The 113,461-nt window shown below is 51.7% G+C and carries 113 protein-coding genes, 1 tRNA gene and 1 pseudogene (1 of these 115 cut by a window edge); 20 read left to right on the top strand and 95 right to left on the bottom strand.

The window, feature by feature from the left end:
* From lon to ACLQ3M_RS05405, 19 genes are all read right to left on the bottom strand, one after another.
* A protein-coding gene (lon, locus tag ACLQ3M_RS05495) for an endopeptidase La (protein WP_411676694.1) crosses the window boundary here: on the bottom strand, nucleotides 1–283 show its 5' portion. The gene continues 2,150 nt to the left of window position 1, outside the view; 283 of the gene's 2,433 nt are visible here — the first part of the coding sequence; its start codon is at nucleotides 281–283; its stop codon lies beyond the left edge, outside the window.
* Nucleotides 284–359: 76 nt separating this feature from the next.
* Entirely contained in the window at nucleotides 360–1,676 is a 1,317-nt protein-coding gene (gene clpX / locus ACLQ3M_RS05490) for an ATP-dependent Clp protease ATP-binding subunit ClpX (protein ID WP_066644124.1), read from the bottom strand.
* 9 nt (nucleotides 1,677–1,685) lie between these two features.
* Nucleotides 1,686–2,285: an ATP-dependent Clp endopeptidase proteolytic subunit ClpP gene (clpP, locus tag ACLQ3M_RS05485; RefSeq protein WP_411676693.1), complete on the bottom strand. Its 600-nt coding sequence runs from the start codon at nucleotides 2,283–2,285 to the stop codon at nucleotides 1,686–1,688.
* Between the two features lie 105 nt (nucleotides 2,286–2,390).
* Nucleotides 2,391–3,683 carry a trigger factor gene (gene tig / locus ACLQ3M_RS05480; RefSeq protein ID WP_411676692.1) on the bottom strand — a complete coding sequence of 431 codons (1,293 nt, stop codon included), beginning with the start codon at nucleotides 3,681–3,683 and terminating at the stop codon, nucleotides 2,391–2,393.
* 94 nt (nucleotides 3,684–3,777) lie between these two features.
* Nucleotides 3,778–4,467, bottom strand: coding sequence for a metallophosphoesterase (locus tag ACLQ3M_RS05475; RefSeq protein ID WP_411676691.1), 690 nt, complete (start codon nucleotides 4,465–4,467; stop codon nucleotides 3,778–3,780).
* Between the two features lie 12 nt (nucleotides 4,468–4,479).
* Nucleotides 4,480–5,982, bottom strand: coding sequence for a threonine synthase (gene thrC, locus ACLQ3M_RS05470; protein WP_411676690.1), 1,503 nt, complete (start codon nucleotides 5,980–5,982; stop codon nucleotides 4,480–4,482).
* A gap of 45 nt (nucleotides 5,983–6,027) precedes the next feature.
* Entirely contained in the window at nucleotides 6,028–6,399 is a 372-nt protein-coding gene (locus ACLQ3M_RS05465) for a YraN family protein (RefSeq protein ID WP_411676689.1), read from the bottom strand.
* Complete coding sequence (locus ACLQ3M_RS05460) at nucleotides 6,392–7,009, bottom strand: ribonuclease HII (protein ID WP_411676688.1); 618 nt, start codon at nucleotides 7,007–7,009, stop codon at nucleotides 6,392–6,394. The genes ACLQ3M_RS05465 and ACLQ3M_RS05460 overlap by 8 nt, the downstream gene beginning before the upstream one ends.
* On the bottom strand, nucleotides 7,002–7,877 hold the full coding sequence (ylqF, locus tag ACLQ3M_RS05455) for a ribosome biogenesis GTPase YlqF (protein ID WP_411676687.1): 876 nt from the start codon (nucleotides 7,875–7,877) through the stop codon (nucleotides 7,002–7,004). Before ylqF ends, ACLQ3M_RS05460 begins: the two co-directional genes overlap by 8 nt.
* 12 nt (nucleotides 7,878–7,889) lie before the next feature.
* Nucleotides 7,890–8,474 carry a signal peptidase I gene (gene lepB / locus ACLQ3M_RS05450; protein WP_411676686.1) on the bottom strand — a complete coding sequence of 195 codons (585 nt, stop codon included), beginning with the start codon at nucleotides 8,472–8,474 and terminating at the stop codon, nucleotides 7,890–7,892.
* A 36-nt stretch (nucleotides 8,475–8,510) separates the two neighbouring features.
* Nucleotides 8,511–9,092, bottom strand: coding sequence for a signal peptidase I (lepB, locus tag ACLQ3M_RS05445; protein ID WP_411676685.1), 582 nt, complete (start codon nucleotides 9,090–9,092; stop codon nucleotides 8,511–8,513).
* Between the two features lie 72 nt (nucleotides 9,093–9,164).
* Nucleotides 9,165–9,509, bottom strand: coding sequence for a 50S ribosomal protein L19 (gene rplS, locus ACLQ3M_RS05440; RefSeq protein ID WP_411676684.1), 345 nt, complete (start codon nucleotides 9,507–9,509; stop codon nucleotides 9,165–9,167).
* A 173-nt stretch (nucleotides 9,510–9,682) separates the two neighbouring features.
* Complete coding sequence (locus ACLQ3M_RS05435; RefSeq protein WP_411676683.1) at nucleotides 9,683–10,651, bottom strand: bifunctional 4-hydroxy-2-oxoglutarate aldolase/2-dehydro-3-deoxy-phosphogluconate aldolase; 969 nt, start codon at nucleotides 10,649–10,651, stop codon at nucleotides 9,683–9,685.
* 24 nt (nucleotides 10,652–10,675) lie between these two features.
* A complete protein-coding gene (locus ACLQ3M_RS05430; RefSeq protein ID WP_411676682.1) occupies nucleotides 10,676–11,584 on the bottom strand; it encodes a PfkB family carbohydrate kinase in 909 nt (302 codons plus the stop codon).
* Nucleotides 11,581–12,624: a LacI family DNA-binding transcriptional regulator gene (locus tag ACLQ3M_RS05425; protein WP_411676681.1), complete on the bottom strand. Its 1,044-nt coding sequence runs from the start codon at nucleotides 12,622–12,624 to the stop codon at nucleotides 11,581–11,583. The genes ACLQ3M_RS05430 and ACLQ3M_RS05425 overlap by 4 nt, the downstream gene beginning before the upstream one ends.
* A 128-nt stretch (nucleotides 12,625–12,752) precedes the next feature.
* Nucleotides 12,753–14,261 (bottom strand): tripartite tricarboxylate transporter permease, encoded by a 1,509-nt coding sequence (locus ACLQ3M_RS05420; RefSeq protein ID WP_411676680.1) that lies wholly within the window; start codon nucleotides 14,259–14,261, stop codon nucleotides 12,753–12,755.
* A gap of 12 nt (nucleotides 14,262–14,273) precedes the next feature.
* The gene (locus tag ACLQ3M_RS05415) at nucleotides 14,274–14,744 is read right to left on the bottom strand and encodes a tripartite tricarboxylate transporter TctB family protein (protein WP_411676679.1); all 471 of its coding nucleotides are present in this window, start codon (nucleotides 14,742–14,744) and stop codon (nucleotides 14,274–14,276) included.
* 57 nt (nucleotides 14,745–14,801) lie between these two features.
* Nucleotides 14,802–15,818 carry a tripartite tricarboxylate transporter substrate binding protein gene (locus ACLQ3M_RS05410; RefSeq protein ID WP_411676678.1) on the bottom strand — a complete coding sequence of 339 codons (1,017 nt, stop codon included), beginning with the start codon at nucleotides 15,816–15,818 and terminating at the stop codon, nucleotides 14,802–14,804.
* Nucleotides 15,819–15,918: 100 nt separating this feature from the next.
* Entirely contained in the window at nucleotides 15,919–16,803 is an 885-nt protein-coding gene (locus tag ACLQ3M_RS05405) for a dihydrodipicolinate synthase family protein (protein ID WP_411676677.1), read from the bottom strand.
* A gap of 312 nt (nucleotides 16,804–17,115) precedes the next feature.
* Here ACLQ3M_RS05405 and ACLQ3M_RS05400 point away from each other — a divergent pair, with 312 nt between their 5' ends.
* Complete coding sequence (locus ACLQ3M_RS05400) at nucleotides 17,116–18,120, top strand: dihydroxyacetone kinase subunit DhaK (protein WP_411676676.1); 1,005 nt, start codon at nucleotides 17,116–17,118, stop codon at nucleotides 18,118–18,120.
* Between the two features lie 14 nt (nucleotides 18,121–18,134).
* Nucleotides 18,135–18,770: a dihydroxyacetone kinase family protein gene (locus tag ACLQ3M_RS05395; protein WP_411676675.1), complete on the top strand. Its 636-nt coding sequence runs from the start codon at nucleotides 18,135–18,137 to the stop codon at nucleotides 18,768–18,770.
* A gap of 49 nt (nucleotides 18,771–18,819) precedes the next feature.
* Here ACLQ3M_RS05395 and ACLQ3M_RS05390 read toward each other — a convergent pair whose 3' ends face one another.
* A complete protein-coding gene (locus ACLQ3M_RS05390) occupies nucleotides 18,820–19,419 on the bottom strand; it encodes a peptidase M50 (RefSeq protein WP_411676674.1) in 600 nt (199 codons plus the stop codon).
* A complete protein-coding gene (locus ACLQ3M_RS05385) occupies nucleotides 19,416–20,057 on the bottom strand; it encodes a hypothetical protein (RefSeq protein ID WP_411676673.1) in 642 nt (213 codons plus the stop codon). Before ACLQ3M_RS05385 ends, ACLQ3M_RS05390 begins: the two co-directional genes overlap by 4 nt.
* Nucleotides 20,058–20,223: 166 nt before the next feature.
* Between ACLQ3M_RS05385 and ACLQ3M_RS05380 the strand changes: the two genes are divergently transcribed.
* Nucleotides 20,224–20,868: a lactate utilization protein gene (locus tag ACLQ3M_RS05380; protein WP_411676672.1), complete on the top strand. Its 645-nt coding sequence runs from the start codon at nucleotides 20,224–20,226 to the stop codon at nucleotides 20,866–20,868.
* A gap of 131 nt (nucleotides 20,869–20,999) precedes the next feature.
* Here ACLQ3M_RS05380 and gltA read toward each other — a convergent pair whose 3' ends face one another.
* From gltA to ACLQ3M_RS05235, 29 genes are all read right to left on the bottom strand, one after another.
* A complete protein-coding gene (gene gltA / locus ACLQ3M_RS05375) occupies nucleotides 21,000–22,391 on the bottom strand; it encodes an NADPH-dependent glutamate synthase (RefSeq protein ID WP_411676671.1) in 1,392 nt (463 codons plus the stop codon).
* Nucleotides 22,384–23,232 carry a sulfide/dihydroorotate dehydrogenase-like FAD/NAD-binding protein gene (locus ACLQ3M_RS05370; protein WP_411676670.1) on the bottom strand — a complete coding sequence of 283 codons (849 nt, stop codon included), beginning with the start codon at nucleotides 23,230–23,232 and terminating at the stop codon, nucleotides 22,384–22,386. The genes gltA and ACLQ3M_RS05370 overlap by 8 nt, the downstream gene beginning before the upstream one ends.
* Before the next feature lie 206 nt (nucleotides 23,233–23,438).
* Entirely contained in the window at nucleotides 23,439–24,923 is a 1,485-nt protein-coding gene (gene spoIVA / locus ACLQ3M_RS05365) for a stage IV sporulation protein A (RefSeq protein WP_411676669.1), read from the bottom strand.
* 55 nt (nucleotides 24,924–24,978) lie between these two features.
* On the bottom strand, nucleotides 24,979–26,514 hold the full coding sequence (locus ACLQ3M_RS05360) for a DUF3794 and LysM peptidoglycan-binding domain-containing protein (protein WP_411676668.1): 1,536 nt from the start codon (nucleotides 26,512–26,514) through the stop codon (nucleotides 24,979–24,981).
* Nucleotides 26,515–26,769: 255 nt separating this feature from the next.
* The gene (locus tag ACLQ3M_RS05355) at nucleotides 26,770–26,931 is read right to left on the bottom strand and encodes a hypothetical protein (RefSeq protein ID WP_411676667.1); all 162 of its coding nucleotides are present in this window, start codon (nucleotides 26,929–26,931) and stop codon (nucleotides 26,770–26,772) included.
* 77 nt (nucleotides 26,932–27,008) lie between these two features.
* Nucleotides 27,009–27,644 carry a thiamine diphosphokinase gene (locus ACLQ3M_RS05350; protein WP_411676666.1) on the bottom strand — a complete coding sequence of 212 codons (636 nt, stop codon included), beginning with the start codon at nucleotides 27,642–27,644 and terminating at the stop codon, nucleotides 27,009–27,011.
* Entirely contained in the window at nucleotides 27,629–28,513 is an 885-nt protein-coding gene (rsgA, locus tag ACLQ3M_RS05345) for a ribosome small subunit-dependent GTPase A (protein ID WP_411676665.1), read from the bottom strand. The genes ACLQ3M_RS05350 and rsgA overlap by 16 nt, the downstream gene beginning before the upstream one ends.
* 1 nt (nucleotide 28,514) lies before the next feature.
* Nucleotides 28,515–30,542 (bottom strand): Stk1 family PASTA domain-containing Ser/Thr kinase, encoded by a 2,028-nt coding sequence (gene pknB, locus ACLQ3M_RS05340; protein WP_411676664.1) that lies wholly within the window; start codon nucleotides 30,540–30,542, stop codon nucleotides 28,515–28,517.
* 20 nt (nucleotides 30,543–30,562) lie between these two features.
* Nucleotides 30,563–31,294 (bottom strand): Stp1/IreP family PP2C-type Ser/Thr phosphatase, encoded by a 732-nt coding sequence (locus ACLQ3M_RS05335; protein ID WP_411676663.1) that lies wholly within the window; start codon nucleotides 31,292–31,294, stop codon nucleotides 30,563–30,565.
* The gene (gene rlmN, locus ACLQ3M_RS05330) at nucleotides 31,275–32,324 is read right to left on the bottom strand and encodes a 23S rRNA (adenine(2503)-C(2))-methyltransferase RlmN (protein WP_411676662.1); all 1,050 of its coding nucleotides are present in this window, start codon (nucleotides 32,322–32,324) and stop codon (nucleotides 31,275–31,277) included. The genes ACLQ3M_RS05335 and rlmN overlap by 20 nt, the downstream gene beginning before the upstream one ends.
* 9 nt (nucleotides 32,325–32,333) lie before the next feature.
* Nucleotides 32,334–33,668, bottom strand: a complete 1,335-nt coding sequence (gene rsmB, locus ACLQ3M_RS05325; RefSeq protein ID WP_411676661.1) for a 16S rRNA (cytosine(967)-C(5))-methyltransferase RsmB — start codon at nucleotides 33,666–33,668, stop codon at nucleotides 32,334–32,336.
* On the bottom strand, nucleotides 33,668–34,375 hold the full coding sequence (locus ACLQ3M_RS05320) for a zinc metallopeptidase (RefSeq protein ID WP_411676660.1): 708 nt from the start codon (nucleotides 34,373–34,375) through the stop codon (nucleotides 33,668–33,670). Before ACLQ3M_RS05320 ends, rsmB begins: the two co-directional genes overlap by 1 nt.
* 14 nt (nucleotides 34,376–34,389) lie before the next feature.
* Nucleotides 34,390–35,316, bottom strand: coding sequence for a methionyl-tRNA formyltransferase (fmt, locus tag ACLQ3M_RS05315; protein WP_411676659.1), 927 nt, complete (start codon nucleotides 35,314–35,316; stop codon nucleotides 34,390–34,392).
* A 2-nt stretch (nucleotides 35,317–35,318) separates the two neighbouring features.
* Complete coding sequence (def, locus tag ACLQ3M_RS05310; protein ID WP_411676658.1) at nucleotides 35,319–35,810, bottom strand: peptide deformylase; 492 nt, start codon at nucleotides 35,808–35,810, stop codon at nucleotides 35,319–35,321.
* Nucleotides 35,811–35,825: 15 nt separating this feature from the next.
* The gene (priA, locus tag ACLQ3M_RS05305) at nucleotides 35,826–38,273 is read right to left on the bottom strand and encodes a primosomal protein N' (RefSeq protein WP_411676657.1); all 2,448 of its coding nucleotides are present in this window, start codon (nucleotides 38,271–38,273) and stop codon (nucleotides 35,826–35,828) included.
* Between the two features lie 26 nt (nucleotides 38,274–38,299).
* Entirely contained in the window at nucleotides 38,300–38,518 is a 219-nt protein-coding gene (locus tag ACLQ3M_RS05300; protein ID WP_411676656.1) for a DNA-directed RNA polymerase subunit omega, read from the bottom strand.
* A complete protein-coding gene (gmk, locus tag ACLQ3M_RS05295) occupies nucleotides 38,515–39,123 on the bottom strand; it encodes a guanylate kinase (RefSeq protein ID WP_411676655.1) in 609 nt (202 codons plus the stop codon). The genes ACLQ3M_RS05300 and gmk overlap by 4 nt, the downstream gene beginning before the upstream one ends.
* A complete protein-coding gene (gene remA, locus ACLQ3M_RS05290) occupies nucleotides 39,113–39,388 on the bottom strand; it encodes an extracellular matrix/biofilm regulator RemA (protein WP_083209995.1) in 276 nt (91 codons plus the stop codon). Before remA ends, gmk begins: the two co-directional genes overlap by 11 nt.
* 21 nt (nucleotides 39,389–39,409) lie before the next feature.
* Nucleotides 39,410–40,288: a YicC/YloC family endoribonuclease gene (locus ACLQ3M_RS05285; RefSeq protein ID WP_411676806.1), complete on the bottom strand. Its 879-nt coding sequence runs from the start codon at nucleotides 40,286–40,288 to the stop codon at nucleotides 39,410–39,412.
* Between the two features lie 189 nt (nucleotides 40,289–40,477).
* Nucleotides 40,478–41,878 carry an oxaloacetate decarboxylase subunit alpha gene (locus ACLQ3M_RS05280; RefSeq protein ID WP_411676654.1) on the bottom strand — a complete coding sequence of 467 codons (1,401 nt, stop codon included), beginning with the start codon at nucleotides 41,876–41,878 and terminating at the stop codon, nucleotides 40,478–40,480.
* 12 nt (nucleotides 41,879–41,890) lie between these two features.
* Entirely contained in the window at nucleotides 41,891–42,295 is a 405-nt protein-coding gene (locus ACLQ3M_RS05275; RefSeq protein WP_411676653.1) for a biotin/lipoyl-containing protein, read from the bottom strand.
* 27 nt (nucleotides 42,296–42,322) lie between these two features.
* Nucleotides 42,323–43,678, bottom strand: a complete 1,356-nt coding sequence (locus tag ACLQ3M_RS05270; RefSeq protein ID WP_411676652.1) for a carboxyl transferase domain-containing protein — start codon at nucleotides 43,676–43,678, stop codon at nucleotides 42,323–42,325.
* A gap of 110 nt (nucleotides 43,679–43,788) precedes the next feature.
* On the bottom strand, nucleotides 43,789–44,589 hold the full coding sequence (locus ACLQ3M_RS05265; RefSeq protein ID WP_411676651.1) for a pseudouridine synthase: 801 nt from the start codon (nucleotides 44,587–44,589) through the stop codon (nucleotides 43,789–43,791).
* A gap of 16 nt (nucleotides 44,590–44,605) precedes the next feature.
* Entirely contained in the window at nucleotides 44,606–45,754 is a 1,149-nt protein-coding gene (locus tag ACLQ3M_RS05260; RefSeq protein WP_411676650.1) for a D-alanyl-D-alanine carboxypeptidase family protein, read from the bottom strand.
* Between the two features lie 47 nt (nucleotides 45,755–45,801).
* The gene (gene ytfJ, locus ACLQ3M_RS05255) at nucleotides 45,802–46,236 is read right to left on the bottom strand and encodes a GerW family sporulation protein (RefSeq protein WP_066644081.1); all 435 of its coding nucleotides are present in this window, start codon (nucleotides 46,234–46,236) and stop codon (nucleotides 45,802–45,804) included.
* Between the two features lie 2 nt (nucleotides 46,237–46,238).
* A complete protein-coding gene (locus ACLQ3M_RS05250) occupies nucleotides 46,239–46,883 on the bottom strand; it encodes a DUF2953 domain-containing protein (protein ID WP_411676649.1) in 645 nt (214 codons plus the stop codon).
* Entirely contained in the window at nucleotides 46,880–47,464 is a 585-nt protein-coding gene (gene scpB, locus ACLQ3M_RS05245) for an SMC-Scp complex subunit ScpB (protein ID WP_411676648.1), read from the bottom strand. The genes ACLQ3M_RS05250 and scpB overlap by 4 nt, the downstream gene beginning before the upstream one ends.
* On the bottom strand, nucleotides 47,454–48,173 hold the full coding sequence (locus ACLQ3M_RS05240) for a segregation and condensation protein A (protein ID WP_411676647.1): 720 nt from the start codon (nucleotides 48,171–48,173) through the stop codon (nucleotides 47,454–47,456). The genes scpB and ACLQ3M_RS05240 overlap by 11 nt, the downstream gene beginning before the upstream one ends.
* Nucleotides 48,174–48,185: 12 nt before the next feature.
* The gene (locus ACLQ3M_RS05235; RefSeq protein WP_411676646.1) at nucleotides 48,186–48,878 is read right to left on the bottom strand and encodes a site-2 protease family protein; all 693 of its coding nucleotides are present in this window, start codon (nucleotides 48,876–48,878) and stop codon (nucleotides 48,186–48,188) included.
* Between the two features lie 194 nt (nucleotides 48,879–49,072).
* Between ACLQ3M_RS05235 and rpmB the strand changes: the two genes are divergently transcribed.
* A complete protein-coding gene (gene rpmB, locus ACLQ3M_RS05230) occupies nucleotides 49,073–49,261 on the top strand; it encodes a 50S ribosomal protein L28 (RefSeq protein WP_066644078.1) in 189 nt (62 codons plus the stop codon).
* A 214-nt stretch (nucleotides 49,262–49,475) separates the two neighbouring features.
* On the opposite strand, the gene der is transcribed toward rpmB, so the two are convergent.
* The 8 genes from der to hisH all read right to left on the bottom strand — a co-directional run bounded on the left by der (nucleotide 49,476) and on the right by hisH (nucleotide 56,330).
* Entirely contained in the window at nucleotides 49,476–50,795 is a 1,320-nt protein-coding gene (gene der, locus ACLQ3M_RS05225; RefSeq protein ID WP_411676645.1) for a ribosome biogenesis GTPase Der, read from the bottom strand.
* 152 nt (nucleotides 50,796–50,947) lie between these two features.
* Nucleotides 50,948–51,130 (bottom strand): 50S ribosomal protein L32, encoded by a 183-nt coding sequence (rpmF, locus tag ACLQ3M_RS05220; protein WP_066644076.1) that lies wholly within the window; start codon nucleotides 51,128–51,130, stop codon nucleotides 50,948–50,950.
* Between the two features lie 30 nt (nucleotides 51,131–51,160).
* Nucleotides 51,161–51,658, bottom strand: coding sequence for a YceD family protein (locus ACLQ3M_RS05215; protein WP_411676644.1), 498 nt, complete (start codon nucleotides 51,656–51,658; stop codon nucleotides 51,161–51,163).
* A gap of 135 nt (nucleotides 51,659–51,793) precedes the next feature.
* Nucleotides 51,794–52,210, bottom strand: a complete 417-nt coding sequence (locus tag ACLQ3M_RS05210) for a hypothetical protein (protein WP_411676643.1) — start codon at nucleotides 52,208–52,210, stop codon at nucleotides 51,794–51,796.
* A gap of 50 nt (nucleotides 52,211–52,260) precedes the next feature.
* On the bottom strand, nucleotides 52,261–53,595 hold the full coding sequence (locus tag ACLQ3M_RS05205) for a glucose-6-phosphate isomerase (protein ID WP_411676642.1): 1,335 nt from the start codon (nucleotides 53,593–53,595) through the stop codon (nucleotides 52,261–52,263).
* A gap of 101 nt (nucleotides 53,596–53,696) precedes the next feature.
* Complete coding sequence (locus ACLQ3M_RS05200; protein ID WP_411676641.1) at nucleotides 53,697–54,845, bottom strand: D-alanyl-D-alanine carboxypeptidase family protein; 1,149 nt, start codon at nucleotides 54,843–54,845, stop codon at nucleotides 53,697–53,699.
* Nucleotides 54,846–54,948: 103 nt separating this feature from the next.
* Nucleotides 54,949–55,707, bottom strand: coding sequence for an imidazole glycerol phosphate synthase subunit HisF (gene hisF / locus ACLQ3M_RS05195; protein ID WP_411676639.1), 759 nt, complete (start codon nucleotides 55,705–55,707; stop codon nucleotides 54,949–54,951).
* 2 nt (nucleotides 55,708–55,709) lie between these two features.
* On the bottom strand, nucleotides 55,710–56,330 hold the full coding sequence (gene hisH / locus ACLQ3M_RS05190; protein WP_411676638.1) for an imidazole glycerol phosphate synthase subunit HisH: 621 nt from the start codon (nucleotides 56,328–56,330) through the stop codon (nucleotides 55,710–55,712).
* Between the two features lie 154 nt (nucleotides 56,331–56,484).
* Between hisH and ACLQ3M_RS05185 the strand changes: the two genes are divergently transcribed.
* Nucleotides 56,485–57,069, top strand: a complete 585-nt coding sequence (locus ACLQ3M_RS05185; protein ID WP_411676637.1) for a manganese efflux pump MntP family protein — start codon at nucleotides 56,485–56,487, stop codon at nucleotides 57,067–57,069.
* Here the strand turns inward: ACLQ3M_RS05185 and ACLQ3M_RS05180 are convergent.
* The 7 genes from ACLQ3M_RS05180 to glyA all read right to left on the bottom strand — a co-directional run bounded on the left by ACLQ3M_RS05180 (nucleotide 57,066) and on the right by glyA (nucleotide 64,720).
* Nucleotides 57,066–58,067 carry a helix-turn-helix transcriptional regulator gene (locus tag ACLQ3M_RS05180; protein WP_411676636.1) on the bottom strand — a complete coding sequence of 334 codons (1,002 nt, stop codon included), beginning with the start codon at nucleotides 58,065–58,067 and terminating at the stop codon, nucleotides 57,066–57,068. The two genes, ACLQ3M_RS05185 and ACLQ3M_RS05180, sit on opposite strands and share 4 nt — an antisense overlap.
* A 96-nt stretch (nucleotides 58,068–58,163) precedes the next feature.
* The gene (locus ACLQ3M_RS05175) at nucleotides 58,164–59,105 is read right to left on the bottom strand and encodes a transketolase family protein (RefSeq protein ID WP_411676635.1); all 942 of its coding nucleotides are present in this window, start codon (nucleotides 59,103–59,105) and stop codon (nucleotides 58,164–58,166) included.
* Nucleotides 59,106–59,951, bottom strand: a complete 846-nt coding sequence (locus ACLQ3M_RS05170) for a transketolase (RefSeq protein ID WP_411676634.1) — start codon at nucleotides 59,949–59,951, stop codon at nucleotides 59,106–59,108.
* Between the two features lie 60 nt (nucleotides 59,952–60,011).
* Nucleotides 60,012–61,334, bottom strand: a complete 1,323-nt coding sequence (uraA, locus tag ACLQ3M_RS05165) for a uracil permease (RefSeq protein ID WP_411676633.1) — start codon at nucleotides 61,332–61,334, stop codon at nucleotides 60,012–60,014.
* A gap of 117 nt (nucleotides 61,335–61,451) precedes the next feature.
* On the bottom strand, nucleotides 61,452–62,111 hold the full coding sequence (locus ACLQ3M_RS05160; RefSeq protein WP_411676632.1) for a flavin reductase: 660 nt from the start codon (nucleotides 62,109–62,111) through the stop codon (nucleotides 61,452–61,454).
* 66 nt (nucleotides 62,112–62,177) lie between these two features.
* Complete coding sequence (locus ACLQ3M_RS05155) at nucleotides 62,178–63,446, bottom strand: replication-associated recombination protein A (protein WP_411676631.1); 1,269 nt, start codon at nucleotides 63,444–63,446, stop codon at nucleotides 62,178–62,180.
* 20 nt (nucleotides 63,447–63,466) lie between these two features.
* A complete protein-coding gene (gene glyA / locus ACLQ3M_RS05150) occupies nucleotides 63,467–64,720 on the bottom strand; it encodes a serine hydroxymethyltransferase (RefSeq protein ID WP_411676630.1) in 1,254 nt (417 codons plus the stop codon).
* A gap of 193 nt (nucleotides 64,721–64,913) precedes the next feature.
* Here glyA and nth point away from each other — a divergent pair, with 193 nt between their 5' ends.
* Nucleotides 64,914–65,552, top strand: coding sequence for an endonuclease III (gene nth / locus ACLQ3M_RS05145; RefSeq protein WP_411676629.1), 639 nt, complete (start codon nucleotides 64,914–64,916; stop codon nucleotides 65,550–65,552).
* A 92-nt stretch (nucleotides 65,553–65,644) separates the two neighbouring features.
* Nucleotides 65,645–66,517 (top strand): MBL fold metallo-hydrolase, encoded by an 873-nt coding sequence (locus ACLQ3M_RS05140; RefSeq protein ID WP_411676628.1) that lies wholly within the window; start codon nucleotides 65,645–65,647, stop codon nucleotides 66,515–66,517.
* A 150-nt stretch (nucleotides 66,518–66,667) separates the two neighbouring features.
* On the opposite strand, the gene ACLQ3M_RS05135 is transcribed toward ACLQ3M_RS05140, so the two are convergent.
* A tRNA-Thr gene (locus tag ACLQ3M_RS05135) sits at nucleotides 66,668–66,743 on the bottom strand.
* Nucleotides 66,744–66,941: 198 nt separating this feature from the next.
* On the opposite strand from ACLQ3M_RS05135, the gene ACLQ3M_RS05130 reads away from it, so the two are divergent.
* The 3 genes from ACLQ3M_RS05130 (at nucleotide 66,942) to ACLQ3M_RS05120 (ending at nucleotide 69,768) form a co-directional block, all read left to right on the top strand.
* Nucleotides 66,942–67,340 (top strand): helix-turn-helix transcriptional regulator, encoded by a 399-nt coding sequence (locus ACLQ3M_RS05130; protein WP_411676627.1) that lies wholly within the window; start codon nucleotides 66,942–66,944, stop codon nucleotides 67,338–67,340.
* A 114-nt stretch (nucleotides 67,341–67,454) separates the two neighbouring features.
* Nucleotides 67,455–68,051 carry a DUF4364 family protein gene (locus tag ACLQ3M_RS05125; protein ID WP_411676626.1) on the top strand — a complete coding sequence of 199 codons (597 nt, stop codon included), beginning with the start codon at nucleotides 67,455–67,457 and terminating at the stop codon, nucleotides 68,049–68,051.
* 259 nt (nucleotides 68,052–68,310) lie between these two features.
* Nucleotides 68,311–69,768: a carbon starvation protein A gene (locus tag ACLQ3M_RS05120; RefSeq protein WP_411676625.1), complete on the top strand. Its 1,458-nt coding sequence runs from the start codon at nucleotides 68,311–68,313 to the stop codon at nucleotides 69,766–69,768.
* A 363-nt stretch (nucleotides 69,769–70,131) separates the two neighbouring features.
* Here the strand turns inward: ACLQ3M_RS05120 and ACLQ3M_RS05115 are convergent, their stop codons facing one another.
* The 13 genes from ACLQ3M_RS05115 to ACLQ3M_RS05055 form a co-directional block, all read right to left on the bottom strand.
* Entirely contained in the window at nucleotides 70,132–70,395 is a 264-nt protein-coding gene (locus ACLQ3M_RS05115; protein WP_411676624.1) for a pro-sigmaK processing inhibitor BofA family protein, read from the bottom strand.
* A 16-nt stretch (nucleotides 70,396–70,411) separates the two neighbouring features.
* Nucleotides 70,412–70,672 carry a DUF2508 family protein gene (locus ACLQ3M_RS05110; RefSeq protein ID WP_411676623.1) on the bottom strand — a complete coding sequence of 87 codons (261 nt, stop codon included), beginning with the start codon at nucleotides 70,670–70,672 and terminating at the stop codon, nucleotides 70,412–70,414.
* 90 nt (nucleotides 70,673–70,762) lie between these two features.
* The gene (gene rnr, locus ACLQ3M_RS05105; protein WP_411676622.1) at nucleotides 70,763–72,868 is read right to left on the bottom strand and encodes a ribonuclease R; all 2,106 of its coding nucleotides are present in this window, start codon (nucleotides 72,866–72,868) and stop codon (nucleotides 70,763–70,765) included.
* Nucleotides 72,869–73,038: 170 nt separating this feature from the next.
* Nucleotides 73,039–73,287 (bottom strand): preprotein translocase subunit SecG, encoded by a 249-nt coding sequence (secG, locus tag ACLQ3M_RS05100; protein WP_411676621.1) that lies wholly within the window; start codon nucleotides 73,285–73,287, stop codon nucleotides 73,039–73,041.
* A 235-nt stretch (nucleotides 73,288–73,522) separates the two neighbouring features.
* Nucleotides 73,523–75,748 (bottom strand): DNA gyrase subunit A, encoded by a 2,226-nt coding sequence (locus ACLQ3M_RS05095; protein ID WP_411676620.1) that lies wholly within the window; start codon nucleotides 75,746–75,748, stop codon nucleotides 73,523–73,525.
* Nucleotides 75,749–75,793: 45 nt separating this feature from the next.
* Complete coding sequence (locus tag ACLQ3M_RS05090) at nucleotides 75,794–77,773, bottom strand: type IIA DNA topoisomerase subunit B (protein ID WP_411676619.1); 1,980 nt, start codon at nucleotides 77,771–77,773, stop codon at nucleotides 75,794–75,796.
* Nucleotides 77,774–77,881: 108 nt separating this feature from the next.
* Entirely contained in the window at nucleotides 77,882–79,789 is a 1,908-nt protein-coding gene (ftsH, locus tag ACLQ3M_RS05085) for an ATP-dependent zinc metalloprotease FtsH (RefSeq protein ID WP_411676618.1), read from the bottom strand.
* Between the two features lie 43 nt (nucleotides 79,790–79,832).
* Nucleotides 79,833–80,372: a hypoxanthine phosphoribosyltransferase gene (gene hpt / locus ACLQ3M_RS05080; protein WP_411676805.1), complete on the bottom strand. Its 540-nt coding sequence runs from the start codon at nucleotides 80,370–80,372 to the stop codon at nucleotides 79,833–79,835.
* A gap of 14 nt (nucleotides 80,373–80,386) precedes the next feature.
* On the bottom strand, nucleotides 80,387–81,760 hold the full coding sequence (gene tilS / locus ACLQ3M_RS05075; protein ID WP_411676617.1) for a tRNA lysidine(34) synthetase TilS: 1,374 nt from the start codon (nucleotides 81,758–81,760) through the stop codon (nucleotides 80,387–80,389).
* Complete coding sequence (gene dnaB / locus ACLQ3M_RS05070) at nucleotides 81,753–83,117, bottom strand: replicative DNA helicase (RefSeq protein WP_411676616.1); 1,365 nt, start codon at nucleotides 83,115–83,117, stop codon at nucleotides 81,753–81,755. The genes tilS and dnaB overlap by 8 nt, the downstream gene beginning before the upstream one ends.
* Before the next feature lie 39 nt (nucleotides 83,118–83,156).
* Nucleotides 83,157–83,606 (bottom strand): 50S ribosomal protein L9, encoded by a 450-nt coding sequence (gene rplI / locus ACLQ3M_RS05065; protein ID WP_411676615.1) that lies wholly within the window; start codon nucleotides 83,604–83,606, stop codon nucleotides 83,157–83,159.
* An 11-nt stretch (nucleotides 83,607–83,617) separates the two neighbouring features.
* Nucleotides 83,618–85,597 carry a DHH family phosphoesterase gene (locus ACLQ3M_RS05060; RefSeq protein WP_411676614.1) on the bottom strand — a complete coding sequence of 660 codons (1,980 nt, stop codon included), beginning with the start codon at nucleotides 85,595–85,597 and terminating at the stop codon, nucleotides 83,618–83,620.
* A gap of 32 nt (nucleotides 85,598–85,629) precedes the next feature.
* Entirely contained in the window at nucleotides 85,630–87,396 is a 1,767-nt protein-coding gene (locus ACLQ3M_RS05055; RefSeq protein ID WP_411676804.1) for a ribonuclease J, read from the bottom strand.
* 940 nt (nucleotides 87,397–88,336) lie between these two features.
* Here ACLQ3M_RS05055 and rnhA point away from each other — a divergent pair.
* The 3 genes from rnhA to ACLQ3M_RS05040 are packed head-to-tail and all read left to right on the top strand — an operon-like array spanning nucleotide 88,337 to nucleotide 90,400.
* Nucleotides 88,337–88,792 carry a ribonuclease HI gene (gene rnhA, locus ACLQ3M_RS05050; RefSeq protein WP_411676613.1) on the top strand — a complete coding sequence of 152 codons (456 nt, stop codon included), beginning with the start codon at nucleotides 88,337–88,339 and terminating at the stop codon, nucleotides 88,790–88,792.
* Nucleotides 88,789–89,934, top strand: coding sequence for a cysteine desulfurase NifS (nifS, locus tag ACLQ3M_RS05045; RefSeq protein WP_411676612.1), 1,146 nt, complete (start codon nucleotides 88,789–88,791; stop codon nucleotides 89,932–89,934). The genes rnhA and nifS overlap by 4 nt, the downstream gene beginning before the upstream one ends.
* Nucleotides 89,935–89,956: 22 nt before the next feature.
* Entirely contained in the window at nucleotides 89,957–90,400 is a 444-nt protein-coding gene (locus ACLQ3M_RS05040) for a GNAT family N-acetyltransferase (protein ID WP_411676611.1), read from the top strand.
* Between the two features lie 6 nt (nucleotides 90,401–90,406).
* On the opposite strand, the gene ACLQ3M_RS05035 is transcribed toward ACLQ3M_RS05040, so the two are convergent.
* Both ACLQ3M_RS05035 and ACLQ3M_RS05030 read right to left on the bottom strand, forming a co-directional pair.
* Nucleotides 90,407–91,489, bottom strand: a complete 1,083-nt coding sequence (locus tag ACLQ3M_RS05035; protein ID WP_411676610.1) for a radical SAM/SPASM domain-containing protein — start codon at nucleotides 91,487–91,489, stop codon at nucleotides 90,407–90,409.
* A complete protein-coding gene (locus tag ACLQ3M_RS05030; protein ID WP_411676609.1) occupies nucleotides 91,486–92,058 on the bottom strand; it encodes a TetR/AcrR family transcriptional regulator in 573 nt (190 codons plus the stop codon). Before ACLQ3M_RS05030 ends, ACLQ3M_RS05035 begins: the two co-directional genes overlap by 4 nt.
* A 121-nt stretch (nucleotides 92,059–92,179) precedes the next feature.
* Between ACLQ3M_RS05030 and ACLQ3M_RS05025 the strand changes: the two genes are divergently transcribed.
* Nucleotides 92,180–92,518, top strand: coding sequence for a DUF6054 family protein (locus ACLQ3M_RS05025; RefSeq protein ID WP_411676608.1), 339 nt, complete (start codon nucleotides 92,180–92,182; stop codon nucleotides 92,516–92,518).
* Nucleotides 92,519–92,596: 78 nt separating this feature from the next.
* Here the strand turns inward: ACLQ3M_RS05025 and ACLQ3M_RS05020 are convergent, their stop codons facing one another.
* From ACLQ3M_RS05020 to ACLQ3M_RS04980, 9 genes are all read right to left on the bottom strand, one after another.
* Nucleotides 92,597–93,613 (bottom strand): electron transfer flavoprotein subunit alpha/FixB family protein, encoded by a 1,017-nt coding sequence (locus ACLQ3M_RS05020; RefSeq protein ID WP_411676607.1) that lies wholly within the window; start codon nucleotides 93,611–93,613, stop codon nucleotides 92,597–92,599.
* Nucleotides 93,614–93,631: 18 nt separating this feature from the next.
* Nucleotides 93,632–94,414 carry an electron transfer flavoprotein subunit beta/FixA family protein gene (locus ACLQ3M_RS05015; protein ID WP_066644042.1) on the bottom strand — a complete coding sequence of 261 codons (783 nt, stop codon included), beginning with the start codon at nucleotides 94,412–94,414 and terminating at the stop codon, nucleotides 93,632–93,634.
* A 27-nt stretch (nucleotides 94,415–94,441) separates the two neighbouring features.
* Nucleotides 94,442–95,581: an acyl-CoA dehydrogenase gene (locus ACLQ3M_RS05010; RefSeq protein ID WP_411676606.1), complete on the bottom strand. Its 1,140-nt coding sequence runs from the start codon at nucleotides 95,579–95,581 to the stop codon at nucleotides 94,442–94,444.
* 36 nt (nucleotides 95,582–95,617) lie between these two features.
* On the bottom strand, nucleotides 95,618–96,457 hold the full coding sequence (locus ACLQ3M_RS05005; protein WP_411676605.1) for a 3-hydroxyacyl-CoA dehydrogenase family protein: 840 nt from the start codon (nucleotides 96,455–96,457) through the stop codon (nucleotides 95,618–95,620).
* A 36-nt stretch (nucleotides 96,458–96,493) separates the two neighbouring features.
* Complete coding sequence (locus ACLQ3M_RS05000; protein ID WP_411676604.1) at nucleotides 96,494–97,270, bottom strand: enoyl-CoA hydratase-related protein; 777 nt, start codon at nucleotides 97,268–97,270, stop codon at nucleotides 96,494–96,496.
* A 43-nt stretch (nucleotides 97,271–97,313) separates the two neighbouring features.
* Entirely contained in the window at nucleotides 97,314–98,498 is a 1,185-nt protein-coding gene (locus ACLQ3M_RS04995) for an acetyl-CoA C-acetyltransferase (protein WP_411676603.1), read from the bottom strand.
* A gap of 215 nt (nucleotides 98,499–98,713) precedes the next feature.
* Nucleotides 98,714–99,352, bottom strand: a complete 639-nt coding sequence (locus tag ACLQ3M_RS04990; protein ID WP_411676602.1) for a phosphoribosyltransferase — start codon at nucleotides 99,350–99,352, stop codon at nucleotides 98,714–98,716.
* A gap of 114 nt (nucleotides 99,353–99,466) precedes the next feature.
* Nucleotides 99,467–100,648, bottom strand: a complete 1,182-nt coding sequence (locus ACLQ3M_RS04985) for an alanyl-tRNA editing protein (protein ID WP_411676601.1) — start codon at nucleotides 100,646–100,648, stop codon at nucleotides 99,467–99,469.
* Nucleotides 100,638–101,141, bottom strand: a complete 504-nt coding sequence (locus ACLQ3M_RS04980; RefSeq protein ID WP_411676600.1) for an NUDIX hydrolase — start codon at nucleotides 101,139–101,141, stop codon at nucleotides 100,638–100,640. The genes ACLQ3M_RS04985 and ACLQ3M_RS04980 overlap by 11 nt, the downstream gene beginning before the upstream one ends.
* A gap of 190 nt (nucleotides 101,142–101,331) precedes the next feature.
* Here ACLQ3M_RS04980 and ACLQ3M_RS04975 point away from each other — a divergent pair, with 190 nt between their 5' ends.
* Genes ACLQ3M_RS04975 through ACLQ3M_RS04965 form a run of 3 tightly spaced genes read left to right on the top strand, consistent with a single transcriptional unit; the run spans nucleotide 101,332 to nucleotide 102,610 of the window.
* On the top strand, nucleotides 101,332–101,802 hold the full coding sequence (locus ACLQ3M_RS04975) for a DUF2975 domain-containing protein (RefSeq protein WP_411676803.1): 471 nt from the start codon (nucleotides 101,332–101,334) through the stop codon (nucleotides 101,800–101,802).
* Nucleotides 101,803–101,812: 10 nt separating this feature from the next.
* The gene (locus ACLQ3M_RS04970; RefSeq protein WP_411676599.1) at nucleotides 101,813–102,043 is read left to right on the top strand and encodes a helix-turn-helix domain-containing protein; all 231 of its coding nucleotides are present in this window, start codon (nucleotides 101,813–101,815) and stop codon (nucleotides 102,041–102,043) included.
* Nucleotides 102,044–102,061: 18 nt separating this feature from the next.
* Nucleotides 102,062–102,610: a hypothetical protein gene (locus ACLQ3M_RS04965; protein WP_411676598.1), complete on the top strand. Its 549-nt coding sequence runs from the start codon at nucleotides 102,062–102,064 to the stop codon at nucleotides 102,608–102,610.
* Nucleotides 102,611–102,760: 150 nt separating this feature from the next.
* On the opposite strand, the gene cphA is transcribed toward ACLQ3M_RS04965, so the two are convergent.
* Genes cphA through iadA form a run of 3 tightly spaced genes read right to left on the bottom strand, consistent with a single transcriptional unit; the run spans nucleotide 102,761 to nucleotide 107,338 of the window.
* Nucleotides 102,761–105,409 carry a cyanophycin synthetase gene (cphA, locus tag ACLQ3M_RS04960; RefSeq protein WP_411676597.1) on the bottom strand — a complete coding sequence of 883 codons (2,649 nt, stop codon included), beginning with the start codon at nucleotides 105,407–105,409 and terminating at the stop codon, nucleotides 102,761–102,763.
* A complete protein-coding gene (locus ACLQ3M_RS04955; protein WP_411676596.1) occupies nucleotides 105,393–106,211 on the bottom strand; it encodes a cyanophycinase in 819 nt (272 codons plus the stop codon). Before ACLQ3M_RS04955 ends, cphA begins: the two co-directional genes overlap by 17 nt.
* Nucleotides 106,212–106,216: 5 nt before the next feature.
* Complete coding sequence (gene iadA / locus ACLQ3M_RS04950; protein WP_411676595.1) at nucleotides 106,217–107,338, bottom strand: beta-aspartyl-peptidase; 1,122 nt, start codon at nucleotides 107,336–107,338, stop codon at nucleotides 106,217–106,219.
* A gap of 180 nt (nucleotides 107,339–107,518) precedes the next feature.
* On the opposite strand from iadA, the gene ACLQ3M_RS04945 reads away from it, so the two are divergent.
* From ACLQ3M_RS04945 to ACLQ3M_RS04935, 3 genes are all read left to right on the top strand, one after another.
* On the top strand, nucleotides 107,519–107,926 hold the full coding sequence (locus tag ACLQ3M_RS04945; protein WP_411676594.1) for a phage holin family protein: 408 nt from the start codon (nucleotides 107,519–107,521) through the stop codon (nucleotides 107,924–107,926).
* A gap of 405 nt (nucleotides 107,927–108,331) precedes the next feature.
* Entirely contained in the window at nucleotides 108,332–109,189 is an 858-nt protein-coding gene (locus ACLQ3M_RS04940) for a polysaccharide deacetylase family protein (protein WP_411676593.1), read from the top strand.
* A gap of 705 nt (nucleotides 109,190–109,894) precedes the next feature.
* A complete protein-coding gene (locus tag ACLQ3M_RS04935) occupies nucleotides 109,895–110,284 on the top strand; it encodes a hypothetical protein (RefSeq protein WP_411676592.1) in 390 nt (129 codons plus the stop codon).
* Nucleotides 110,285–110,363: 79 nt separating this feature from the next.
* Here ACLQ3M_RS04935 and ACLQ3M_RS04930 read toward each other — a convergent pair whose 3' ends face one another.
* Together ACLQ3M_RS04930 and ACLQ3M_RS04925 are read right to left on the bottom strand one after the other, a co-directional pair.
* A complete protein-coding gene (locus ACLQ3M_RS04930) occupies nucleotides 110,364–111,995 on the bottom strand; it encodes a hypothetical protein (protein WP_411676591.1) in 1,632 nt (543 codons plus the stop codon).
* Nucleotides 111,996–112,405: 410 nt separating this feature from the next.
* A pseudogene (locus tag ACLQ3M_RS04925) lies at nucleotides 112,406–113,326 on the bottom strand (choloylglycine hydrolase family protein).
* Between the last annotated feature and the right edge of the window lie 135 nt (nucleotides 113,327–113,461).

Genomic DNA, 113,461 nt, shown 5'->3' with positions numbered 1-113,461 from the left:
CAGCAAACAGCCGCACCCCGTCGTCGCTGCGCCGAATGACCTGCTTGATTTTTGCCACGACCCCCATGGAATAGATATTTCCCTCGGCGGGGTCATTGTCCGCAAGATCTTTTTGTGTGACAAGGAAAATCAGTTGATTTTCCTCCATTGCCTTTTCGAGGGCCAAAATGGACTTGCGGCGGCCGACGTCAAACTGCAGCAGCATGCCCGGAAAAATAACGAGCCCTCTCAGTGCAAGAGCCGGAATCTGGCCGGCCCCGTGCTGTATGTCAGTTTCATTCATACTCATAAAAAGCTCCTTGAAAAAAAAGCTGTTGCAGGCGAATCGTTTACCGCACTGCAACAGGCAAATTGTTTGGTCAGGAAGCGGTGTCCTTTCTTCCCCTTTTACTTGGGGCCGTGATCTTGAGCGCGACCGGCTTTCGCTCCGGATTATAAGTGATTTCCGGCTTTGCTCCGTTTTCCACTGCATCCTTTGTAATGATTACTTTCTCAACCGTATAATCGGACGGAACATGATACATCAAATCCGTCAGCATATTTTCCAGAATGGAACGCAGGCCCCTTGCTCCCGTGCGCCGTTCAAGCGTTTTTTGAGCGATTGCATTGAGTGCTTCCGGTTGGAACTCAAGTTCAACCTTATCCAGTTGGAAAAGCTTTTTATACTGGTTGACAAGGCTGTTTTTCGGTTCCGTCAGAATCCGAACCAATGCGTTCTCATCCAGGCCGTCAAGCGCCGCAATGACAGGCAGCCTTCCGACAAGTTCCGGAATCAACCCGAATCTGACAAGATCGTGCGGAATCACGTCCTTCATCCAGGAGGTGGAGTCCAGTTCGGCTTTGCTGCGCACCTGCGCGCCGAATCCGATGGAGGATGAGGCCGAACGGCGCTCGATAATCTTGTTTAAGCCGTCGAACGCGCCGCCGCAGATAAAGAGAATATTCGTTGTATCAATCTGCAGAAACTCCTGCTGCGGATGTTTTCTTCCGCCCTGCGGTGGAACATTGGAGACCGTACCCTCCAATATTTTCAGCAGAGCCTGTTGCACACCCTCTCCGCTGACGTCCCTCGTAATAGATGGATTTTCTGATTTTCTGGCAATCTTGTCGATTTCATCAATATAGATAATTCCGCGTTCCGCTTTTTCGATATCAAAGTCCGCCGCCTGAATCAGGCGCAAAAGAATATTTTCAACATCTTCGCCCACATAGCCGGCTTCCGTCAGAGTCGTTGCGTCGGCAATGGCGAACGGAACATCCAGTATTTTGGCAAGTGTCTGGGCAAGCAATGTTTTTCCAACGCCCGTCGGCCCCAAAAGAAGGACATTGCTCTTCGTCAGCTCAATATCGTCTTTGTCGCGGCCGTAATAAATCCGTTTATAATGGTTATACACCGCGACCGAAAGGGCGATTTTGGCTTCTTCCTGCCCGATGACATATTCGTCGAGCTGTTTTTTAATCTCCTGCGGCTTCGGCAGCTCCGCGGCTGATTCGCTGTAACTTTCCTTCCTTGTGGAAAGGTTTTTTTCATCGTTCAGGATAGAAGTGCAAAGCTCGATGCATTCGTCACAGATGAAAACGCCGGGTCCCGCGATCAGGCGGCGCGCCTCGCTCTGCGGTTTTCCACAGAAGGAGCAGCAGATTTCTCTTCCCTTATTATCATCGTTATTCGGCATTCAATCACCCTATTTCGTCGAATCTTCGTGGCCCTGTATCACTTTGTCAATCAATCCGTAACGGACCGCATCATCCGCTGTCATAAAGTTGTCGCGTTCGGTGTCCCTCATAATGACCTCAAGCGGCTGCCCGGTGCGCTCGGAAAGAATTTCATTCAGCTTTTTCTTGATGTGCAGCATATGATCGGCCTGAATTTTAATATCCGTGGCCTGACCCTGCGCGCCGCCGCTCGGCTGATGAATCATAATATCACTGTTGGGCAGCGCGTACCGCTTCCCTTTCGCGCCCGCCGCCAAAAGGAACGCCCCCATGCTGGCAGCCAAGCCCATGCAGATGGTGGAAACATCGCACTTAATGTACTGCATGGTATCAAAAATCGCGAGACCCGCTGTAACGGAACCCCCGGGGCTGTTGATATAAAGGCTGATATCTTTAGTCGGATCCTGGCCCTCCAGATACAATAGCTGAGCGACCACCAGGCTGGAGGTCACATCATTCACTTCGTCCGTCAGCATTACGATTCTGTCGTTTAGAAGGCGAGAAAAAATATCATAGGAACGCTCGCCCCGATTAGTTTGCTCAATTACATAGGGTACTAAACTGCTCATTTCTAAAATCCCTCCAGTTGCCAGCAATATTAGAGCATTGGCGAAATCTTATTAATTATTCCGTCATCCGGCATCTTTTTATAAATGCAGGCCTTAATGTTACAATTATTCCTTTTCTTCGGCGACCACGGCACTGTCGCGAACCAGATCAAAAGCTTTTTCCACCGCGATATCCTGAATTAAATCTTCCTTACGAATCAGGGACTTTACTTTATCAGCATCCATCTTGTAATTTTCCGCCAGTTTGGTATATTCCTGCTCGACATCTTCATCGGACGGAACAATTCCTTCGAGTTCCGCGATTTTTTCGAGTGCAAGGCGCAGCTTTACCTGACGCTCCGCCTGCGGGCGGAACTGACCGCGGATTGCATCCTTATCCTGACCTGTATACTTCATGTAGGTATCGACATTGAGACCCTGCGACTGAAGACGATAGCTGAAATCGCGCAGATCGTCGTTAATCCTGTTTTCATACATTGCTTCCGGAATTTCCGCTTTCAGCTTGGAAACGACCTCGTCAATCAGTTTATTGTCAAGATCGTCAGTGACTTTTTCTTCCCTTGCCTTAGTCAGTTTTTCGCGGATATCCGCGCGGTAAGCATCCAGCGTATCGAACTCGCTGACATCCTTGACAAAATCGTCGTCGACCTGCGGGAGCTCCTTCATCTTGATTTCATGAAGCTTTATTTTGAAAACAGCTTCTTTTCCGGCGAGCTCCTTCGCACCGTAGTCTTCCGGGAATTTGACGTTAACTTCAAACTCGTCGCCGGATTTGTGCCCGATCACCTGATCCTCAAAACCGGGAATAAACTGGCCGGAGCCCAGCTGCAAGCTGTAATTTTCCGCTTTTCCGCCGGAAAATGCTTCGCCGTCGACATATCCGTCAAAATCGATCACCGCGGTGTCGCCGTTCTGGGCTTCCCTGTCTTCCACGGTTACCATTCTTGAATTGCGGTCGCGCACCTTTTCAATTTCCGCGTCCACATCCGCATCGGTCACTTCAGAAATCTTTTTTGTTGCGGGAATGCCTTTATATCCCTCGATCTCCACTTCCGGCTTCGTGGTGATGGTTGCCTTAAACACAAGGCCTTCCTTGTCGGCGGAAACCAGATCGAAATCAATTTTATCCTCAATCATTTCAAGCTTAGCTTCTTCAATCGCCTGTTCAAGCGCGCCCGGATACACGGAGTTGATTGCTTCATCGTAAAACACATTTTCTCCGTAGTACTTTTCGATAAACTTACGGGGCGCTTTTCCCTTGCGGAAACCAGGAATCGTGATTTTTTTGCTTTCTTTATGATAAGCCGCAGCTACGGCTTTTTCAAATTCTTCAGCATCCACAAGAACCTCCAGCTGGTAGCGGTTCTTTTCCACCTGAGTGGTCGATTTTAAACTCATTTTTCATTTCCTCCTGCAAATCTGCGATTGTCTAAGCTATTATATCACATGGAATCTAAAGTTTCTACCTTTCGCTGAAATGTTTTTAATTTATTCATTTTACTAAAATTGGCGAAAATCCAAGGTAATCACAGGAAATCAGATGCATGCGGATGCCCCTGTACTCCCCATCCGGCGCCCGTTTTGCCGCAAGGCTGCCGTGAATATGGCCGAAATAGCAATCGCTGATTTTATGACTTGCCAAAACGTCCAAAATCTCCGTGCACTCCATTCCGTCGTAAACGGGCGGATAATGCAGAAACACAACCGGTTTCAAGCCCAGCCTTTCCGCATCGTCCAAGGAAGCATTCAGCCGGCCGACTTCACGGCTGACTATTTTTTTGTCCTGCTGACTTTCGGCATTGTAAAGCCAGCCGCGGGTGCCGCAGACGGCTCTGTCCCCCGCTGGCGCGGCGCAGTTGTGGATTAGCCCGAGATCCGTAAACCCGTTTTCCTCAAAAAAATTCTCTATTTTTTGTCTGGTGGACCACCAGTAATCATGGTTCCCTTTCAGGATCAGTTTTTTCCCCGGCAGCTCATGGATAAAGCGGAAATCCCGCTGCGAATCCTCCAGCTTCATGGCCCAGGAAATATCCCCGGCAATGACGACGGTGTCTTCCCCGCCGACGACGCTGCGCCAGTTTTTTTGAAGACGCTCGGTATAGTTTTTCCAGCCCTCAAACACATCCATCGGCTTGTCGGCGCCAAGGGAGAGATGAAGATCGGCTATCGCATACAATGACATAACGGCACGCTCTCAGACGGATTTAGAATCCAATATTTTCAGCACCGCCGCGCCCATCTCCTCTTTTTTGCAGGAGGAAGAAAAGCGCACCGTCTTCAATTCCAGCGCGGCAATCGGCGCGGGAACCCGGGTGGCGGTCAGTTGTGAAAGGCGGCTCACCGCCTGAAATTCATCGCCGGTCGGAGCATGGCCTTCCAGCGCTCGCAAAACCTCCGGCGCAAATTTGTACGGGCTTGCGGTGGAAACAATCACGGTAGGAGTTTTGTTGTCGTCCGTATCCCGGAGATACTTTTCATAGACGCGGGCTGCAACACCCGTGTGAGGGTCGCAAAGATAATTTTGGTTTGCAAACAGAGATTTTATTTCTTCCCTGGTTTCGTCGTCGCTGCAGAATCCGGCGTAAAACAGCTCTCTGATTTTTGACAGAACCGCTTCGTCCACCTGATATTCACCGGTTTCGTTCAGCCGGCGCATCCAGTCGGCAACCTTTTCGTCATTTTGGTCCGTCAGATCGTATAAAAGACGCTCCAGATTGCTGGAAACAAGAATATCCATCGACGGAGAAATCGTCGTGTAGAATTCGCGGTTTCTGTTGTATTTGCCCGTGGTCAGGAATTCCGTAAGCACGTTATTGGCGTTGGAAGCGCATATCAGTTTATGAATCGGCAGGCCCATTTTTTTTGCGTAATAAGCGGCGAGAATATCGCCGAAATTTCCTGTGGGAACAACAAAGTTGACCGGGACCCCCCGCTGAACCGAGTGCCCGGCGCACAGGTCGCAGTAAGCGGAAAAATAGTACACGATCTGCGGCAGAAGCCGGCCCCAGTTGATGGAATTCGCGCTCGAAAACATCACGCCTCTTTCCGTAAGGAGTTCCCGCGTCTGCGCATCGCCGAAAATCCGTTTGACCCCGGTCTGCGTATCGTCAAAGTTCCCCTCCACCGCGCAGACGAAAACATTTCCTCCGCTCTGCGTGCGCATCTGCCTTTCCTGCATCGGGCTGACGCCGTCCTTCGGATAAAAAACAAGGATGCGCGTCCCTTCCACATCCTGAAATCCTTCCAGCGCCGCCTTTCCGGTATCGCCAGAGGTTGCGACAAGAATCAGCGCATCCCGATCCGACCTGATTTTTTTCAAAGAACGGGTCAGCAGAAGAGGAAGAATTTGAAGCGCCATATCCTTAAACGCACAGGTTGGGCCGTGCCACAACTCCAAAAACGAAACATTTCGGTCCATCTGAAAGACGGGCGCCGGTCCTTCCGGAAAGCGGTTCGGACGATATGCAAGCTCCACGCATTCCCTCACTTCTTCAACGGTAAAATCAGTCAGATAGCGGGAAAGAATGCGCGCGGCGCGCTGCCGATAGCTCTCATTTTCCATCAAAGCCAGTTCTTCTTTGTCGACAGCCGGAAACTGTTCCGGGACAAAAAGGCCGCCGTCCCCGCAGAGTCCCTGAGAAATCGCCTGCGCGGAGGTCACTTTGCCTGTACGGCTTCTGGTTGACTGATAGTTCAATTTCTGTTCCCCCTTGCCAAAATGTAGGTTCCGGTTTTGCAGTTATCAATAAAAGGACGAAAAACCGAATGCGTCTTTGATATGATTCAGGGAGACCACGGAACGGCCGTTGCCCGAAGTCACAATCCCAATTACGTCAAAACGCGGCTGCAGCCGGGTTTTGTTTTTCTGAAGATACAAAAGGGCTGTCTTCGCGATTTTTCTCTGTTTGCCCGACGTGACGGCATATTCGGGGTCAACCAGAGAAAATGCCTTTCTTGTTTTGACTTCGGCAAATATAATATACTGACCGTTTTCCGCGATTATGTCGATCTCACCGAACCGGCTATGATAATTCCGCTCCAAAATCCGATACCCGTTTTCGGTCAGATAATCGGCCGCAGCCTCTTCCCCGAATGGCCCCGACGAATTATTCATTGCCGGACCCGACCAAAATCTTTTTCAAAAAGGTCCTGCGATGTACCGGGCAAGGCCCTTTTTCCCGGAGCCTGTCCATATGCAGCGCGGTTCCGTAACCCTTGTGCTTTGCGAATCCATAGTCCGGATAAATTTCGTCAATCCGGCACATCACCCGGTCACGGCTGACCTTGGCAAGAATGGAAGCCGCCGCAATACTGGCGGAAAGAGAATCGCCCTTTACAATTAATCTTGTCTCAACGCCGAGGTCAGGCATTCGGTTGCCGTCGACCAGAGCGCAGTCCGGGCAAAGATTCAGCTGATCGAACGCCCGCCGCATGGCGAGGAAGGTCGCCTGAAGGATATTGATTTCGTCGATCTCGCCTTCGGTTGCGAATCCGATGCCGTATGCCTGCGCCGTTTCGCAAATGACATCATAAAGCTCTTCCCGCTTGTTGGGACTTAGCTTTTTAGAATCGTTGAGACCTTCAATCCGAACCTGCGGCGGGAGGATGACCACCGCGGCAAACACGGGCCCGGCCAGCGGTCCGCGCCCCGCCTCGTCGATCCCGCACACAAGCGGAAAGCCGTCGCGCCGCGCTTCTTCTTCGTAGAAATGCCAGTCAGTCATGCCCTTCACCGGCCTTTTCCAGTGTGATCCTTCCGATTTTACCCGCCCGAAATTCATCCAGAAGCATGATGGCGGCACGTTCCGTATCGATTGCTCCGCCGCCCGCGAGCATTCCGCGTTTTCTGCCGATCAGCTCCAGCAGTTCATAAGCGCCAAGGCCGGATATGTCGTTTTCCAGCCGGTATCGCTTTACCAGAAGCCCCGCATAGCCGGCAGCCAGAACCTCCAGCAGCCGGCAGGCCAGAGTTTCAATATCGATGACGTCATCCTTGATCGCACCGGTAAACGCCAAGCGTTCCCCTACGGCGGGGTCCTCAAATTTCGGCCACAGAATGCCGGGAGTGTCAAGGACCTCCATCTCTTTTCCCACCGGAAACCACTGGCTGCTGCGGGTGACACCGGGCCTGTCTTCCACCGATGCACGGCTGTTGCCGGAAAGACGGTTAATCAGCGAGCTTTTCCCCGCGTTCGGGATTCCGGCGACAAGGATTCTGACTCTGCGCCCCGCCATCCCTTTTTCCCGCCAGGCCTCCAGTTTTTCCGCAAGGATACGTTTGGCCAGCGGCAAAAACCCGTTCAGGCCGTTTCCCGAACGGCAGTCCACAGCAATCGCCCCCATGCCGTGCTCCTGAAAAAACGCAATCCATTCTTTGGTAAGGACGGGGTCCGCAAGATCGGATTTGTTCAGAAGCATGATGCGAGGTTTTCCGCCCGCCAGCTGATTCAGCTCCGGGTTCCGGCTGCTGTAGGGAATCCGGGCGTCGATTACCTCCGCCACAGCGTCAACCAGCTTGATATTTTTTTCCATGAGCCGACGGGTTTTGGCCATATGGCCTGGAAACCACTGGATCGGCCGGCCTTCCTGCATGGATTTACCCCCTTAAGAATTTACTTTTCCAAAGCGGTCAAACGGATAAAGAACCCATTCCGCCTTGCCCAGTATAAACCGCTGGTCCACCATTCCCACGTCGCGGCTACGGCTGTCGTTGGAAACCAGACGATTGTCGCCAAGCACAAAGACACATCCTTTCGGTACAGTCAGCGGGAACTGATAGTCCGAAGGCTGTTTGGTGATGCCGTTTTGAATATACCGGGATTCGTCCAACCGTTTTCCGTCGACAATGACGGTGCCGGACTGAAAATCAATATTAACCGTTTGGTTTTCAAGCGCAATCACGCGCTTGATAATCGGTTCCGAAAGCCCCTGTGTATGGGTAATTACGACTACGTCGTCCTGCCGTGGTTTGTAAAACCCGCTGAAGAGAAGGATTCTGTCGCCGGAGTGCAGATTGGGCAGCATGGAAGGCCCGCTGACGCTGACGACCCTCACCGAAAAGGAGAACAGAAGCACAACAATAATCAGGGAGGTAATCAGCGCCTCGATCCATTCGTAACAGTTAACGGCGAAGCCGTTCGTTTTGGACGGCTTTTTCCCTTTTTCTGCTTCCGGATCCGCTTTTTCCAACGGGAATTCAACTCCTTACCCACTTACATAACGTTTTTATTTTACAATAGAATGGAACGGATTCAACAGGAAAATCACCTTGCCGATCACATACCGGCAGTCGATCATTCCCACTTCCTGAAACCGGCTGTCTTCGGAGATGGTGCGGTTGTCCCCCAGAACAAAAATATGGCCTGCCGGAACTTTCTGCGGAAATTTAACGTCATACTGGTCTTTTGTAATTCCGTTTTTAATATACGCGGACTCGTCGATTTCTTTTCCGTCGACCGATACGATGCCGGTCGTAAAATCGATATTCACCGTCTGTCCTCCGGTCGCGATCACGCGCTTGATGATGCGTTCCTTCAGTCCGGTTCCGTTCGCATCGATTACCACGACGTCCCCCTGAGAAAGATTCCTGCTCAGGCAGGATACCAGGACCCGGTTTCCATTGTAAAAATTGGGCTTCATGGAGTCCCCGTCAACGACGATATTGACGCGGAGCAGCGACACAAACAAAATCATGATGACGGAAAGCGAGATAATCAGGGCTTCAATCCACTCATAGCAATTCTCCGCAACCCAGTTTTCAACAGCACCGGTTTCCTGCGGGGAATTGGCATCCGACACATCCTTCATTCTATTTCCTCCGATCAAAAGAACAAAAAAGGGACACCGAAATGTCCCTTCCCATGCGCTGTATAAATTCTCTTACTGGATTTTGCTCTTGACCTTTGCGGCCTTGCCGACCCTGCCGCGCAGATAATACAGCTTTGCCCTGCGGACATTACCCCTGCGGATTACTTTGACTTCCTTTACGTTCGGAGAATGCAACGGGAAAACTCTTTCCACGCCAACGCCGTAAGAAACACGGCGAACAGTAAAGGTTTCGCCGACGCCAGAGCCTTTGCGGGCAATAACGGTTCCCTCAAAAGCCTGAATTCTTTCGCGTTCGCCTTCACGGATGTTAACGTCGATCCGAACGGTATCACCGATTTCAAAAGCGGGCAGTTCCGCTTTCATCGAATTTTGTGCAATTGTCTTTAATGCGTCCATGATGAATCCTCCTAAATTTCAGACATTCATGCCGTCGGCAGAGGACTGTCCGTTTCAATGCCGTAAGATTTTCAGGCGTTGAATCCCATCGGATTTCTCCGACGGATCTCAAATGCTTCTCTATCATATCACATTCCGGCGAACCGCGCAACATTTTTCTGACAGGCAGGCTTCTATTTTTCGTGCTGCAGAAGGTGAAGCGCAAAACCGCCGAAATCAGGCTCCAGATATACCGCTTTTACCCGTCCGTTTTCGTCGCGGGTCAGCGTTTCTTCGTGAAACCGGATACCGGAAGTCTTTAGAAAAGCGTATGCGCGTTCCGCATCGCGGGTACCGATTGCAACGTGCCCGCCTTGATTGTAAAACGGCGCTTTCATCAGTTCGAACAGGCTGCCGGAAAAATAACTTTTTTCATATTCCGTCATATTCTGAAACAGCGCGGCCGACAGGGCTTCCCCGAGCTCCTTTGCCTCGCCGGAGGAGGCGCAGTTGATTCCCACATGCGCGATATGAAAGTCAAGATGTTCCAGGATCGTCTCGCGGACGCTCTGTTCAATCCGGTCAAATCTGCGGTTTTCTATATCGTCGTAGCTAAGCATAAAATCCCCGCCGGCAGCCGCAACCTTCGAAAAAGAAAGGTACTCGTTCATTTCTTTTCTGGTCAGATCGCCGGTTGGGACAAATTTGACCTGCGGATACGGGCCTGAGAAAAGCTGCATGGTTTTGAGTCCGCCCATCTGGATGGCGGGGAAGAATTTGAGAACCGTCAGTCCCATGGAAACGGCCCGATGAACCTCCGACGGCGTAATGCAGCCCGGCACCACCGGCAGATTCTCTTTTTGGCAATACCGGATCACTTCTTTGCTGAAATCCGGGGATACAATGAATTTTGCTCCGCACTCCTTCGCTTTTTCTGCCTGTTCCACCGTCAGCACCGTACCGGCCCCGATACAGAAATCCGGCATCGCGGCCGCGATTTTCCGAATACACGCGGCGGCGGCTTCCGTGCGGAACATTACCTCCATCAGCGGCAGGCCGCCTTTCTGAAGCGCTTTCGCAAGCGGCAGCGCGTCTTCCTCCCTTTTGAGATTCAGGACAGGGATCATCCCGTAGCTTTCAATTAAATCCAGTACCGAATTCATAAAATCACAACCCCTTCTTTTAGATTAGGACTTCGTCTTCTCCAATTCTCTTAAAAAAGCTTCGACCTCTTTTCCCGAAGGAATGGAAACGGCCGCGCCGCGCCGGCTGACCGCCAGAGAGGACGCGGCGGAAGCGATGCGAAGCGCATGAGCCGCGTCGTTGTTTTTCAAAATATCGGCTAAATAAAAGCCGGTAAAGGTGTCGCCCGCCGCCGTGGTGTCTTCGATCGGCATATCGTAAATGCCATGACTTAATCTTCTGTTTTTGTCGGCGTAGACAACGCCCTGTTTTCCAAGCGTAAGTACTATTTTTACCTCAGGATATTTTTTCAGCAGAAGGTCCGGAATTTCATCCAGCTGTTTTGCCCCGCTGATTTGCAGTCCTTCGATTTCATTTAGTAAGAGCGTATCGACCGCCTCCATGGGGCACTCGAAAAGCTGCCGGCTGATGGGGGACGGATTCAGAAAAATTCTCATCCCACGTTCCGACGCCTGTTTCATTAAAAACGGAAGCTCTGAAATTTCATTTTGAAGGAGAAGTACATCTCCGTTTTCAAATCCGGAAAGAACCTTACAGATAAAATCACGGGTGATTTCCTGGTTAGCTCCGCCGTAAAGAACAATGCAGTTCTGACCGTCGCGGTCAACCTGAATCATCGCACTGCCGGTAAACTCATGCCCGGTGTCGAGCAGCGACCAATCCGCGCCGCATTCATCCAATGTCTTCTGAAAAACAGGTAGGTCTTTTAAAGCCAGTGCACCGGCGAAAAAAACAGCCGCTCCGGCTCTTGCCGCAGCGACAGCCTGATTAAACCCTTTTCCGCCGGTAGAAAGCGTCATCCGATTGGAGAGAATGGTCTGCCCCGGCAATACAATAGAATCCACTTGAAATACATAGTCAAGATTTAATGAACCAAAATCCAGAATTTTCATAACTTCACATCCGACTGTTCTGTCGATTTTCCCACATGAGGGCCGGTGGAATCTCGAACCACCAGTTCCGCATCCACCAAAATCTTCAATATGGTCTGATCTCCTTCAAATATTTTGTCCATCAGGCGTGACACCGCCATTTTGCCCATGGTCTTCTTATGAATTTTCAGCGTTGTCAGGAGCGGTTCCGAAATGCTGGCAAGCATCAGATCATCCATTCCAATGACGGAAATATCATCCGGAACCCGTTTGCCCGCCTGCCGGAACGCCCTGAGCGCGCCAACCGCCAGAATGTCGTTATCGGCAAAAAAAGCTGTTGGAAAATCCCTTCTGTCTTCCGCGTATTTCAGCAGCATTTCATAGGAAGTATCCAGATCCGGCTGAACATAATACGTATCCGCGGAATTGACCGGAAGATTTTCTTCCTGCATGGCGCGCAGGAAGCCCACTTCGCGGGCATGAAAATTGTCCGTAACGTATTCGCTCCGGATATGCCCAATTCGGGTGTGCCCGAGAGATTTCAAGTAGGAAACCGCCGAGAACACCGCATTTTCGTTATTCATGACAACCGCGTCAAAGCTCTGGTTTCTCATTTCATTGTCAACCACCACAACAGGGGCCGTCAATTTTTTAAGAAAATCGAAATCCTCTGCGCGGTATTCCGTGCCAAGAAAGATAATCCCGTCATCCTGTTCCGCGTTGATTTCTTCAAACATCTGTTCCAGATTGTCGGAAGTCACATTGGTTATTTTTAAATTAATGCCAGCGGAACGCGCTCCATCCTCAATTCCGTCAATCACGCGGGTGATAAATTCGCCGTTATGTTCAACCAGAAGACCTTTGTCCTTGTATTTGATAAACCGAATATTTTTCCGGTCCGTGCGGTTGTATGACCTTTTCTGATGGTATCCGGATTCCTCCAGGAACGCCCTTACTCTCTGTCTCGTTTCAACGCTGACACCGTCTTTGTCATTCAGTACCAGGGAAACCGTGGCGGGAGATACGCCCGCCAGTTCCGCTATTTCTCGAATTGTCATCATGAGCAGCCCCTTCGGTATTCGTTTCTATTCACCGTTCTTCATTATAAAGCAACAAAAGAAACATTTCCATATACGTGGAGCCGCATCGATAAACTTTTTCGACTTTCCGCTCCCGGAAATCTTATGAATTAAGTTGTTTCTCTCTTCCGCTGCACCATTGACTTGACGATCGGGTACAAAAACACCGTGGCAATCAACAGAAGCAAAACCAGCGTAACGGGTCTGGTAACAAATATCGCATAGCTTCCGTTGGACAAAACCAGAGCTCTTCTCAAATTGGACTCCAGCATACCGCCCAACAAGAGTCCGAGAATAAACGGTCCGACCGGAAATCCGCCGCGTTTAAAAGCAAATCCGAGAAGGCCGGCAAGGGACATGACGATCACGTCAAAAATGCTGTTGTTCAGCGCAAAGGAACCGACAATACACAGAACACAGACCGCAACCCAAACCGTTTGTGGTTTTACATTCAGAACCTTTGCAGATGCTTTCGCGGTTAAAAGTCCAAATATCATCATCAGGATGTTGGCCATGATCATCAGCAGCATGATGTTGATGACAAACGGCTTATTGTCCGTAAACATCTTGGGTCCCGGCTGCATTCCGTACATGGTAAGCGAACCGATCAGAATCGCGCTGACAGAGTCGCCGGGAATCCCCAGCGTAAGCATGGTTGTCAGGGCGCCGCCGATTACCCCGTTGTTCGCGGCACAGCTGACGGCCAGTCCCTCCATGGAACCGTTTCCGTATTCTTCCGGATGCTTGGACATTTTTCTGGCCTGTCCCCAGCAGATAATAGAGGCGATGTCTCCGCCCGCCGCCGGGATTGCCCCAACGACCGTTGCGACGAGAGATGCGAAAAAGGTCGGCGCGGCAAGCGCCTTTGCCTCCGATTTATTTGGCAGCACACGTCCCAGCTCCAGATTGGCTGCTTTTTCTCTAGCCTCCCTGTCCTGCTGAGACTGTTTATATTCAAAAATCTGAGACAGGACCTCTCCGATTCCAAACATACCGATCATGACAGGCAAAAAGGAAATACCGGCGAGCAAATCGGTGGAACCCATTGTGTAGCGCTTGACGGACAGGATCGGGTCCAGACCGACTGTGGAAAGCAGAAGGCCGAGAAAACCGACCGTGACCCCTTTCAAAACAGAAGTTCCGGAAACTGTAATCATCATGGAGATGCCGAACAAAGCGAGGGCGAAATATTCGGTCGGACCGAATCCGACGGCAAACTTTGCAAGGGGAAACGAGAAAAAAATCAATGCGACCGTACTGATGATTCCCGCAATAGAGGAATAAATTACATTGATTCCAAGCGCAAGCCCGCCCTTGCCCTGCTTGTACAGCGCATAGCCGTCGAACGTGCTCGCGATGGAAGCCGGCGTTCCCGGCGTATTAATCAAAATTGCGGAGATCCCGCCGGCAAAGATTGCGGAATTCCAAAGTCCGATCAGCATTGCAAAGCCCTGGTCGGCAGGCATCCAGAAAGTGATCGGCGTCAGAATAGCAATTCCCATGGTAGCCGAAAGACCTGGCAGGGCGCCGATGACGGCACCGGCTATTACGCCAATCAGCAGAGACAGCAGCACCATCGGCTGCATTAATTGTAAAAAGCCTTGAACCCATTCCGTCATAAAGAGCACCCCTTAAATGGCAAATTGAACTTTCAGCCCCAAATTAAAAATACCATAAATCAAGGCCACGAAAATAATGGAAAACAACAGATTATACTTCCAGCTTCTGTGGTAGATCCAGTTGACAAACAAACAAAAAGCCAGCGCAGCAACTACAAAATGGATCAGTTTCCACAGGATAAAGAAAGCCAGAATTGCACAAACAGTCAACAGCAAAGGGCGAATGTTTGCTTTCTGCTCCTCGTCCATCTCAAAATAAGCGAATTTGCCGTTATCTTTTAATCCTTTCACAAAAAGAGCCAGGCCGAACAAAATTACGGCTGACGAAACAATGACCGGAAAGAATCCCGCTCCCGGCACGCCGCTGATCGTAGAAGACGACATGCCAAGACCGATTCCCGGAACAAGAAACCAGACGCCCACCCCGCAAACAAGCAAGCCTGGAATCGTATCACCTTTATACATAAGAATCCCCCGTTTCAAAGGCATTGCAAAAATCTTTTGCCGGGTGGAAGACCCCTTCCACCCGACGAAATGGTATTACTGCTTTACAATTCCAAGCTGCGGGATCAGGGCTGAATAATCGGCCAGTTCTTTCTTCGCCTCGGTATCCATGTCGGAACCGTTCATGTATGCGAAGTTATAACCCTTCTGTGACAGAAGCTTTTTCACGTCGTCGGAATTGATTGCCGTCTTGGACGCTTTTTCCAGAACATCTACAATTTCCTGCGGCGTATCCTTTGGAACCGCAAATCCGCCCCAGCCCTGAACACTGACGTCAATGCCCTGCTCTTTTGCCGTTTTGATATCCGGATAAATCGAGGAACGTTCGTCGCCGATGACGGCAAGAATCTTCAATTCGCCGGAATCAACGCTTGACTGAACCTCCGACGGGCTGACAGCCGTCGCATCGATATTTTTGCCGAGGAGTGCAGCCACGGCAGGAGCCGCTCCGTCAAACGGAACATGGGTGAACTTGCAGCCGGTTTTCTGTTCAATGCTGGCTGCGGCGATCTGCCAGATCGATCCGGTCCCGGAGTTTCCAACCTTTATTTCACCGGGATGAGCCTTCGCATAATCGACAAAATCCTGGAGTGTTTTCCATTTGGAATCGCTTCGAACCGTAATGGCCGCCGGAATCGTCATCGCTCTTGCGACAAATTTGAAATCGTCGGTGGAAAGCGTTGTAAAGCCAAGGGCCTTTAACATTGTGGATTCAACCGGCATGTAGGCGATTGTATATCCGTCCGCCTTGCTGTTTTTTACATACTCCAGACCCACGGCTCCGGAAGCGCCTGTCTTATTGGTGACAATAACCGGTTTGCCAAGCACCTGTTGAAGCTGGGAAGCATAGATGCGGGCCACTGTATCTGACGCCCCGCCTGCGGAATAAGGTACAATCAGAGAAATTTGTTTGGTCGGAAAGTCGGTCGCTTTCGAGGCCGCGGCAGATGACGCCGAGCTGGAAGCAGATCCCGTACCGCTGCAGCCTGTAAATAAGGCGGCAGTCATGGCCAGGGTCAGGGTTGCGCTGAGTATTTTTTTTAAGTTTTTCATACGAGCTCCTCCTAATCGTCTTTATATCGACAGCATTTCCCATAAATGCCGACAATACCTAAATCGTAATGGGCAACGTCCAAACGGAAGCCGCTGTTGTTCACAGGTATCTTTGAATCTGTTTGATCAGCTCTGCCTTCTCTTCCTCGCTCAGATCGATCAGCGGTTTCCGCATGTGTCCGCCGTCCAGTCCCCTGTAATCCAAAACAGTTTTAAAGAAGGCCATATCCGCACCGGAACGTATGATTTCGCAGATTTCGTTTGCGATTTTCTGCTCTTTCAGTGCTGTTTCATAGTCACCTTTGCAAAAGGCCTTATAAACGCTGACGAAGTGTTCCGGCATCGGTCCGGAGCAGCCGGACACGGTCCCCTCCACACCCATGGCAAGCGCTGCGAGAAAGAGCCTGTCCGTGCCAAACAACACGGAAAATTTTCCGTCGTTAATCAATAAATAGTCCTTCACGCGAAGCATATCGGGATAACTGTATTTGATTCCTACAACATTTTTGCATCTGTCAGCTATTTCCTGCACAACACGCGGTTTCAAATCATTGGCCGCGCATTGAGGAATAGAATACAGATAAATTGGAAAATCTGTCGGAAGACCTTTCGCAATTTCCTCGTAGTACAACACCATTGCCTTATCGTTAACGCCAAAATAGCTGGGAGTCACAATGCCGACCCCATCGGCGCCGATTTTACAGGCATGTTCCGCCAGCCGAACGGTTTCTTTTAACGTCATGGCGCCTGCATGAATGTAAACAGGCACTCTTCCGTCCGCTTTCTTCACGACGGTTTGGGCAACAAGCTCCCTTTCCTCCGGGGACATCAGGTACATCTCGCCCGTCGTACCTGTCGGATAAAGGCAGTTGATCCCTTTCTGAATCAGAAATTCGGTCTGCTTTTCCAGAGCGTTGACGTCAACCTGATCTTTGCCATCGAAAGGTGTCGTCATCGCGGTGATCACGCCGTACAATTTTTTCAACCCTTTTTCCTCCGTTCTAAAAGTAATTTAAAACTCGTTGTTTGTTTATTAAACATTCTGTTTTTGTTCTGCTTGTTTTTTATGGTAGTTGTTTTAATTCTTCTAACCATAATTGACATTTTAATAAATTTTACGAATTGCAGCAACATTAATGTAGCATTATTCAACATCAATGTCAATATTTTTTTATAATATTTTTATATTTATGTGCCATATTGACAATGAATGACTGAAATGCTATGATGTATCCGTTACTTGATATTTTAATTATTTTTATTAAACATTTAGTTGATTTCTTAAGGAGGACTAAAAATGCAGAGAATTCTGAACCATCCACAGGATTATGTCGATGAAATGCTCGACGGTATTTATCTTGCTCATCCCACACAGGTTAAATTCATTAACGAAGACAAAAGATGTCTGGTCTCTTCCAAAACCAAAGAAGGGAAAGTCGGAATCATCACCGGCGGGGGTTCCGGGCACCTTCCTCTCTTTTTAGGTTATGTCGGCGAAGGCCTGCTGGACGGATGCTGCATCGGCGGAGTATTTCAGTCACCGAGTTCCATGCAGATTCTCGACGTGACAAAAGAAGTAAACCGCGGCGCCGGAGTCCTCTATCTTTACGGAAACTACGGCGGAGACATCATGAATTTTGATATGGCAAAAGATATGGCGGAGATGGAGAACATCGAAGTTCGCCAGGTCGTGGCCGGAGACGACGTGGCTTCTTCCCCCAAGGGTTCGGAAAACAAACGCCGTGGCGTAGCCGGAATCTTTTATGCTTTCAAAATTGCCGGAGCCGCGGCGGAATCCATGCTTCCGCTTGCCGAAGTGGAACGCCTTGCACAGAAGGCCTCCGATCACGTTCGGAGCATGGGGGTCGCCTTGACTCCCTGTACGATCCCGGAGCTGGGAAAAGCGAATTTCAGTATTGCAGACGGTGAAATGGACCTTGGGATGGGAATTCACGGGGAGCCTGGAATCAAAGTAGACAAGCTGAAAACCGCGGATGAAATCGTGGATGAGATTCTGTCTCACATTCTTCCGGATCTGCCCTATTCAAAGGGAGACGAGGTTTCCGTGCTGGTCAACGGACTGGGAGCGACGCCAAAGGAAGAGCTGTATATTGTTTACCGCCGTGTAGCGAACGTGCTGGCTGAAAAAGGCATTTCCATCTACAACAGTTATGTGGGGGAATTTGCAACTTCCATGGATATGGCGGGTATGTCCATCTCTTTGCTGAAACTCGACAGTGAACTGAAGACTTACCTTTCCATGCCCTGCTCCACGCCGTTTTTTCTTCAGAATCAAATATAAGGAGAACCACTGCAATGAATGTTGTTACCAGAAAGCAGCTTGTTGATTTTGTCTGTGAAGCTTCCCGTCTGATGGAGGAAAAAAAAGAGTATCTGATTGAACTCGACGCCGCGATGGGTGACGGCGACCTTGGGCTGACGATGTCGGCGGGGTTCGGAAAAGCCAGGGAATTTGTTCTGTCAAGCGAAGAGACCGATCTTGGAAAGCTTTTGGTGCAGACCGGAATGGTGTTCGCCCGCACCGTTCCATCAACGATGGGAACCCTGATCGCCTCCGCTTTTTTAAAATCCGGCAAAGGGGCTCTTGGGAAAACGGAGCTTACGGTCGACGACCTTGCGTGCTTTGCTCAAGATTTTGTTTGTGGCATTATGGAGCGTGGAAAAGCCGAACGCGGAAACAGAACGATTGTGGATTCCCTTGCTCCGGCAGCCGACGCGCTTCAAAAGGCGGCGAAAGAAGGACTTTCCGTCGCGGAATGCTGTAAGCGCGCGATGGAAGGTGCCGCCAAGGGGGTTGAGGATACCAAATCCATGCTGCCCGCGTTTGGCAGAGCGGTCTATTTCGGAGAAAAGGCCCTGGGACGTCCCGACCAAGGCGCATTGGTCGGCTGTTACCTGTACCAGGCTTTGTCACTGGCTACACAAGACTAAGCCAAGCCTCAAAATGCCCGCTTCCGATCTAACTTCGGAAGCGGGCATTTTAAAAATATTTTCCTTTTTTAAAAACCAGTAAAATCATCAGATATACGCTGACCAGAAGAAGCGTAAAGTTACCCGGGGAACGGAATAACACGAAAAAGCCGATCGCGGAAAGCGGAGCCAAAAACAGAAAGGAAATCACCTGCACCGTTGCCGCCGCTCTGTCCGGCTCCCAATGAGTACACAGCAGTGAATACAAGGCCTGTCCTCCGTCCAACGGCTCGATCGGCAAAGAATTAAACACGAATAACGTGAAGTCTGCCAGTGCCAGATTCCTTGCCGTTGAGTTTTGGAAGACGGAAAACAAAACTGCGGCCAGAAGATTGGCCGCCGGTCCCGACAAAGAAACGACGGCATCTCTCAGGTATCCGCGGTCCGGCCGTGATGTGCGAATGATATCAATGCCAAAAGCGGTGAACCTGACTGTTTCGGGTAAGCAGCCAAAAGCGTACATCACGCCAAAATGACTGGATTCGTGCAGCGCCGCCGCAGCCAGACCGGCCGCGGCCACACCGCTTCTGTCAAACAGAAGCAGCAGCGCAATCAGAGCAAAAAAGAAATAGCTGAAAGTGACCCGGCAGCCGCCGACCGTAAAATTCATGGCGATGCGGAGGAAGAGGGCGCCTTCCCCTGAGAAGAAGGCGAAGCGGAAGCGTTATTTTCCGATTGCGGAGCGGAGCCCAGCGCGGATGCTCCGTTCGGTTGTGTCTGCGTACCGGACGACGCCGGAGCCGAAGCATTCTCAGGCTGTGAAGGGGCGGAACCCGCTCCGTTCGCCGAGCCTGCCGAGGATGCCTGCGAAGCCGGGTTGCTTGGCTGATCCGGCGCAGAAGACGCTTCCTGGGTATTTTCCGGTCTGGAGCTGGTAATGTTTGACCATAGGTCGATTACCACATGCTTCATATTTTCCATCTGTGAATCGGCTACAATCGAATCGTTCAGCGATTCAAAATACCAGTTTCTCACTTTTTGATAAACCGTTCCGCCGTTCAGGCGCAGAGCTACAGCAGCAATTAAGATGGCCGTGCAGGCGCTAATCTGCACCACAGTCAGCAGCTTGGTGCTTGCCCTGCGGTTAATCGGGTCAGGCTGCGGTTCAAAATCATCGGCCTCGGCAGAATATAATTCCTCATCCAGGTCCGTATTTTCCGGCTCCTCCCATGTTTTGCGCGTCCGGGAGCCGGTCACCACTAAATTTTGGCTTTTCCGTTCCGTTTCCATTCTTGTATTTCGCTTCATTTGAAATCCTCCTGCAAATCATGTTCGAGTAATCATATGAAAATGATCGCGCAAACAGAACCGAACCGGATCAAAAGCGGACAGAGGATCCGTTGATCTCCTCGAATCATTCTTGTAAAATGACCGATTTTTTGTTAAGATATCGATAAGAAAAGAGGGATTTCATATGAATCAAGCTTTAGCACAGATGGAGCAAAAGAAAATCGAGTCGGCGGTAAAGGCACTGAACGCGAATCGCTTTGACGCGCGTTTCGTTGCAAACCGGGAAGAACTTTTAAAGCTCCTCGGTGAAATGGTTCCTGAAAACGCCGTCGTCGCAAACGGCGGTTCCGTTACGCTGGAGGAAACCGGGGTCTTGGACTTTATCCGCAGCGACAAATTTCAGTATCTGGACCGTTACCGCACAGGGATGACCGCGGAAGAAAAGCGTGAAATCTTTCTCCGCTCTCTGAATTCCGACTGGTATTTCACCAGCGCCAACGCAATTACAATGGACGGGCAGCTTTTTAACATTGACGGGAACTCAAACCGGATCGCGGCGATTGCCTACGGCCCCAGAAACGTCGTTGTGATCGCGGGCGCCAACAAACTGGTCCAGGACCTTGCGGAAGCCGAAAGCCGTGTGAAAAACTGGTCTGTCGCGGCAAACTGCTTCCGTCTGAACGTTCACACGACCGGTTGTTCTCTGACCGGAAAATGCACCGACTGCAAAAGTCCGGAACGCATGTGCTGCAACACTTTGATCAGCAGTTTTCAGCGCGAACCCGGCCGGGTCAAGGTTTTTCTTCTCCCCGAAACGCTGGGATACTGATTTGCTCGTCCCCTGTACTCTCCCGCACACCCGCCGCCCCGCCTGCTGGCGGGGCGCGCAGAGGGTTTCATGCCACAAACAGAAAGACGGCCTCCGCCACAATCCGCGAAGGCCGTCTTATCTTTTAAGAATTACTGTTTGGACTGAATGTACCGGTCGATCGACCGGGCCGCGTCTTTCCCGCCGCCCATTGCAAGAATGACCGTAGCGGCGCCGCTGACAGCGTCGCCCGCGGCATATACGCCCTCGCGGGATGTCCGCATTGTTTCTTCGTTTACAACAATACAGCCGCGCTGATTTGCCTCGAGGCCCTCGGTCGTCGTACGAATCAGCGGGTTCGGTGAATTTCCGATTGCCATAACAACACAGTCCACCGGGATTTTAAAGTTGGAGCCTTCCACCGGAACCGGCTTGCGGCGTCCGGAAGCGTCCGCTTCTCCCAATTCCATCCTGATGCACTCGATCGACTCCACTTTTCCATTCTCATCGCCATGGATCGCCACCGGATTGCAAAGCAGATTAAATTCGACGCCCTCTTCTTTTGCGTGATGGACCTCTTCACGCCGGGCCGGCATCTGCTCTTCTGCACGGCGGTAAACAATATGAACCTGCTCCGCGCCAAGGCGCAGGGATGTTCTGGCCGCGTCCATCGCGACGTTGCCTCCGCCAACCACGGCAACGCGCTTCGGCTCGATCATCGGCGTATCGTATTCCGGCTTATACGCCTTCATCAGGTTCACGCGGGTGAGAAATTCATTGGCGGAATAAACGCCGATCAGGCTTTCACCCGGAATATTCATAAAGCTGGGCAGGCCCGCGCCGGTTCCGACAAAGATAGCCTCATACCCCATATCAAACAATTCGTCGACGGAGAGAACCTTTCCAATCACCATGTCGGTCTTGATCTCGACGCCCTTTTGCTTCAGCGCGTCGATTTCCTTTTGTACGATTTCCTTCGGCAGACGGAACTGCGGAATTCCGTACATCAGTACGCCGCCGGCCGCGTGCAGCGCCTCAAAGACCGTAACGGAGTAGCCCTTGGCGGCAAGATCGCCCGCGCAGGTCAATCCCGCCGGTCCAGCCCCGATCACCGCGACCTTGTGGCCGTTGTGCTCCGCATGGAATTCTTCGTCCTTGCCGTTCTTCATGTGCCAATCCGCGGCAAAACGCTCCAAGCGTCCGATTCCGACCGGCTCGCCCTTGATTCCGCGCACACAGTTGTGTTCGCACTGATTTTCCTGCGGGCAGACACGCCCGCAGACGGCAGGCAGGGAATTCGTCAGCTTAATGGTCTGATAGGCGCCTTCCATATCCCCTGCCGCGATGCTGCGGATAAAATCCGGAATATGCACCCCGACCGGGCAGCCGGAAACACACGGCTGGTTTTTGCAGTGAAGGCAGCGCTCCGCTTCTTCCTTCGCCATCGCCTCCGTATAGCCCAGAGAAACTTCTTCGAAATTTTTGTTGCGGACGTTCGGTTCCTGCTCCGGAATCGGCGTCTTTTTCGGATTCATATTAGGCATTTTCCACACTCTCCATCAGATGGCATTTATAGTCATGGGCCGCTTTCTTTTCCATTTCCGCATAGGTTCTGGAACGTTTGATCGTTTCGTCGAAATCCACTTCATGCCCGTCGAAATCCGGGCCGTCCACACAGGCGAACTTTGTCTTTCCGCCGACGGTCAGGCGGCAGCCGCCGCACATCCCGGTTCCGTCGATCATGATCGGGTTCATGCTGACAATCGTCTTAATGCCGTATTCCTTTGTCAGGTTACAGACGGCGCGCATCATAACCAGCGGCCCGATCGCCACGACCAGATCGTAATCCGCTCCCTCTTCGATTCTCTTTTTCAGCGCGTCGGTTACAAACCCCTGGTTCCCGTTGGAGCCGTCGTCCGTCATCACGGTAAGGCTGTCGCTTGCCGCGCGCATCTCGTCTTCAAGGATCACGATGTCCTTGTTCCGGAATCCGGCGATCATGTCCACCTTTGCCCCCAGCTGATGCAGGGCCTTGGCCTGCGGGTACGCAATCGCGCAGCCAGCGCCGCCGCCGATCACCGCCGCCTTATGATAACCCTCCAGTTCGGAAGCTTTGCCCAGAGGCCCGATGAAATCAAGAATCGCGTCGCCGACATTCAGCTGATCGAGCAGAATCGTCGTTTTACCGACAATCTGATATATAATGGTGACCGTTCCCTTTTCGCGGTCGTAATCAGCAATGGTCAGCGGAATTCTCTCGCCGTATTCATTGACGCGCAGGATAATAAACTGACCCGCTTTTGCCTTTTTTGCAATATAGGGAGCGTCAACTACCATTAATGTCATGGAGTCGTTGAGTTTCCTTTTTTCTATGATAGAAAACATAATTTCACTCCTGTTAGATTGATAATATTTATACAAACATTATGACATATCGCATCGGTTTTTGCAATAGAAAGTTTACCCTAAACTGTGATGACCATCCTGCTCCGATCAATTCAAACATTTTCAGGTAAAATTCGGAATGGCATTAAATAGCATAAAAAGGGTGCCTGCTTTTCAGCAGACACCCTGACTATGATTGGCTATTGCTACAAAATAATGCAGATCAGCCCGTTGCAGCCCTCGTTGATAATTCGTTCAATGGTTTCGCGAACTTTATCGCGCGCGTCGTTCGGCATGCGCGTCAGTTTGTTGTGAAGCCCCTCGTTAACCAATTCGTGCAGACTTTTCCCAAAAATATTGGATTCCCAAATCTGCGATGGATTGGATTCGAACTCCTTGAGGATGTATTCCACCAGCTCCTGCGACTGCTGCTCGGAGCCGACAATCGGGGTAATCTCCGTCGTGATTCGCGTCTTCATCATATGGATGGACGGAGCCGCCGCCTTCAGCCGGATCCCGTACTTTCCGCCCTGCCGGATGATTTCCGGTTCTTCCAGACTGAGCTCTTCCACCGTGGGCATAACGATTCCGTATCCGTTTTCCTCCACATCTCGGTAAGCGTCCTTAATGCGGTCGTACTGTTTTTTGACATCAGCCATCTTCAGCACCTGATCCATCAGGCTGCCTTCGTCGCCGATTTCCAGTCCTGTCTTTTCCCCCAACACCTTATAAAACAGATTCGGCTGAAGCGAAAGGCCGATTCTTGCGTGCCCGTTGCCAAGCTCTACGGATTCGGTTTTCGCCGCATTGACATATTCGCACTGCCCGACTTCCCCGATAATATTCTCCACTTCGCGGATTCGGCCGACCTTTGAGGCCGCCGCCTGTATCGCGGAATATACGCTGCTTCTCAGCCAATGATCCTTTTCCAGACCGGAAAGCCATTTTGGCATGTCGATACGGATTTCCTTCACCGGAAATTCAAACAGGATCTTCGCCAGAATCATTCGGATTTCTTTTTCTTCCATCCGCAGACAGTTGACGGGCAGAACCGGAACGCCGTATTTTTTTTGCAGTTTTTCCGCGAGCGCGGCCGCTTCCGCCGTGTCCGGATCAATGCAGTTCAGCAGAACAATAAACGGTTTATCGATCTTTTTCAGTTCGTCGATCACGCGCTCTTCCGCTTCCTCGTACTCTTCACGCGGAATGTCGCTGATGCTGCCGTCCGTTGTAATCACCAGGCCGATGGTCGAATGCTCCGTAATGACCTTTTTGGTGCCGATTTCCGCCGCCATGTTAAACGGGATCGGATCGTTGTACCACGGGGTCATGACCATGCGGGGATTGTCGTTTTCGATGTACCCCAGCGAGCTCGGAACAATATATCCGACGCAGTCGATCATTCTGACGGAAAACGTTGCCGTCTGATCGATTTTAACGGTCACGGCCTGCTCCGGAACAAATTTCGGCTCCGTTGTCATGATTGTGCGCCCGGCGGCCGACTGAGGCATTTCGTCAACCGCTCGGTCCCGTTTATAATCGGAATCCATGTTCGGAATCACGATTGTGTCCATGAAGCGTTTAATGAACGTGGATTTGCCGGTTCTGACCGGGCCGACTACTCCTATGTATATATCCCCGTTGGTGCGTTCCGAAATATCCTTGTAGATATTGCTGCTGTGTTCTTCCATTTTACCTCCCCCTCAAGGCTGAGATCATTTTATGCCGGTACCAGGGTTGCGCTTTTCACATGGGAATCAACAGCATTCCTCTGTTTTCCATAACATCGCCGGCTATGCCGTTTTCCTGTTTGATGGTAGCCATTGAAGTGCGGTAATCGCGGGCAATGTTCCAAAGATTTTCCCCTGCTTCGGCATAGTAAATGCACAATGCCGCGGAATTGTCGCGGGCAACCGGCTTCTCTTCGTCCGCCGTGACTTCCGTAATCGCTTTAAACGAGTACCGGCTGTAAATTTCCGCGGTTAGACGCAGCTCGGTTTTCGCCTCTATCCCGCTGCCCATAATTCGGAAGCTGATTCCTCCGACCGCAATCTGTGCTTCGCATTTCGTGTTGTCGCCGGAGCTGCTGCAGGCGCGGGTATATTCAAAATCGAGCAGGCGCTCGAAATAAAACGGTTTGCTTTCCTCATCCAACGCCAGTACGCACAGGTTATATTTCCCTTTAAATGTGATCTGGCCGCCTTGAATTTCCGCGGAAACGGTGCTCATTTCGTTCCAGACGTCAATCACCCGTGAAACGGTACTGTCTTCGACGGACAGAGTGCTCTTGTGCACCGTGGTATCCCCAACCAGTTCCGCCAGGTTATCCACCGTTTTCTGTTTTGACTCAAGATTCATGTCGAAATTCTTTGAATAGGCGTCATTGACCACCGTTACTTCCGATCCCTGATAAGCCGCCGCGCTGGCAAACAATCGAATCTGGGTATCAAAAAACGTCTTGTCACCGGAGTAATCGTTTTTAATCTGAGCTTCCACCCCGATGACGCCCACCTTGACATCGCAGAGGCAGTCGTCCGTCACGCCGGTGCAGTCGAGCATTTGACTAAACGGAATGGTAAACTCCATGGCCTCCGGCATACTGTTTTCTTCCGTCCCGTCATACAGGAATTTGACGCAGGCCTCACCCTTGACCATCAGCTTCCCGGCCGTAACCTTAAAGTCCTGGAGAACGGCAAAGGCGTCCGTACGCATGATGCTGTCGGCCGGAGGCTTGCCGCTGCCAAGCTCAAGGATTTCGTCCACACTGAACTGTTGCTGGCAGAATCCGACCAGATTGTTGATCTTCATTGTTTTTTTCTGCTGCTCAACATCGGAACCGACGATGTTGCTGACAACATCGCTGTGCCCTTGGGCAACCACTTTCGCACACACCGAAAAGGCGCCGTGAATATCCAGGCGCCGTGGACTCGTCGCACGGCAGTTTATGTATTCCACGCGCGGGAATGCATAAATCTGTGCGTTTTCAGCCGCCTGTTTTAAAGAGATCTCCGCCGAAAAAGTGTCGGTGCTGTCGCAGAACCGGATCCGCATTCCGCCAGGGTCAAGATAAAAGACCTTTACGGTAAAGCCTCCCTCCAGCATCAGGCGGTCGCCGGAGATCGACCGTGACCCGATTTTTGGGTAAATCTGGCATTTTAAAATGCGCTGTATATCCGGGCAGTAATCCGGCAGGCTGATGTTCAGGTCGACTGGCTGCTCCTGGCAACCGTCGAAAATAACTTCTCCGACTGCCATCGCCTCGCGGTCAAGCATATAATCCATAGAGGCCCTCTCCTTTTTTTAATTCTACGTAATTGTTATTCCGGTCTTGTCTTATTTATACCATGTGAATGGAAAAAATCGGCGGGGAAAGATGCCTGAATGGAAGGAAGAGCATAAAAAAATGCCCCCGGTTTTCCGGGGGCTGAAATTTATTGTTCCTTTTTAATGTTAAACATCCTGCGAAGCCAAAAACTCCAGAATTTCGAACTGTGTACAACAACTACCTTCATGGTTGTATCCCTCCCGGAATTATGTTCAGCACCCCTTGAATAGTGCGATGCCCAGCGCAATGATGATAATAGATGCAAAAAACATGATCAGCCCAATGGGGCAAAAGCAGGACAGCAGCAGTCCAAAGCCAAACGCCACAATATAATGCGCCCAGCATTTCACATCACATTTATGCCTGCCTCCCATACGATCACCGCCCTGCCGCAGTTTTAAATTCTATTAACAGTATATACCGGCAGGGTAAAATGTGTGCAAAACAGAATTTAAGATTGGACCAGGATCAACGCGTCACCGTCGTGGACGCTGACGCGGGCCTCCTCCGCCTCAATGCGGTTGCTGACCCCGAGAGGATCGTCGGAATGAAGAACCGATTTGGTCAGCGGATATTTCATTCCGATATAACTGACGCGGCATGCCGGGCACCCGAACGGGAACACGGAAACGGTCGCTCCCCTCATTCCGTTCAGAGTCAGCCGCCCGCCGCAGATTAAAAACACTCTGCAGAATTCACCGACAAGAACAGATTTGCATCCCTGGCGGCTCAGATACTGAAGAACGCAGAGATTCGCATAGGAGTGGTCGAAACGTTTGCCGCCCAGTACGCCGAACAGCGCAAATTGACGGAATCCTCGCCGTATGCCTTCCTTTACCGCCGCAAGCGTGTCCGTCTCATCCTTTTCAACCGCCAGCCGGATGGTTTCCACCTGGCCCGGCAATTCGCCCCGGTAGGAGTCGAAATCGCCGATCAGAAGATCCGGGCGGATCTGAAACCGGTTGGCGTTTTCCAGGCCGCCGTCGGCACAGATGACAAAGCAGTCCTCCGGCTTATATTCCCCAAAATTTTTCGCGCTGTCAATCGGAACCGACCCGATCACCATACAAATTACTTTTTCTCCCATTCCCTAATCCCATCCATTTCCTGATACATTGCCACATAGCTTTCGTGTCTTGTTTTGCTGATTTTTCCATCCCTGGCCGCCTGCAGCACGGCGCAGCCCTTTTCGCAGGTATGCGAGCAGGAGGAAAACCGGCACTGATTTAGGTACGGGGCGAATTCCGGGAAACAAAACGGCAGACTTTCCTTTGAGATGCGGTCGCTCTTTTCAAGCGTAATGGAAGAAAACCCCGGCGTATCCGCAACATAGCCGCCGTCCTTCAGCTTCAGAAGCTGAACCTTGCGGGTTGTATGGCGGCCGCGGCCCAGTTTACGGCTGATTTCGCCCGTTTGAAGGTTCAGGTCATGAAACATACTGTTTAAAAGCGTGGATTTTCCAACGCCGGAATTCCCGGTAAAAGCCGTCGTTTTTCCAGACAGAATCCGCTCCACTTCCTCCACACCCTCTCCCGTTTCGCAGGAAACGCTGAAAGAGCGGAAGCCGGCATCGGAATAGATTTTCTCAAGCGGTTCCACCGGCATCAGGTCCGTTTTGGAAAAGACAAGCACGGGTTCAATTCCCTTGTCCACAGCCGCGGCAATCTCACGGTCCGTATTCAGAAGGTTCGGCGAGGGGTCGCAGGCCGATACGACAATCACCAGCTGATCCAGATTCGCAATTGGCGGGCGAAGCAGAAAATTCCGGCGCGGCTGAATTTCTTCAACAGCGCCGGTTCCGTCCGGTTCTGCGGAAACGGTCACATAATCGCCGGCAAGCGGCGTAATACCGTTTTTACGGAAAATTCCCCTTGCCCTGCACTCGTAAATCCGGTCGGCGGTCTCCACCGAATAGAAGCCCCCGATTCCCTGTAATATCAATCCCTGAATCATCATTTCAATCACTCGGCGAGACGGACCCGCCGGACGGGATCTCGCTGGAGGAGGAACTGCCGGTCGGCTCCACATAAGCGGTAGACCACTGGAGCTTGCCTTCCCCCGTGTCAAAATTCAGGGAATAAATGTTGTACTTGCTTCCATCCAGCGTAATGGTAAGGGTCTGCAGCCCGTCGGTTCCGGTAAAGTCAAGCTGACACACGTCATTATAAGACGGATTGACCGTTTTGGTAACATTCAGGTCGCTGCCAAGATAAGCCCTCAGCACGATATCGTGCGATACATTCTTTGGAAGCTGGACATAGACGGTAACTTTTTTCTGCGCCGGCCCGGAACTGACAATGAGATTGACCGTGGTGCCCTGGTCAACTTTTACGCCGTTGAGAGGATCGGTTTCAATCACGGTTCCTTTCGCCTGGTCGCTTGCCTGCTCTTTCGTAGTTCCGACCGTAAGCCCCGCGTCCGTTATCATTTTTCTCGCGTCGTCAACCGTTTGCCCGGCTACGTTCGGCACGGGAATTTTCTGGATATCCTTTCCGGAGCTGACGTAAACATTAATCACATCCGTACCGGCCGTTACCTCGGTTTTCGCCGACGGCTCGGTTCTGACGACGATTCCCTTGTCTACCGTATCGCTGGCAATCGGCAAAATTTTATAATCCAGATTCAGCTTTTTCAGCGCGGCTTCCACATCCGCCTGAGAACTGCCCGAATAATCGTCGAGAGTAATCGTCGCGCCCCCGCTGCTCACCGTCAGGGTAATGGTGGTGTTTTCCTTCACCGTCGTACCGGCTTTCGGGCTCTGGTCTAAAATCGTGCCCTTTTCCGCCGTTGGGTCGCTCTTTGGCTCTTCTTTAATCGTAAAGCTGTAAGTGGGGTCGCTGTTGATTTCGTTTTTCACATCGTCGATATTTTTGCTGACATAATCGGGCATTGTAACATCCTTCGGCCCGGAGTTGAGGCTGTGAACCAATGCCGCCACCCCGAAGCTGATGGTCACAATCAGGAACGCCGCCGCGATTCCGGCAACGATCAGAATGGCAACCGGCTTTTTCTTTCTGACCGGCTCTTCCTCGGGTTCTTCCTCATAATCATAGTTGTCGTTGTAATTGGGCTGATCGTTGTTTCTGACCGAGTTGATCGCATCGATATATTTCGTCGGTTTTTCATCAATAAAATATTTATACTGAAATTTCGTGCTCGGATTTCTTTTAAATATTTCGATGTCACGCAGCATTTCGGCGGCGGACTGATACCGGCGCTCCGGACTCTTCTGCATCGCCTTCAGCGTGATCTCCTCCAAGCCTTCCGGAATGGAGGGATTCAGCTCGCGCAGCGGCTTCGGGTCGGTCTGCAGCTGCATGATGGCTACGGAAACGGCGCTGTCCGCTTCAAACGGAAGCTGACCCGTCAGCATTTCATATAACATGACGCCGACGGAGTAAATATCTGTTTTTTCGTCCGTCCTGTCGCCCCGCGCCTGTTCGGGCGCGATATAGTGAACCGAACCGATCGCCTTGTCCGTCATGGTGCGGGTCTCGCTTCTGGAAAAGCGGGCGATTCCGAAATCCGTCACCTTAATGGTTCCGTCCTGAAGCAGCATGATATTCTGCGGCTTGATATCCCGGTGAACGATTCCTTTTTCGTGAGCGTGCTGGAGCGCGCGCAGAATCTGAACGGAGAAATGGATCGCTTCTTTCCATTTGATCCGTTTCTGCTGGTCCAAATATTCCTTGAGCGTGATTCCGTCGATATACTCCTCGACAATGTATTGAATTCTGTCCCCGAAGCTGACATCGAATACTTTTACGATGTTGGGATGGGAAAGAACGGCAATCGCCTTGGACTCATTTTTAAAGCGCCGGATAAACTCTTCGTTGCCTAAAAACTCGTCTTTCAAAATTTTGACGGCCACGGTACGGTCGTCAATCGTATCGTAAGCGCGGTAAACGACCGCCATACCTCCGACCCCGACCAGTTCATGTATCTCGTAGCGGCCGTCAAGCCGTTTGCCGGTGTATTTATCCATGCAATCAACTCCTTAGCGGCTCAGTTTTCTACGACGGTCACAGTAATATTGTCGCTTCCCCCAGCCTGCTTCGCCTGGGCAACAAGCCGTCCGGTCAAATCATCCGCGTCCATTTCCTGAGCAAGGCGAAAAATCTGCTCCTCATCAACATAGTTTGTAAGGCCGTCCGTACAGATTAAAAGGCGGCTGCCTTCCGGGAACGGAACCTTGCAGTAATCAGCCTGAAGAAAGGAATCGACTCCGAGCGCCCGGGTGATGACGTTCTTCTGCGGATGCTTTTTCGCTTCCTGAACGGTCAAGTCTCCTTTATCCACCAGCTCCTGAACCATGGAATGGTCGGTGGTCAGCTGCCGGATTCCGTCCCGGGTTATCAGATAGGCGCGGCTGTCGCCGGCATGCGCGATACGGGCCACGCCGCGGGACACCACCGCGACCACAACCGTGGTCCCCATTCCGCTCAGGGCTTCATCGGCGCCTGCGCGGTCATGAACCGCGTCGTTTGCGTTCAGGACCGCTTCCGAGATCAGATTTTGGATCTCCTCTTCACCGATCTCAGCGGAATATCCGGTCAAAATCTGTTCGGAAATGCGGTCAACGGCAATCCCGCTGGCAACGTCGCCGCCGTTCGCTCCGCCCATGCCGTCGCAGACGACAGCCCATGCCGCCCCGTCGGGAAGAATACCGCTTTTGCAGGCATCCTCGTTTGATTTTCTGACAAGGCCAATATCACTTTTACTGAAAATCCTCAACATTGGCCACCTCCTCTTTGAATCTGCGCTTCAGCTGCCCGCAGGAGGCCTGAATATCAGCCCCCAGCGTTCTGCGCACCGTCGCGGTAATTCCATGATTCAGCAAAGTCGATTCGAAAGCACGCAGCCGCTCCGACGAACTTTTATGAAACACAGAGCCTCCCACATGGTTCACCGGAATCAGATTGACATGGCAGAGAACTCCGCGCAGCCTGCGGGCAAGCTCTTCGGCGTTCTCCGGACTGTCGTTGACTCCTTCTATCATGGCATATTCAAAAGAAATACGGCGCCCTGTCAATTCGATATAGGTTCGGCATGCGCGGAGAAGCTCGTTCAGATTCCACCGGTTGTTGACCGGCATGATGCGGGAACGGATCTGATCGTTCGGCGCGTGCAGAGAAACCGAAAGCGTCAGCTGGTATTTCTTTTCTGCTAAATCATAAATTTTGTCCACGATTCCGCAGGTGGACAGAGAGATATGACGCATCCCTATATTCATTCCCTCTTTTGAGGAAACAAGATCTAAAAAGCGGAGCACCGCTTCGTAATTATCCAGGGGCTCGCCCATGCCCATCAAAACGATATTGGAAATTCTCTCCCCCGCGTCCATCTGTGCGGTCTGGACCTGCGAAAGGATTTCAGAGGCCGTCAGGTTGCGGGAAAAGCCGCTTTTTCCGGTGGCGCAGAACGCGCAATTCATTTTACAGCCGACCTGAGTGGAAATACAGACGGTACGGCCGTGGTGGTAGCTCATGAGTACGCCTTCCACCATTTCTCCATCGTTTAAGCGAAACAGGTACTTCACCGTATCGTCCAGTTCAGAGCAGTATTTTCGCTCGATCCGGGCGGCGGCTATGTAATACTCGGCCGCCAGTTGGTCGCGGAGTTTTTTAGGCAGATTCGTCATTTCCTCGAAATCGGAAACGCCCTTGTGAAGCCAGTTGTAAATCTGTAACGCGCGAAAAGAGGGCTGGCCGGCAAAAGCCGTTTTCATTTCATCCAGCGTCATCGATTTCAGGTCCGTACGATTCAAAATATCCTCCTATTTTTTGCGAAACGCCGCAACAAAAAATCCGTCCGTGCCGTGAACATGCGGCAGAAACGTCATCTGATTTTCCGGCTCCGCCACAGCACGCGGAAAACGCTCCGGCAATGAAATTGCCTTTGGCAGAAACTCCGGATGCTCAGAGAGAAAACGGTCGGCGACCCGCCCGTTTTCTGCTGGATTCAGCGTACAGGTACTGTAGAAAAGCGTTCCGCCGCTTTGTAAAAGTTCGGAAGACTTACACAGAATAAGGTACTGCAAATCAGGCAAACTGTCAATAGGGTCCGGTGATTTAAAGCGTATCTCCGGTTTACGCCTGATCACGCCGAGACCGGAGCACGGAACATCGCACAGAACCCGGTCCGCCTTTTCCGGGTTTTCCTCGGGATGCGCGGCGTCCCGAACCGAAGCCATGACGCAGGAAAGGTACAGCCGATGCGCCCCCTCGCGGACTAACTTGACTTTTTGCGGGTATTTATCATAGGCAAAAATCTTACCGCGGTTCTCCATCCGTTCCGCAAGGGTAAAGGTCTTGCCGCCCGGCGCGGAACAGACGTCCGCCAACGTTTCCCCCGGCTGAGGGTCAAGCAGGGCACACAAAATCTGGGAGGAAAGGTCCTGAATATGGAACAGCCCGTCCCGGTAGCAGCCGCTTTCCGCAACGTCGATACCCTTTCGAAAACGCAGCGCGTGATCGGGCCACGAGAGGCTTTCCGCGCCCGTTCCCTCTTCCCGAAGCCTTTCGATTAATTGTTCCTCCCCGACGCGGGTATTATTCACCCGGGCGAAAAGTTCAGGCTTCTGCGCCATCCCTTTCAACAGTCCCAGTGCCGTTTCATCTCCGTACGACCGGCTCCACAGCGAAATCACCCATTCCGGACACGAGTATTCCACGCTGAGCTTCCGAACAGAGTCCGTTTCCGGCGGAAACGGGGGAATTTTTGCGCCGCTTCTGAGAAAGTTCCGAAGGACGGCGTTGACAAAGCCGGCCGCCCGCCTCGCCCCGCAGGTTTTCGCCAGATTGACGGATTCGTTGACCGCCGCCGACGGTGGAATCTTTGACAGATATAAAATCTGATATACGCCGATCCGGAGAAGTTCGAGCGCAACCGGCATGATTTTTTTCAGCGGGATGCTGGAAAAACGGCTGATCACATAGTCCAGCGTAATTCTTTTTTCCAGTACTCCGTAAAAAATCGTTGTTGTAAGGGACCTTTCCCGCGGCTCCAAGCGCAGGCCGGAAAGAATATGATCCAACGCCAGATTGGAGTAAGCCCCTTCCGAGTCGACGCGGAGAAGAGCTTTCAGCGCCGCTTCACGCGCACTTGTCATCAGCGGCGGCCCCTTCTGTCGCCGGCGATCAGGACAAAACGGAGAAGCGTAAGCAACGCCGTAAAACTTGCCGCCAGATAAGTCATTGCGGCCGCGCGCAAAACCTTTTTTGCTCCCTCCAGCTCATCCGGGTAAAGAATTCCGGCATCGTTCAGCGCTCGAATCGCGCGCGAGCTCGCGTTGAATTCGACCGGCAGGGTGACAAGCTGAAACAAAACGACAAGGCTGTACAAAATGATTCCGGCATAAACGATGAAGTCATACTGAACGGGCAGAATCAGCCCGATAATGATCAGCGGCATGGAAAGATGGGAGCCGAAATTGGTCACAGGCACCAGCGCCGCCCGGATTTTATTCGGGAAATAGCCTTCCGCGTTTTGAATCGCGTGGCCCGCTTCGTGCGCCGCAACCCCGACCGCCGAAATGGAAACGGAGGAATAGACGGATTCCGACAAACTGATGGTATCGTTCCGCGGATCAAAATTGTCGGTAAGATTTCCCGTGACCCGTTTGATGAAAAGCCGATTGACTCCGCCGAAACGCGCGACGCGCGACGCAGCCTCTTCGCCGGTGATCTGATTCATCGTGCGCACGCGGGAATACTTCGCGAAAGTCGAATTCACCCGCGACTGTGCGATCATGGTGACGATGAGCGCAGGCACCATGATCCAGAAGTATGTAAAATTGAAATAATAAAAACCATACATTCCGGCTTCCTCCTTTATCCGTTTCCTAAAATCACGCCTTCGGCGGGATGTCCCCGCAGAAAATCCGAGCCTTTCATTCTTTTGCCGCCCTCCGGCTGAACCTCCAAAAGCTCAAGCACGGTACCGCCGCCGCAGACGGCCTTCAGCTCCGCGCCCGGAAGAATCTGCCCGGGAACGCCGCTGCTTTTCCCCGCCGCACGGGTTTTGTGCAGCTTCAGCTTTTTTCCTTCAAAAAGCGTACTGGCGCCCGGCCACGGAGACAATCCCCGCACCTGGTTGTGAATCCGGTCCGCCGTCCGGCTCCAGTCAACCGGCGACAGCGCTTTACTCAACATCCCGGCATAGCTGGATTCCTGATCGTTCTGCGCGACGGGAGTAATGCCGCCCTTTTCCAGAGCGTCCAGCGTGCGGACAATCAGCCGGGCCCCAATTTCGGCAAGCCGCGCGGTCAGTTCGCCGGATGTCTCATACGGGCCGATTTCCGTGCGGTCCTTCATCAGAATATCGCCGGTATCCAGCCCTTCCGCCATTTGCATCGTTGTAACACCGGTCACCGTTTCTCCGTCCAGGACCGCCTGCTGAATCGGCGACGCCCCGCGGTACTTCGGCAGCAGGGAAGCGTGAACATTCACGCAGCCCAGGCGCGGAAGCTCCAAAATGCTTTTCGGCAGAAGCTTTCCGTATGCCGCAACGACGATAACATCCGGCCTGAGGCGGGCAATCGCCTTCTCCGTTTCCTCTCCCCGAAGAGTATCCGGCTGGAACACCTCTATTCCGTTTTCAACCGCCAGAACCTTAACAGGCGGTGACTGCAGAATCTGTTTTCTGCCGACCGGTTTGTCTTTCCGGGTAAAGACCGCCGCGATTTCATGTCCTGCTCCGATCAGTGCCGAGAGAGAGGGAACGGCAAATTCCGGGGTTCCCATAAAAACAATCCTCAATTTCAATCCTCCGAAGAATTCATATGTTCCAGTTCTTCCTTCGTCAGCATCCTGATTACATGAGTCAGGAATAAAATTCCGTCCAGATGGTCGATTTCATGGCAGGAAGCCGTCGCCAGAAGGTCTTCCCCCTCATATTCAAAAAATTTTCCGTTGCGGTCCTGCGCGCGAACTTTTACGTGCTTGGGCCTCCTGGTAATCCCCCATTTTCCAGGGATGGAAAGGCAGCCCTCCATGGGCTCCTGCTCCCCCGATTTTTCAAGAATCACGGGGTTGATCAGCTCGCGCACTCCCTTGCCGTCGCCGACATCAATGATTACGGCCCGGCGAAGGACCCCAACCTGAATCGCCGCCAGCCCCACGCCGTTTTCTTCGCGAAGCGTATCCGCCATATCGTCCAGCAAAGTCCAGAGACGTCTGTCGAACTTTACAACCGGGCGGCATTTCTTATGAAGAAACGGATCTTCATCCGTTATAATGTTCCGTATTGCCAATGTTATTCCCCCATCTTATAAAATAGTTTCCGGGTTCATATCCGGAAATACCGTCACATCCGAATAGTTCCTGTCGGATGAAAAGCGAATCAGCAAATCGGAAATCATTCTGCGGATCCGCTTATTGTCGCGGCACTTTAAGATCAGCTTGTAACGATACCGGTTGCTGACGCGCCCGACCAGAGCGGGAGACGGGCTCAGCACCCGCAGCGGCTGGTCCGCGTAATCCTCCCTCGCCATCCGGCATAACAGCGCAAAAAAAGCTTCGCTCGCCGCGCGGACCCTTTCTTCTCTCCTTCCGACAAATCCGATCACGCAGATGTCGGAAAAGGGAGGGTACAGCAGCGATTTTCTCAGAGCGATTTCCCTTCTGTAAAACTCTGCGTAATTCTGGTCCGCCGCGAGGCGGATAATATCGTTTTCCGGGGTAAAGGTCTGGATGACGGCTCTTCCGGTGAATTTTCCCCGTCCCGACCGGCCGACTACCTGCGTCAGCAGGTCAAACGCCCGCTCGTAGCTTCGGAAATCGTCACCGTACAGCGATTGGTCTGCCGATAAAACCCCTACTAAAGTAACATTTTCAAAGTCAAGCCCTTTCGCAACCATCTGGGTTCCGACAATGATATCATATGCTCCTTCAGAAAACTGTTTCAGCTTTTTGTCATAGGCAAACCTGGTCATCGTCGAATCCGCGTCCAGCCTTAAAATCCGGGCTTCCGGCAGCAGCTCCGCCAGCTGCTGCTCCGCGCGCTGAGTCCCGAATCCCGAATAGCGCATCTGCTCTTCATGGCAGTTCGGGCACTCCCGCGTGAACGGAACCGAATATCCGCAGTAGTGACACATCAGGCGGTTGTTCGCCGCATGGTATGTAAGAGAGATGCTGCAGTTCGGACAGGTCGCAACATGCCCGCACGACCGGCAGGAGACAAATGTATTATACCCCCTTCGGTTCAGCAATAAAATGGACTGCATCCCGTTCTGAAGGTTTTCCTGCAGCGACTCCGCCAGAAGGCCGCTGAGAATTCCGGCGTTGCCCTGTTCCGCCTCCCCGTTCATGTCGACCACGTCGACCTCGGGCAGGCGCGCGGAACCGTAGCGCTCGGAGAGGACATTCAGGGTATATCTGCCCGCCTGTGCGTGATAGTAACTTTCAACGGACGGCGTGGCGGAGGCCAAAACCAGCAGGCACTTGTGGTAGGCGCAGCGGTATTTGGCGGCCTCGCGGGCATGATAGCGGGGAGATGATTCTGATTTGTAAGTGCCCTCCTGCTCCTCATCCATGATAATGAGCCCGAGATTCTGAAACGGCGCGAACACCGCGGACCGGGTGCCTACGGCAATGGAAGCATCCCCGTTCCGGACGCGCTTCCATTCATCCAGCCTTTCGCCGAGGGACAACCCGCTGTGGAACACCGCGACCCCCGCGCCGTACCGGGCATGGAACAGGGAGATCGTCTGCGGCGTCAGAGAAATCTCCGGAACCATGACGATGACGCCCCGTCCGTCTTCCAGAACACGGTCGATCAGCCGCATAAAAACCTGTGTTTTTCCGCTGCCCGTGACTCCGTACAGAAGCGAAACTCCTCCCTGACCGGCTCGGTACTGCCTGTACAGGTTTCGATACGCCTCGTCCTGTTCTGCAGTCAGCTTTGCCGGCGGTGAAGCCGACCTCTCCGGAACGTCGCCGTATGGATTCCGGTATACCTCCGCGTCAAAATACTGGGCGGCTCCCTTCTTGACCAGAGCGTCCACTACCACTGGAGTAACGCCGGAAAAATAACAGATTTCCTTTAACGAGGCGCATCCGGCGCCTCGCAGTACTTCAAGAGCGCATTTTTGCCTTGGGGTCAGTTTCGGCAGCTCCTGCGGATCCGTAAAGCGAACCATCTTCCGGGTGGCGTCCCCAACCTTTCGGAACGTCACGCTGTTTTTTTGAAGCAGGCCCTTTCGAAGCATTCGCTCCGGAAGGCTGCTGTCCGCCGCAAGTCCAACGTCACGCAGAAGCTTGTCGCGCCGGACCGCCCTCCTTCGGGACAGATAAGCAACGATTCTCGCTTCCTCTCCCTCCTCCGCTCTGGCGGAAATTTCGCCGGCGGGCCCGGCCAGAAGGTATTCCGTTGTGACCTGAAAAAGGATGCCCGCCGGAAAAAAGAGCCTTGCCGCGTCAAAGAGCGTGCAAAAGGTATGCTCTCCGATCCAGGGAATCATCTGAAGTGCCTCCGGCGTCAGGAGAGGCTCTTTGTCCAGTACGGAATCAATGGATTTCAGCTCTTGATCCGACTCTCCCTCCCGCTCCGTCCTTTCCAGAATCATTCCCTGCCGTTTGGAGTTTGCAGTGCCGAACGGAACAAGGACACGGCAGCCTTCTTTTGCCTCGGACAGCAGAGAAGCCGGAATTCGGTAATCAAACGGTTTATCAAAATGATAAACCGTGTTCTCCACCGCGACTTTTGCGACGGCCACGGACATCCTCACCTTTCAGGCATTTTTCAGTCTTCCGTGTCGTCGCTCGCCGTTGTTTTTTCAATCATGGTAAACTCATGGTTCACGTATTCCTGAACTGCTATCTCCACCGGCTTTTTCTCCAGTACTTCCCGGTTTTTTTCCGCAGTCTCCGCAATTTCACGCGCTCTTTTTGCGATGGCAACCACAAGGGAGTAACGGCTCTGGTCCGGCGTCAGAATTAAATCGGCAATCGGCTTAATCATTTCTTCAGGATCCTTTCAATCAATTCTTCATTTCTGCTGGTTTTGTTTTTCTCCGCGTGGATGATTGCTTGAATCTGTGCCACCGCGGATTCAACCGTATCGTTTATGACAATATAATCGTAGTGAACGGCTGCCTGAATTTCCCGGCGCGCGGCCTGCAGACGGCCCCGAATTACTTCTTCCGTTTCCGTTCCGCGCTGACGCAGGCGGTGCTCCAGTTCCTGCAGGGAAGGGGGAAGAATAAAAATTCCAACCGCATCCGGCCTTTTTTGCTTTACCTGCGCGCCCCCCTGAACTTCAATATCCAAAACGACGTCCAGACCCTGAGCAGTCCACTCTAAAATAGGCGTGAGCGGCGTACCGTAGCAATTCCCGCAATACTCGGCGTTCTCCAGCATTTTTCCATCGGCGGTTATTTCATGAAAGCGTTCCCGCGTCAGAAAAAAATATTCCTTTCCGTCCGTTTCGCCCGGCCGCGGCGCGCGCGTTGTGGCGGAAACGGAAAAGCGGATACCCGGGTTCCCCGCCATAAGGTTTTTCACCACCGTTCCCTTCCCCGTGCCCGAGGGGCCTGAGAGAATCAGCAGAAGCCCTTCATTCGTCATCCTCGTCGAGCTCCTCTTCCGAAAGTTCGTCGCGGTCATTCAGGCGGTTGGCCACTGTCTCCGGCTGAACGGCTGACAAAATCACATGGTCGCTGTCCGTGATGATAACCGCCCTGGTTCTGCGACCGTAGGTAGCGTCAATCAGCGCCCCGCGCTCCTTGGCGTCCTGAATAATACGCTTGATCGGAGCCGATTCCGGGCTGACAATGGCAACCAGGCGATTGGCGGAAACCATATTGCCAAAACCGATGTTGATCAACTTCATAATAATCCCCTTTTGCTTTTTCTATTCGACGTTTTGGACCTGTTCACGGATTTTTTCTATTTCAGCCTTCATGTCTACAACCAGATGAGCAATTTCGGCGTCAACACATTTGGAACCGATGGTGTTCGCCTCCCGGTTCATCTCCTGGACCAGAAAATCGAGCCTGCGGCCGATTGCCTCACCGGATTCCAACATGGAATGAAACTGGCTGATATGGCTGCGCAGACGAACCGTTTCCTCCGCCACGGAGACCTTGTCGGCGTAAACCGCGGCCTCCGTCAGAATCCTCTGCTCATCAATGTTCACATCCGTCAGCATCTCATGCAGCCGCTGGAGCAGCTTTTCCCGGTATTCCGTCACCGTTTTCGGCGACCTTTCCTCCACCTGACCGACAAGCTCCAGAACCGTTTTGGTCCGGTTCAGGAAATCGTCTTTCAAATGGCTCCCCTCCGCCTGCCGCATTGCGGAAAAGGACTGGAACGCTTCTTCGGCAACCCCACGGACGGCCGCCCAAATTTCCTCCTCATCTTCAGGAGCCTGATGCACCGTAAAGAGGTCGGCATAACGGGCCACCGTCATCACCGACAGGTCGTCGCGCAGGCCGTAGCGCTTTTGAAGATCGCGCAGAGCGGCAATGTAACCCGACGCCAGGGAATGATTGACCAGCACCTCGGCATCAGCGCTTTCCAGTGTTTCAACCGAAACATAAAGGTCGATTTTTCCCCGCGCAACCCTGACCTGAAGAAAAGACTTCAGCTTGGCGTCCAGAAAACCATACCCGCGGCTGATGCGGGAAGAATAATCGAAATACCGGTGATTGACGGATCGGATTTCAACCGCGATATCCCGCCCGCCGACGATTTTTTCACTTCTGCCAAAGCCGGTCATGCTCTTAATCAAACTTATCATCTCATCTCTGTATTCTTCCTAAATGAATCATAGTGATAATGAAAAAAACTTATTCAGAAACAAATCATAATCCTATTTATTTTATCAGCTTTCCGACCATATTGTCAACTGCGGTTCCAAAAAGCCGGAATATAAAAAAACAGCCCCGTGAAAAAGAAACACGGAGCTGAAAAATCAAACTCAGACGGGATGAATCATTTCCTTCCGATCGGCATGTTTTCCGTCAATCCCGTACTTTTTTTCGGCACGCTTTTTAAAGAAGTCCGTCGCAACCTTCGGGAACTGCGCATAGGAAAGCACGTCTTCCTCCTGTTCGGTCCACTCGGCGCATTCCTTTCTCAGGCTTTCGAGCTCCGGTTTGAGAAGATCCGCCGGACGGCAGGTGATCCGCGGAGCGTCCCCGATTATTTTTTTGGCGAACGCGTCATCGACAGGGACGGGAGTCGTCCCGTATTTCCCGGCGACCAGATCTTTGAATTCATTGGTGCACATCTTATACCGTTCTCCGGTAATGACATTAAACACCGCCTGTGTGCCTACAATCTGGGAGGTCGGCGTGACCAGCGGCGGATACCCGGCGTCTTTGCGAACGCGCGGAACCTCTTCCAGAACCGCTTCGAACTGGTCCTCCTTGCCCGCCTGCTTTAACTGCGACAGCAGGTTTGACAGCATCCCGCCCGGCACCTGATAAACCAGAGCTTTCGTATTGGTCGCAAGCATTTTGGGGTCAATAAGCCCGCTTTTAATATATTTATCGCGCAGAATCATGAAATACTCGCGGATTTCATTGAGAAGAATCAAATCAAGCCCCGTGTCATACGGCGTGTCTTTGAGAGCGGCGACCATGGATTCCGTCGGCGCATGGGACGTACCCAGCGCGAGCGGCGACATGGCGGTGTCCAGCAGATCCACTCCGGCCTCCACGGCTTTGAGTTCGCACATGGAAGCAAGACCGGACGTATAGTGCGTATGCAGCTGAACCGGGATCTTTACCGCCGATTTGATTGCCTTGACCAGGTCATAGGTCTTATACGGCGTCAGAAGGGCGGCCATGTCTTTAATGCAGATGGAGTCCGCGCCGGCGTCCTCAATTCTTTTCGCGTAATCGACATAATACTCTTCGGTAAATACCGGGCCCGTCGTATAGGAGATTGCCACCTGGGCATGAGCGCCTTCCTTTTTCGCGGCCTTGATAGCTACGTTGAGGTTTTTGATGTCGTTGAGCGCGTCAAAAATACGGATAATATCGATGCCGTTGGCAACCGAACGCTGTACAAAATACTCCAGAACATCATCCGCATAATGACGGTAACCAAGCATATTCTGCCCGCGGAACAGCATCTGCAGCTTGGTGTTGGGGCAATTTTTACGGATGATTCTCAAACGCTCCCACGGATCTTCATTCAGAAAGCGAAGGCAGGCGTCGAAGGTAGCGCCGCCCCAGCACTCCAGAGAATAGAAACCCACCTGATCCATTTTGCCAAGGATCGGCAGCATGTCGGAAAGCGGCATGCGGGTTGCCAGCAAAGACTGGTGCGCGTCGCGCAGAACAACTTCTGTAATTCCAATTTTCTTATTCATTGCTCAGCCCCCTTACTGGAGGGTAACAAGGGGGGTCCCGCTCTCAACGCTGTCCCCTTTATTCACCAGAACGGATGCGACCTGCGCGTCATGCGGCGCCATAATCTCGTTTTCCATCTTCATGGCTTCCAGAACAACCAGGACATCGCCCTTTTTGACACTCTGGCCCGGTTTTACGTTTGCCGAGACAATAGTCCCGGGCATCGGGCTGGAAATCGTCTCTCCGCCGGCAGGCGCCGCTGGCTTCGGAGCAGGCGCGGCCTTTGCCGGAGCGGGAGCGGCCGCTTTGGGTGCGGGAGCGGGAGCAGGTGCAGCCACGGGAGCAGGTGCAGCCGGTGCGGGCGCCGCAGTTGCGCCAAGTTCTTCCACCTGAACGTCATACGCCGTACCATTTACCGTAATTCTAAGATTTTTCATACTGATAGATCCCCCTGTCCTTCTCAATTAAAGCTGAATATCGGCATGCTTTTTCGGCAGGGTGGATACCCGTTTTCCGCTGAGCATGTCCAAACCCGCCAGAATTTCCGCGCGCGTTTTTTCCGGAGCAACAACTGCTTCAATGATTCCATCCGCTGCGGCTTTTTGCGCGGAAGCTTCTGTTTTTCTGTACTCTTCAATCAGTTTTTTCCGGTCTTCCACCGGATTTTCCGACCCGGCAAGACGGTCGTTCCAAAGGAAAACCGCTCCCGTTTCCGGAGAAATCGCCGAAACGACGGCGTCCGGCCATGCCAGTGTAAAGTCCGAGCCGGCCCCTCTTCCCGCAATGGCGATATAAACGGGGCCGTACGCCGAGCCGGTCACAACCGTGATCTTTGCGGTCGTGGCTTCCGAATAAGCGCTGGAAAGCTTGGAAGCTTCCCGAAGCGATTCGAATTTTTCCGCATTCACAATTGTAATAACCGGAATGGAAAATGAATCGCAGAACCGCAGAAAGCGCGCCGCCTTGGAGCAGGAATCGGGATCTATCACGCCCGAAAGGGCCGTAAAGCCCGCGACGGAACCGCCCATATAGGCCAGCCCCGTTACTGCGGAACAGCCGAATTGGGGGCTAAGCTCCAAAAATTCCCCGCCGTCGCAGATGGAGCCGATCAATTTACCGGCGTCCGTTTCGCTCGCGGAGGGAGTCCCCCCAGGAGCTCCCGCGCCCTCGGACAGCAGCGCGGAGGACAGATTGTTGGATGGAAGCATGGAAAGAAGTCTGTGCGCGGCCTTAATTGCTTCCGTTTCATCCGCCGCGGCAATCTGGCACAGGCCGAGCTTTTCCGCTTCTTTTGCCGTACCGTCCTCGCCGTTCGTCGCGATGGTGAGTTCCCCCTTGTCCGACATCACGACAAAGTCCGCTCCGGCAGCGATCATCGCCGACGTGCCCGTGCAGGGACCCAGGACCACAGAAATCTGCGGCACCACGCCGGAAAGATTGTTGGCGTGCAGCAGAATTTCACCGTAAGCCTCGAGGATGTCTCCATTCTCGTTCAAACGCCCTCCGGCGGAATCAAAAATGCCCACGACCGGAGTTCCTGTTTTGACAGCCAGATGATAAATCTTTTTTATTTTGGAGGCCTGTGCTTTCGACATGGCTCCCCCATCTACATCGCTGTTCTGAGAAAAGACGCAAACCGGGCTTCCCTCCACAGTGCCGTAACCAACCACCGCTTCCGCATACCCGCCCTGAGATTTCGCAAGGCCGTCTACCTCATGAAAGCTTCCATCGTCAAGCAGCGAAACAATACGCAGATAGCCCTTGGTGTGCTTCATATCCTGCCCCGACTGCGCTGTTTCGGCATGACCGACATTCTTCATTTCCATTCCTCCGTTTTCGAGATTTCCCACCTGTTCAAGAAAAAAATAATTGTATTCATTATAAACGATTCCCAGTTAATTGGCAAGTCATTCTTGCCCCGGGAGCGGATTTAACGGCCTTTCCCGCCTCTTGGAACAGGATTTCTTTTCTCGCGCGAAGATTTTGAAACGGAAGTGGCTTTCCGAACCGGAGCAGCCGGCCCTGTCAGGCGCCGAACCTCTTCACCGGTCAGCAGACGCCACTTTCCGGGCGGAAGCATGCCGAGCTTTAAAAAGCCGACTGCGGTACGGCGCAGACGCGCAACATCCAGTCCAAGCTGCTCGCACATTTTCCGGATCTGACGGTTCCGCCCTTCTCTGAGGATAATCTCCAGCACGGCTCGCCCGGGTTCCTGAGAAAGAACATGCACAACGGCGGGCGCCGTTTTTCTTCCGTCGATCACCATTCCGGTTGACAGCTGAACCAGCTGTTCTTCCGTTACTAAAGGACGCACGGTTACACGGTATACCTTCGGAACATGATGCGACGGATGCATCATCGAGTTGGCAAACTCACCGTCGTTTGTCATTAGAAGGAGCCCCTCCGATTCCCGGTCGAGCCTGCCGACCGGGAATACGCGTTCCGGCACATCCCGCACCAGTTCGGCCACGCATTTGCGGTCCATTTCGTCACTCATTGTGGTGATGTATCCCCGAGGCTTGTGGAGCATCAGATATACCCTTTCCACCTTGGTTTCAAGCGGTTTTCCATCCACGGTAATCCGGTCCCTGCCGGGGTCTGCCCGGCCGCCTATTTCAGCGACAACGCCGTTTACACGGACTTTGCCCGCAAGGATTAATTCTTCCGCTTTCCTGCGGGAAGCGACTCCGGCTTCCGAAAGCAGTTTCTGCAGTCTGATTTTTTCGCCCAATTGATTTGCACATCCTTCAGACCGAAAACAAAAAGCGGATCCGGTCCCATAGTTTTTCAAAGATATTCTTTTTCACCGCTTGGCGGGAAACATCCCCGCTGGCTAACAGCTTTGTGGTCGAAACCGTGCCGGTTTCGTTTTGATACCGGACAAGCCCGAGAATCTGCCCCCGCTTGACCGGAGCATATAAAAACTGCGGCAGTTCAACCGTGCGGCGAAGGTTCTGCACCTCGTCGGGCGGCAGGAGCGCGGCTGCACCCGCCGTGCCCAAAACCGAAACGCTGCCCGCGTTCCCGCCGACCACGGGGAGATTCAGACGGAATTCAGAATCATCCGCCTGAAAACGGGTCAGTCTGGAAAACCCATAATCCAGCAGCTTTTCGTGATCCTCCCAGTCGTTCGGATCGCTAAGGGTAACGGCAACCAACTGCACACCGTCGCGCTGCGCTGCCGAAACAAGGCAGCGTCCGGACTTTTTTGTAAAACCTGTTTTGACCCCGTTGCAGCCGTCGTACATGCTTAAAAGCTTATTATGATTCGTATAAGTCACGGTTCGGTCGGGGTCGGAAAACCGGACCCGTATTTTTTTCTGCGATACGATCCTTGCGAATTCCGGATTCTTCAGCGCCGCCGCGGTCAGCTTCGCCAGATCACCCGCCGAGGAATAATGCTCCGCATTATCCAGCCCGGACGGGGTGACATAATGTGTTTCGGACAGGCCTAGCTGAGCCGCCTTTTGATTCATGAGCGCAGCAAATCTTTCAGTGGAGCCACCCACGGCGATCGCGGCGGAATTTGCCGCGTCGTTTCCCGACACGGAAAGCATCCCTTCCGCAAGCGCGGTCAGAGTGAGCTTATCACCGGCTTTCAGCCCCATGGAGGATCCTTCCACGCGAACCATTTCCGGCGTGATCAGCACCGTCCTGTCATTTCGAGAAGCGGCTTCCAGGGTAAGAAGAGCCGTCATGATTTTTGTCGTGCTCGCAATCGGAAGCTTTTCATGACTGTTTTTTTCATACAGGGCCCGCCCGTCGGCAGCGCTGATCACCACAGCCGATTTTGCCGACACGGAGGGGGAAGTCTCAGCGCCGGCCGGGCAGGAAAAAGAAGCCGCCGTCAGGGCGGCAAGGAAAATAGAAATCGCTTTTTTTAACAAATCAACCACCTGCCGGTTTATTTATATGCAGGCGGTTGATGCGATACCATTCAATTTTAGATTTGGGGATCCCCGGCCATTTCTTCGGCCGGAACGGAATGCTTTTCCGTTTTCTCTTTTTTGCCGTCCTTATGGAATACGGAAGACACCTTGTCGATCAGCTCGGGGGCCAGATCGATCATGCGATCTACCGATGTGTTGCCGGGGTCGACGCGCAGCAGCTTGACGCCCCCGTTCGAAATTGTTAAAAACGCAACCGGATTAATGGTGACGCCGGCACCGGACGCGCCGCCAAACAGCTGTTTTTCGGGGGCTTTCCCCGGAAAATCGGACCCGCCGGAAGCAAAACCGTAACTGATTTTTGAGATAGGGACGATCACCGTCCCGTCCGGCGTCGTAATCGGGTCGCCGATCACCGAATTTACGTCTACCATTTGTTTGATTTTTTCCAGCGTTGTATCCATCATGCCTTCAATCGGATGGTCAGCCATTATTAAAGCACCGCCTTTTCTTTCTGATCCGGATGTCCGGATTTTTTTCTATATTTTAAATACACTTTGATAAAGCCAGTCAGAGCCGACAGCGCGGCGGAAAAGAGAAAAAACAGCCTGACCGTGGCCCGGACGCGAAACCTTACTCTGTTTTCTCCATTTTGAAAATCCGGAGCGACAGTAACATTCCGCTCTTTGCAGTTTGCGACGGAAAGCAGAGCCGTCAGCGCGGTCGATACGGCACCGCATGCTCTTCCGTAGTTCAAAGCCGTTTGCGCAGCGTCGTCTCCGCCGACGGTAAGATCAAGGGAGAGCTTTCGGACTATCGTGTGGGAAAGCAGTTTCTTCGCACTTGTGTACGCCACACTGGTAAACGCCTTCAGAAGCTCCAAAAAACCGCCAAGGCCCTTCTGGCGAAATAGCTCTTTTATCTTAGAGGGTTTTTCTTCGGGCGCAGGTTTCTCCTTCTTCTGTACCTTTGGTTCGGTCGGCTTCTCCTCCGGACGGGGCAGAAGGCGGTAGTGCAGAAAAAGGAATCCAATCCGCGCGGAAAATTCCTCTTCAAAATTTGCCTCAACAAAAACGGAACAAAAGAGCAGCACCGCAAACAGAGAAAGAACAATTCCCGTTATGATCAATCCGGTCATTCGGCTGTTCCTTCTCCCTGCTGAAGAACTTCTTCCCGGCTGCCCTCAGCGTCCGTTTCCTCCTGAAGCTGCTCCTTCTGCGGCTGCGGCAGCTCGGCAAGGGAAGAAATTCCGAGGCACCGCAGAAAATCCGTGGTGGTGCCGTAAAGAAGCGGACGGCCCGGCAGTTCCAGTCTGCCCCGTTCTTCGACCAGGCCTTTTGAAACGAGGCCGCTGATGACCGCGGAGCAGTCCACCCCGCGCACCTGTTCCACAAACGCCTTAGACACCGGCTGGTTGTAGGCAACGACAGCCAGCACCTCCAGCGCCGCCTGAGTCAACGGCATATTGCGGCGGATTTCAAGCGCGGCGCGCACCGCAGCGGCATGTTCCGGGTTCGTGCACATCTGATACCCGCCGTCCAGCCGTACGATACGGATTCCTCCATGCTCGGTGCGGTACCGGTCCGCAAGGTTCTCCAGCATCTTGCCCGCCGTCGCCCGGTCTATTTCCAATGCTTCCGCGATGCGGTCAAGAGAAACCGCTTCCCCACTGGCGAACAGAATCGCTTCAATGGCCCCCTGAAGCTTTTTAATCTCCATGCTTTACACCGCCGTTTATCAGTTTCACTTCCGGATTTCGTTCCCCGTTCAGGTGGACCCGCTTTCCTTTGATCAGTTCCAGAACGGCGAGAAAGGTCGCCACACGTTCCGAGTGATCCAGGATGCCGTCAAATAAAGCCGTATAGCTCTGAATGCTCCTCTGCCGGAGCCTGCGCAGCACAAAAATGATACGCGAAGATACGGAAACAATCCTGTGGGAAACAATCGCGGTAAAAGCCTCCTGAGGCGGAGGAAGAAAGCGCTTCCCCCGGCCCGCCGCGCTCAGATACGCCGCATAAAGCTCCCGCGGAGTATGGTGGCCCCGGTATCTGCGGTCCGGTTCGATTTTTTCCGGCTCACGGGGATAAGAGTCAAAGCTGAACCGCTCCCCCAGCATGGCGGCCACACGTTTGCAGTCCCTGTACTCAATCAGCTGGCCGCTCAGCTCCCGTTTAAGCTGTTCGGCCTCCTCATGCTTCGGCAAAAGCGAAACGGTCTTGATATAAATCAGTCTGGCGGCCATTTCCAGAAATTCGCTGGACACGTCCATTTCCTGTCCCCGCATCGCCTCTACCTGCTCCAGATATTGATTCACCAGTTCTGTAATTTGTATGTCAAAAATGTCGAGCTTGTTTTTTGCAATCAGCGTCAGGAGCAAATCGAGAGGTCCCTCAAACGTTTCCAGTTTATAACATATTTTATCCATCATTGCACAATATATTTATACAAGTCCGAATAACCGGTACGGAAGAAGCGAAAGCCACTCAACACCGTTCATTCCCAGGTTTACCAGCGCCCAGATGGGCCCGTCAAGCATTCCGCTGAACAGGACGACAAACGCAACCATGACAATGATATTCTGGTAACGGTAATAGTTATACAAAGCGCGGCTGGAAAGAAAGGCACCAAGAATTTTCGAACCGTCGAGCGGAGGAATTGGCAAAAGGTTGAAAACCGCCAGCGCAACATTGATATTGATGTATGCCGAAAAGAAAATATACAGGAAACTCGGCATGGCGACTTTGCCTACAAAGATCAGGCCGAAGTAAATCAGTCCGCCCGCCCATGCAGCCAGAAAATTGGCGAGCGGCCCTGCCACGGCGGTCAGCGCCATATCTCGTTTCGGATTTTTAAAATAGCGGGAGTCGACCGGAACAGGCTTGGCCCATCCGAAGCCGAACAAAAGAAGGAAAAGCGAGCCGATCGGGTCAAAGCTCGCAAGAGGATTCAGTGTCAGGCGTCCGCTGTATTTCGCGGTGTGGTCGCCCAGTTTTCCGGCAGCCCAACCATGCGCGAATTCATGCAGGGGAAGAATGCAGAAAATAATGAACAGCGTTGCAAAAATCTGGGAAATGACAGACATCAAATCCACGGATCCGCCGGAAAAAAGATTTCTTAATAGATCAATCAGCATAAACATTCTCCTTACTTTGCTTATGATTATAATACGGAGAGGATAAAAAGGCAAGCGGCGCATGGATTTTCGGGCAAAACCGGCAAAAACACTTTTTTCAGCGGAAAAACAGGAAAAAAAGCTTGCATTTGCAGGATAAATCTGATAACATAATACTGTTGCGATGAAAAGCCCTTTAAAGGAGGTGCAGACCTATGGCAAAATGTGAAATCTGCGGCAAGGACATTGCTTTCGGCATCAAGGTATCCCATTCTCACAGGCGTTCCAACCGTACCTGGAAGCCCAATGTAATGCGTGTCAAGGCGATCGTTAATGGTTCTCCCAAACGTATTTACGCCTGCACCCGTTGCCTTCGTTCCGGCAAAGTGACCCGCGCTGTCTGATGCTGACCTCGTTTTCTAAATAAATAATAGAAAAGTAAAAGGAACCGTGATTACGGTTCCTTTTTTCATGCCGTTTCCCTTGAGGTTTCCTTCGGGAGTGCGAATAATTTCATAGCCGATTATCAGAAGGCCGTGTCGACAGAAACATCTGTCGATGCGGCCTTTCTAAACAGATCAATATCGGCTATGTCGCGGCAAAAGGCATGGCGGCGCTCTATTTTTCGCCGCGCTCGCGGATCAGGAAACGGATCGGGGTTCCCTCGAACCCAAAGGTATCACGAATCATATTTTCCAGAAAACGCTGATAGGAAAAATGGAACAGTTTCTTGGAATTGACAAAAAACACAAAGGTTGGCGGCTGAATGGAAACCTGGGTCATATAGTAAATCTTCAGCCTGCGTCCCTTATCCGTCGGCGGCTGAACCCTCGCGACCGCCTGTGCCAGCACTTCGTTCAGCATCCCGGTTGCAACGCGGCGGGTATTGGACGCCGACGCCTCCCGAATCGCCTGGAACAACCGATCCAGCCTCTGGCCCGTCTTCGCGGAAATAAAAAGAATCCCGGCGTACGACATAAAGGAAAAATCTTCCCGCAGCTTTTTCTCGTACGCGTTCATTGTATAACCGTCTTTTTCTACCGCGTCCCATTTGTTCACGGCAATGACGCAGGCCCTGCCCGCCTCATGAGCCATGCCGGCAACTTTGGAATCCTGTTCCGTAAATCCGACGGTGCCGTCGATCATAATGACGCACACGTCCGAGCGCTCCACCGCCATCTGCGCGCGCAACATGCTGTACCGCTCAATATTATCGTCCACCCTGCTTTTGCGGCGAAGGCCCGCGGTATCAATCAGAAGAAAACGGCCGAATTCATTTTCCACGGCGATGTCCACCGCGTCACGCGTTGTTCCGGCCACGTCGGAAACAATGCAGCGCTCTTCACCGGCAATTTTATTGACCAGCGACGATTTTCCGGCATTCGGCTTGCCGATCACAGCGACCCGGATCATCTCATCGGGCCCCGCGTCGCCGTTTTGATCCGGAAATAATGAAACCACGCGGTCCAAAAGGTCGCCGGTACCATGTCCGTGAACTGAGGACACCCCAACGGGGTCGCCCAGCCCCAGATTGTAAAACTCGTAGAATTCGGCCGGCGGATCGCCGATGCTGTCACATTTATTGACGCACAGCACGACGGGCTTTCCGCTTTTCATCAGCATGGCGGCGATCTCGTGGTCGGCGGCAACCGGCCCGGTGCGAACATCCGTCACAAAAACGATTACGTCGGCCGCTTCCATTGCAAGGCGCGCCTGCGCCCTTGTCTGAGCAAGAATCACATCCTCGCCCGGTTCGATGCCGCCCGTGTCCACAATGGAAAACCGACGGGATTCCCATTCGCTTTCCGCGTACACACGGTCACGAGTCACGCCGGGCGTATCATCTACAATGGAAAGGCGCTGCCCCGCAAGTTTATTAAAAAGAGTCGACTTGCCGACGTTCGGCCGGCCGACTATCGCGACTACCGGTAAAGCCATAATTGATTACCCCTCCCTGCTTATCATTTTTTCCAGCCCCCGAAAAACTATGAATCGGGGAATTTTGCCTTGGTCCGGCATTTTGGGCAGTCCCGCAGACAAAAAAGAAGAGAAGGATTGCTCCTTCTCTGACTTTCTAAAACGGAAACGAATTACGCTTCCTTTTTAATTACTTCCCTGCCATTGTAGTAACCGCAGTTGCCGCATACTTTATGCGGGACTGTCAGTTCTCCGCATTTCGGGCATTTTACCAGAGCGGGCGCGCTAATTTTCCAAACATTGGAACGCCTTTTGTTCTGTCTGGCGCTCGACTGTTTTCTTTTTGGTACCGCCATCCTCAGCACCTCCTTACAAGATCTATTCCATTAATGAAGCAGTTTTTCCAAAACTTCCAGCCGGGGATCCGTGGGATGCCCGCCGCAATCGCAGGGCCCCTCATTCAGGTTTTTCCCGCAGATCGGGCACAGTCCCCTACAGTCGTCGCTGCATAAAAATTTGGTCGGAAGTTCAAGCAGAATATCTTCCCGCATCAGTTTGTCCAGATCCAGTTTTTCATCCCGAACCTCGATAAACCGGTCGTCGTCCTCGTTGTTTTCAAGAGAACGGACAAGAACATGGGAAAAAGCAAAATCATAGTGCCTGTCGATCCGTTCCGTACAGCGGTCGCATGGAATTGAAAAATCGAACGAAACGTTCGCCTTCAACCTTGCGGAACCATCACGGCTCTCAACGATACCTTTCACCGCCACCGGGGAAACAAACGGAAAAACACCGTTTAATCCGGTAGAAGACAGGTCCATGCTGTAATCGAATGAGCAACTTTCACTTTCCTGAGAGAATATTTTTTTTAAATCCAGCAGCATACTCCACCTCGGCGCTACAGTTCTTAATTATAGAGATTTTTCCCTCTTTTGTCAATAAAAATTTATGGGTTCGGTTTTTTTCCCAAGAAAATGTGCCGGAGCACTGGTCTCCGGCACATTTTTGTCGCTTGACCCTCAGACCACAGCGGAAACCGCCTTGATTTCCTGCGGCAGAATACTCTCGTCCGCAGAAATCAAAAGTGTAATTTTAATGTTGGACAGAGAGGATAACGCATCCATTTTCTCCGCGAAAGAGGTGAGGCCGCTCATATCCTGTCCGATGATTTTCAGCGTGGAGTCCACATAGATATCCGTTACGTCATAGTTGCCGGCGCAAATGCCGCAGATAAACCCGCCAAGTGCATCCGCTCCCTGAATCCCGTATTCATCAATATCAATCAGCCGTACGTCGTGGGAAATATCATAGGTCAGTTTATTGCCCTTTTCAATCACAACGACATTGCCGCTGGATTTCGAAACCGATTCGTTAGCGCGCTCAATCAGCTTTTTGGTTTTTCCGGACCCCTTTTTTCCTACGATAACATTAATCATGATGATGCTCCTCCTATATAATTTTTGCGTCCCCGGTAAAACAACCGGGCTTATTTCAGTCGGGCTTCCAATACAGCTTTTTCGTTTTCATAACCCGGCTTGCCCAAAAGAGCAAACATGTTTTTCTTGTAGCTTTCCACGCCGGGCTGGTCGAAAGGATTGATCCCCAAAAGATAGCCGGAAACGGCAACCGAACGTTCAAAGAAATAGATCAGTCCGCCCAGGGATTTTTCTGAAAAATCAGGGACTCGGATGACAATGTTGGGAACGCCGCCGTCCGTATGGGCAAGCACCGTACCCTCAAATGCCTTTTGGTTGACAAAGGACATTTTCTTCCCCGAAAGGAAATTCAAGCCGTCCGCATTGTCGGCATCTTCTCCGATTGTGAGGTCGGCGGCCGGTTTGTCGACCAGGACCACGGTTTCAAACAGGTTTCGCTTTCCCTGCTGAATATACTGCCCCATGGAATGCAGGTCGGTGGAGAACACGACAGAAGCCGGGAAAAGCCCCTTGCCATTCTTTCCCTCGCTTTCTCCGCAGAGCTGCTTCCACCATTCGCACATCATCTGAAAACGCGGTTCATAGCTGACGAGGATTTCGGTCTCCTTCCCCTTTCGGTACAGGATGTTCCTGGCCGCGGCATACAGACAGGAATCGTCGGACGCGGGATCGCCGGTCAGTTCGGACCGCTCTTCGGCGGCGCCTGCCATCAGTTCGCCGATATCGGCGCCTGCCACCGCGATCGGCAAAAGGCCGACGGCAGTCAGAACCGAATATCTGCCTCCGACGTCGTCCGGGACGACGAAGGTTTCAAATCCTTCGCGGTCCGCAAGCTGTTTCAGCGTCCCCCGGGCACGGTCGGTTGTGCAGTAAATCCGTTCCGCAGCGCCCTTTTTGCCGTATTTCTTTTCCAGCAGGCCGCGGAAGACGCGGAATGCCACCGCCGGCTCCGTGGTGGTGCCGGATTTGGAAATCACATTAATAGAAAAGTCCTTCTCCCCACAAAGCTCCAAGATTTCAGAAAGGGCGGAAGGACTTAAACTGTTGCCGGCAAAATAAATCTGAGGGCCGGCTTTTTTCAGGCTGTTGTAGTTCTGGGACTGCAGATACTCAATCGCAGCACGCGCCCCAAGATAAGAGCCGCCGATGCCGATGACTACAAAGACTTCCGAATCGGAACGGATTTTATCCGCCGCAGCACGAATGCGGGCGAATTCTTCCCGGTCATATTTTACCGGCAGATCCAACCAGCCCAGAAAGTCGCTGCCGGCGCCGGTCCCGTTAGAAAGCGTTTCTTGCGCAAGACGTACCTGAGGAGCGATTGCCGTAAATTCACTATCGTCGATAAAACCTGTTAGATGGTGCAAATCAATTTTAACAGACATTTCTTTTCCCCCTACCTATTGCAGTTCTTGCAACTATATTTTACAATAGGCGGGCTGAGTTTGCAAGGCGGATTAACATTATTCAGGAAAAATTAAGAATTTTACGGGTCCATCATGGCCAAACGGAGCAGCAGGAAGAACGCCGAGGTAAACGTAATCGCCTCCACCGCTTTCTTTGCGCGGATTTCCGATTCCTTTAAAACCTCATTATTCAACGAATAGGTGATTTTACCGAGCACCTGCCCTTCCTCCACCGGCGCGCGAATTTCGCTGTTGAGAGAAACCTTGGATTTCACATCCCCGGCCTTTCCCTTTGGAACCAGAATACTCTCATTGCTGTTAACATTGGGCTCCACAACCGCGTTCATGCCGTTTTCCACAACGATCGGCACGTTTGCTTCCGGCGGTATCTGCGGTTTGACGACCGACCAGTTGGCGAAGCCGTAATCCAGCAGGGTTGAAGCTGCTTTAAAGCGGTCGGATGTGCTGGAGCTTCCGAGAACCACCGCGATGAGACTGACCCCGTCCCTCTCCGCCGTCGCGGAGATGCAACTGCCAGCCTTGCCGGTTGTGCCGGTTTTCAGTCCTGTGATTCCTTTGTAGCTTTTCAAAAGCTTGTTGGTGTTAACCAACTGGGTTTTTCCACCCCTAACATTATCCATCCACGTTTTCGTGTAGTCGTAGATTTTTTTGTGCTTGATTAATTCTTTTGACATCAGCGCGATATCGTAGGCGGATGTTACATGCCCGTCTTCGTCAAGGCCGTTGACGTTTTTAAAGACAGTGTCTTTCATTCCAAGCTCTTTGGCACGCTGATTCATCTGCGCGACAAACTCGTCCTCGCTCCCCGCGACATATTCCGCCAAAGCCACCGCCGCATCGTTGGCGCTGGCAATCACCGTCGCCTTGAGCATGTCGTCCACCGTCATGCTTTCGCCAGGCTCCAGCCAGATGTCGGAACCGCCCATCGAAGCCGCGTGTTCACTTGCCGTCACGGTATCGTCCATGCCGATTTTTCCACTGTCGATCGCTTCCATCACAAGCAGCAGCGTCATAACCTTGGTAATGGAAGCGCATGCGCGCTGCTCATGATCGTTTTTCTCGTACAGGACTTTGCCGGTCTGTGCCTCCATCAGCACGGCGGAAGGCGCCTTGACTTCCTCTTCCGACATCGCCGAAGCCCCCAGCGGCAGGCTGAAAAGTACGGCCATGGCCGCAAGCAGGCAGGCCGACATTTTTTTCAACTTCATTTCCAGCACCTCCAATTTCATACTAATTCTTATGCCGTACGGGGACGTTCTATCCATAAAAAATGAGAGCCTGATGCGGCTCTCATCCCTTTTTTCTGCAATTTTATTTTCGGACCGGAATTCCGCGCTGCGAAAGGTAGTCTTTCAGATCCGGAATCCGGATTTCACCAAAGTGAAACAAAGACGCCGCCAGCACGGCATCCGCTTTTCCGCGGGTAAAAGCGTCATAGAAATGCTCCGGCTTCCCTGCTCCCCCGGATGCAATCACCGGAATGGAAACCTTTTCGGATACGGCCGCGGTCAGTTCCAGATCATACCCGTTTTTCACGCCGTCGCAGTCCATGCTGGTCAGCAGGATTTCCCCCGCGCCGCGCCGCGCCGCTTCCTGCGCCCACTCTACGGCATCCATCCCCGTGTTAACCCTGCCGCCGTTGCGGTAAACCGCCCAGCCGCCCTCCGCGCGCCGCTTCGCATCGATTGCGCAGACAACGCACTGGCTGCCGAATTTTTCGGCTGCCGCGGAAATCAGGCCAGGATTCTGAATTGCGGCGGAATTCACGGAAACCTTGTCCGCCCCGGCACGGAGCAGAGCCGTAAAATCTTCAACCGTGCGGATTCCGCCGCCGACAGTAAACGGAATAAAGATGCTGTTTGCCACCTGCCCGACCAGGTCGATGATAATGTTTCTCGCGTCCGAGGAAGCGGTGATATCCAAAAAAACCAGTTCGTCCGCGCTCTGCCGGTCATACTCCACCGCAGCTCTCACCGGGTCGCCCGCGTCGCGCAGATTGACAAACTCCATTCCCTTGACCACACGACCGTTCTTTACATCAAGGCATGGAATAATTCGTTTCGCGTACATCGTCAGCCCTCCGATTTCAGCGGCAGGGCAAAATTTCGGAGCATCCGCAACCCCGTCGCCCCGCTTTTTTCCGGGTGAAACTGCGTGGCAAAGACATTGCCGCTGTGGATTGCCACATCCAGTTCCGCTCCATAATCCGCCGTGGCGGCAACAAGACCGCGGTCGTCGGTTTTTAAGTAATAGGAATGGTCAAAATAAACAAACGGATTTTCCTTCAAACCTTCAAATAAAGCATCTTCGCGAAACAGGTTTAAACTGTTCCATCCGATATGCGGAATTTTTAGCCCGGGGGCGTCGGGGATGCGAAGAATTTTGCTCGGGAAAACGGAAAGTCCGCGTACCCCGGGCGATTCCTCGCTGCTTTCGAACAGAAGCTGCAGCCCCACGCAGATTCCGAGAAAAGGCTTTCCGGAACGAATAAAATCCAGCGTCGGCCCCACCATTTTGGAGCATTCCAGGCAGCGCATCGCGTCACCGAACGCGCCCTGCCCGGGCAGCACTGCCGCATCCGCTTCCGCCAGGCGTTCCGGATCGTCTGTAATGCAACATTCACAGCCGATATGCCGGAATGCCTTCACAACGCTCTGTAGATTACCGGCCCCGTAATCAATGACTGCTATCATGATGTTTCCCCGCTTTCGTATGGTAATTCATTCTATCATGAAAGCGAAAAAAACGCAATAACAACTCCTGAAAATTTGGTTTTTGCCGAATGAATTGACAGAAAATCTGAAACAAGGTATGATAATTTTTAACGCCTGAATTCGGAGGGAAAGAATGGATTACGTTTCTCTGTGTGGGATTGGATTTGGCCTTGCGATGGATGCGTTTGCCGTCTGCATCACGAATGGGGCTATCACAAAAAAGGTAACGCTGTGGTTTGCCATGAAGCTGGCGCTTTGCTTCGGGCTGTTTCAGTCCGTAATGCCGCTGCTCGGCTGGATGATCGGAAAAGCGGGAGAAAGCCTCATCAGCGCGGTGGATCACTGGGTCGCTCTGATTCTTTTGAGCTACCTGGGGATCGGTATGATCCGTGAAGCGCATAAAAAGACATACTGCGGAATCCATGACCGCAGGCAGGACGACATCAAACCGAAAACTCTGGTTGCGCTCGCGGTGGCAACCAGCATCGACGCGCTCGCAACCGGAATTATTCTTCCGTCGGCGGTCGGCGCTTCCACCGTTTTTTTGATGGGCGTGTCGGTCGCCGTCATCGGCCTGATTACTTTTTTCATGTGTCTGACCGGCGTTTATATCGGCAAGAGATTCGGAACGCTTTTCTCCTGCCAGGCGGAGTATTTCGGCGGTGCCGTCCTAATCGGAATCGGAATAAAAATCTTTATCGACCACGTCTTTCTTTAAAGCCCATAGGCTTTCCCAATGCATCGCACCCGCTCTGCCACCTGATCCCGTAACTTTTGCGGCGACAGCACGCAGATTCGGTCGCCGTATTGCAGCAGCCATTCCACCAGGCCCTCGCCCGCAAATACTTTGGCCCGCACATGGAAAAGCCCATTTTCTCTTTCTGAAATTTTCAGGTTGCCGCCGAATTTGTCCAGCAAAGGCTCCAAAGCCTCGTCGGCGCAGCGCAGAACAACCGTTTGCAACTCGCCGTGGTACAAATGAAATGTTTTGGCTGCGTAGTCTTCCGCGTCGAAGCGGTCCCGGTAGCCGCTCACTTCATGGAACGGCCTCGCAGTCCGCGCGCTGATCTCCGCGTGTTTGATCCTGTCCAGACGGTAAACGCTGACATCGTCGTATTTTTCATAATTCCCCGCCAGATAATATTTGTCGCTGTCCCAAATCAGCGCATACGGACTGATTACAAATCTTCTTCCTTCCTCCCAAACGACCCGGTTTCCCCGGATGACGTGGCGGCGATAGAGAAAGGAGATTTTTTTCTTTTGGGCTACGGCCCGGTTGATCGCGTCTATCGTATAGTAAATTTCCTCATTGTCATATTTTGGCCGCAGATTCATGTGCGTTTTTCCCGCCGTCTCTCCGGCTTGGGCCACGCTCGTCAGCCCGCTCAGCTTCCGCATCAGCTCCGCGGTCTTTTTTTCCGTAAGAAACGGCGCGGCCTGCACCGCATCCATCAGCAGGCGGACCTCCGGCGGCTCAAACCGCCGTTCGGCGAGAAAAAAGCCCGCTTTCGGCTTCCGCGTAAAAAGGATTTCCAACCCGTGCGCGCGCAGAGCGGAAACGTCCCTGTACACGGTTTTTCTGCCTGTTGAAATCCCCTGCTCCTGCAGCAGCCCAATCAACTCCTGGGAAGAGAGGGGATGTTCTTCATCCGTCAGTTCATCCAGAAGCTCGAGTAACGCCAGAATCCGGATTCTGCCGGTCTCATTTTGCCGCAAGCAATTCACCCCTATTGTACGAAATTTTTGTGATAAAAACGGCCGCGGGAAAAGCTTTTCCCACGACCGTACCGGCGTTCCGCAAGTGGAACCTGTTTATTTCAAAAACTTTTCCGTCTCTTCCGCAATATGAGAAGCGCAAAGACCGAACTGCTCCAAAAGATCCGCCGCCGGACCGGAATGTCCAAACTGGTCGTTTACGCCGATTTTACGCAGCGGAGTCGGGCATTCTTCGCTCAGGACGGCAGCAGCCGCATCCCCAAGCCCGCCGATCACATTATGTTCCTCGACGGTAACGATCTTCCCGGTTTCCTTTGCCGCCTTTAAAATCAGTTCGCGGTCGATCGGTTTGATCGTGTGGATATTGATCACGCGGGCATCGATTCCCTTCTGCTCCAGCAGCTTCGCTGCTTCCAGCGCACGGGAAACCATCAAGCCCGTCGCGACGATTGTCACGTCCCTGCCGTCTCGCAGCGTAACGCCTTTGCCCAGTTCAAACCGGTAATCGTCTGAATTATTAAAGCTTTCCACCGCAAGGCGGCTCAGGCGAAGATAAACAGGGCCGTTATGCTCCGCTGCCGCGCGAACCGCCGCCAGAGTCTCGTAGTGGTCCGACGGACTGATGACCGTCATGCCCGGCAGGGAGCGCATCAGAGCGATGTCCTCCAGACACTGATGCGTCGCGCCGTCCTCTCCGACGGAAATCCCGGCGTGCGTTCCCACGACCTTCACGTTCAGATGCGGATAGCACACGGAATTGCGAACCTGTTCAAAGGCACGGCCGGTCGCAAACATGGCAAAAGAGGTTGCAAACGGAATTTTTCCGCAGGTTGCAAGGCCCGCCGCGACGCCGATCATATTCGACTCCGCGATGCCGCAGTCAACAAAGCGCTCCGGATACTTTTTCTTGAAAATCCCCGTCTTGGTCGCCTCCGCAAGGTCGGCGTCCAAGACGACGATCTGCGGGAACTCATCCCCAAGCTGAGAAAGCGCCATTCCGTAGCTTTCCCTTGTCGCTTTTTTCACCATTTCCGCCATTTATTCCGCCTCCAATCCGGCCAGGGCCTGTTTCAGTTCGCGCACGGCAACCGCGTATTCCTCGTCGTTCGGCGCCTTGCCGTGCCAGCCCGCCTTGTTTTCCATGTAGGAAACACCTTTGCCCTTGACGGTTTTCGCGAGAATCACGGACGGTTTTCCCTTTACGGTTTTAGCGTATTCAAACGCCTTTTCAATCGCGTCAAGATCGTGCCCGTCGATGCTTTGAACGTCAAACCCAAACGCGCGGAATTTCTCATCGATTGGTTCAGGCCCCGCAACTTCGGCGGTCGGGCCGTCGATCTGCAGGCCGTTGATGTCGACAATCAGGCACAGGTTGTCCAGACTGTGGTGCCCGGCAAACATGGAGGCCTCCCATACCTGGCCCTCTTCCAGTTCCCCGTCGCCCAGAAGAGCATAGACCCGGTAATCCTTCCGATCCATTTTGCCGGCAAGCGCCATGCCGCAGGCAGCCGAAATCCCCTGCCCGAGCGAGCCGGTGCTCATATCGATTCCGGGCGTTCCCTTCATATCCGGATGCCCCTGAAGCATCGCGCCGATCTGTCTCAGCTTTTTCAGTTCATCCTCTGCAAAATAGCCTTTGAGCGCCAGAGCCGCGTACAGTCCGGGGCAGGTGTGCCCCTTTGATAAAACGAAACGGTCGCGGTCGGGCTCTTTCGGATTTTTCGGATTAATCCGAAGCTCCCGAAAATAAAGATAAGAGAAAATATCCGCCGCGGACAAAGAGCCGCCCGGATGCCCGGATTTTGCGTGATAAACGCCTTCAACGGCGCCCAGCCGGATTTTGCACGCGGCAATTTCCAACTGTTTTTTCAGTTCTGTCTCCATTGCTAACCTCCTAAATTGAATCCGCTGCAATTCACTTTTATTATAGTATGAACCGCAGCATTATTCAATACCGGCGTAAAAGTTCGACTGTTTTTCGGCTGCTTCGGCGGAATCATCATAGTCGTTCGCCGCGTGGAACCGGTCGATGACCCAGAAGATCAGACCGAGCAGCATGGCGACCACGGCTCCGAGGGACATTCCCGTCAGCTTGACCTTCCATAGCTGCACAAACGCCCCGGAAAGGCCCGTGACGAGTACGACGCTGGTCATAGCAAGGTTGCGCGAACGGCTGTAATCCACTTTCTGATCAACCAGCAGCCGCACGCCGGAGGAAGCGATCATGCCGTAAAGCAGGAAGCTGACGCCGCCCATGACCGGGCCCGGAATGGATTGAATCACCGCGGAAACCTTGCCCAAAAAAGAGATGGCAATGGACAGAACCGCTGCCCCGCCGATCACCCAAACGCTGTACACGCCGGTCATTGCCATAACCCCGATATTTTCGCCATAGGTTGTCGTCGGTACGGAGCCGCAAAGACCGGAAATCATGGTCGACAGTCCGTCGCCAAACATTGTGCGGTGCAGGCCGGGTGTCCGGAGCAGGTCTCGGCCGACAATTTTGCCGGTTACGATCTGGTGGCCGATGTGTTCGGAGACCACGACCAGCGTCGCTGGCAGGATAATGGAAATGGCGTTCCAGTCAAACCGGGCGGGCTGGAAATTCGGAACGGCAAAGACCGGCGCGGCGGCGACCGCCGAAAAATCGACCATTCCCATGCCCCAAGCGATACAATAGCCGGTAAGGATCGCAATCAGAATGGGGATTACCGCGAGGAACCTGCGGAACAGCACGCTGCCGAACACCGCCATTCCGAGCGTAATCAGGAAGACCGTAATCTTTTTCGGATCAATCTGTGTGTATGTATCGCTTAAAATCAGCCCGCCCATATTGGCCGCCGAACCGGAAAGCTCCAGTCCGATTAAAGCCACGACAGACCCCATCGCCGCAGGAGGCAGAATCACGTCAATCCATTTTGTGCCGCAAAAACGGATGATGACGGCAACGATGCAGAACACCGCGCCGGAAACGACAAACCCGCCTAGAGCATAAGGGTAGCCTAGTCCCTTGGTTGCTATGATGATGCCGGCCGGCGCGAGAAAAGCGAAGCTGGAACCCAGAAATGCCGGAGCTTTCCCTCCCGTTACCAAAATGTAGATCAAAGTGCCGATTCCGTTCATAAAAAGAACTACGGACGGACTGATGCCGAACAAAATCGGGACAAGGACCGACGCGCTGAACATCGCGAACAGATGCTGCACCGAAAGCGGAATCGCTTTCAAAATAGGGGGTTTTTCTTCTACCTGAATGATATGCTTTGCCATGGAATGAACACTCCTCAAACGTAATATATCAGTAAAAAGCACTGCTTTTTTACCCTAAATTGCCCAAAAAAAAAGCCCGCCCGGTGCAAAACAAATGCATCGGTGTGAGCTTTTCTATTACTGCTGTCGTTTAAATGCCGATTTCGGCGCCCCGCAAATGGGGCACACCCAGTCATCCGGCAGTTCCTCGAACGGAACAAAGGGATCGCTGTATACATAGCCGCAAACGGTACAAACCCAGCTTTCTCCGTCCTGTTCCTGAGTTGTTTGCTTTTCTTCGCGATAGGTGGGAGCGTTTTTCGGCGCCCTGCCTTTAATGACTCTGTGATAATACTCGTATGTCATCGGTTTGCCGACAGCCTTTTCACTGCCTGCGATCACTTCCGCGATAAATACGGTATGAGTCGCCGTTTCCGACGAAGTCAGCACCCTGCAGAGAAACCAGCAGCAGGTATTTTCCTTAATTACGGGAACGCCTTCCGCAAGGACGCGGTGTCTTACGTTCTTCAATTTATCCGTATCGCGTCCGGAAGAAAAGCCCAAAGCACCGATCACAGCGCCGGAAGTGTCCTCCGACAGAACGGAAACGGTAAAAAGACCGTTCTTTTGAATGCATCGGCAACTGTAATTGTCGTGGTTCAGACTGACGGCAATAATGTTAGGCGTATTTGCGACCTGAATGACCGTATTGGCAATGCAGGCGGATTTTTTCTCCCCGTCTTTCACGCCAATCGCATACATGCCGTAGGAAAGGCTGTTCAGAATAACATCGTTCAAGCCATATGCCCCCAAAAACGCATTTTTACCATTATATCTCAAATCCAGCCGAAAATCAACAAAATTTTACTCTTCTTTTTTAATTTCCGCCCAGTATTTTCGAAAGGCCTGCTCCGTTTTGTTGTCTCCCCACCGGTAGTAGACCGTGTCCTTCAAGATGTCCGGAAGATACTGCTGCCGTACCCAGTGATGCGGAAAATTGTGGGCATATTGATAAAACTGCCCTTTGCGTGGGTTGTCTTCGCCGTCATAATGCTTATTTTGGAGCTGCCGGGGAATCGGCCCGGACTTTCCGGCCCGCAGGTCGGCAATTGCCGCGTCGATCGCGCAATAGGCGGAATTGGATTTTGGCGAACAGCAAACCAGAACCACCGCGTCGGCCAGCGGAATCCGAGCCTCCGGCAGACCGACCTGAAGCGCCGTGTCCACCGCCGCCTTAACAATCTGGATAATCTGAGGATAGGCCAGTCCCACGTCCTCGCAGGCGCAGACCATCAGCCGGCGGCAGGCGGAGGGAAGATCCCCCGCCTCCAGCAGCCGGGCCAGATAGTGAATTGCCGCGTCCGGATCCGAACCGCGCATCGATTTCTGGAACGCGGAAAGAATATCGTAATGTTCATCCCCCACGCGGTCGTATTTCATCGCGCTGCGCTGCGTAAGGTCCCTGGCAAGCTGCTCCGTTACATGACAGACGCCGTCTCCTTCTTCACCGGACAAGACGCACAGCTCCACTGCGTTCATCGCTTTGCGGACGTCGCCGCCGCACGCGGAGGCAATCACATCCAGGGCGGCCGGTTCCGCCTCGATTCCGCGGTGCTGTTCCTGCTCCAGAATTCCAAACGCCCGCTTCACTGCTTCGAGGACATCCTCTTTTTGAACCGGTTTAAATTCAAACACTGTCGAACGGCTCAAAATCGCGCCGTAAACATAGAAATAAGGATTCTCCGTCGTCGAGGCAATCAGCGTAATTGACCCGTTTTCAATAAATTCCAGCAGCGTCTGCTGCTGTTTCTTATTAAAGTACTGAATTTCGTCCAGATATAAAAGAACTCCGTTCGGCGCCTCCAGGGTGTCCAGCTGATTCACAACATCCCGGATATCCGCCGTGGAAGCGGTGGTGCCGTTCATTCTGACCAGTTTCCGGCTGGTTCTTGCAGCAATAATGGACGCAAGCGTTGTCTTGCCGATTCCCGACGGGCCGTAAAACACCATATTGGGAATCTGGCCCGATTCTATGATGCGAACGAGCGGCTTTCCGGGGTCCAGCAGATGGTGCTGACCGACAATTTCATCCAGACTTCGCGGGCGGATCCGATCCGCTAAAGGAGCCGACATCGGCACCATCCTTTCGCTAATTATTCATACAGCGGGTGACGGGAGCAGATTTCGTGGACGGTTCCGCGGATTTTCTCACGGTTCGCTTCAAAATCGAAAATCGCAAGACCGATGCATTCCGCAATGAGGTCCATATCCGCCGCGTCCAGGCCGCGCGTGGTAACCGCCGGCGTACCCAGTCGCAGGCCGCTTGTGACAAACGGGCTGCGCTGCTCGTTCGGGACGGTGTTTTTGTTCGCCGTGATATTGACGGAATCAAGGCGCTGCTCCAGCTCCTTGCCCGTGAGTTCCAGCCCGGTCAGGTCGACCATCATCAGATGATTGTCCGTACCGCCGGAGACAAGTTTCACCTTGCGTTTGAGCAAGCCTTCCGCAAGCGCCCGGGCATTTCCAACAATATTGTGGGCATACTGCTTAAATTCGGGCTTCAGGGCTTCTCCCAGACAGACGGCCTTTCCCGCGATGACATGCATCAGCGGGCCGCCCTGCGTCCCCGGGAAAATTGCTTTGTCGATCGCTTTCGCGTATTCTTCCTTGCAAAGAATCAGGCCGCCGCGCGGGCCGCGCAGTGTTTTATGCGTCGTCGTGGTGACAATCTGCGCCCATTCGACCGGATTCGGATGCTCCCCGGCCGCGACGAGCCCGGCGATGTGAGCCATATCCACCATTAAAATCGCGCCGCAGGCATCGCAGATCTCACGGAAGCGTTTAAAGTCAATCACGCGCGGATATGCGCTGGCGCCCGCCACGATCATTTTCGGTTTCACCTTCATTGCCGTTTCATAGACCGCTTCATAATCGATCCGTCCGGTTTCCGGGCTGACACCGTAGGATACGAAATTGTAATAGCTGCCGGACATGTTTACGGGAGAGCCGTGGGTCAGGTGGCCTCCTTCCGAAAGGTTCATGCCCATGACGGTATCGCCGGGTTTTAAAAGGGCGAAATACACCGCGAGATTTGCCTGCGCGCCGGAATGCGGCTGCACATTGGCGTGCTCCGCGCCAAACAGTTCGCAAGCGCGCTTGCGTGCCAAGTCCTCCACAATGTCAACGTACTGGCATCCGCCGTAATAGCGCTTTCCCGGGTAACCTTCCGCGTATTTGTTGGTCAGGACACTTCCCATCGCGGCCATCACGGCGGGAGAAACAATATTTTCGGACGCGATCAGCTCCAGATTAGCCTGCTGTCTTCCCAGCTCCTTGGCCATCGCGGTGCCGACTTCCGGGTCGGCCTGCGAAACAAAGCCGATGGTATCCATGAGATCACTGTACATCGTATTCAAACCCTTTCCCGAACAAATTTATCAATATTATACCCTGTAACATGCAAAAACGCAACGGCGTTCCTGCAAAAAAGGCCCCTGCGAACAGGGACGTTTCGCCATTGCCTTACGCCAAAGAAAATATTATAATGAAAAGGCAAATATTGAAACCAAGTGAAAGCCATTCTGCCAAACGGAGGATAAAATGACCAAAAAGCAGCGTGCCGTTCTTGCGATACAAGCGTTGAAAAAAGAATACCCGGATGCAATCTGCTCCCTGACCTACGCCGATCCGCTGCAGCTTCTAATTGCGACCCGGCTTTCCGCGCAGTGTACCGACGCTCGTGTGAACATGGTGACACCGGAATTGTTTGAGCGCTTCCCTAATCTCGACGCATTCTGTAACGCCGGAGTGGAAGAGATCGAGCCGATCATTCATTCCTGCGGGCTCTACAAAACCAAGGCCCGCGATATTCTGGCCATGTGCCGCATGCTCAAATCGGATTTTGGCGGCATCGTACCGGACACCATTGAGGAACTGACAAAGCTGCCCGGCGTCGGACGAAAGACGGCAAATCTGGTCGCCGGGGACATCTACGGGAAGCCGGCGGTCGTAACGGATACGCACTGCATCCGCATTTGCGGCCGGCTGGGCCTGAGTGAAGGCAAAGACCCGTTTAAGGTTGAAATGCAGCTGAAAAAAATCCTTCCGCCCGAAGAATCCAACGATTTCTGTCACCGCCTGGTGCTGCACGGAAGGGCCGTCTGCACCGCCAGAAATCCGGACTGCAGCAAATGCTGCATGAAGGAATTCTGCAAAAATCCGGTTCAAAAGATGGGATAGTCTCCGCTTAAGATTCGGCAAAGAACGGAACAATTCATCACGGAAAGGGAATAACCATGATTTCACCAGAAAGAAACTACCAGGATAAAATTATGAAAGTAACAAATGTGGGCGCCTGCCCGGGCGGGGATGCTTTTCTGATTTTGACAAAACAGAAAGCCGCCTTGGTTGATTCCGGATTTTCATTCTGCGCGGATAAAATGATTCGGAACATAAAAACTTTGCTTGGAAACAGAACTCTGGATTATGTTCTTCTGACGCATTCTCACTATGACCACGCGTCCGGAAGCGCTTACTGCCGTCAATCTTTTCAAAATGTGAAGGTTCTGGGAAGTGCCTACGCCGCAAAAATCTTTTCAAAACCTACGGCTATTGCCGTAATGCGTGAAATGAACGCCAGTGCCGCGCGGCCTTACGGCATGACGGAATTCACAGACAAACTGGAGGACCTTAAAATTGATCTTACCGTCCGTGAAGGGGACGTGATTGATCTGGGGGATGTTTCTCTTCAAGTAATGGAAGCTCCCGGCCACACAAAATGTTCCATTGCTTTCTATATTCCCCGGGGAAAAATGTTGATTTCCTGTGAGACCATGGGCGTCCACGCAGCCGAACATCTGGTGTCCCCCGCTTGCCTGGTTGGTTATGAAATGTCCGTGAATTTTATTAAAAGAACGATGGAACTGGACATTGAGAAATTACTGGTCCCTCACTACGGCGTTTTAACCGGAAAATCCTGCAGGGATTTTCTTGCAGACGCTTTGCGTTCGAACCGACAGCTGAAAGAAATGATCGTAGAGGATTATGAACACGGAAAAACGCAGGAGGAAATCATTCGGCATTACAGGGATGTATTCTATACGGCCGAATGCCAGAAGAATCAGCCTGTTCAAGCATTTAATCTCAATGCAAGCTATTTAGTCCCAATGATTTTAAAGGAAACCTTCCATAAAGTTTCGAATTAAGAAACTTTCACCAAAACTTGAAAGCAATTCAAAGCGGAAGGTGAACCGAGACGGAAGAGTCCTTGAAACTGTTGCTCCTGGTTCACCGGCACCGCCGGTGGTCCCGGTACACAAAGAAAAGCCAGGAAACCGCACGTTTCCTGGCTTTTCTGGAGCTACTGGTCAGACTCGAACTGACGACCTGCGCATTACGAATGCGCTGCTCTACCAACTGAGCCACAGTAGCACTTTTCACCGACCAAGCTATTATACTAAATAAACCCAGAATCGTCAAGTCTATTTTTATAAAAGCTTAAACTTTCGCAAATCCGTGAATAATAATCACTAAACTTATAACAGGGAAAAGAATGAATATATAATCGAATTAAGTTAGAAATCAATATTTACTTGGATAATATGTATATAAAAGGCGGAATTGCAATTGATGAAGATTCGCATTAATGAAAGGCTGCGCGAATTGCGTATCAAAAGCGGCTATACCCAGAATCAGATTGCCAAGATACTGAATATAGACCGTTCGACTTATTCTTATTATGAAATCGGCAAAACCATGCCGGACGTTTCCGCCCTGATGATTCTTGCAAAGGTATTTAACATCTCAATCAACGAGCTTTTAGAGGATGAATCCCGCCCGCACTCGGTTGCCGACAGCGGAATCCGGTCGGACTATGTTCACGGCAAAAAAAATTCCAGCCATATTTATGAACTGTCGCCACAGGAAAAAGAACTGGTCGGGCTTTTCAGAGCTTACCCGGACGACCAGAAAACGAGCCTGCTTTTGAACCTGAAAGACCGTCTAAAAAATTCAAAAGGCTCCGAATAATAACCTCCCCCGCTGCATGGCAGCGGGTTTTTGTTTTATATCCTGCGTATCTCTACTTTGCACAAACGTCATTCTGTGGTAAAATAATCAAAAAGAGGCAGGGAGGCGCTTCAAGTGGCTTTTGATGCTTTTACCGCCGGAGTTGAACCCGGCGGACTGAGGTCAAAAAACGAAATCAGAATTTTGATCTGCTATTTGCTTGACAGCGTTGGAGTCGCGCTGTCGAAAAGCGATATGATTAACATTATGCAGGACAACGCGCTTGCAAATTATTTTGAAGTAGCGGACGCCATTGCAGAGATGTCTGAAAAAGGGATTTTATGCAGCGAGTCCGGCCAGCCGGACTTCTATACTCTGGGCAGCAGCGGAAAAATCATTGCCAAACAGCTGGATACCGCGCTGCCGCCCTCTGTCCGTCAGAAAGCCGCAGGCGCCGCAATCCGTCTGCTTGCCGAAGCAAAACGCGAGAGCGAAAACCGCGTGGAGTTCATAAAATTTGACCGGGGATATCACGTGGTCTGCCATATTTCCGGCGGTGACATGGATTTAATGAACATTACCCTTTACGTTCCGGACCTTTATCAGGCCAATATGGTAAAAGAAAATTTTCACCGTTCTCCTGAAACCGTTTACCGAATGTTGCTGGCTCTTGTTACGGGCCGCAATGATATCGCCGCAGGTTTGATTCCCCCGGAGGAAAAGATTCATTAAATATTAACCAGTTTTAATTTGTCTCTTTTAATACATTAATTGGAAGTAAGCATAGCAATTTTTGTATGGTTTTTGTTGCCAATTTTGTGCTTTTATATAATTTTAACAAAGAATAACATTCCTTGTGTTCTATTTTTGCTAGGTTCTTTTCTATGGAACAAAAAATTTGAATTCTTTCTTGTTCATTATGATTGTTGAATCTGAACGCCCGTTGCGTTACAATTTATTCACAATTAATCAATATTGGAGGGAGTTCAAAATGATAACCTTTTTCGTAGCCTTGGTGCTCTTGATTGTTGGTTACCTGACCTACGGCAAGGTAGTAGACAAGGTGTATCAGCCTTATCAGGCGCCAACGCCCTGCGTAAAACATCCTGACGGCGTTGACTACATACCTCTTTCAACTCCACGGGCCTTCCTGATCCAGTTGCTGAATATCGCGGGTCTCGGCCCGATTTTCGGCGCTCTTTCCGGTGCTCTTTGGGGACCGGTCGTGTATTTCTGGATCGTTCTTGGCTCCATTTTTGCGGGCGGCGTACACGACTACACCAGCGGTATTCTTTCCATCCGCAACGACGGAGCCTCCATTTCAGAGATCGTCGGGATTTATCTTGGCAAAGTCATGCTGCAGGTGATGAGGGTTTTTTCGGTCATCCTTCTTGTGCTGATCGGCGCTACCTTCACAAGCGGCCCTGCCGGCTTGATTGCCATGCTGACCCCTGCGGCCCTCGGCAAAAATTTCTGGCTTGTGGTTCTGATCATTTATTATTTCACCGCGACACTTTTCCCGATCGACAAGATTATCGGCAAACTGTATCCGATTTTCGGTATTCTGCTCATTATCATGTGCGTCGGCGTCGCCGGTGGAACCTTGATAGAACGCACAGCCAGTATTCCTGAAATGCAGCTGGCCAATCTTCACCCGGCAGGCAAACCGATCTGGTCTCTTATGTTTGTCACCGTAGCCTGCGGCGCGTGCTCCGGTTTCCATTCCACGCAGTCACCGCTGATCGCCCGCTGTGTCAGCGATGAAAAAGATGCGCGTAAAATTTTTTACGGCGCGATGATTTCCGAAGGCGTGATCGCTTTGATCTGGGCCGCCGCGGGGATGTCCTTCTTTAACGGCGGGATTCAAGGGCTTTTCGAGGCAAACAAAACCGTTATGAACAACCAGTCCCAGATCGTCTACAATATCGGCAAAGGGCTCCTCGGTCCAGTCGGCGTCGTCCTAACGGTTCTCGGTGTCGGCATCTGCCCGATTACTTCCGCCGACACGGCATTCCGCAGCGCAAGGCTTACAATCGCGGACTGGTTCCATATCGACCAGACTAAAATTCCGAAACGGCTCGCCGTGAGCATTCCATTATTGGCGGTCGGCGCACTCTTGACTCAAATGAATTTCTCCATTATCTGGAGATACTTCTCCTTCTCCAATCAGACCCTTGCAATGATCGTCCTTTGGGCAGGCGCTGCTTATCTGTGCAAATGGAAAAAATCTTCCATGGTTTCGCTCATGGCGGCGGTCCCCGCAACGTTTATGTCTGCCGTAACCAGCACATATTTTGTCATGGCTCCCGAATGCCTGAACCTCTCCACTTCCATTGCTTATCCGGTCGGAATTGTCTTCGCCGTTATTTGCGTCGTCATCTACGTCGTAAAAGGCGTGATTCCCAATTACAAAAATATTGATGATGCTCCAAAAATTGCGAAAGCGTAATATCAATACTTCCTTCAAAACGGGCGGCTCGGAAATTTTTCCGAGCCGCTTTTATTTGTAGCTTCAGCGAATAGTCGCCCTTTGGCACAGCCGGGAGTTCTTCGTATGCAGGCAAAGTCAGTTTTGCTGGCTGCGCCTCAAGGCGCTCGGGGCTTTTTTACCCTTGCAACGGCGTTTCTTACTCCCTGCCAAAGCCCTTCGTGTTTCATGGTAGCTTGCCTATGTTGTTTTGAAACCGCAAACAGCAGGATTGTGGTTAGGGTTCCGCTTACATTTTGCTCACCGCTAAAGCCTCTTTGGACGCCCGGCACAGCCGGGCGTTTTCGAATTGCAAGAAAATAGGCTGCCGGAAATCCCGGCAGCCTATTTTAAAATGAGATTCAGCAAAAGAAGCATTGTGACCCCCGAGATTCCGGCAGCGCCAGAAACGCCAAGCGTTAAGGGACTGATTGGGAGGATAACTCCTGTAAAACATCCTGTCAGATTGACAACGGCAAGAGCGCACAACCCGGTCAAAATACCTCCGATCGCCTTTCGAACCGGGCGTTCTGCCTTTACAATCATCTGAATCACGACCAGCAATGCAAAAACGCCGAGCGCACAGGCGATCGCCGTAAAATCCTGCATTTTACACCTCCGCTCCTTATTTCTGGAAGGAAGCGCAGTTAACACCCTTCTGTTTCGCCAGTTTAAGCAAATAACGGTACCGCGATTTCAATTCTTCCCGTTGATAGATGCACGCATCGATCAAATTTTCATCAGATTCCAATTGAAACCAGCATTCGTTATATGCCAGCTTGCGGGAAACGTCCCGGATTGAATCAATGATTTGCTGTTGATCCAGACCGTTTTGTACCTCCTCACAGTCCGTGGTGTGCTGCAATAGCTTTAATACCGATTCCATACTAACAATTCCGCCTTCCGGTTTCATACTTATGTCAGTAGGATGGGCATTTATTCCATTTTTTATGCAGTATAGGAAGTCGGCAGTAAATTAATCCGGATTTTCACAGGGAATAAAATCAATACGGCCTCCGGCGACGTCCGCGGCCGCAACCTGAATCCGCATCGGCTGTCCGATCGTCAGCTTATTCCCGGTATTCCGGTCAACCTGAGTGATCATACCGTCAAATTGATACGAGGCGTTCTGAAAGCTGTCCACCGGCACAAAGCCTTCCACAGTATTGGCAAGCTCCACAAAGATGCCGCGCTGGGTGACCCCGCTGATCACGCCGTCGTAAATTTCACCGATATGCCGGCCGATATACTCAGCCATATAGCAGTCTTCCGTATCCCGTTCAGCCGCCATTGCGCGCACTTCGGCATTTGAGGATGCTTTTGCGGCACTGACCGCAAAGTTCTGGAAGCGGCTGATTTGAGAAGCATCCTTTTCCGACAGCAGTGCCGTCAGGATGCGGTGAATCGCGAGGTCCGGATATCTTCGAATCGGAGAGGTAAAATGGCAGTAATCCTCCAGCGCAAGCCCAAAATGTCCGATCGGCTGCGAATCGTAACGTGCCTTAGCCATAGTCCGAAGCAATTGATGCGAAATGATTTTTTGAATTGGAGTACCCTTGGCCTGGTCCAGCACGGCTGCAAAATCGGCGGCTGTGAGCTCCCCTTTTTTCTTCAGGGTCCGTGAATTCAAGCCTACCGCCTCGACCAGTTGGATCAGCGTCTGCACCCGCTCCGGGTCTGGCTGTTCATGAACCCGGTACACAAATGGGATTTCCTTTGATTTCGCCAGTTTCGCCGCAGCCTGATTCGCCGTAATCATCAGCTGCTCAATCATTTGTTCTGCTTCTCCGCTTTTACGGGGACGAACGTCCACACAGACTCCCTTTTCATCCAAAGTAAACTCGGACTCCGTGCTTTCTATATCAAAAGACCCGTTTTCTCCTGAACGTTTCTTAAGAATTTCCGCAAGCTCTTTCGCCGCATGTAAAGAACGGATTACGGGAAAATATTTCTTTTTCACCTCACGGTCGGCCTTGCCGGAAAACAGCTGGTTTACTTCCGAGTATACACCGCGAACGCGCGAGCAAATCACGCTCTTTCGAAAGCGGTAGGATAAAATCTCTCCCCGTGAGCTTAAATCAATGATCGCGGAAAAGGTCAGTTTATCCTCGCCTGCATTTAAGGAACACGCCCCGTTGGAAAGCTCCTCCGGCAGCATCGGAACGACCCGGTCAGCGAAATAAACAGATGTTCCGCGCTCAAACGCTTCCTGGTCCAGAGCGCCGCCTTCCCGCACATAGTGGGAAACGTCCGCAATATGAACGCCAAGCCGAAAGCCTTTTTGTGTTTTACTGACAGAGATGGCATCGTCCAGATCTTTTGCGCCGGCACCGTCTATGGTGCAGATCGCGAGCTTTCTCAGGTCCAGTCTTCCTCTCAGGTCCTTTTCGGAAATGCCGGCCGAAGACGCGCGTTTCGCCTCTTCCAGTATTTCCTTTTCGAACTTTGTGCGAATCCCATATTGATCCAGTATCGCGTCCGCGCAAATTTTCGCACTGTTCGATTTTCCGTAAATCTTGACGATTTCAGCCTGAAGTTCGGAAGAATTCTTTTGCCTGCTGATCTTCGCCTGCACTTTATCGCCGTTTTTCGCATTACGGGGCGCGCTCTGAACGACCCGGATCGGATAGCGAATTGCGTCGTCCGGAACCATTTCACACGTTCCTCTTCCCTTGTTGAGGGTTCCGGTGATGACCCGGCTGCTCTTCTCAGAAATGGAGTCGACCTCTCCGCTGGGCCCTTTGGGACTCTGTCTGATTCGATAAAGACGCACTTTGTCCTTGATAAAAGCACTTTTCAGATGATCGGCATGGATGAAAATATCATCCCCGCCGCTCTCCGGCCGAGCAAAGGCAAAGCCTTTTGAAAGCGAAACAATGGTTGCATCGACAGTTGATTTTTCTCTTACTTTTCGGATTCTCCGGCTCTTGCTGAGTGAAATTTTGCCTTCCTTTTCCAGTTCCTCCAGCGCTTTATAATAATCGTTTTTATTTGCTTTAATTCGTTTCAGCAAATCGCGCGACGAGATACTCTGAGGAATTTTATTTAAACATTTTATAATTTTATCTTTTGTTTCTTCCAAATTATTTCCTCCGGTCATTTATTCCATAATAATTACAGGGAATATTCTATCAATAGATTTCCCAAAAGTACGACGATTAACAGAAAACAGAGGTCGTCATCTTATTCCTAATCACCGAGTAAAAATGAGAAACGCCCCGCTTTTGCCAAGCGGGGCGAAATTGCATCTGTTTAAGCTACAAAGAATAAGTAAGCATTAATTACAATAACAAGCAAAAAGAAACCGATCGCAATAATTTTCGTCCAGCGGGCCAAAAAGGCGTCTACCGACCGCGCCTTGTTTTTCGTCAGGAATGTATCCGCACCGCCAGTGACAACACCGACGTTTTGCTCATGGCCTTCCTGCAGTAATACGACGATCGTTATCGCAACGGAAAAAAGCATCAGCACAATTCCTAATATAATCTCGGCGACTGACATAAAATACCTCCAAAATCTTTACAATTCCTTACTTAAAATGGTATCACAAACAGCGCCCGTTTGCAAGGGGTGTTCCGGATATCTTTTAAAAAACAGACAGAAAAATGAATAATGGCCTTCAAATCAGGAAACTCTATGTCATGGACAAAGAAAAGTGTTTACGTTTCGGTTTGCGTTTGCCGCTCGAATTGTCCCACCGCTGAAAAGCTATTGGTTTTTCAGCGGTGTTTTTATTTTACAGAGTCATCTGTTCGCCCTGGGTATCTTCCGCGGCGGGCATAGCGCCGGCCGCCGGAATCGTTTTACGGTAGCGGTCCGGCTTTTTCAGGGATCCTTCCCGGTACGGGTCCGCGCGGAGCAATCTGGCGCTCCGCTTAAGCGTCATGACCGCCACGCCCTGGGTTGATCTGGTTGTTTTGCTCTGAATTGCGCCTGAATGCAATAACAGCATTCTGCCCTGAGAAGATACCAGCAGAAATTCACGGTCCTCTTCGACCTTTGTACAGGATACCAGAGGGCTTTTATCGCTGTAGGCATTCACCAGCCTGCGGCGGTTTGTTTTTGTTTCATAAGAAGCAAGATCGACCTTGGACGCTTTGCCGTTTTCATAAAAAAACATCATAAAACCGGCATAATCCGTAGTAACCGCAAGATAGACCGGCGCTTCGCCGTCCTCCATACCGAGCCTTGCCGGTATATATTCGCCTAACACGCTTGCTTTCGTATCCGGAAAATCCGAGGCTTTCGCCTTATAAACGGAACACCGGTTCGTAAAAAACAACAGCTCGGCCGAGTTTGTACTTTCAATATGCTGGCCGACCTCGTCGCCTTCCTTTAATTTCTGCTCTCCGCCCATCCGCAGCGAAAGCGGTGTGATCTTCTTAAAGTAGCCGTCTTTCGTCAGAAACAGGTTAACCGGGTAATCAGGAACCTCTTCCTCGGTATACTCCTCAATCTCGCCCGGATAAACTAATTCGGACCGCCTCGGTTTTCCGTACTTCTCCGCCACCTGACTCAGCTCGTTGCAAATAATCTTGCGGATTTCCGCTTCGCTGCCCAATATTTTTTGCAGCTTCGCAATCTCAAGCTCCAGCTGCGCCGTTTCTTCGGTACGTTTCATAATGTACTCGCGGTTTAAATGACGCAGCTTTATTTCGGCAACATACTCAGCCTGCGTGCGGTCAATCCCAAACCCGATCATCAGATTGGGAACAACCTCTTCTTCCCCTTCGGTCGAACGGACAATGGCTACCGCCTTGTCAATATCAAGCAGAATTGCCTGAAGTCCTTTGAGCAGGTGCAGCTTTTCCTGTTTCTTTTTCAGGTCGTACTCCGTCCTGCGGCGAACACACTTTACCCTGAATTTGCTCCATTCGGTCAGCAGTTCCCGAACGCCCATGACGCGCGGCGTTCCATTGACAAGAACGTTAAAGTTGCAGGAAAAGCTGTCCTCCAACGGCGTCATTTTAAACAGGCGCAGCATTAATTTATCCGGGTCCGTCCCCCGTTTCAGGTCAATGGTGATTTTTAGACCGTCAAGACCCGTTTCATCGCGGATATCTGAAATTTCCTTCACTTTTCCCTGCCGGACCAAATCAACGACCTTTTCGACGATTACTTCCACCGTCGCGGTAGGAGGAATCTCCACCACGTCGATACAGTTTGCATCCGCGTCATAGCGATACCGAGACCGAATCCGAATGGAACCGCGGCCCGTTTCATAAATTTTTTTCAGAATGTCCCGGTTCATCAGAATCTGCCCGCCGCCCGGGAAATCCGGAGCCAGCAGTGTGGAAAAAACATCGTGCTGCTGGTTTTTCAGCAGAGCCGCGGTTGTTTTGCAGACCTCCGCCAGATTAAACGGGCAGATAGAGCTTGCCATACCGACGGCAATCCCCGTGTTTGCGTTGACAAGCACGGTCGGAAAAGTTGCCGGCAGGAGTGTGGGTTCCTTCATAGTCCTGTCGTAATTGTCGACAAAGTCTACGGTATCGCGGTCAATATCGCGGAACAGCTCTTCGCAGAGGTTGTCCAGCCGGGCTTCCGTATAACGGGAGGCCGCGTAAGCCATGTCACGGGAATAAAACTTGCCGAAATTGCCTTTGGAATCCACATAAGGGTGAAGCAGAGCCTCATACCCCCGGCTCAGGCGCACCATCGTATCATAAATCGGAGCATCGCCGTGCGGGTTCAGACGCATGGTCTGGCCGACGATATTGGCGCTCTTGGTCCTGCCCGGCCCCAGCAGTCCCATTTTATACATGGTATAAAGCAGTTTTCGATGCGACGGTTTAAAGCCGTCTATTTCGGGAATCGCTCGGGAAAGGATGACACTCATGGCGTAAGGCATGTAATTTTTCTCAAGCGTATCCGTGATTCTTTCTTCAACAGTCTCGCCCGCGCGATTGATCACGCCGTGCGCGCCGTTTCCGCGGACGGGTTCTTTCCTCTTTTTTGGCATGTGTTCTGCCGCACCACCATTTCGTTGGGATTAATCAAAAAACACTCAGCTTAAATCCGATGTATCAATGTATTGAGAACCGTTTTGAGCGATAAAATCTTTTCTGCCCTCCAGATTGTCGCCCAAAAGAAGGTCAAACACTCTGCTTGTCTGCTCCGCCTCATCCGGAAGCACTTTAATCAGCCGGCGCGTCGCCGGATTCATAGTTGTAAGATTCATCATATCCGGCTCATTTTCACCCAAGCCTTTCGACCGCTGAATGGAAAATTTCTGACCTTTCAGCTTTTCCGAAAATTCCTCTTTCTCACGTTCCGTGAAAGCAAAATAGGTTTCATTTTTAGCCTGAATCTCATAGAGGGGCGATTCCGCGATAAACACCTTGCCCTCCTCAATCAGCGCGGGGGTCAACCGGTACAGCATGGTCAGAAGAAGCGTACGAATCTGATACCCGTCCACGTCGGCGTCGGTGCAGAGAATGATTTTGGCCCACCGCAGAAGCTTGATATTAAAGGAAGAAAGCTCCCGGTTGGCTTTCGACTTCACCTGAACCCCGCAGCCCAACACCTTAATTAAATCCGTTATGATCTCACTCTTAAAGATTTTATCGTAATCGGCCTTTAAGCAGTTCAATATTTTGCCGCGGATCGGCATGATCGCCTGAAAATTCGGGTCGCGGGCCTGCTTGCACGCGCCGAGAGCGGAATCGCCCTCCACGATGAATATTTCACGTTCGCCGGTATCCCGGCTGCGGCAGTCGACAAATTTCGCGACCCGGTTCGTCAAATCCAGGCTGCTGGTCAGCTTCTTTTTCAGGTTCAGCCTTGTTTTTTCCGCATCCTCGCGGCTGCGCTTGTTGATGAGCACCTGCGCCGCGATTTTTTCCGCGTCGGCGGGATTCTCAATAAAATAAACTTCAAGCTGATGGCGAAGCATTTCAACCATGGCTTCCTGTATTCCTTTGTTCGTAATCGCCTTTTTCGTCTGATTTTCATAGGACGTGCGGTTGGAAAAGGAGGAGATAATCAGAATCAGGCAGTCCTCGACGTCTGCAAAATTGATCTTACTCTCATTTTTATTGTACTTATTGTTCTGCTTAAGATAGGAATCAATCTGATAAACAAACGCATTCCGGGCGGCTTTGTCCGGGGAACCGCCGTGTTCCAGCCAGCTGGAGTTGTGATAGTATTCAATTAAGCGGTTGCGGTTGGAAAAAGCAACTGCAACATTGATTTTCACTTTGTACTCCGGCTTGTCCGACCGGTCGCGCACCATGCGCTCCGACTGCCAGAACTGAACCGGAGTCAGGGCATCATTCCCCGCGATTTCCACCGCATAATCCGCAATTCCGTTTTCATAGAGAAATGTGGTGGTATCAAAGCCGGTTTCGGTCTGGCTGCGGAACAGGAATGTGATTCCTTCATTGACGATTGCCTGGCGCTTGAGCATGTCCATGTAGTATTCGACGGGCACGTCGATATCCGTAAACACCTGCAAATCAGGCTTCCAGCGAAAACGGGAGCCGGTGTCTTTCCCTTTGTATTCTTCCTTTTGCAGTCCGCCGATATTTTCGCCGTGTTCAAAGTGCAGCGTGTAACGAAAACCGTCCCGGCGAATATCCGCATCCATATATTCGGAGGCATACTGCGTAGCGCAGAGGCCGAGGCCGTTTAAGCCCAGCGAATACTCATAGCTCTCATCCTCGCTGTTGTTATATTTTCCCCCGGCGTAAAGCTCGCAAAAAGCAAGCTCCCAATTATAGCGTTTTTCATTCGGGTTGTAATCAACCGGGCAGCCGCGCCCATGGTCTTCCACTTCCACCGACCGGTCCATGTACCTGGTGACTGTGATTTGTTTTCCGAAGCCCTCTCGCGCTTCGTCAATCGCATTCGACAAAATTTCAAATATGGAATGCTCGCATCCTTCGATTCCGTCCGAACCGAAAATCACGGCCGGACGCCGCCGAACGCGGTCCGCTCCCTTTAAGGAAGAAATGCTCTCATTTCCATAGGCCTGTTTTCGTGCCATTCAGGGGCCTCCCTAAGATTGTATTTTTATGAACTTATTCCCAATTTTTGAAGAGGCAGTCAAAAGGGGAATGCGGCTACATTCCCCTGCAATCTTTTATTGACCTTTTCAGCCAGCTTCTCCCACCATATTTCCGGCAGAGGCGCCGGGCGAAATTCCATCCCGCGGAGACGGTTCGGGGTCGCCCTTCATCATCTTTGCAAATTCTTCTCCGCTCATCTTTTCGTTTTCAAACAGATATTTTGACACTTCATGGAGTTTTTCCATGTGAGACCTGAGAATGTCTTCCGTCTTGTTGTAGGCCTCCGTCATCAGGCGTTTGATTTCGCGGTCGATCGCGGAAGAGGTATCCTCCGAATAATTCCGGATATGCCCCATATCGCGCCCGAGGAAGGGCTCGCCTTCATCCTGCCCGTAGGTGATGGGACCAAGCTCGTCCGACATCCCGTATTTTGTCACCATACTGCGCGCCAGTTTGGTTGCGCGTTCAATGTCGTTGGAGGCACCGGTCGAAATATCGTCCAGTGTAAGCGCTTCAGAAACACGGCCTCCAAGCATGACAACAAGGTCTTCTTCCATTTCCTTGCGGGAACGGTAAGCGCGGTCTTCCGCCGGAATCTGCATGGTATAGCCGCCTGCCATACCGCGCGGAATAATGGAAATCTGATGCACAGGGTCCTGTGTGGGGCAATAAAATGTTGCCACCGCATGGCCCGCTTCATGATAAGCTGTAATTTTCTTTTCTTTATCGGTCATGACATGGCTCTTCTTTTCGGTGCCGACCACAACCTTGATCGTGGCCTCCTCAATTTCATCCATGGTAATGGCCTTCAGGCTTTTTCTCGCCGCAAGCAGCGCGGATTCATTAAGCAGGTTTTCGAGGTCCGCTCCAGTAAATCCGGCGGTGGATTTCGCGATGGTTTTCAGGTCGACGTCCGGGGCAACCGGCTTGCCGCGCGAATGGACCTTCAGGATTGCCTCGCGGCCCTTGATATCCGGGTAACCGACCATGATCTGACGGTCAAAACGACCGGGACGCATCAGCGCCGGGTCAAGAATATCGGGGCGGTTTGTCGCGGCAATCATGATAACGCCTTCATTCGCGCCGAATCCGTCCATCTCAACCAGCAACTGGTTCAACGTCTGCTCACGCTCATCGTGGCCGCCGCCGAGGCCCGCGCCGCGCTGGCGTCCCACGGCGTCGATTTCATCAATAAAAATGATACAGGGCGAATTTTTCTTTGCCTGATCGAACAGGTCGCGAACGCGCGACGCGCCGACGCCGACAAACATTTCCACAAAATCAGAACCGGAAATGGAGAAGAACGGGACTCCCGCTTCTCCCGCGACCGCACGGGCAAGCAGGGTTTTGCCGGTACCCGGAGGGCCAACGAGCAGCACGCCTTTTGGAATGCGCGCGCCCAGCTCGTTATACTTGCGGGGATTTTTCAGGAATTCCACGATCTCCTGCAGTTCTTCTTTTTCCTCGTCTGCTCCGGCAACATCGGCAAATGTGGTTTTCCGCTTTTCGTCCGCCATCTGCTTGATTTTCGCCTTACCGAAATTCATCTGCTTGCCGGCGTCGCCCATTGAGGTGTTCAGGCGTTTCATCATGAACCACCAGAACAAAAGCATTACGGCCAGCGTCAGAAGCATCGGCAGCAGGCTGGACAGCCATGTAGTTTCAGCCGGCCTCTTCCAGTTAAAGGTCATCCGGGCATTCGGATGCTCCGCATTGTATTGCTCCACATAAGGACGGATATCTTCAACCAGCTGCATGGTGCTCGGCGCAACATAAGAGATCTGAGTTTTGTCCTTTAGCGTGATGATCATTTCTCCGCTGCCAAGGTCAAGGGAATAATTCGTAACCTTCTGATCTTCAAAGTAATACAGAATCTCAGAATAATTATAGGTTTTATCGGAATGGTTGTTCAGCACCATTGCAAGCAAAACCAGCAGCAGGATCGGTATGCCCAAAAACATGGCAATATTTTTTACGGTCTTTCTATTGTCCAAACAAATTTCACTCCTTATAGGAATCGGCCCTCCCCTGTGCGGGTCAGCCCCCGTAAACCTCCGGTTTCAGGATCCCGACAAACGGGAGGTTCCTGTATTTTTCATCATAATCAAGGCCATACCCGACAATAAATTCATCCGGAACAACCGTTCCAACATAATCCGCCTTGATGCTGGCGGTTCTGCGGTCCGGTTTGTCAAAAAGCGTACAAAGCCGAATGCTTTTTGGCTCGCGCGCCTGCAAAAGTTCCAGTATGTAGCTTAAGGTAAGGCCGCTGTCTAAAATATCCTCCACAACTAAGAGATCATACCCTTTCAGGTTGATATCGAGATCCTTAATAATTTTGACGACACCGGAAGTTTTCATGCCGGAGCCATAGCTGGAAACCGCCATAAAATCGATGCTGCACGGAATCGTAACGGAACGCATTAAATCGGACATAAATACAACGGAGCCTTTCAAAATGCTGACCAGTAAAAGGTTTTTGTCTTTATAATCCTCACTGATTTTGGCCCCCATTTTTGAGACGATCTCGGCAAGCCGTTCCTCACTGAATAATACTTCCTGAATGTCATCGGTCATCTGATGCACGGGTTTCAGCACTCCTTGATGATTATTTCGGCCGCCTGTTCGGTGCGGTCTGTAACCGCGGCGCTTTGCGACGGGCCGATTCCTTCAATCCACAGAATTTCTCCGCCACATTCCAGAACCGCGAGTCTGCCGCGGCGAAACGGCGGAATTTTCCGTTCGTTTAATAATTTTTTCAAAGTTTTTGTGACTCCCCGCCCCGCGGGAAAAAATCGGTCGCCGGGCAGCCTGTTTCGAATAAAACTATTAGTATTCAATATTGTATCATAGTTGATTCGATTATTAAATAACAAATTATTAATTTTCTCATCATTTTTTCTCTTGAAAGATATCGGACGGATACAGATCGTCCTCCCGTCCGGAAGAGAGGTATCCGGAAGCTGCAAGGGAATTCGCCAAATATCCGCTCGCTCTTTTTCGGAATGAACAAAAAGAGTATTGCCGTTTGAAAGGCATTGTATTCCACCGGGAAGGGTGATATTCCCGCGCCCGGAATGGATCATTGCCATAACGGAAGCAACATGGTCATAGTCGAGACGCGCTTTGGTCTGCTTCTGAACCGCCAGTAAGATCATGCGGGAAAGGATGGAATCAGGCTGATCCTTTAACTTTCGGATGGAATAGCCGCCGCAGGCGTCGACTGATTGTTCCAGCCCGATGCGTGCAGTCTTCCGTAAATATTCCTCATCCTGCCGAAGCAGGCACGCAGCTCGGAAAAACGCCTGTTCAAAGCCGGGGTTCAGTTCCCGTAAGACAGGCGTCACACTGTGACGGATACGGTTGCGCGCAAATTCCTCCGAAAGGTTTGAACTGTCCGTGACAAACTCGAGGCCGTAATAACGGCAATAGGCCTCTACTTCTTCTCTGGTCACACGAATCAGCGGACGCACAATTTCATCCCTGACCGGGGGAATCCCGGAAAGCCCGCGCGGCCCGGTCCCTTTCGCAAGATTCATCAGCGCTGTTTCGGCGCTGTCTGTCAGGGTGTGGGCGGTGGCGATCCGGCCCGCCGGCCCGCAAAGGCTGCGAAAAAAAGTATAGCGGACGTTCCGCCCGCATTCTTCCAATCCCTGTGAACTTTTTTTGGCCAGCGCCGAAACGTCGGCATGAAAGACCCTTAAACCGACATGATTCGCGGAACACCACGCGGCGACAAACGCCTCGTCCGCGTCCGACTCCTCGCCGCGAAGGCCGTGGTTGACGTGGGCTGCGGTCAGGGTCATTCCGTGTTTTCTGGAATAACCGAGCAGAAAATGCACCAGCACCATGGAATCGGCGCCGCCCGAAAATCCGGCAACGACCTGACAGCCTTCGGGCAGCATTCTTTCTTCCAAAATGGTATCTTCAATTTTCTGTTCCAGTTTTTTCATCCGGTCATTCACTGCGAACAACCTCCTGGGCGGTAAAGCGCATAAATTCGCCCTGCCAGTGCAGCGGCACCGTCTTGGTCTGACCATGACGGTTTTTGGCAACGATGCACTCGCTCTGGTTGCGGTCCCCGTCTTCCGAAGGCTCGCCGGTATCCTGATAGTATTCGTCCCGATATAAGAACAGGACGATATCCGCGTCCTGCTCAATGGATCCTGAATCGCGCAAGTCGGAAAGAACCGGGCGGTGATTGGTCCGTTTTTCGCTGTCACGGGCCAGCTGGGAAAGCGTCAGCACGGGTACATTCAGTTCCTTCGCCATAATTTTCAGATTTCTGGTAATCTGAGAAATTTCCTGTACGCGGTTATCAATTCTCATGGATGCGGTCATCAACTGCAGGTAATCGATCACAACCAGGTCAACGTCGCGCAGCCGCCGCAGCTTCGCCTTGATTTCAGGCACGGTGATGCCGGGGTTATCGTCAAAATACATCTGCGCTTTGGAAAGAATATCACCGGCTTCAATCAGGCGAACCCATTCGTCCTCACCCAGCTTTCCCGTACGCAGCTTTGTCCCCTCGACCAGCGCTTCCGTGGACAAAAGGCGGGAAACAAGCTGCTCGTTGCTCATTTCCAAAGAGAAAAAAGCGACGCGCTTTTTTGCCTTAAGCGCCGCGTGGCGGGCAATATTCAAAGCAAAGCTGGTTTTGCCCATACCGGGTCGGGCGCCCAGCAGGATAAAGTCGGAACGGTTCAAACCCGTGATGGTCTCGTCCAACTCCCGTATCCCGGTCGGAACCCCTTTATACAGATCCGCGTCCGGAGAATTGAGAAGATCCAGACGGTCGAATTCATTGACAATGATCTCGTCGATCCGCTGAAGGCCCTGCATATTTTTGCCGCGCCGGATGTCGAAAATACGCTGTTCCGCGCTGTCAAGCAAAGTCGCGGAATCGGCGGCGCCGGAAGAGGCTTCTTCAACAATGTCGCGCGCCGTTGTGATCAGCGTGCGAATGTCGTATTTATCACGGACGATTTTGGCGTAGGTCTCCACATTTGAAATAGAGGGCACCAACTGCGCCAACTGAAGGAGATAGGTTTTTCCGCCGTTTTCCTCAAAGCCTTCCGTCTGCCGCAGCTTTTCCAGCAACGTGATAAAATCCACCGGTCGGCCCTGAGTGAACAATTCCAGCATAGAGGAATAGATCAGGCTGTTGTTGGTCTGGTAAAAATATTCCGGGCGGGGAAGAATCTCCGCGATGCGGTCCAGACAGGAAGAATCCAGTAAAACCGCGCCGAGCACGGACTGTTCCGCTTCCGGACTGAACGGCAAATTCAGGCCGGCGTAAGCGCCGCTTTGCATCGGTTCCATTTTACTTCCCCCTTTTTAAAATTCGGCGTTAATACCCGTTTACTGCTGTTCCCCAACCAAAACATAAATTTTAGCGGTTACTCCGGAATACAGCTTTACCTCGCACTCATAGGTACCGAACGCCCGGATATCTCCATCCAGTGCAACCTTGCGTTTATCAACATCCACATGGAAGCTCTTCTTCAGTTCGTCGGCTACTTCTTTTGCCGTAATGGAACCGAAAAGCCTTCCACCCTGCCCCGCTTTTGCAAAGAGGCGTACTGTTTTCCCGCTGATGGAAGCAGCGGCAGCCTGAGCATCTTCCGTTTCTTTCTGAATCCGCCATTTTTTGGCGGATTCAGCGCTTTTCAGCTCGCTCATCACCTGCGCGTTCGCTTCTTTCGCCAGCTTGCGCGGAAGAAGAAAATTTCTGGCGTAACCGTCGCTGACCTGAATCAGCTCTCCCCTCTTGCCGCTGCCTTTCACGTCCTGAAGTAATACTACTTTCATCGGGTACCTCCTTATGACTTTTCGTTCGTATGATTGGATGCTTTCTCTGTAAAATCGCGAATTGCCGCGATGAGCCTGTCACGGGCTTCGGCTACCGAGAGGCCGCTCAGCTGAGCGCCCGCCATGGTCAGATGGCCGCCGCCGCCCAGAGTCTCCATAATCAGCTGAACATTGACGTCCCCAAGGGAACGGGCCGAAATATTGATGACGTCCCCCGCCGGGAACAGCACAAATGACGCCTCAATTCCCTGAATGGAGAGCAGCTCGTCGGCCGCCTGCGCGGACGCGATTCGAATATCCGGAAACTCATGTTCCGTGGAAGCCACGGCGAAGCGGCCGAATATTTCCGCGTTGGAAACAATTTTATATTTTGCCTTGTAGGCGTCGATGGAATCGGAAAACATACGCTTGACGCTGACCGTATCGGCTCCCTTTCGGCGCAGATACGCCGCCGCCTCAAATGTGCGCGCCCCCGTTTTCAGCACAAAATTCTTGGTGTCCAGCATGATGCCGGAAAGCAAAGCCTCCGCTTCCGTCTGGGTCAGCTTGCTGTCCCCGATATACTGCAGAAGGTCCGTCACCATTTCACAGGTGGAGCTGGCATACGGTTCGTGGAAAAAGACCAGGGCGTTTTCGATGTGGCGAACCATCATTCGATGGTGGTCGATGACCACCACGCGCGGCACCGTCTTCAAAAGTTCGGCACTCTCCACGAAATCCTGGGAATGCGTATCGACAACCACAAGCATACTTCTGGATGTTGCGAGCATCTGCGCTTCCTGCGGGGACATAAAGATCTTTTCGTCGGGATACGCGTTTTGAAGCGCGGTAATCTGCGGGGAAGCAAGGCTCTGCGTCAGATTCAACACGATATAGGAAGGGCGGCGCAGCGTTTTGCAGGCTACGTTCCACATTCCGATCGCCGCGCCGACGCAGTCCAGATCGGAATATTTATGCCCCATGACAAATACTACGTCGCTTTCTTTGATATCGTCCGAGATGGACGCCGCGAAAACACGGGTGCGAACGGAGTCTCTCTTTTCCACCCCGTTGGACAGGCCCCCGAAAAACTCGTATGTATCGTTGGCCTGCTTGACCGCGACCTGATCTCCGCCGCGCCCAAGGGCCATGTTCAAAGCGCTTCTGGCCCAGTCGTCCGCTTCCTGCAGAGTTTTTGCTCCGCGGGCCACGCCGACCGAGACCGTCGCGCTCAACCGGTCCCCCGCCTTGATGGCGCGCACGGAATCAAGAACCGGAAACCGTTTTTTCATCTCCGCACGCAGGTGCGCTTCGTCGGTCAAAATCAGGTACCGCCCGCTGCTCATGCGTTTGAGAAAACCGCCCAGCCCCTGCGCCCAGCGAACCAGTACTTCTTCCACTTCCGAAGCAATTCTTGTTTCTTCACTGGAGCTGGAATCCCGGGTCAGCTCCTCCCGGTTGTCAAAGCTGGCCAGCATGACTATGGTGCGGCTTTCCTCATAATTGCGGCTGATCTCCTGAAAAGCCGTGTCGTCAAGAAAGTACAGGACGCTTCCCGCTTCTGTCCGAATGCCGAACACCATGTACTGCCGGGAGCCAAACGTAACCTCCGTGCCGCCGGCTGAAAGAACCTGTTCCGTTGTTGCGGGATAAATAAATTTGAGAATATTATCTCCGCGGCATTCCCGGTTCGCGCTGACCTGCTCAAGAAACATGTCGTTGACCCAGATGATGTCCCCCGCTTCGCCAATCACCACAACAGGAAGCGCAAACTGGCGCAGGGAACGATACCTGTCGCCGGTTAAAACCTCCCCCACGCTTTTGAAGGCGAAGGCGATATGCGCTTTAAAATGCCTGTTGGCAATCAGCACGGCCGCAATGGACGCAACCGCGAGAGTGATTTCCGCTGTAAAAACAACGATGTTCCAAAACCAGCTGATACCGGCCGTCAGCAGCAAAACTGCTGAAATGACAAAAAAGACAGGAGAAGAAGCCCATACTTTTCGTTTCAAACTGATTACCCCTTAAAACCGATCCGGGATGACTATACTTCCATAATAATCGGCAGAATCATCGGGCTGCGGCGCGTACGATTGTAGAGCAAACGGGACAGCTCGTCTTTAATCCGAGTTTTCAGTGTTCCCCAGTCGTGAATTCTGTTCTCCGCGCATTCCTGCAAAACAGATGAAACCAGATCACGGGCCTCGTCGATCAGCGGTTCGGATTCACGGACATAGACAAAGCCGCGGGATACGACATCCGGACCGGAAATGATGTGACCGTCCGTGCAGGAAATGGTGCAGACAACCACGATTAACCCGTCTTCGGCAAGGTGCTTGCGGTCCCGCAGAACAATACTTCCCACGTCGCCGACGCCCAGGCCGTCCACCAGGATCCGACCGGCCGGAACCGGAGCAAGGCGCTTCATATAATCCTCGTTAAGCTCGACAACGTCGCCGTTATCGCCGATAAAGACGTTTTTCGGGTCCCTCCCCATGGCATAGGACAAGTCCGCGTTTTTCCGCAGCATCTTCTGCTCGCCGTGAACCGGAATAAAATATTTGGGCTTTACGATTCCCTGCATCAGTTTGAGTTCTTCCTGACAGGCGTGACCCGAAACATGCACTTCATACATGGATTCGTATACAACGCGGCAGCCGCGCTTCATCAACTCGTCGATCACATTTCCAATTGTTTTTTCATTTCCGGGAATCGGACGGGCGGAAATGATGATGAAGTCGCCCGGGCCGACTTCCACTTTGCGGTGGTCGGCAAATGCCATGCGGGTCAGGGCGCTCATCGGTTCTCCCTGACTTCCGGTTGTAACCAGGACGATCTGTTCCTTCGGGTAACGGTTGATCATGTCAATGTCGATCAGCACTCCCTGTGGAACGTCGAGATATCCAAGCTCCACGCCGATCGTCATAACATTGATCATACTTCTGCCGGACAAAGCCACTTTGCGCCCGTATTTGACCGCGCAGTTAATGATCTGCTGAACGCGGCTCACATTGGAGGCAAAGGTCGCAATGATAATACGGCTGTCCTGCGCGCGTTTGAACAGCATGTCGAAAGAACTGTCGACACTTTTTTCCGACTTTGTAAAGCCCGGCCGCTCCGCATTGGTGGAATCGGAGAACAGGGCCAGGACGCCCTCATTGCCAAGCTGAGCAAGACGGCCCAAATCAATCATTTTACCCATCGCGGGTGTACAGTCGATTTTAAAATCGCCCGTGTGGACGACAACTCCGGCCGGGGAATGAATAGCAACGGCAACCGCGTCGGGAACGGAGTGGTTGACATGGATAAATTCGATATCCATGCAGCCAAGCTGCGCGTGCTCGCCCGGCTGGACGACAACGGCCTTCACGGAATTTTGAAGGCCGTGCTCCTTTAATTTGCTGTTAATCAGCGCAAGTGTGAACGGCGTGCCGTAAATCGGAAGATTTACCTTTTTCAGCAGATAAGGCAGTGCGCCGATATGGTCCTCATGGCCGTGGGTTAAAATAATGCCGCGGATGTTTTCGGCGTTGCGCTCCACAAATGTGAAGTCCGGAAGCACAAGATCCACGCCCAGCATATCACCGTCCGGAAAAGCCATGCCGCAGTCCACGATCACCATATCGTTTTCGCATTCAAACAGCGTAAAGTTTTTACCGACTTCGTTCAATCCGCCAAGGAAATAGGCTTTAATCGACGGTTTCTTCTGATTCTGACGTCCCCTGCGTCCACGTTTGCTCTTCTGTGCGGCGGCTTCTTTTTTCTCTCTTGCCGCCTGTTCCGTTAAATATTCCTGAACGGTTTTCTGAATCGCCGTAAGAGGCTGCTGCTTCGCACCGTTTTTCTGCCTTCCACCGCGCTGCTTTTCCCCGCTTTGCTGCCGGACTCCCCTCTTCTCCTTTGGTCCGGCCTGCTGTTTTCTATCGGCAGCAATTTGTTTTCCAGAAACCTGCTGCTTTCCATCGGCGGCAATCGGTTTCCCAGGAGCCTGCTGCTTTCTATCGGCACCAATCTGTTTTCCAGAAACCTGCTGCTTTTCATCGGCACCAATCTGTTTTCCAGAAACCTGCTGGTTTGTCTGAGCAGGCTGGCGTGTCTGAGGCTGGCGTTCACTATTTTGGCGTTCCGTATTCTGACGTTCCCCGTTTTCCTGCGCAGCAGCGGGCTTTTTGGTGCTTCTTCGTCTGCCCTGTCTGGCTGCGGCGGGACGCTGCTGCTCCTGCTTCTTCTGCACCGGAAGCTGAGGCGGCGTGATCTTCTGGTAAAGTTCGGGGCGTTTTCCCTTGCCTGCTTCGGTGTTTTGATTTTCAGCGCCTTGACGGTCAGCCGAGCTGTTGGAACTATTATTTAATTGTTTTTCTGTCACAAAATGACCTCCATCATATTTTGGGCACAACCATTAAAATCCGTCGACAATCGGGTCAAACGAATCTGGTTTACCTCTATTCATTTTACCTTTTACGCTGCACCGGGCCTGCGCAAAAATGTATTAAATGCTTCTCTATGTGCTAAATAAACGGGAATAACCCGTGAATCGCTGAATCCGGACACTAATATCTTATTTATTGTACCTTGATTCACAAAGACTGTCAATACAGTTTTCTATCCGCAGACTTTATTATGACCAATCCTGCGCTGTCTAATCAAATGAAAGAAATGAAAAACATTTTATACCGTCTTTCCCCGCGATTTGAATGTGCCCCTCCTTTGTGCTATAATAACAGAAAAATTAAAGGACTTATGGTGATAGGATGAAGCGGGTTGAGATCTTTACGGACGGGTCGTGCAGCGGAAATCCCGGGCCGGGCGGCTGGGGCGCGGTTCTGCGTTACGGCAGCCACGAAAAAAGGCTGAGCGGGGGCGAACGCGAAACCACAAACAATAGGATGGAGCTGACCGGCGTCATCGAGGCGCTGCGCCAACTGCGCGAACCCTGCGAAGTGATCCTGACCAGCGATTCCCGCTACGTCTGCGATGCAATCACCAAGGGCTGGGCCAAAGGATGGCAGAAACGAGGCTGGATCAAGGCCGACAAAAAGCCTGCTCTGAACAGCGATTTATGGGAACTCCTGCTCGGTCTTCTGGAAACGCACCATGTGACGGTCAACTGGGTAAAAGGGCACGCAGGACACCCTGAAAACGAACTTTGCGACCGCATGGCGGTCGCAGAAACAGAGAAGCATAAAAACGGAGGCGCTGCAACATGATTTATGCGGATAACGCGGCGACGACTCCAGTCTCCGAGTCCGTGCTGCAGGCGATGCTTCCGTATTTTTCGGAGGAATTCGGAAATCCGTCCAGCCTGCACGCGGCGGGCCGCCGGGCAAAAAGGGCGCTGGAATCGGCAAGAGAAACCGTAGCCGACTGCTTAAACGCGCGCCCCAATGAAATTTTCTTCACCTCCGGCGGTTCTGAAAGCGACAACTGGGCGATCAAGATGTCCGCGAAAAAGGGAAAAGAAACCGGAAAGACGCACCTGATTACCTCTGAATTCGAACACCACGCGGTGCTGCATTCCCTTCGGTCCCTGGAATCCGGCGGCTTCACAGTTTCGGCGCTGTCAGTCCATGAGAATGGAATCATAAGACCGGAGGAATTAAAGGCTGCGATCCGCCCGGAAACCGCGCTGGTAACCGTTATGACCGCGAATAATGAAATCGGAACCATTCAGCCGATTTCCGAAATCGGGACTCTCTGCCGCGGCGCCGGCATCCCGTTCCACACAGACGCGGTTCAGGCGGCCGGAATTCTTCCTCTGGATATAAAAGCGATGAATGTGGATTTTCTCTCTCTTTCCGCGCACAAATTTCACGGTCCGAAAGGCGTCGGCGCCCTTTATATCCGAAAGGGCGCCGGCATTTCCGGCCTGATGGACGGCGGCGCGCAGGAACGCGGCCTGCGCGCGGGCACGGAAAACGTCGCGGGAATTGTCGGGCTGGCTGTGGCCCTGAAGGAAGCCTGTGAAAACAGAAAAGCCTGTGCGGACCGTTTGACGGCCATGCGCGACAGGCTGATTCAAGGGGCGCTGAAAATTCCCGGCACAAGGCTGAACGGCGATTCCGTCAAACGCCTTCCGGGAAACGTGAACCTGAGCTTTGAACATGTGGAAGGAGAAGCCCTTCTTCTTCTGCTGGACCAAAACGGAATCTGCGCCTCCGCGGGTTCCGCCTGCACGGCCGGTTCGCTGGAGCCGAGCCATGTGCTGCGCGCGATCGGCCTTTCGGAACCGCTGGCGCATGGTTCCCTGCGCCTGACGCTTTCCTGTCAGAATACCGAAGAGGAAGTGGACGAGATTCTGCGTGTTCTGCCAGACGTAATCAAGCGGGTACGTTCGTTGTCTTCCCAGTGAGTTCGAAAGGTGGAATTGGCGATTGGAAAACACGATACAGATTTTTAACCAAAAGGCTGCATTCCTTCCTCTCCTTTTGCTTGCCGATCCGGACGAAGCCATGATTAACCGCTATCTTGGCCGGAGCGATCTTTTCGTATCAGAATCCGACGGCGTTCCAATTTGCGTGAGCGCCGTTCTTCCGCTGGACCGGACAAGCTGTGAACTCAAGAATCTGGCGGTTGAAGAACGTTTTCAATGTCAAGGAATCGGCAGCCGCATGATTCGTTTTCTTCTCTCTTTTTACGCCGCACGGTACAAAAAAATGTATGTCGGTACCTCCGAGGGGAATTTTTCGTTTTATCAAAAAAATGGATTTCGATATTCCCATGTCATAAATAATTTCTTTACAGAGAATTACCCGGAACCCATCGTGGAAAACGGAATCATTTTAACCGACATGACTTATTTTGTCCGCTCCCTGTAAATCGGTTTATTCGCCGAGCAGGGCGCGGACTTCTTTTTCTTTTGCAAACAGGGTGCATCCGCCCGTATGCTCCTCCGTTTCAATTCCGCTTTCCCGGATCTTTCTGAACAGTCCGGAGTCAAGTGCGTGTTTCAGGCCGCCGGACAGAACGCTGGTGTCGGAAAACGGAGAGAAAGGGCAGGGCTCCGCAGCGCCCGCCGCGCTGATATGAAAGAACCCGCGCCCCGCCGCAAGACAGCCGCCCAGCGCTTTTTCGTCGCCCGGAAAAGAAAGAAAGATGATCGAATGAAATTCTTCCCGCAGGCGGTCGAGCCTTTGCTCAAGCAAAACCCGTTCCCGCTCCCCGGGCGCCAGCTGCTCGGAGCCGGATTCGACCGGCACATATTCAACATAAAACACAAGGCCGCACCCGGCATGCTTAAGCAGGCGCAAATATTCCCGATCGGTAACTTGACATAAGTTATCCTTTGTGACGGTGATGGAAACTCCATAAAAAATACCGCGTTTTTTCAGCTGCTCCATGGTTTCCGCAAGCATATCGTAAATTCCCTTTCCGCGCCTTATATCCGTATGTTCCCTGTCCCCCTCAATGCTGAGAACCGGAATCAGATTCCGGCTGCTGTCAAACCGGTCCAGAAGTTCCCCCCGAACCAGCGTCCCGTTTGTAAAAACCGGAAAAATCAGATTCTGATGTGAAGCCGCCGCCGTCAGAATATCCGCGCGGGTCAAAGGCTCACCGCCGGCTAGCAGCAGAAAGGAAACTCCGAGTTCTTCGGCTTCACGGAAAATTTCGTCCCAGCGATCGGCGTCCATTTCATTTGCTGTTGGATGATCCATGCAGGAATGGTTTGCCCTCGCGTAGCACCCCGCGCAGTGAAGGTTGCATTTTTGGGTGATGCTGGCGATGAGAAACGGCGGAACATGGGTTCCGTTCTTTTCATAAGTACCGCGAAGCTCCGCCGCTTTTTTCTGCGCTGAGCCGGCATGAAGCAAGAATCTGCTTTCTTTGGGATTTTTCAGGCTGGTCCGCAGGGCGGATGAAACAATTTCGCTGATTGCTTGATTCATGTACTCCGCTAAATTAGTCATACTCTCTCCTCCGGTAAAAATAAATCCATTTCCAGATCAATCAGAGTTTCACAGGCGCTTTCGTCGAACAGATTGATCCCCGCATAACGCAGGAACGCGTCGGAACGGTAAAACACGAGCTGCAAGAAAGAAATCATCTGGTACGCAATGACTCTGCATTCCACTTCGCTTTTTTCGGTTCCGAAATGTTTTCGCAGCAGGGGAAGAAGATAGACGGGGCTGACGATTTCATCTTCGAGCAGAATATGCGGAATAAAAATTTTCGAGAACCGCCGATAATGAAGTACCATTTGCGACAGATGAAGCAGGATTTTCCGCAGAGTTTTTTTGGGAGAGTCCATTGAATCCGGAGGAGAATAAAACCATTCCGCTTCTGATTCAATCATCTTGCCTACCGCCTCGGTCAGCAGTTCATCCTTTGATCCGAAATAATAATTGATCATCGCTGCGTTCGTCCCGGCAGCAGCGGCGATTTGACGGGATGTAATCCCCGTCGGGTCCCCGCTTTCGCGCAGCAGCTCCGTCGCCGCTGAAATCAGCTGGCTTTTCAGGTCTTCTTTCTCCCTCATGACTCCTCCTGTTAAACATGTTTAAAACACGTTTATATATTATCCCTCTTCACTTTCTTTGTCAAGCAATTTTTCGTATATTATGATATACTGAAAGCAAATGAAAATCGGAGGGATCGATATGGCTAAATTTGAAAAGCTTGTAAACGGGGATTTTGAGTCAATTATTTCAACTTTGGAAAATGATATTCTTCGAAGCGGAGTCAGCATGAATCTTGTGGATGAAAGCAACTATCAGTCCGGGGGAACAAAAGTTGCCGTTCGGGTTTACGACAAATATTTTATGAGAAACGGCAATCGGGCAAGCCTGAGCCTAACCGTAGCGGGCGCTGACCGCAGCGTATTCATTGCCGCGATCGGAGCCGGGGGCGGTTCCGGCGTGTTTTTGAATTTCAGTCTGGGCGCGGAAACGGAGCTGACGGATCTTGTCGCGGACAGTGTGCGACGCATGGGGCTCTAGGCTAGTAAATCATCTCACATGAGAAAAGGCCCGGCATACCGATCAGTATGCCGGGCCTTGATCCATATGGATACAAAATTATTTGCGGGCAGCCATTGCTTTCTTGACTTCTTCCGTAAGAAGCGGAAGAACTTTAAGAGCATCGCCGACAACGCCGAAGTCCGCAACTTCAAACATCGGTGCGCCTTCGTCCTTGTTGATGGCCACAATGACATCGGACTCTTCCATACCGGCCAGGTGCTGAATTGCACCGGAAATGCCACAGGCAAGATAGAGGTTCGGACGAACCGTTTTACCGGTTTGACCAACCTGAATATCTTTTTCCACCCAACCTGCATCGACGCAGGCTCTGGAAGAGCTGACGGTTCCGCCGAGAGCATCCGCGAGATTCTCAAGAAGCTTGAAGTTCTCCGGGCAGCCCATGCCGCGGCCGCCGGATACCAGAATCTTCGCGTCCTGAATGTCCATCTTCTGCGATTCTTTCTTGATGACTTCCAGAATCTGAACATCCTTTTCGGAAGCGGGAATTTCAATGTCAATCGAGTCGGTCGGAGCGGAAGCACCGTCGATCGGCTTAATTTTCTGCATGACGCCCGGGCGGACCGTCGCCATCTGAGGACGATAATCCGGGCATATGATGGTTGCCATGATGTTTCCGCCGAATGCCGGACGGGTCATTCTCAGGTTCTTTGTGCCGTCGTCGGCAACGTCGAGCTTCGTGCAGTCTGCAGTCAGACCGGTACGGACTCTGGCAGCCACACGCGGAGCGAGGTCACGGCCGATTGCGGTAGCACCGTAAAGAACCGCGGCGGGTTTGTACTTTTCAATGATATGGCACATGCAGTAAGCATACGGCTTTGTGGAATAAAGCTCTAAGTCCTTATTGTCGACCATGATGATCTTATCCGCGCCGTAGCTTGACAGATCCTTGCAAAGGCCGGAAACATTGTAGCCCAGCAGAACCGCAGTAACTTCCGTTTCCATATCTTTTGCAAGCTCTTTCGCTTTGCCGAGCAGTTCATGGGAAACGCCGGCCACCTGACCGTCGACCTGCTGGATAAATACATATATACCTTTATATTCCTGAATATCCATGTAGCTCACCACTTTCAACTATATAATGAATTTTTCTCTGAGCTTTTCGAGTATGTACTCGGCCGCTTCCTGAGGATTCAGATTATTGACAACGGTACCCGCAGCTTTCGCGCTCTTAGTAAAGGTCTTCACAACATGAGTCGGAGAGCCCTTCAGGCCGAGGCAGCTGTCGTCCACATCGAGGTCCTTGCGGGTAATTACCTTGATCTCTTTCTGATAAGCGTCGAAAATTCCGCCCGGGGTCATGTAGCGGGGCTCGTTCAGTTCGCTCAGAGCGGTAATCAGGCACGGCATTTTGGCTTTGATGATGTGATAGCGGTCTTCAAACTGCCGCTTTACAATCACAGAGTCGCCTTCTACCTTAATATCTTCCGCATAGCTGATATTGGTAAGGTTCAGGTTTTCGGAAATCTGCGGGCCAACCTGCGCGGTATCACCGTCGATTGCCTGACGGCCCGTAATAATCAGATCATAATCCATGGTTTTGAGTGCAGCGGCAATCGTGTAAGCAGTAGCCCATGTATCGGCGCCCCCAAACGCGCGGTCCGTTACAAGCACAGCATCGTCCGCGCCCATGGCAAGCGCTTCACGCAGAGCGGCATCCGCCTGCGGCGGGCCCATGGAAAGAACGGTGATATGAGCACCCTTCGCGTCCTTCAGGCGAAGAGCCGCCTCCAGACCGGCCTTATCATCCGGGTTGATGATGGACGGCACGCCCTCGCGGATCAGGGTGCCGGTTTTGGGATCCAGCTTTACTTCATTGGTATTCGGTACCTGCTTTATGCAAACGACAATATTCAACGAATTTCCCTCCTTAGAGTTTCCGCCTTACTTCAAGGCATATTTGGAAATGACCATCTTCTGAACTTCACTGGTGCCCTCGTAGATCTCGGTGATCTTCGCGTCGCGCATCATGCGCTCCACCGGGTACTCGCGCGTGTAGCCGTAGCCGCCGTGCAGCTGTACGCAGCGGGTGGTCACATCCATCGCAACGGTTGCGCAGTAAAGTTTAGCCTCAGCCGCTTCCAGCGAAATACTCTTCTGGTGATCTTTAGCGATGGCAGCTTTGTAAAGAAGCAGCTGCGCAGCCTGAACCTTGGTGTACATGTCGGCGATTTCAAACTGAGTGTTCTGGAATTTTGAAATTGGACGGCCAAACTGCTTTCTTTCCTTCACGTATTTCACAGTTTCGTTCAAAGCGCCTTCCGCGAGGCCGAGCGCCTGAGCAGCGATGCCAATCCGTCCGCCGTCCAGCGTCGTCATGGCAACAACAAAACCCTTGCCTTCCTGGCCGAGCAGATTTTCTTTCGGAACGATGCAGTTCTCAAAAATCAGTTCGCAGGTCGCGGAACCGCGGATGCCCATCTTCTTTTCCTTTTTGCCGATGGAAAAGCCCGGGAAATTCTTTTCGACAATAAACGCGGTAATGCCGTGGTTGCCGGCGCTCTTGTCGGTCATGGCAAAGATTACATAAACATCGGCGTAACCCGCGTTGGTGATGAAGATCTTGCTGCCGTTGATCACATAGTGGTCGCCGTCAAGAACCGCCTTGGTCTGCTGTGCGGAAGAGTCGGTGCCCGCGTTCGGCTCCGTCAGACCGAAAGCGCCCAGCCATTCGCCGGAAGTCAGTTTCGGTATGTATTTCGCCTTCTGCTCCGCAGTGCCGTATTTGTAAATCGGCCACGTGCAAAGGGAGGTGTGGGCGGAAAGCATTGTGCTGGAGGTGCAGCATACCTTCGCCACTTCTTCTACGCACATTGCATAGGTCAGCGTATCGCAGCCCTGACCGCCCATCTCCTTCGGATAAGGGATTCCCATAAAGCCGTACTGACGGAATTTTTCAAGCGCTTCCTTCGGAAAGCGTTCGTTCTCATCGACGTCCTGCGCATATGGTTTTATTTCTTTTTCCGCAAAGTCTCTAAAGAGAGTGCGGGCCATTTCATGTTCTTTACTCAGTTGAAAGTCCATACTCGTTCCTCCAAATTCATATTAGCTTTGCCAGAGTCACTTGCTGTAATCGTAAAAGCCCTTGCCGGTTTTTCTGCCGAGCAAACCGCCGCGAACCATTTTTCTGAGCAGCGGATGCGGGCGGTATTTCGGATCACCAGTCTCATTCTGAAGAACTTCCATAACCGCAAGAACGATGTCGAGGCCGACCAGATCGCCCAGAGCCAGAGGGCCCATCGGGTGATTCGCGCCAAGCTTCATCGCGGTGTCGATATCCTCGGCGGAGGCCGTCCCGTCGGCGTAGATGCCAACCGCTTCATTGATCATAGGAACAAGGATACGGTTTACGACAAATCCGGCGGCCTCTTTGACCTGTACCGGCGTTTTGCCGATCTCTGCCGAAATCGCCTTGACCTTTTCCACTGTGGAATCGGGAGTCGTAATGCCGGCGATCACCTCAACCAGCTTCATGACCGGAGCCGGATTGAAGAAATGCATGCCGCAGACCGCCCGGTCGAGGCCGCTGGAGATTTCCGTAATGGAAAGGGAAGACGTATTTGTTGCAAAAATGCAGTCCTTTTTGCAGATGCTTTCCAAATCCTTGAACAGCGCCTTTTTGATGTCCATGCGTTCCAGAGCCGCTTCCACAACCAAGTCGCAGTCCGAAACGATTTCTTTGGTACCAGTCGTGATTTTTGCGAGAATCGCGTCTGCCTTAGCCTGTTCCATTTTTCCTTTCGAAACGGCTCTGTACAGCGTCTTCTCAATCTTTTTTTTGCCGCCCGCAGCCAGCTCTGCGTTAATATCACAAAGCTTTACGGAATAATTCTCTGTCTGAGCGAACGCCTGAGCAATTCCGGAGCCCATCGTCCCCGCACCAATAACGCCAACGATCATAGAAAAAACCCCCTTATATATTTTTACCTTCAAAAATCATTCGTTGATAAACGGATCCGGCTTTCTCTTTTCGCAGAAAGCGGTCATCGCGTTTTTCTGGTCTTTGGTATCCAGACAAAAGCTGAACAGCTCCGCTTCCAGGGACACAGCCGTATCAATATCCATCTGCAGGCCGAGGTTGATCGCTTTTTTGCACTGACGAACCGCGATCGGAGCGTTCCGCGCGATTTTCCCGGCCAGCTTCATGCATTCGTCCATCAGCTGATCCGCCGGATATACCGCGTTGACCAGACCGATTTTCAGCGCCTCATCGGCTTTGACCTTGCCGCAGGTATAAATCAGTTCCTTTGCCTTGCCAACGCCGATTGTGCGCGCCAGGCGCTGTGTTCCGCCAAAGCCGGGCGTAATGCCGAGACCGGCTTCCGGCTGACCGAACAAAGCGTTTTCGGACGCAATGCGGATGTCGCAGCTGAGCGAAAGTTCACATCCTCCACCCAGCGCAAAACCGTTGACGGCCGCAATGACGGGGATCGGCAGGCTTTCAATCTTGCGGAAAACATCATTGCCGCGCTTGCTGAACACCCGGCCCTGTTCCTTTGTCATCGTGCTCATCGCGCCGATGTCCGCTCCGGCGACAAAGGCCTTCTGACCGGCGCCGGTAATAATCACGCAGCGGGTTTTCCCAAGGTCAATCGCGTCGACCGCCGCTTCCAGGTCGGCAAGGACTTCGGTGTTGAGGGCATTCAGAGCCTTTTCGCGGTCAATGGTAACGACCCCGACCAGATCCTTCTGCTCATACTTCACGTACCCCATCTTCATTGCCTTCTTTCCTAAAATGTTTCAGTTTGATGACTGATTAGCCTTCCATTTTAACAATGGTGGCAACGCCCATGCCGCCGCCGACACAAAGAGTCGCAAGGCCCAGCTCACTCTTTCTCCTCTTCATTTCATAAATCAGGGTGGTGAGAATACGCGCGCCGGAGCAGCCGACCGGATGGCCGAGAGCAATCGCTCCGCCGTTTACGTTCGTCTTGTCCATATCAAGCTTCAGGTCGTGTGCAACCGCAAGGGTCTGCGCTGCAAACGCTTCGTTGGCTTCCACAAGGTCCATATCCGAAACGGTCAGGCCGGTTTTCGCCATAATCTTTTTTGTTGCTTCAATCGGACCAAGTCCCATGTAAGCCGGATCAACGCCTGCCCACGAACCTGCAACCCATGTTGCCAGAGGCTTTACACCAAGCTCTTTCGCTTTTTCTTCCGACATAAGAACAACCGCGGAACCACCGTCGTCAATACCGGAAGCGTTTCCGGCCGTAACGGTTCCGTCCGGTTTGAATGCCGGCCTCAGTTTTGCAAGGCTTTCGATGGTCGTGCCGGGACGAATGTCCTCGTCTGTGTCAAACAGGACCGTTTGTTTCCTCAATTTAACTTCCATCGGGATGATCTCTTCTTTGAATTTGCCTTCTTTTAACGCCTTTTCGGCACGATTCTGGCTCATTACGCCATACTCATCCTGCATCTGACGGGTAATTCCATATTTTTCTGCGACGTTTTCCGCCGTAATTCCCATATGATAATGATTGAATGTGTCTTCCAGACCATCGTAAATCAGGGAATCAATCAGCTTGCCGTCGCGCATACGATAACCGAATCTTGCGTTTTTCAGCAGGTAAGGCGTGCTGGACATGTTCTCGATACCGCCCGCAACAATGACATCCGCTTCGCCGGCCGCGATCATTGCCGCAGCGACATTGATGCTTTTCAAACCGGAACCGCACATATTATTCAGAGTAAAAGCCGGTACCGGAATCGGAATGCCTGAGCCGACAGAAACCTGACGCGCAATGTTCTGGCCAACACCGGCCTGATAAACGCAGCCAAGAATGACTTCATCCACCTGATCCGGCGAGATACCGGCGCGTTTCATGGATTCCTTTACAACCGTCGTGCCAATATTAACCAAAGGCACATTGGAGAGAGTCCCACCAAATTTACCGATTGCCGTACGGCAAGCACCTGCTACAACGATTTTCCTTGACATAGGTTTTTCCTCCTTAAATTCCAACAAAAATTTCCGAACTACTATTTACAACAGACTATGTTAAATATATCACAATATATCCCGAGTTGCAAGGCTAGGTTTGAAAAATTTAACAAAAACTCTTGCGAAAACCGTTCAAATTATCCATATTGTGAAACAAATTCCGCATCGTGGATAATATGAAAACAGGCGCACTTGGCATGCGCCTGCCAGCCTTAAATTTTGGAGTATCCGTAACTATTCACAATCGCGTCAATCTTCTGCCCCTTTTGACAATACGGACAGTCAAGAACGGAGCAGGTAAAATAATTCGGTAAATCATCACTGGTAAAAATAGAGTTGACCTCTATGCCGCCGGTCTTTCCGATCGCGCTGAAAATCGCGGAGGTTCCTACGATTTTGCCGCCGTAATAACGGATGCATTCCAGCGAGCGGTTAATCGTCTTGCCGGTGGTTGCGGAAGCCACAAGTAAAAGAATGTTTTTGTTCCAGATCCGATCCTGGACATTGTCGCGGAACAGAAGCTGCCCATTGGGATATTCGGGGGTTATAATGCTGATGTCGGTTCCCTCATTCAGGGAGGAAATACCTGATTTTGAGAGTTCCTCCGCCAAAAAAGCACCGATTATTTCGCAGCCGTCCATACAGATGATCGTATCAACGGCCACGGAATTGATGTACTTTTCAGCCATGAATTCCGCTGCCTGTTTGGCAATTTTCTGCTGATGTTTAATGCCTGTCATGTCAATGTAATAGTTCACGTGAGAATGCGAGGTTGCAAAGTGCCCCGGGATAAGATTCAAAACAATATCCCGGTTTTTATCGCAATGAACTTGAACTGTTCTGCTTTCCATGACCGGCACACCACTTTCCCAATAAAAGTCGTAAATATTATAGCATTGATTCCCCAAAGGTGCAAGATTTTTTTACGCAATCTAGGGTATTCTGCATAATTTCACATCGCGGTTTTACGATTCCTGACAGCGGAACGCTTTTTGCTCAAAAAACAATTTGATTTCTTTTTGCATTCCGCTTATCGAACCCTGCACCAGTTCCTTCGGGCCGCCTCCCCTTCCGGAAAAAGCGGCGGACAGTTCTTTCGCATAGGGTCTGACGTCATTTGTGGGGTCGGACACGGCATATCGGTACCCTTTTGAATCACCGCCGGAAAAAACCGCGGCCGTCGCGGAACAGCGTTCCGACAAAATCAGCGCAAACCGGCGAAGCTCGTCCGGAGTCAGGTCGTCATCAAAGATCAGAATATTTCCGCAGCCCGGGGCAATAGCGCCCGCCTTCAACTGAAAAATTTCCGCCCGAAGGGCGGAAAGCCGCCGCTTTAAATCCGCGTTATCGCGCAGAACCCGTTCGACAGACTGTTCGATCTCCGCCGGCTTTGCGGAAAGCAGCGCGGAAACGGAAGATACGCTGTTTACCCTCTCTCCGTAATCCCGAAGGGCCTGACCGCCGCAGGCCATTGTCAGTCTGGTCCCGCCTTTGTACCGCTGGGAAGACAACATCTTAACCGCGCCGATTTCTCCGGTACGCTCCACATGGGTGCCGCAGCAGGCGCAGATATCGTAACCGGGAAACTCAACGATCCGAACACGGCCGGTGAGTTCCTTTTTGCTTCTGTAAGGAATACTTCCCAGCTCCTGCGCGGAAGGATACGACACTTTTACCGCAAGGTTCTCCCAGACCGCCCGGTTGGCCAGCCGCTCGATCAGCGCAAGGTCCTCCGCGGAAAGCTCCCCGTTCAGGTCAACCGTCAAAGACGTTTCGCTCATATGAAAGCCGACGTTGTCAAGCCCAAACAGCCGGTGGGCCAGCCCGGAAACAATATGCTCGCCGGAATGCTGCTGCATCAGCCCAAAGCGGCGCGGCCAGTCGATTCCTCCGGAAACCATTTCTCCCGGCTGGAACGACCGGTCCGAGGTATGGTAGACGATTCCGTCCTTTTCCTGAACGTCCAGAACGTTTGCAAAATTCAGGACCCCCCGGTCGGAAGGCTGACCGCCCCCTTCCGGAAAAAAAACCGTGCGGTCAAGAACGACCAGAAACCGGTCTTTCTCGGGGACGCACTCCAGCACACGGGCTTGAAAAGTTCTCAGCTTTGAATTCAAATCGTAAAGTTTTACCGTCTCACGCTTCATTCTTCTCCTCCATTTCTTTCATCCATTCATAAAACCGCGTGCAGGCCGGAACCACAATTCCCTGTCGGCACATGTCTTCATATTCCTCGCGGCCGACCCATTTGGCCTGTGTCACTTCCTCGGGCTGAAGCCGAAGCTCGCCCACCCGGCAATTTTGAAACAGCCAGGTATCGATCCAGACGTTCCCGTCAAGGCTACTGTGCAGCAGGGACGCATCTTTCTCGGCAAAAGAAACGCCGATCTCCTCACGCAGCTCTCGCAACGCACCCTGCAGGCTTGTCTCTCCCGCCTGAACGCCGCCCGCCGTGCATTCCCAGCAGCCGCCCCAAACTTTTTTCGGGTGTCTTCTGGTCATCAGCAGCTGCCCTTCCCGGTCAAAAATCCACGCATATACTACAAGACGGTAATCTCCGAGCCGCATCGGGACGCCGCGGGTCCAGACTCTGCCGGTCCTGTTTTTGTTTTGATCGTAAACGTCGCAAAGTTCCGGCAAACAGGTTCCTCTTTTCTCATTTTATTTTGAATCTTATTATACTCCTGCTTTGGCTTTCCGGCAACCGCTTACGCCAGATCCGTTTTGGCTTATCAGAATAAAATATATTGTTTATCAATGAATTTATATTGCGTTTCAATATTAATTGTTCTATAATAGCAATCGTTAGGAGATGATTGCATTGAAACGGATGGAATTTTCGAAATGGCTGAAGGGCATTATTCTTTTTGCCGCACTGCTTGGAGCCGCTCTGTGTTTTCTAATCGCACCGGAATTGGGGAAGGAAGCCGTACAGGCGAATCCCGAACTAAGCTATCTGCTTTTTCCCTGCATGGCTTTTCTCTGGGTCACCGCCATCCCTTTCTATCTGGCTCTTTGGAAGTCGTGGCAAATCTGCCGGGAAATTGCAAAAGACAACTCCTTTTGCAGAAAGAACGGGAAACGTCTCCGGATGATTGGCGGTTTGGCCCTGTCGGAAAGCCTGCTCTATTTCGCGGCCGCCGTCATCCTGCTGACGATGAAACTGCTTCATCCGGGAATTCTGCTTTTAATCCTGTTCATTACTTTTACAGGAACATCGGCGGCGATCGTATGCGCGGCCCTTTCGCATCTTGTTGAAAAAGCGTGCGATTTGAAGCAGGAAAACGATCTGACCGTATAAGGAGCAAACAATGGCTATCAGAGTGAATTTAGACGTCATGCTGGCAAAACGAAAGACGAGCGTGACGGAGCTGTCTGAAAAAGTCGGGATCACCATGGCTAATCTTTCGATTCTGAAAAACGGGAAGGCAAAAGCGATTCGCTTTTCCACTCTGGACCGGATTTGCACCGTGCTGAACTGTCAGCCCGGGGATCTGTTGGAATTCGAAAACGATGAAAAAGCCGATTCGGAAACGGATTAATGAACGGAGGCAACGCCTATGCGCCAGCGAAGCCCGGTTTTGACTGCGTTTCTGATCGTGCTGGGGACGGCACTCATCGGATTGGCGGTTCTCTATCCTTTGTGTTTTTATGTTTTTGACCCGCAAGCGCAAGAAATATCGCGGATTGAAAACACGTTAAAGGTTGCCATTCCGCGCAAATCTTCCGTGGCTGAGTACAGCGATTCCACCGGCTGGTTCGGAGACGGCGAAGTCGATCTTGAAGTTGCGCTGCCCGCTGACGCGGACAAAGAGGAAATGGGGATCACCAATCAAAACGGTTGGCTGCCCTTGCCGATGCCGGAGGACCTTGCTCTCCTGATTTACGGAGGAAACGGGGCCGATGCGATTCATTATGAGGGGATTGGAGACGATTGGATCAAGAAAACAAAAGACGTTTCAATCGGCTCCTACTTCTTTCTGAACCGAAACGAGCAAGACATCCGCAGCAAAACAAGCCCACTTCAAAACCAGTATTCTCATGACTTTATATTTGCCTTATACGACCCAATCAAGCACATTTTTTACTTTTATAAATACGACTCTTAACCCCTCTTACAGCATTTCCAATTTTGATTGCAAATATGGACATGTCTTTCCCCCGCCGATGGCGGGGGAAAGACATAAGCAAATTCTAAAATTCAACTGGAACTGCTGTAGAAGCAGCAAGGCCCTGTCGCAAATACGACAGGGCCTTGCTTATGATATCTGCACTTTTTCCCGACGCGGCATCTCCGGCGGACAAAAATCCACTTTTTCCGCTCCCGCCGATTCCAGGTACTGTTTCAGCGGTTCCAGCTTTTCATAAAAAGCGACAATCAGGTCTCCGTCTTTCGCCTGAGCGACGGCGTTTTTCAGCGCCTCCGATTCCCGTTCGAAAACTGAAATCCGGTCCTTTGGAAATCCGTCGCCGGTAATCGTCCGGTAGAACAGATCCGCAACTTCGCCTTTTTTCCTCCCCCGCAGGTCTTCATCCTCTTTCACATAAATTCCGTCAAAGGATTTCGCACAGAGGTGAGCGGTATCCCGAATTGCCGCGTCACTTCGGTCGCCAGGCATACCGATCACGCCGATCAGCCTTTCATGCTCCATTTTTCCGCAAGCCTTTATGACATTTTCATAACCGGGCCGGTTGTGCCCGTAATCCAGCATGACGTGAAATCCGCCCAGCCGAAACAGATCAAACCGCCCCGTGTTCATCAAAAAGCTTTTCAGTCCTTTTCGAATCACTTCTAAAGGCACGCGCAGCGCGTAGAGGGCCGAAACGGCGGCAAGACAGTTTTCGATATTGCACTCGATAAGACCTCCGCCTGTTACTGGAATCTCTGATATCTGAATCAGATTCAGTCTTTCACGGGGCGTGCTGATTACAATTCCGCCGTTTTCTTCATATACCCTGACACATCCTTTGGGAACAAAAACGTCTTTCGTGGGATGCCCGGAGAAAAGAATCACGTTGGAGCGTACTCTTTTCAAAATCGTCGGAGTCATCGGGTCCCGCGCGTTCAGCACCGCATACCCGTCCTTTTTAACGGCCTCGACGACCAGTGATTTTACAAAGGCCAGATCCTCCAGAGTTTCCACACCGTTCAGTCCCAAATGATCGTCCGCGATATTGGTAATGACCCCGACGTCCGCCAGATCATAGCCCAGGCCCTCCCGGACAATGCCGCCGCGCGCCGTTTCCAGAACCGCGGCCTCCACCGTCTGGTCGGACAGCAGGGACTCCGCGCTGCGCGGCCCCGAATTGTCGCCTTTGCAGACGCACTTATTCCCAATGTAGGTTCCGCAGGTACTGGTCATGCCGACGTTGAGCCCCGTCATGGAAAGTACATGGTGAATCAGGCGCACGGTTGTGGTCTTTCCATTCGTCCCGGTGACGGATACAATGGGGAAACAGTATTCCGCATGCGGAAACAGCCGATCCACTATATCCTTCGCGACGTTTCTGGAAGTGCCTTCGCTCGGATACAGATGCATGCGGATTCCCGGCGCCGTGTTGACTTCCACAATCACCCCGCCCGTCTCTTGAATCGACCGGGAGATATCTTCCGTGACAAAATCGACGCCCGCAACGTCAAGCCCAATTACCTGAGCCGCCCTGACGGCAAACTCCGCGTTGTCGGGATGGATTAGGTCCGTGCAGTCGGTAGCCGTCCCCCCCGTACTGAGGTTCCCGTTTTTTCTGAGCAGTACGGTTTCACCCTTTTCGGGAACATCCTCCGGCTTTTTCTTTTGTTTTTTCAGTTCGTCCAGCGCGACTTCGTCAAGGCGAATTTTTGTCAGCGGCTTTTCATGGGCTTCTCCCCGTCTGGGATCGCTGTTTTTCAGCCGGATCAATTCCTGAATCGTATGAATCCCGTCCCCGGTCACACAGGCCGGAAGGCGTTCCGCGACGGCGCAGACCCGGTCGCCGACCACAAGCACGCGGAAATCCTTCCCTTTTACATACTGTTCCACAACGGCGCCGGTTCCGAATTTCGCAGCGTTGCGGTATGCCGCCTTGATTTCTTCCTCACTGTTCAGGTTCAGGGAAACGCCCTTCCCCTGATTTCCATCGATCGGCTTAATGACAACGGGAAGTCCAACCTGACCGGCGGCCATGACTGCGGACAGTTCGGAGTAAACCGTTTTTCCATACGGAACCGGAATTTTATTTTCACTGAGCATGGATTTCGTCAGCTGTTTATTGGAGGAAATATCGGCGGAAATGCAGGAAGTCAGGTCGGTCAGAGTCGATTCGACCAAATGGCTGTATTTTCCGTAGCCAATTCGCACCAGACTTTCATGGCCGATTCTGGTCACGGGAATTCCGCGCTTCTGGGCCTCTTCCACAATCGCTGTGGTGCTGGGTCCCAGTTCTGCGTTGATGGATATTTCGCCCAGATAATCCAGAAAGCCCTCGATGTCGACTTCCTTGTTGTCTAGAAACCGGTTCAGAATAAAAACCGCGGCCTTTCCGCATTCCAAACCGCACACTTCGTTTTTGTATTGATAGACCAGGTAGTATTTGGACGGTTCCTCAATGGTTCTGGTCCGCCCGAAGCTGACTTCGTAACCCAGCATGGCCTGCATTTCAAGAATCGTGTGTTCCAGCACATGGGCCAGGTAGGTCCCCTCTTCCAGGCGTTCCAGAAAGCCCCCTTCATAACCCAGACTGCAGTAGTTTGTTTTCAGCCCCGGAAAACAGGAAAGAAGTTTTTGGTTGAATCCGGGAATCTCCTTTGTGGGAATCAGACCGTATTTACCAATATCCACGATCATCTTCATTACCGGCTTATGACTGTAAATATTCCTGCCGCGGTAATAGCGATGGTCAAGGATCTGAATCTTATTGCTTTCCATCATTCAGTCGCAAAACCTTTCTATCCTTTAGTTCAAATCCATAGCCTGTGGGCAGCGTGTGCACCGTAACGCCGGTGATCATCAGGAGCTCGTTCTGATTCAGTTCCGAAACATTTGAGCTTTGAATGGTTTTTCCATCCATGATGGTAACGGCATTGGAACCGATCACCTCAAAGTGCTGGTCGGGATAAAGTTTGATCGCCGTATCCTCGTCGATTCCGATTCCAAGGACGTCCGGATTCTCCGCGATGCCGCACAGCAGCCTGCCAAACCGTCCGCGCTGATCAAAGTGCTGATCGATGATGACGCCGCTCAGCAGCCCAAGGCCCGGCGCCATTTTCAGGGTGCATTTTCTTGCCGGTTCATTGTCGTTGCCCTGAACTACCATCGTGGAAGTCATGGCCGAAGCTCCGGCGCTGGTTCCCATGATGATCCCCCCATCAAAATACAGTTTTTTCAGTTCATCGTTCACCTTGGTTCCCCCAAGAATGCTCGTAATTCTCAGCTGGTCGCCGCCCGTAAAGAAAACGCATTTCGATTTTGAAATCGCGCTGCAGTTTTCCGGACTTTCGGCCTGTTCCCGGTTGCTGATATCCAGAACGCTGACATTTTTTACTCCGAGGCCGCTGAAAACATCCTTGTATTTCTTCCCTGCTTCCTGCGGCTTTTCCGTTGCCGTGGTCAGCACGGTGAGCCGGTCAGAACCGGATAGCATCTCCGGCGCCTGCCTTAATATAACGCTTTCTCCCTTTTTATCCTCCGCTCCTCCGATAATAATCAAATACCCTTTCGGGGATTCCGACATCTTACTCACTCCTCTGAATTTACCCTGTGGCCGTCATCCACCGTCTGTTTGCCCAGGCAAAACAATTTGCGCAGGCGATAACCGCAGTCAAGCAACGCAATATCGGCGTCGGCGCCCTCCTGGAGCGTTCCCTTTTCAGGATAAAGCTTCAATATTTTAGCAACATTCTCCGTTACAAAACCGAAAGCGGTTTCCGGACGAATTCCCTTTTCGACAATGCATTCGCGGATGTCGTCGTACAGCTCCTGGATTTTGCCGACTCCTCCGGTGGGGATGCTTCCGTTGGAGTCGGAGCTCACGGTAACCCTTGAAAGATCCATCCCGCTGTCCACAAGCATTTCAAGCGCGTCCGGAACCGGTATCCCGTGCGTTTCCCCCGCCGTCAGGTCAATATTTCCGCCGTTTCTGCAATATTCCATTGCCTGCTCAAAGAGCTTTGGCTGACGGTTGACATGCGTGGGAACAAACATCTCCTTCGGCAAATCCGTCTGTTCAAGCACATCCAGCAGCAGGCCCATCCCCCGCTTTCCTTCCCCGAGGTGAATATGAACAACACCCGCCTTTCCGCCGATCATGCCGCCGGCATGAACGGCGGAGGCAAGCTCCGCCAATTCTAAAACACTGGGCTGTGAAGAACGGTGATCGGCAATCGCGACCTCGCCCACGCCAATCACTTCGTCAACCAAAATGAGGTCCCGCAGAATACTTTGGGTCAAAGAAGCTATGGGAAAAGTATAACTTCCGGAATAAAGATAGGCCGTCAACCCCGCCTTTCTCAAGCTTTTTGCCTTTGCAAAAAGGTTGGCGGGATCTTTGGTGCAGCTGTCGAATCCGAGAAGGCCCACCAAAGTCGTTACGCCTGACAAAAAAATATCGCCGGGTTCTATATCGCTGATCCGGCTGGCAAAACCGTGCTCTCCGCCTCCGCCCACAATGTGAACATGCTGATCAATCAGCCCGGGAAACGCCGTCAGGCCTTCACAATCAATAATCCGGTCAAGGAAGGGACAGTTCTCCCATCTTCCAACCGGATCAATCCTCTCAATTTTTTCGTTTGCGATCAATATATCCTTCTGCCCGCTGGGCTTCGGGCAAAAACAGTTTACGTTCCTTAAAAGTGTAATCATATAAGACCTTCATAAAAACATTATTTGCAGGATAGTTTTTGCGAATGCAAGATTTTTATACTCCCGCACAAGAGAGAAACAGCGGAACAAGCCATTCCTTTTGATAAAAGTCAGCATAAAATTTACCGCTAATATCTTTGATAAAAACAGGATTACTAATTATGAAAGGAGGTGATACTCATGGCGCATCAAGGTCATGCCGTTCACACGCACTATGCCGGAGCTAATCAAAATGAGTCCGAGACGCAAACATCTTTTTCCTTTGGCAGATGGCTGGGGAAACTGGCCGTTATGGTGATTGTTTTATTCCTGGTTTCGTTTTTCACTCCCGGCTTTTCCATCGTAGGTCTTTGGTCGTTTCTGATTGCCGCGATTGTAATCAGTCTGCTGGATTATCTGGTGGAAAGTGTTATGAAAATCGACGCTTCTCCATTTGGAAAAGGACTAAAAGGATTTTTGCTGACCGCCGTCATTTTATATGCGGCCCAGTTTGCTGTTCCGAATATGAATGTTACAATTCTGGGCGCTGTTTTAGGCGCAGTCGCAATCGGTATTCTTGACGCCTTAATTCCAACACGTGTCATGTAAAAAACTTCATAATTAAGATAGAATCCCCCGCCGGCCAAAAAACCGACGGGGGATCGATTATATAATAGTATCTAATAAACTGTTTTCCGCGGCGCTTGCCGTTTTTATGTTTGAAGCCGTTGACTGCCCGGTGACGCTGACGATTTTTGCCGACTTACTTTTGCTCAGGCCGTGCTCGTCATCTTGATCACTTCCGTATTAGTTCTCGGAAATCCGTCCTGCTCACACTTGCGATCGATTCAGGGCTGACTTCAAACTCAATCACTGAATGTATCCTGTTGTCGAAGAATGAATGCTTTGTTTCGGGATCATGAAAGTTTTATCGGAATTCACAATTATTGTTTTTTTCAGAATCCTTTTCCCCGGGAGGTAATATGTTTTATTGTCTGCATTCTACCAGGTGAGGTGAGGATCACGGTCGTTCGAATCAAAAGCCATATTTTAATGATCTCGGCTTTTGCAATTTTTTTCTGTTTTGCCGCCCTGACGCTTCAACCGCCGTCAATGGCGACGAACCGGGAACCGGAACAGCTTCCAATCATTTTATATCACATGATCAGTCCGCAGAATCATCAGTACGGAATTACTCCGCGGGAGTTGGAAAGCGACCTGATCTATCTTTCCAAGAACAATTATTCGACAATCACGATGACTCAGCTGATCGATTTCGTTTCCGCCGGGAAAAGTCTGCCGCCGAATCCAATTATTTTATCCTTTGATGACGGATATTTAGACAATTATGTTTACGCCTTTCCTCTGTTGAAAAAATACCATGCGAAAATGGTATTCTCGATTATTGGAAAAAGCACGGATGATTTTACCGAGCACCCAAGTGACAATCTGAATTATGCGCATGTTACATGGAACCAGTTGAATGAAATGATTTCCTCCGGACTTGTTGAGGTACAGAACCATACCTACCATTTGCATGAAACAAGCGGCGACCGAATTGGTTGTATGCAAAAATCCCGGGAATCACTGTCCGATTATGAGCGAGTTTTAACGGGCGACGTCTGCAGACTGCAGAATGAAGTCAGGGAAAAAACAGGATTCACCCCGAACACCTTTGTATATCCATACGGCAAATCCAGTAAAAATACCGACGCCATATTAAAAAAGATAGGGTTCCAGGCAACTTTATCCTGCACTTATGGCATCAATGTGATTACGAAAGACCCCAATGCATTATTCGGCTTATGCCGAATCGAAAGGGCTCACGGAAAAAGCCTAAAGAATTTGCTGAATCCCCTCAAAAAAGGCTAACCGATTCGTTTGCATGATCTGTTCGGGCAGGAGCCATGAACTTCTGCCTGTTTCCGTATTCAAATTCCAATAAGCCAGATTGACAAGCCTGTAAGCAAACGCATATAATATAGCAGTTTACACGAAAGGTGGTACTGTATTATGTGCTGCTGGCTGATTCCATTTTTGGCTTTTTGCGGCTGCGGCTGCGGCCGCGGCCGTTGCTGCCGTTGCCGCAGATTTTAAGCAGAAAACACACGGCGCCCTGGACCGGACGCCGTGTCCGCTGGTTATGCTCTCTGATTAGAAAACTGCATCCTTTTTGCCGCCACCCCCAACCGGGTGGCTTTTGTCGCAGAATTCCTGCTCCGCGAATAAGATGGGGGTAAGGAGATGCAAATTATGCCAAGAAGATACGATCGGCCGTTCTGTCGTTGGTGGCCAATTTTTCCCTGGTGCCCCAGGCGCCCGTATCCCCCAAGGCCTCCGCGTCCGCCCGGACCGCCAATGCCTCCCGGACCCCCTCCGCCCAGACGTCCGCGATAATCGAAAGCTCAGAGCAGCAAAAGCTCTTTGATAAGCATGCAAAACCTTGTTATGGGCCGGCGTTCCAAAAACGCCGGCCCAAATTATCTCTTTTAAAGTATTTTAAATCAGAAAAAAGTCTTGCATTTTGTTCCCAAAATGATAAAATATATGTATAAATTATGAATGAGGGGTGTCTATATGAAAGTAGCAAAACTGATTATTGGGATTGTGTCGATTGTCCTGTCTTTATTTGTACTGTTCCAATCGTGCGCAGCCGGGGTCGGGAACGCGATTGCCGCTAACGGGGAATCCAGCGGATCCTCGGGATTATTCCTGGCAATCTGTCTGCTGGTCGCCGGAATCGTAGGAATCGTTGCCAGAAGCAGCAAGGGCGGCACAATTGCGACTACCGTGATTTATGCGATCGGCGGAATTGTGGGAATTTCCAATGTCGGTACATATCAGGACCTGATGATTTGGTCCGTTATTTCTTTCATTTTCGCAGTTGTGTTCCTGGTTTCCGTTTTTGTCGGGCAGACATACCCGGTAAAGGAAAAGGCTTTAAAGGGAGAAACAAAGCAGGGATAACACATTTCACAACTTAACAATTATAAAAACAGCTCCGGTACTGGGAAACAGTACCGGAGCCGTTTTTCGCTTTATCCTTTTACTTCTGCGTATATTCAAGATTGTCAAAAGTTGAAAGACTGATCACTCCGCGGTCCGCCTTGATATAGGTGATTTTCACTCTGTCACCTTCCCTTGTCAGTGGCAATTCCTGGCTGATGTCCGCAACCGCGGTAAAGATCTTTTCAGGCTGTTCTTTTAGAATCATGGAATAAACCGTATTTTCCCCCACGATCTGAGACGATATTCTGTCAATTGTCCCCTGCAGATTCTGTTCCTGGTCTCCGGTATCAATGGAGGAGCTTCCGCTTACATTCTTAACGACCGACTGATAATTGGAAATTGCGGAACCGATCGTCTCCCCGGTTCCGACGCTCGTATAATCCGTGACGGAAACAAAGGCGTACTGCTTAATGAGTCCCCCGTCGTCCTTCAGCGTCATAAAATAAGCCGGGCGGCCGTCCACATTGGTAATCAGCGGGAAAGAAGCACGGTAATGCATATTTTGCACCTTACCTTCCGCCGACTTCTGCGCCGCGTATTCGGTCGCGCCGCTGATCTGATACCGGTACGGCGTCTTTGTCACCATATCGACCATGATAAAGCCAGTGGTGCTTTCATCGGCTCCGACGCTTGTCAGGCCGGTGTACAAATAGCATCTTCCATTATTATAGACAATCGCGTTTCCTTCGGAAGTCTGAAATTTATCTTTGTTCGAAAAATTGAACAACCCGTGGATATAGTTTCCTCGGTTATTGATCTGGGTCATGACAAAATCGACCGGCTGCACACGGTCCACCCAGCCGGGGATATCGCCGATGCCGTATTTTTCGCTTTTTCCGGTGGCGGCGTCAATAATAATCGCGCCGTCGGCTTCCGGAAGGCTGTACCCTGCCAGATACTTATAGGTTGTAACGACCCAATAGGGTTTTCCCTCATCATTAATCTCAAAGGAATAATCGGTCAAGCCGGTAAAAAAGCCGCCGGAAAAACGTACATGCCTTTGCAGATTATCAAGCAGATACGCGTTCGGCTGGTACTTGATCGCATAGCTGTCTACATAGGTCACATCTTTTGGGTTTGTCGCCGAAACCAAAATATACCCCGGCGTTCCGCCGGAATTGCTGACCCACTTAAAAAAGCCTGAATGCAGCAGCGGCACCGCCCAAACCAGTTTATCATTGACCTTTTGGATGGTCGGTTCTCCCAAAGTAACCTGACTGCCAAGAGAAGGCTTTTCGCCCAGCTTTTTGTCGGCAAGCAGAGAAGCCAGACTTTTATCAACCACAGGAAGCTGCGAAATGTCGATCGCCTGAACATCGGAAGAAAACACCCTGTTCTCCGGTTCCGGCATCTGATTTTTGTATTGATTCACATGAAAAAGCACGCTGGAAAACAAACTTACAAGAATAAAAATCGCCCAGGGAGCTGCTGCCACGATGAAAAAAACGCGTCCCTTTTTCAGATCGGAAAATTCGATATTGGTTTGCCGCGTAAATCTGCGCACGCCGGACTTCCAAAACCACAGAAACAGTGAAACTGCGGTTATGAGAAAGCCCCAAAAGCTGAGCCCTTCCCGATAAAGCGGATTGAGATTCGGCGCATCGACAAATATAAACGCGCCAAGCAGCAAGATCAAAAACAGTGGGATCAGTATTTTCGACTTCTTCATAACATATTTCCTTTCAGATAATCTCTGATTTTAATTAGATTATACCACATTTTGAAACTTATCCCAACCGTATGAGTCACATCTGGCAGCCGTATTCAAAATTTCTTAACTGTTTTCTTAATCTATTTTCATTTCTTCTTAACGGCTCCTTAACAACATACCGATATAATTAAAACCGTCAAAGCACAACAAAATCACTGCAGCATGGTCGGCGGCATGATCGGAACACCGAGCCGCAGGCCCGCAGACAAACTATAAGTCCCTCAGATTGAGGATTTTCATAAACTTTTTTCATAACACTCCTCCCCAAAAGCCGCCTTCGGGCGGCTTTTCTATGCGAAGAAACAGGCGAACCCCAAAAGCCGGTACCGCGGCCTTCGGAGTTTGTGGTTTTGTCTGCGAGCGCAGTTTCATGAGATTTTATGAAAGGAAACCGGACGCGCCAAATTCCCCAGGCAGACCGGTTTTTTGCTGTATCCGCTGCGGTCCCACAGACTTGCGCACACAATCTCGCTGTTGTCATAAGTCTTAAAGAAATACTCGCATGTTTTTGTATTGATGAAAGCAGTATATTTTGTATCGTCACAGTCGCCTTTCGCCGTTTCGACCACTCCCCTGGGAATTGTGACAGTTTCCATGATATGAAAACAGGTGATTACCGCCTCCGTGTCGCCGGAAGGGATTTCAACATGCGTTTTTTGATACGCCGTTCTCACAAACCGCTCCGGGGAGGTATCGCCTCCCGGCAGCGGCACGGTTCCTCCCGCCTGACCGAACGGCCTGAGCGGAACTTCTCCCCAGAAAACCTCTTCCTCCTGCCGCGGAGCCGCCGTCATATAATTTCTGAGGTTTGTCATATGCCATGGAAAATCCGGGCTGTTGGTCAAAACCCCGATGGGATTTCGATACAGTTTGATTCCCTGCTCCGTCGATTCGATGACAACGCTTTTCCCGCTTCGGTCGGTTGCAATCCAGTGCAGCGGCGCAATACCCTGTGTGATCGGGTCCGGAACGCCAAACAGAGAAATTTGCCGCAGGAGCCCGTCTAATTCGTCTATCGACCCTCATTTGCCCAAAATATAATGGAGAAAATCAAGCGCCGCAACGGGTTTCTTCTGTTCTTTGGTCACTTTTTCCTGATATTTTGCATATCCCGGAAAATACAATACCGCCGAAGCAAACCCTCTTTCATTGACTCCGTCAAAAAAGCCCAGCATTTCATCGCTTTCCTGACCGATTGCGATAAAGCTGTAAGAATCGCTGTACATGTTCCCATTCAAAACATTGTGCCAAACGTAATTTTGGGGGATGATATAGGTCTTCGGTTCGATCGGGTAAGTGGAGCGGTATCATAGAAGTGCAGAGGTCAAACACCCAAAATGTGATAGAATTAAGGAAAGAATGATGGGGTGTTTGAAATGCGCAAATATGATAAGGAATTTAAAGAAGAAGCAGTCAAACTGTCG

The sequence above is a fragment of the Caproicibacter sp. genome (assembly GCF_046707225.1).
GTDB lineage: Bacteria > Bacillota > Clostridia > Oscillospirales > Acutalibacteraceae > Caproicibacter.
This window is presented reverse-complemented; position numbering and strand designations above follow the sequence as displayed.

What these genes read in the sequence shown, in the direction of transcription:
- clpX (WP_066644124.1), bottom strand. Translation starts at nt 1,676, where the DNA reads ATGCCGAATAACGATGATAATAAGGGAAGAGAAATCTGCTGCTCCTTC.
- clpP (WP_411676693.1), bottom strand. Translation starts at nt 2,285, where the DNA reads ATGAGCAGTTTAGTACCCTATGTAATTGAGCAAACTAATCGGGGCGAG.
- tig (WP_411676692.1), bottom strand. Translation starts at nt 3,683, where the DNA reads ATGAGTTTAAAATCGACCACTCAGGTGGAAAAGAACCGCTACCAGCTG.
- ACLQ3M_RS05475 (WP_411676691.1), bottom strand. Translation starts at nt 4,467, where the DNA reads ATGTCATTGTATGCGATAGCCGATCTTCATCTCTCCCTTGGCGCCGAC.
- ACLQ3M_RS05465 (WP_411676689.1), bottom strand. Translation starts at nt 6,399, where the DNA reads ATGAATAATTCGTCGGGGCCATTCGGGGAAGAGGCTGCGGCCGATTAT.
- ACLQ3M_RS05460 (WP_411676688.1), bottom strand. Translation starts at nt 7,009, where the DNA reads ATGACTGACTGGCATTTCTACGAAGAAGAAGCGCGGCGCGACGGCTTT.
- ylqF (WP_411676687.1), bottom strand. Translation starts at nt 7,877, where the DNA reads ATGCAGGAAGGCCGGCCGATCCAGTGGTTTCCAGGCCATATGGCCAAA.
- lepB (WP_411676685.1), bottom strand. Translation starts at nt 9,092, where the DNA reads ATGAAGGATGTGTCGGATGCCAATTCCCCGCAGGAAACCGGTGCTGTT.
- rplS (WP_411676684.1), bottom strand. Translation starts at nt 9,509, where the DNA reads ATGGACGCATTAAAGACAATTGCACAAAATTCGATGAAAGCGGAACTG.
- ACLQ3M_RS05435 (WP_411676683.1), bottom strand. Translation starts at nt 10,651, where the DNA reads ATGAATTCGGTACTGGATTTAATTGAAAGCTACGGGATGATCCCTGTC.
- ACLQ3M_RS05430 (WP_411676682.1), bottom strand. Translation starts at nt 11,584, where the DNA reads ATGAAAATTCTGGATTTTGGTTCATTAAATCTTGACTATGTATTTCAA.
- ACLQ3M_RS05425 (WP_411676681.1), bottom strand. Translation starts at nt 12,624, where the DNA reads ATGATGACAATTCGAGAAATAGCGGAACTGGCGGGCGTATCTCCCGCC.
- ACLQ3M_RS05420 (WP_411676680.1), bottom strand. Translation starts at nt 14,261, where the DNA reads ATGACGGAATGGGTTCAAGGCTTTTTACAATTAATGCAGCCGATGGTG.
- ACLQ3M_RS05410 (WP_411676678.1), bottom strand. Translation starts at nt 15,818, where the DNA reads ATGAAAAACTTAAAAAAAATACTCAGCGCAACCCTGACCCTGGCCATG.
- ACLQ3M_RS05400 (WP_411676676.1), top strand. Translation starts at nt 17,116, where the DNA reads ATGCAGAGAATTCTGAACCATCCACAGGATTATGTCGATGAAATGCTC.
- ACLQ3M_RS05395 (WP_411676675.1), top strand. Translation starts at nt 18,135, where the DNA reads ATGAATGTTGTTACCAGAAAGCAGCTTGTTGATTTTGTCTGTGAAGCT.
- ACLQ3M_RS05390 (WP_411676674.1), bottom strand. Translation starts at nt 19,419, where the DNA reads ATGAATTTTACGGTCGGCGGCTGCCGGGTCACTTTCAGCTATTTCTTT.
- ACLQ3M_RS05385 (WP_411676673.1), bottom strand. Translation starts at nt 20,057, where the DNA reads ATGAAGCGAAATACAAGAATGGAAACGGAACGGAAAAGCCAAAATTTA.
- ACLQ3M_RS05380 (WP_411676672.1), top strand. Translation starts at nt 20,224, where the DNA reads ATGAATCAAGCTTTAGCACAGATGGAGCAAAAGAAAATCGAGTCGGCG.
- gltA (WP_411676671.1), bottom strand. Translation starts at nt 22,391, where the DNA reads ATGCCTAATATGAATCCGAAAAAGACGCCGATTCCGGAGCAGGAACCG.
- ACLQ3M_RS05370 (WP_411676670.1), bottom strand. Translation starts at nt 23,232, where the DNA reads ATGTTTTCTATCATAGAAAAAAGGAAACTCAACGACTCCATGACATTA.
- spoIVA (WP_411676669.1), bottom strand. Translation starts at nt 24,923, where the DNA reads ATGGAAGAACACAGCAGCAATATCTACAAGGATATTTCGGAACGCACC.
- ACLQ3M_RS05360 (WP_411676668.1), bottom strand. Translation starts at nt 26,514, where the DNA reads ATGGATTATATGCTTGACCGCGAGGCGATGGCAGTCGGAGAAGTTATT.
- ACLQ3M_RS05355 (WP_411676667.1), bottom strand. Translation starts at nt 26,931, where the DNA reads ATGGGAGGCAGGCATAAATGTGATGTGAAATGCTGGGCGCATTATATT.
- ACLQ3M_RS05350 (WP_411676666.1), bottom strand. Translation starts at nt 27,644, where the DNA reads ATGGGAGAAAAAGTAATTTGTATGGTGATCGGGTCGGTTCCGATTGAC.
- rsgA (WP_411676665.1), bottom strand. Translation starts at nt 28,513, where the DNA reads ATGATGATTCAGGGATTGATATTACAGGGAATCGGGGGCTTCTATTCG.
- pknB (WP_411676664.1), bottom strand. Translation starts at nt 30,542, where the DNA reads ATGGATAAATACACCGGCAAACGGCTTGACGGCCGCTACGAGATACAT.
- ACLQ3M_RS05335 (WP_411676663.1), bottom strand. Translation starts at nt 31,294, where the DNA reads ATGTTGAGGATTTTCAGTAAAAGTGATATTGGCCTTGTCAGAAAATCA.
- rsmB (WP_411676661.1), bottom strand. Translation starts at nt 33,668, where the DNA reads ATGACAAGTGCGCGTGAAGCGGCGCTGAAAGCTCTTCTCCGCGTCGAC.
- ACLQ3M_RS05320 (WP_411676660.1), bottom strand. Translation starts at nt 34,375, where the DNA reads ATGTATGGTTTTTATTATTTCAATTTTACATACTTCTGGATCATGGTG.
- ACLQ3M_RS05300 (WP_411676656.1), bottom strand. Translation starts at nt 38,518, where the DNA reads ATGATTAAGCCGATTGCCGATTTAATTCTGACGCCGGACCAGAGCCGT.
- gmk (WP_411676655.1), bottom strand. Translation starts at nt 39,123, where the DNA reads ATGACGAATGAAGGGCTTCTGCTGATTCTCTCAGGCCCCTCGGGCACG.
- remA (WP_083209995.1), bottom strand. Translation starts at nt 39,388, where the DNA reads ATGAAGTTGATCAACATCGGTTTTGGCAATATGGTTTCCGCCAATCGC.
- ACLQ3M_RS05280 (WP_411676654.1), bottom strand. Translation starts at nt 41,878, where the DNA reads ATGAATAAGAAAATTGGAATTACAGAAGTTGTTCTGCGCGACGCGCAC.
- ACLQ3M_RS05275 (WP_411676653.1), bottom strand. Translation starts at nt 42,295, where the DNA reads ATGAAAAATCTTAGAATTACGGTAAATGGTACGGCGTATGACGTTCAG.
- ACLQ3M_RS05270 (WP_411676652.1), bottom strand. Translation starts at nt 43,678, where the DNA reads ATGAAGAATGTCGGTCATGCCGAAACAGCGCAGTCGGGGCAGGATATG.
- ytfJ (WP_066644081.1), bottom strand. Translation starts at nt 46,236, where the DNA reads ATGGCTGACCATCCGATTGAAGGCATGATGGATACAACGCTGGAAAAA.
- ACLQ3M_RS05250 (WP_411676649.1), bottom strand. Translation starts at nt 46,883, where the DNA reads ATGACCGGATTGATCATAACGGGAATTGTTCTTTCTCTGTTTGCGGTG.
- scpB (WP_411676648.1), bottom strand. Translation starts at nt 47,464, where the DNA reads ATGGAGATTAAAAAGCTTCAGGGGGCCATTGAAGCGATTCTGTTCGCC.
- ACLQ3M_RS05240 (WP_411676647.1), bottom strand. Translation starts at nt 48,173, where the DNA reads ATGATGGATAAAATATGTTATAAACTGGAAACGTTTGAGGGACCTCTC.
- ACLQ3M_RS05235 (WP_411676646.1), bottom strand. Translation starts at nt 48,878, where the DNA reads ATGCTGATTGATCTATTAAGAAATCTTTTTTCCGGCGGATCCGTGGAT.
- rpmB (WP_066644078.1), top strand. Translation starts at nt 49,073, where the DNA reads ATGGCAAAATGTGAAATCTGCGGCAAGGACATTGCTTTCGGCATCAAG.
- der (WP_411676645.1), bottom strand. Translation starts at nt 50,795, where the DNA reads ATGGCTTTACCGGTAGTCGCGATAGTCGGCCGGCCGAACGTCGGCAAG.
- rpmF (WP_066644076.1), bottom strand. Translation starts at nt 51,130, where the DNA reads ATGGCGGTACCAAAAAGAAAACAGTCGAGCGCCAGACAGAACAAAAGG.
- ACLQ3M_RS05215 (WP_411676644.1), bottom strand. Translation starts at nt 51,658, where the DNA reads ATGCTGCTGGATTTAAAAAAAATATTCTCTCAGGAAAGTGAAAGTTGC.
- ACLQ3M_RS05210 (WP_411676643.1), bottom strand. Translation starts at nt 52,210, where the DNA reads ATGATTAATGTTATCGTAGGAAAAAAGGGGTCCGGAAAAACCAAAAAG.
- ACLQ3M_RS05205 (WP_411676642.1), bottom strand. Translation starts at nt 53,595, where the DNA reads ATGTCTGTTAAAATTGATTTGCACCATCTAACAGGTTTTATCGACGAT.
- ACLQ3M_RS05200 (WP_411676641.1), bottom strand. Translation starts at nt 54,845, where the DNA reads ATGAAGTTGAAAAAAATGTCGGCCTGCCTGCTTGCGGCCATGGCCGTA.
- hisF (WP_411676639.1), bottom strand. Translation starts at nt 55,707, where the DNA reads ATGTACGCGAAACGAATTATTCCATGCCTTGATGTAAAGAACGGTCGT.
- hisH (WP_411676638.1), bottom strand. Translation starts at nt 56,330, where the DNA reads ATGATAGCAGTCATTGATTACGGGGCCGGTAATCTACAGAGCGTTGTG.
- ACLQ3M_RS05185 (WP_411676637.1), top strand. Translation starts at nt 56,485, where the DNA reads ATGGATTACGTTTCTCTGTGTGGGATTGGATTTGGCCTTGCGATGGAT.
- ACLQ3M_RS05175 (WP_411676635.1), bottom strand. Translation starts at nt 59,105, where the DNA reads ATGGCGGAAATGGTGAAAAAAGCGACAAGGGAAAGCTACGGAATGGCG.
- ACLQ3M_RS05170 (WP_411676634.1), bottom strand. Translation starts at nt 59,951, where the DNA reads ATGGAGACAGAACTGAAAAAACAGTTGGAAATTGCCGCGTGCAAAATC.
- uraA (WP_411676633.1), bottom strand. Translation starts at nt 61,334, where the DNA reads ATGGCAAAGCATATCATTCAGGTAGAAGAAAAACCCCCTATTTTGAAA.
- ACLQ3M_RS05155 (WP_411676631.1), bottom strand. Translation starts at nt 63,446, where the DNA reads ATGTCGGCTCCTTTAGCGGATCGGATCCGCCCGCGAAGTCTGGATGAA.
- glyA (WP_411676630.1), bottom strand. Translation starts at nt 64,720, where the DNA reads ATGTACAGTGATCTCATGGATACCATCGGCTTTGTTTCGCAGGCCGAC.
- nth (WP_411676629.1), top strand. Translation starts at nt 64,914, where the DNA reads ATGACCAAAAAGCAGCGTGCCGTTCTTGCGATACAAGCGTTGAAAAAA.
- ACLQ3M_RS05140 (WP_411676628.1), top strand. Translation starts at nt 65,645, where the DNA reads ATGAAAGTAACAAATGTGGGCGCCTGCCCGGGCGGGGATGCTTTTCTG.
- ACLQ3M_RS05130 (WP_411676627.1), top strand. Translation starts at nt 66,942, where the DNA reads ATGAAGATTCGCATTAATGAAAGGCTGCGCGAATTGCGTATCAAAAGC.
- ACLQ3M_RS05120 (WP_411676625.1), top strand. Translation starts at nt 68,311, where the DNA reads ATGATAACCTTTTTCGTAGCCTTGGTGCTCTTGATTGTTGGTTACCTG.
- ACLQ3M_RS05115 (WP_411676624.1), bottom strand. Translation starts at nt 70,395, where the DNA reads ATGCAGGATTTTACGGCGATCGCCTGTGCGCTCGGCGTTTTTGCATTG.
- ACLQ3M_RS05110 (WP_411676623.1), bottom strand. Translation starts at nt 70,672, where the DNA reads ATGGAATCGGTATTAAAGCTATTGCAGCACACCACGGACTGTGAGGAG.
- secG (WP_411676621.1), bottom strand. Translation starts at nt 73,287, where the DNA reads ATGTCAGTCGCCGAGATTATATTAGGAATTGTGCTGATGCTTTTTTCC.
- ACLQ3M_RS05095 (WP_411676620.1), bottom strand. Translation starts at nt 75,748, where the DNA reads ATGCCAAAAAAGAGGAAAGAACCCGTCCGCGGAAACGGCGCGCACGGC.
- ACLQ3M_RS05090 (WP_411676619.1), bottom strand. Translation starts at nt 77,773, where the DNA reads ATGGCACGAAAACAGGCCTATGGAAATGAGAGCATTTCTTCCTTAAAG.
- hpt (WP_411676805.1), bottom strand. Translation starts at nt 80,372, where the DNA reads ATGACCGATGACATTCAGGAAGTATTATTCAGTGAGGAACGGCTTGCC.
- dnaB (WP_411676616.1), bottom strand. Translation starts at nt 83,117, where the DNA reads ATGGAACCGATGCAAAGCGGCGCTTACGCCGGCCTGAATTTGCCGTTC.
- rplI (WP_411676615.1), bottom strand. Translation starts at nt 83,606, where the DNA reads ATGAAAGTAGTATTACTTCAGGACGTGAAAGGCAGCGGCAAGAGGGGA.
- rnhA (WP_411676613.1), top strand. Translation starts at nt 88,337, where the DNA reads ATGAAGCGGGTTGAGATCTTTACGGACGGGTCGTGCAGCGGAAATCCC.
- nifS (WP_411676612.1), top strand. Translation starts at nt 88,789, where the DNA reads ATGATTTATGCGGATAACGCGGCGACGACTCCAGTCTCCGAGTCCGTG.
- ACLQ3M_RS05035 (WP_411676610.1), bottom strand. Translation starts at nt 91,489, where the DNA reads ATGACTAATTTAGCGGAGTACATGAATCAAGCAATCAGCGAAATTGTT.
- ACLQ3M_RS05030 (WP_411676609.1), bottom strand. Translation starts at nt 92,058, where the DNA reads ATGAGGGAGAAAGAAGACCTGAAAAGCCAGCTGATTTCAGCGGCGACG.
- ACLQ3M_RS05025 (WP_411676608.1), top strand. Translation starts at nt 92,180, where the DNA reads ATGGCTAAATTTGAAAAGCTTGTAAACGGGGATTTTGAGTCAATTATT.
- ACLQ3M_RS05020 (WP_411676607.1), bottom strand. Translation starts at nt 93,613, where the DNA reads ATGGATATTCAGGAATATAAAGGTATATATGTATTTATCCAGCAGGTC.
- ACLQ3M_RS05010 (WP_411676606.1), bottom strand. Translation starts at nt 95,581, where the DNA reads ATGGACTTTCAACTGAGTAAAGAACATGAAATGGCCCGCACTCTCTTT.
- ACLQ3M_RS05005 (WP_411676605.1), bottom strand. Translation starts at nt 96,457, where the DNA reads ATGATCGTTGGCGTTATTGGTGCGGGGACGATGGGCTCCGGAATTGCT.
- ACLQ3M_RS05000 (WP_411676604.1), bottom strand. Translation starts at nt 97,270, where the DNA reads ATGGGGTACGTGAAGTATGAGCAGAAGGATCTGGTCGGGGTCGTTACC.
- ACLQ3M_RS04995 (WP_411676603.1), bottom strand. Translation starts at nt 98,498, where the DNA reads ATGTCAAGGAAAATCGTTGTAGCAGGTGCTTGCCGTACGGCAATCGGT.
- ACLQ3M_RS04990 (WP_411676602.1), bottom strand. Translation starts at nt 99,352, where the DNA reads ATGGAAAGCAGAACAGTTCAAGTTCATTGCGATAAAAACCGGGATATT.
- ACLQ3M_RS04985 (WP_411676601.1), bottom strand. Translation starts at nt 100,648, where the DNA reads ATGAAGCGTGAGACGGTAAAACTTTACGATTTGAATTCAAAGCTGAGA.
- ACLQ3M_RS04975 (WP_411676803.1), top strand. Translation starts at nt 101,332, where the DNA reads ATGGAATTTTCGAAATGGCTGAAGGGCATTATTCTTTTTGCCGCACTG.
- ACLQ3M_RS04970 (WP_411676599.1), top strand. Translation starts at nt 101,813, where the DNA reads ATGGCTATCAGAGTGAATTTAGACGTCATGCTGGCAAAACGAAAGACG.
- ACLQ3M_RS04965 (WP_411676598.1), top strand. Translation starts at nt 102,062, where the DNA reads ATGCGCCAGCGAAGCCCGGTTTTGACTGCGTTTCTGATCGTGCTGGGG.
- cphA (WP_411676597.1), bottom strand. Translation starts at nt 105,409, where the DNA reads ATGATGGAAAGCAATAAGATTCAGATCCTTGACCATCGCTATTACCGC.
- ACLQ3M_RS04955 (WP_411676596.1), bottom strand. Translation starts at nt 106,211, where the DNA reads ATGTCGGAATCCCCGAAAGGGTATTTGATTATTATCGGAGGAGCGGAG.
- iadA (WP_411676595.1), bottom strand. Translation starts at nt 107,338, where the DNA reads ATGATTACACTTTTAAGGAACGTAAACTGTTTTTGCCCGAAGCCCAGC.
- ACLQ3M_RS04945 (WP_411676594.1), top strand. Translation starts at nt 107,519, where the DNA reads ATGGCGCATCAAGGTCATGCCGTTCACACGCACTATGCCGGAGCTAAT.
- ACLQ3M_RS04935 (WP_411676592.1), top strand. Translation starts at nt 109,895, where the DNA reads ATGAAAGTAGCAAAACTGATTATTGGGATTGTGTCGATTGTCCTGTCT.
- ACLQ3M_RS04930 (WP_411676591.1), bottom strand. Translation starts at nt 111,995, where the DNA reads ATGAAGAAGTCGAAAATACTGATCCCACTGTTTTTGATCTTGCTGCTT.